Raw genomic sequence first — 112,114 nt, forward strand, 5'->3', positions numbered from 1 at the left:
TTGCGTTTCATCCTGCCGGCCGGGCAGGGGCGGCCGGCGGCGTTCGAGTGTCGATCGGTCATGGCCCCACGATGTCGCACCGGGCGGCGCCGGGTCGGCAGTGTGAACCCACCGGCCGGACGGGGGGTAAACCCTACCCCCGCGAGGTACCGGAGTCATATCCCGGGACTATGTCGTGCGGCGCGGGGTTCCCTTCGCCGGCATCGTCGAGCGCCACCTTCGCCTGGGCCTACGACGAACACGACGCCAAGCCCTACCGCTGGACCTACGACGGCAGCCCACTCAAAGCCGCTTGAACCCCCGAAGGATCAACGCGGCGCTGCACTAGTCGTAGAAGAATTGGCGGAGGTCCTCGACCGAGCCGGGGCCGGTGACGAAGCCCTCGAACCGGACGACCGCGCCGGGCGGCGGTGGGCCGTCGGCGGAGGGCCGCCGCAGCCAGAGCTCGCCCTGCTCGCCTACCGCGTAGACGGCGGAGAGCAGTTCGGCCATGCCCGCCGGGCGGGGCGGGGTGGCGCCGACGACGGGTACGAGCTCCCAGCCGCCGGCCCGGGCGGCGAGGCGGAGCACGCCCGCCCAGGTGGCGAGGCGGCAGAGCCGGGCGCTCAGGGAGAGTTCAGTGCCCGGGTCCGGGTATCCGAATCCGATGGTGGCGGCGGCGATGTCGTCCATCACCTGGCGCTCAAGAGGGGTGCGGGTCCAACGACCCTCCTGGGCGTCCTCGATGGCGGCGTGCCACCACTCCCAGGCGTCGTGCAGGCGGGTCGCGTACTCGTCGTCCATGCGGCCAGGCTAGTGGGCGCGGGGGTTGAGGCGGGTGGCGAGCCAGGGGGAGTTACGGCCGGCGGCCTCGCGGTAGGCGATGCGCTGGACGGCGAAGAGCAGGCGGTAGAGGTTGAGGGCGGTGTCGGAGTCGTCGGCGGCGAAGCCCAGGCGGAAGACGAACGATTCGAGGTCGGGCCAGTCGAAGTCGTCGGGGACGGGCGGGGTGACGGTGGTGGCAGCGAGCGTGTTGAAGGCGGCAGCGACGGCGTAGTGCGTCGCGGCGAGGGCGTTGGCGACGGCCGGGTCGGGGTCGGACATGTCAGGTCTCCTCTTCGTCGGGCTTTGCAACATTGAGCGCGGTGATGACGCCCAGAGCGACGGTGCTGATCGCGAGGGCGAGGAGGATGAGGAAGGCGACGGCGATCAGGAACCGCACTGGCGCTCGCGGTCCACGTCGAGGAGGAGGGTGAGGAGGTTGAGGAGGGTCGAGGCCGGGGCCGTGTTGAAGCGGACCAGGACGCGGCCGTCGAGGGTCTTGTCCGTGGTGGCGGACGGAAAGATCAGGCCGAACTTGCGGCCGCGCTCGTGGAGTTCGGCGAGGAGCGTGCGGATGTGCTCGTCGGTGTAGGCCCGGATCCGGGGGTCGGTGGGCTTCATCGGCTGGCGCGTCATGCGGTGACCTCCAGTTCGAACCAGACGACCTTGCCCTGCTTACGCAGGTGGGCGCCGAAACGGTGGGTGAGGAACTGGACGAGGTGGAGGCCCCGGCCGGAGAGGGCGAGCGGGTCCGAGGGGACGCGGGGCTCGGGAAGGAGCGGGCTGTCGTCACTCACCGAGACGCGGAGGAGCTGCGGGGAGAGGACGAGGGTGACGAGTGGCGACGAACTCCCAGCATGCTTCCAGGCATTGACGAAAAGTTCGTGGAGGGCGAGCTCGGCGTCGGCGATGAGGGCGGGCGGCCACCCGGCGGTGGCGAGGAGGTCGCAGAGCTCGGTACGAGCGGTGGACCAGTCGGGAGGGTTGCAGGCACACATGAGAGACCCCAGGGAGAGAGGAGGGGAATCGACAAAGATGACGCTTCACCGTGTGATCGGTGCAACACTGACGGTAGGGGACGCGATGCCATCTCTGCAATCGAACAGGCAACGATGCATACGCTCGACGGTGGCGAGCCGCTCACCCCATGCGAAACACTGCACCGACGAGGAGGGACCGCCAGTGGCATACAAGGGGCCGATCAGCCAGCGGCAACGACGTTTCGGCGAGGAGTTGCAACGCCTGCGCACGGCAGCGGGGTTGTCCGCACCGGAAGCCGGCGCGCTTGTGGGCATGAAGGGTCCGGCGGTGAGCCACACCGAGGCCGGTCGGATCACTCTCAACTCCGAGCGCCTTGAGATCTGGCTCGACGCCTACGGCTGCACGGACCTGGTCTTCCGCGCAAAGCTCGCCGAGATGGGGCGGAGCAACGGGAAGGGCTGGTGGACCGATCTCGCGGACCGAGTTCCGACCCTGCTACTTGATCTCGCGGAGGCCGATCACAGCGCGGCCACGATGGACAACTTCGAGACGTTCTACGTCCCTGGCCTTCTCCAGGTACCCGCCTACATCGAGGCGATCTACGAAGATGCCAGCCAGTACCGCAAGTTGGATGTCGAAGCCGAGATCGAGTTCCGGAAGCAACGGCAGCGCATTCTCACAGACTTGCCACGCCGCGAGTTCCGATTCGTCATCCATGAGACAGCGTTGCGAATGCGATTCCCCGGCGATGCAGTCATGAGGGAGCAACTCGTGCATCTGCTGGAAATCTCTGAGCTGCCGAACGTCAGCATTCAGGTGCTGCCGTTCACCGCTGCGAAGAAGCCGCCTTCCACCGGCCAGTTCGTGGTATTCGACCCTGGAGCTCCGGAACTGTCCACCGTCGTCGTGGATCACCCAAGCCACACCGAGTATCTTGGCGACCAGCATTCGATCGAGACCTACCGAAGGACCTTCAACCAGCTGAGCGAGCTGGCCTTGCCGCCTGTCGACCAGTCCTTGACGACGCTTTCCTCGCGCGACTCGTGGGGACTCATTCGACATCTTCTCTACTTGTTGCAAGCTTGAAAGGCGCCCGATGTCCGAACTCCGTTGGCAGAAGTCATCGTTCAGTGGATCGAACGAGGGCGGCAACTGCGTTGAACTCGCAGCCGGAGCTGAGGACATCCGCCACCTTCGCGAGTCCGACGACCCCTCCGTCATCGTCACCACATCAACCGCCAAGCTCCGCGCCTTCATACTCGGCGCCAAGGCCGGCGAGTTCGACCACCTCAGCTGACCCCCCGCCCCCACCCCCCGCCCGAATCGTTGGAGGCCAACGATTCGGGCAGAACCGAATCGTTGACAGGTTGCCGCCAAAACGGTTTGACTCAAGGGCCCGATCACACGCCTTCCAGGGGGACCCCACCATGCGCACCATGCTGATCGCCACCGCCACCGGCCTGGCCGTTGCCGCCGCCGTCCTGTTCGCCACCACGTCCAGCGACGCCACCCCGGCGCCCGCCCCCGCTCCGCACTCCCAGCTCGCCGGGGGCGCCGGCGGCAACTGCTGCTGACGCACCGTCGGACCGCTGCCGGCCCCACCGCCCGCTCGCCGCACCGGCGAGCGGGCGGTGGTCGTTCTCAGGGGCCTCCCCCATGCCCCTCCGCCCACCTCTCAACGGGACGTTAATCGTTTGTCTACCGCCTCCGGCCATTCTCATCTCCACAAGACGCCCGACGATCTCGGGCGCTGATGCACGAGAGAGGTAACACGGGGACATGAAGGCGAAGAAGACGATGCGGCACATGGCCATGACGGCGGTGGCGGGCGTCCTGGCGCTGGCCGGGACGATGGCGACGGCGGGGACCGCGCAGGCGGACATCACCCCGCCCCAGGACGCTCCGCGGGTGGACGTGAACGCCCCCATGACGCTCCTCCCGGGCCAGTACATCGACACCGGCTCCACCCGGCTGATCCTCCAGGACGACGGCAACCTCGTCACCTACAAGACCTACAACGGCCAGTACACGCCGGTGTGGTCCGCGCCGGGCAGCTGGGGCTGCGGCGCCAAGGCGATCCTGCAGCCCGACGGCAACTTCGTCGTCTACGGCAGCGACAGCCGCGTCTGCTGGACCAGCAACACCATGCAGCCCAACAACATGGTCACCCTGGAGATCTGGGGCTACGGCGGACTCAAGCTCTACTTCGGGTCCCCGGCGCGCAGCCTGTCCTGGGCGGTCATCGCCAGCACCGACCCGTACTAGACCGCCCCGCCGCCCGGCCCTCACCCCCGTTCGGTGAACCACCTGACCAGGTCCGCCACCGACCACCAGGGCCGGGCCGCGAGCCGCGTCGCCGCCGTCCGCAGCAGGACGGGCAGGTGGCCGCAGATCTCGGCCAGCTCGGCGACCGCGGCCGGCTCCCGGCCGATCCGCTCCACGCCCACGATCCGCGCCAGCAGCTCGTGGGCGTCGTGCGGTTCCAGCGCCCCGACCGTCAGCCGGACCGCGTCGCCGGGCAGGGCCCCCGGCTCCGCCCCCGTCACCACCGCCGCGCACCCGCTGGTCGCGGGCAGCAGCGGCGCGGGGTCGGGCACCCCGTCGAGCACCACCAGGACGCGCCGTCCTTCCAGTGCCGCGCGGTAGCGCTCGACCAGCTCCCCGACCGGGGCGCAGCCGGCGGGCCGCTCCCCCAGGGCTCGCAGGAAGGCCGCCAGGACCATGCCCGGCTCTCCTCCGCTCGTGTACAACTGCCCGTCCGGGAAGGCGTCCTGGGTGGCGTGGGCGACGTGCACCGCCAGTGCCGACTTACCGCTGCCGGCCGGACCGGACAGCCCGACCACCGGCGATCCGCCGTCCGCCCGCAGGGCCTGCTCCGCCTGCCGGGCCAGGCCGGCCCGCCCGACCAGGTCGGGGATGTCGGACGGGAGCTGGCTCGGCCGGGGCAGCCGCCTCAGCGACACCGGGGCCTCCCCGCGCCGGATCCGGTCTGCCAACTCCACGACGGCTGCGGCCGGTTCCAGTCCCAGTTCGCGGTCCAGCCGCTCCCGCAGCGCCTCGTACGCTGCCAGCGCCTCCGCCCGGCGGCCGCAGCGGTGCAGCGCCAGCAGGTGCAGCCGGTGCACCTCCTCGTCCTGTGGGTGCCCGGCCGCCAGCGCGGCCAGCGGCTCCACCGTGTCGGCGTGCCGACCGAGGGCCACGTCCAGGTCCAGCAGCGCCTTGACCGCCGCGAAGCGCCCGGCCGCCAGCCGCTCCCGCGACCGCTCGGCGAACGCCCCCGGTACGCCGTCCAGCGCCCGGTCGCCCGCCCAGGCGTCGAGCGCCCGCCCCAGCAACTCCCGCGCCCGCGAGGGCTCCTGGTGACGCAGCGCGACGGCCTCCGCCACCGCGGTCTCGTAGCGGAAGAGGTCCACCGCCTCCCGCGGCACCGCCAGCCGGTAGCCGCCCGCCGCCGCCACCAGCAGCTCGGACGCGCCGAGCGCCCGCCGCAGCCGGTGCACATGGGTGCCGATCTGCCCGACCGGATCCTTCGGCCAGCGGGTGTCGTCCTCGCCCCACAGACCCTCGACCAGCCGGTCCGTGGGCACCAACTGTCCCGGGGCGAGCAGCAACGCGGCCAGCACGGCCCGCTGCTGCGGACGGCCGAGCTCGATCTCACGGCCGTCGCATCTGGCGCTCAGCGGCCCCAGCACGCGGAATTCGAGCCGCACAGCCACCTCTCGAAGCTCGGAATCCGTGCACAATCTGTAACAGAGCATAGGCCGCCGGGGTATGGGGGCGCCGCTGTCCGGACGGAAGTGGCGGGATACCGGTGCAGGACGACTTTCGGGGACGGGACATGGGTGACATGGGGGGAGCCGGGCTGCGGTTCGGACTGCTGGGCCCGCTGCGGGCCTGGTACGGGGAGCAGGAGCTGGAGTTGGGCCGGCCGCAGCAGCGGGCCGTGCTGGCCGTGCTGCTGGACGCCGCCGGGCGGGCGGTGGCGGTGCCGGTGCTGGTCGAGGGGGTGTGGGGCGGGGCCGCGCCGGCCGATCCGCGCAAGGCCGTCCAACTGGCCGTCTCCCGGCTGCGCACCGCGTTCCGGCCCTACGCCGGGGACGCCCCGGAGCGGATGCCCCTGGCCCGTGTCGGCGACGGCTACGCGCTGCGGGTACCCGCGGCCGAGGTCGACGCCGTCGCCTGGCAGGCCCTGCTGGCCGAGGCCGAGGAACTGCGCCGGGCCGACGCGCCGCCCCGGCAGGTCCGGGAGGTGCTGCGCGGCGCCCAGCGGCTCTGGGCCGGCGAACCCCTCGCCGGGCTCCCCGGACCGCACGCCGAAGCCGTCCGCGCCCGACTCACCGAACAGCGGATATCGGCCAAGGAGACCCAGCTCGAACTGGACGCCGAACTCGGCGACCGCACCGACCTGACCGCGGAGGCCGCCGCCCTCGCCCTGGAGCACCCCGGCCGGCCCCGGCTCACCGTCGTCCTGATGCACGCCCTCTACCAGGCCGGCCGCAAGGCCGAGGCACTCGCCGTCTACGAGGACGCCCGCCCCACCCTGCCCGCCGACGACCGCGGACCGGCCCGGCTCCAGCTGCGCATCCTGCGCGAGGACGCCACCCTGCTACCGCCCAGGGCCGAGCCCGAACCCTCCGCCGACACCTGGCAGGCCCCCGACCAACTGCCCAGCGGCCTAGCCGACTTCACCGGCCGCGCCGAGGAACTCGGCACCCTCACGGACCAGCTCGCCGGGGCCGGCGGGCGGGCCGTGGTGGTCTCCGCCCTGGACGGCATGGGCGGCGTCGGCAAGACCACCCTCGCCGTGCACCTCGCCCGGCAGGTCCGCGACCGCTTCCCCGACGGTCAGCTCTTCGCCGACCTGCGCGGCGCCGACCGCACCCCACCCGACCCGGGCGCCGTCCTGGTCGGCTTCCTGCGCGCCCTCGGCATCGCCCCCGCGGAGATCCCGCCGGACACCGGCGAGCGCAGCGCCCTCTACCGCTCGGCCCTCGCCGGACGGCGCGTCCTCGTCGTGCTCGACAACGCCGCCACCCCCGAGCACGTCGAACCGCTGCTGCCCGGCGCCGCCGGCTGCGCCGTCCTGGTCACCAGTCGGCTGCGGCTGACCGGCCTCGCCGGAGCCCACCACCTGCGCCTGGACACCCTGCCGCCCACCGAGGCCCTCGAACTGCTCACCCGGATCGTCGGCGCCGACCGGGTCACCGCCGAACCGGAAGCCGCCGACGAGGTCGTCCGGGCCTGCGGGCTGCTGCCACTGGCCGTCCGGATCGCCGCCTCCCGGCTCGCCGCCGACCCCGCGCTCACCCTCGCCGCCCTCGCCGAAGGGCTGCGTCGGGAACACCGGCTGGCCGAACTCAGCGACGGCGAACGGACCGTGGAGGCCACCTTCGCCCTCTCCTACCACCGCCTCGACCCGGAGCTCGCCCGCGCCTTCCGCCTGCTCTCCCTGCTCGAAGCCCCCGACCTCCCACTGTCCTGCGCCGCCGCCCTGCTCGGCCGCACCGAGGACGAGGCCGACCAGCTCCTGGAAACCCTCGTCGACCTCAACCTGCTGCACTCCCCCCGCTTCGGCCGCTACGGCTTCCACGACCTCGTCCGCGACTACGCCCGCGGCCGGCTCGCCGCCGAGGAGCCCCCCGCCGAACACACCGCCGCCGCCGACCGCCTCACCGACTTCTGCCTCGCCACCGCCCGCAACGCCGACCGGGCCGCCCGCAAGGCGGACCCGGCCGAACTCAGCCTGCTCGACGCGCCCGTGGCTGCCACCGGCCGCCCGATCACCGACGGCGCCGAAGCGGTGCGCTGGATGCGCGACCAGGCCGAGGTGCACGCCGCCGCCATCGTGCTCAACTGCGCCGACCCGGCGCTGCCGCTCGACCGAGCCGCCGAACTCGCCGACCGGATGGGCGCCGTGCTCGCCGAACGCACCCAGACCGGCGTCATCGTCGACCTCGCCGGGCGGCTCGCCCAGGAGGCCGAGGCCCGCGACGAACGCGGCCCGCTCGCCCTCGCCCGCTACCTGCGCGGCACCATGCTCTGGCACATCAACCGCTACACCGAGTCCGAGGAGGAGATCCGCCGGGCCGTCGGCCTGTGTACCGACCAGCGCACCGAACGGGTACTCGCCAAGGCTCTGATCAACCTCGGCGGCAACGCCCGGATCAACGGCCGCTACGCCGAGGCCGCCGAACACGCGGGCCGCGCGGCCGAACTCTTCCACCGCCTCGGCGCCCGGCGCGCCGAGGGCAGCGCGCTCGGCGAGTTCGCGTTCAGCGCCGCCCACACCGGACGGCTCGCCGAGGCCCGGGACGCCGCCGAGCGCAGCGCCCGCCTGATGACCGACTCCGGACCGGTCTCCGCCGCGATCGGCCGCTACTACCTCGCCCGGGTCCTACGGCTGTGCGGCGACCCGGAAACCGCCCTCACCCACGCGCTCGGTGCCCGGGACGAGTTCGCCGCCCTCCAGGTCACCGTGTTCGAGGCCGCCGCCGGGGACCTCGCCGCCCGCATCCACGCCGAAGCCGGACGCTGGCTGCTCGCCTCCGACCTCGCCGAGGCCGTCCTGCCGCAGGCCCGCCGCACCAGCGCCGCCCTGGAGGCCGCCCTGCTGCGCACCCTCGGCACCGCGCTCACCGGCCTCGGTCGCCCGAGCCAGGCCCGGGCCCTCCTGGCAGAGGCGCTGGAGGGGTACCGGCGACTCGGGCTCGGCGAGGACGCGACGCAGGTCGAAGGGCTACTGGCGGGTCTCAACTGATCGTCGGCCACCCGCGTTGACCGGCCGTCTACCGTGCTCCGGCACCCTAGTTCCTTGTCCGGCCCCGGACCGCGGCTCCCGCGGTCCGGGGCGACACCACAGACGAGAGGCACGACACATGCCCACGCTCGTGCGGAACGGCCGGGTGCTGACGCTCGGCGCGGCGTTCGAGGCTGCGGAAGGCGGGGCGCCCACCGGCGTCGACGTCCGCACCGAGATGACGACCTCCCTCAACTTCCGGCGCGTCCACGCCGGCGCCCGACTCCTGTGCCTGGACGACCGGTTGAACGCCGCAGCCCAGCGCCACGCCGACGACCTGGCCGCGCACGGCATCGTCCAGCACGACGGCACCGACGGCAGCACGCCGTGGCGCCGGGTCCGGGCCGCCGGCTTCGCCTTCCGCTTCGCCGCCGAGATCGTCGCCCCGGCCGACAGCGTGCCGCAGGCCGTGCAGCTGTGGATGAACAGCCCCCAGCACCGCGACACTTTGCTCGACCCGCGCCTCAACCACCTCGGCGTCGGCCACGCACCCGGCCGGTCCGGCACCCGGGGCCGCTACGTCCTGACCCTCGCCCAGGTCTGACGCCACGACGGGCGCCGCACCACCACCGGGCCGGGCCCGCGCGTCGGAGCCGACGCGCGGGCCCGGCCTGTTCGTCCCCACCTACAGCGAGCCGGCGCTCAAGGCCGTTCAGAGGAAGCGCGCCCCCGGCCCCGGCGCCCGGTAGATCTCGTTCGACGGCAGGCGGGTGTGCCCGGCCGCGCACTCCAGGACGAGGGTGACCGGCTCGTCGCAGCGGTGCTCCTCGTCCGGGCCGCCGTGCCGGACCACGACCGGCGGCCCGGCCTCGTCCGCGAGGTAGGTGTCGCCCCACTCCAGCAGGGCCATCAGGGTCGGCCGAAGGGCCAACCCCTGCTCGGTGAGGCGGTACTCGTAGCGCTGGCGGTCGCCGGGCTCCTGGTACGGGACGCGGTGCATGACGCCGGTCGCGACCAGGCTGTCGAGCCGGGTGGACAGCAGGTTGCTGGCGATCCCCAGCCGCGCCCGGAACTCGCCGAAGCGGGTGGCGCCGTCGACGGCCTCGCGGACGATCAGCAGCGACCAGCGCTCGCCGACCACCGACAGGGCGCGCGCCATCGAACAGTTCGACGGGTCGATCCTCCGGTTTCCCTGCTCTGCCATGGCTCCGATGATACCGACACCTGGGTTGACAATCTCAATCCAGCAGCGGCAGGCTCACTCCCGACCTGAGTTGAGAAAGTAAATCCAGTCAGGAGAACCGATCGTGCCCATGCTCGACGTGTACATCCCCGACGGCGCGCTCCAGCCCGACGCCGAGGCGGAACTGCTCGACCGGATCACCGGGATCCTGATCCGCCACGAGGGCTTCGACCCCACCGACCCGGCCGTCCGCTCCGTGTCCTGGGTGTTCCTGCACCGGCCCGCCGCCGTCTACGTCGGCGGCAGGCCCGCCGACGCGCCGCGCTACCGGGTCGTCCCGTCCGTCCCCGAGGGCCAGTTCGCCGAGAAGGTCCGGGCCGCCGTCGTCGCCGACGTCACCGAGGCGATCCTGGACGCCGAGGGCGGCACCTGGCCGCGCGACCCCGGCCGGGTGTGGGTGTTCCCCACCGAGATCCCCGAGGGCCACTGGGGCAGCTTCGGGAAGATCAGGCCGCTCGCGGCGATCCTCGCCCGGATCACCGGGGACGACCCCGACCGGGCCCGCGCGCTCGCGACGCAGCGCATCGCCGCCAGCCGGGCCGAGCGCGCGGCCCTGCCGTAACCGGCCGACGGGGGTGCCGAGCCGTTCGAGAACGACTGATCACGACTCGGCATCCCTTGTCACGGACCCGCGCAGGACTCGTCACGACGACGTCAAGACGCCACTAAACACATCGCACCCCGCTTCCGCACTGCGCTATGAACGTCCATCAGGAGGACCGCTGCCGCAGTGGTCCGCAAAGACGGGGGACGTCACATGAAGACCATCCGCAGCAAGCACCGCACCCTGGCCCTGGTCGGCCTGGCCGCGGCCGGCGCGCTCACCCTGACCGCCTGCAACGACGACGCCTCGTCGTCCGACACCGCGACCACCCCGCCCGCCACCCAGGCGCCCGCCACGCCGTCGGCCGCGCCCACCACCCCGGCGCCCTCCATCTCGGCGGCGGCGCCGACCGGCGCCCCGACCGCCGCGGCGCCCGGCACAGCGGCGGCGCCGGCCCCGGCCGGTGCGACCGCGGCGCCCGGGACCACGGTGAAGATCGGCGACGCCGCCACCATCCCGTTCAGCTCGGGCAGCACCAAGGGCACCGTCTCGCTCGCGGTCACCTCGATCGACAAGGGCGACCCGGCTGACCTCACCCCGCTCAAGCTGGGTGACAAGGCCGCGGGCATGGTGCCGTACTACGTCCGCTTCAAGGTCACCAACGTCGGCAGCACCGATCTGTCCTTCTCCAGCCTGACCCAGATGAAGGGCACGCTCCCGGACGGCTCGGAGGCCGCCGAGGTGATGCTGATCGGCACCTTCGACAAGTGCCCGCACCCGTCGTTCCCGAAGGGCTTCACCAACGGCCAGTCCATCACCTCCTGCGTGCTGGCACTGGCGCCGCAGGCGACCAAGGTGGCCGGCGCCGAGTACTGGGGTGAGCCGTACACCCTGGGCAAGGGCGTCAACTGGAAGTGACCCACCCGAAGTGATCCACCGGTGATCCGTGCGGGTCGGGGGCGGCGCCCCCGACCCGCACGCGGCTACGCGCCGTAGATCTTCAGGAAGGCGTCCACGCCCACGCCCGCGATCCGCCCGACCTCCTCCTCGGCCACCGGCAGGGCGCCCCAGAAGGAGCGCTCCGCCACACCGTGGAAGGTCAGCAGCGTGAACTGCTCGGCGGCCAGCTCCGGTTCGCCGAGCGCCAGCAGCCCGCGCCCGGCGAGCGCCGCGAAGCGCTCCGCCAGGTCCCGCTGGGAGGCCACCGGGCCGGCCTCCAGCCAGGCCTCCAGGACGTCCGCCGGGATGTTGGCGACCTCGGCGCGGATCGCCCGGCCGAGCGCCCCGTACTCCCCCGCGGAGAGGACGGCGAGCGCCCGCTCGACCGCGAAGTCGGCCAGGTCCTGGCGCAGGTCCACCACCCGGTCCAGGTGCTTCGTCATCAACTCCCGGATCTTCTCGGTGAGTTCCGCCGAATTCTGCAGCGCCACCGACAGGAAGAGGGTCTCCTTGTCGGCGAAGTGGTTGTAGACCGTGCGCTTGGACACCCCGGCCTCGGCCGCGATCGCGTCCATGCTGGCCCGGACGTACCCTTCGCGCCCGAACACCGTCGTCGCAGCCCGGGTGATCGCCTTCCGCTTCTCCGGCCGTCCCGCTCCGCCCGTGGTCGCCACGACCCGCTCCTTCTCCGCCGGCGCACCCGCCGACCGCCTCGAAAACTGCTCGGTGTAGTGTACGCAGGCCCGTTCACAAGCGGACTTGCCACCGAACAGGCGTGCTCTATGCTGCGTACGATCTCTACACCTCTGTAGAGCAAATCCGAAAACGGGCCTGCCCCCGGGCAACAGCGGGAAACCGAGAACGGGAACCGGCCGGCCGAACACCAGCGTCCCGTACAGGCAGCGCCGCAACCGCTCTCCCACAGCAACCCGGCGCGAGCGCCGACCGTGGCGCGCCAATCGCGGGAACACCGGGGGTGAGTACGTGGCGGGGCAGCGAGGTCGGTCGTCCGACCAGGGTTCACGGCGGCGGACGGCCGGCAGACCCACCGGCCCCCAGCGGCCCTTCTCCGGCGGACCGGCCCTGCCCGCGGTGGCGGCCGTCGCACTGCCCCTGGTGGGTGCGGTGATCGACGAGCTCTCCGGTCCCGGCATGGGCGCCGCCTTCGACGTGTGCGCGGTGCTCGGCATGGGCCTGGCGGCCGCGCTCAGCACCCGCAGGGGCTGGTGGTGGGTGGTCGCGGCCTCTCCGCTGGTCGTGCTGGGTGTCACGGCCGTGGTCGAGTTCGCAGCCGACAGCGAGAAGTACCAGGGCAGCAAGCTGGCCACCGGCTCTGCGAAGTGGGTGGTGAACGGCTTCCCGGTGATGGCGCAGGCCGTCGCTGCGGCCCTGTTGGTGATCGTGGTCCGGGTGGTCCAGGACCGGAGGAGGCAGCATGCCTGAGAAGCCCGAGCAGCAGGGCGGCGGCCGGGCCGCCGCCCGCAAGGCCGCCGAGCCCGCCGCCCGCCGGAACTCCCCGGCGCTGATCGCGGCCCGGGTGGTGGCCTCCACGGTCGGCTTCGCGGTGTTCGCCGCGAGCGGGGTGGTCTGGTACGAGTACACCTCCCTCACCGCCGGGATGACCACGTCCAACGCGATCGCGGAGACCAAGAAGGACGCGCCCAAGCACCTGGACAACTCGGTCAACCTGCTGCTGATCGGCCTGGACAGCCGCAAGAACATGGACGGCTCGGACCTGCCGCCGGAGTTCGTCCAGGACGAACTGCACGCAGGCCACAGCTCCGACATCGGCGGCTACAACACCAACTCGCTGATCCTGCTGCACATACCGGCCAACGGCGGCAAGGTGCAGGCGATCTCCATCCCCCGCGACGACTACGTCATGACCTTCAACGGGGACAACTCCCAGCAGGGCATGCACAAGATCAAGGAGGCCTACGGGATCGCCAAGGAGAAGTTCGACGGCAGCCCGAAGGCCAAGGGCCTCAAGGGCGCGGACCTGGAGAAGGCCGGCCGCGACGCCGGGCGGGCCGCCACCATCCGCACCGTCCAGACCTTCGTGAACCAGCCGGTCGACCACGTGGCCGAGGTCAACCTGATGGGCTTCTACGACATCGCCAAGGCCGTCGAGCCGATCCAGGTCTGCCTGACCCACGACACCAAGGACCCGGCCATCGAGGGCCAGGGCTCCGGCGCCGACTTCAAGAAGGGCATCAACACCCTCAACGCCTCCCAGGCGCTCGCCTTCGTCCGCCAGCGCCACAACCTGGACGACGGCAAGGGCAACAGCGGCGACTTCGCCCGCACCCACCGCCAGCAGGCCTTCATCTCCTCCGTCGTGCACAAGCTCAAGCAGGACGGCATCATCAGCGACCTCGGCAAGCTCAAGGACCTGTTCGGCGTCGTCCAGAAGGACCTGGTCATCGACAACGAGTGGAACGTCCTCGACTTCGCCCAGCAGGCCCCCGCCCTGACCGGCGGCAACGTCGAGTTCAACACCCTCACCTTCGACGGCTTCGGCACCCGCAACGGCCAGGACGTGAACCTGGTCACCCCATCCAAGATCCAAAAGGTGGTCAAGCAGGTGTTCGGCTACGCCGACGCCGCCGCGCCCGCCGCCCCGGCCGACGGCGCCACCGACGCCCCCGCGCCCTCCTCCGCCCCCGCCCAGCCCTCGCCGACCCCGACGGCCACCAAGCCCGCCTCCCCGGCCACCGTGGACGTGTTCAACGCCTCCTCAGCCGCCGGGGTCTCCTCCACCGCCGAGGCCAAGGCCCTGGTCGGGATGGGATTCAAGGAGGGCAAGGCCGGCCCCGCCGTCTCCAAGCCGAAGAACACCATGGTCACCTACGGCAAGGGCGCCAAGGACGCCGCCGACCAGATCGCCGCCCGCTACGGCGTCACCGCCACCGAGTCCGCGTCCGTCTCCGCCGACCACGTCACGGTCACCCTGGGCACCTCCTTCACCGGCGTCGCGGCCGACAAGCCCGCCGCCCCCACGGCCCCCGCCACCGGCGACCCGGCCGCCAACCTGCCCATGCAGGGCCCCGGCGTCGACGCCGAGTCCGACGGCGGCATCCCCTGCGTCTTCTGACGCCTTCCGTCATGCAGCCGGTGCCCCGCCGTCCAGACGGGGCACCGGCTCAGGACCACTCGAAGTACAGCGCCGGCCGCACCGGCCGCGGGCTGCCCGGCGCGAACAGGAACACCAGGTTCACGGTGGGCCCGGACGGCTCCTCCAGCCGCGGGCCGCGGATGCTCAGCCCGAACCCGTTGATCGCCTTCCCGGCCGCCAGCCCCGCCCGCACCTCGCGGTACCAGGCCTCCAGCGGCTCCACCGGCAGCTCCCAGTACGCGGCCAGCTCGCCCGACAGCCGGTAGGCGTCGTCCACCGTGGCGGCCGGGAAGGTCGCGCTGACCAGGTCGAGCGTCTCCCCCTCGGCGGTGGCGAGCAGCTCGACCCGCCCGGTGAACCAGCGCCCGCCCGGCAGCGCGATGGTCGCGGCCACCGCGGGGATGCGCCAGCGGCGCCGGACGGCCCCGGGCCAGCCGACGTCGCCGCGGCGGTGGCCGGTGCGGAGGTTCCAGGTGACGGCCTCCGGGTGGACGGATTGCTCGTGGGACACAGGGGCTCCGGGTCAGGGGGCGGTCGGGGTGGCGGACTGGGTGGCCTGGTCCCGGAGGGTGAGTTCCAGGTTCTTGCCCCAGGCGAACTGGATATTGATGGTCACCGGCTGGCCGTTGTTGGTGGTCTCGTACCTGAGGCTGACACCGACGAGCGGACCCTCCGGAGTCAACAGCGGGAAGTCGGTTCCACCCTCCTCGCTGCCGAGACGCGCCCGGTCGCCGTTCGCCAGGTCCTCGAGGACGCGCCGGTGAAAGTCCTGGAGACCGTCGGGCTTCAGGTGGAACTGTCGGGCGAGTTCCAAAGCCTTCTTGTACGCCTCTTCGAGCGGCATCTCGGGGTACCAGCCCACGAGTTCGTCGACGTTCTCGGTGTCATCGAGGGTGGTCGCCACGATGAGAAACATCTTGTCCGCGTGGAAGCGCTGGCCACCCGGCAGATCGATGTCCACCGGACCTAGGTCGTTGAAGTCATGGCCGCTGTGCGGATTCAACTTGACGCCGAGATCAGTTGCCCGGTGTGAGTTCCGCAGATCCCAGTGGATGGGATGCGACTTCCCGCCCACCAGGGAACATCCGGCGACCAGCAGACCCGCGCAGAGCAGAGCCACCGTCCTCCGCGATCGCCACGCCGCTGTCACGGCAGGATCTCGTACTGATCGGCCCGGTCGAGCAGTGGAGTGTCGATGAGCGTCTTCGCCTCCACCGGATTCTTCAGGAGCTGCTGGTACTTGGGCAGCATGTCCTTGCGGATCCAGTCCATCCGGTCGTCCGTGTCGGTCACGTAGCGATCGTCCCACCAGGTCGACCATTCACCTCCGTAGTAGTCGCTGAAGGACTTGCTGCCCGGAATCGGCGACTTGGTCATGGCCGACAGCGTTTCGGCGAACGCCTCCCCGACCGGGCCGTGGTGGTTGGCCACGTCCTTGTACGAGCCGGGCAGCACCACGGTCTGCTCGCGTTCCAGCAGCGCGGCGTTCCCCGCCGCCACCCGCTTGGGGTCGCCGGAGTCGATGTCCCGCCAGGCGTCGACCAGTCCCTTCGGGTACTTGGTCGCGTCCTGCTGCTGCAACGCCTCGATGCCGGCCATGCCGTACTGCTGGTACGCGGCGTGCATGGAGCCGACGTCGTCGAAGATGTCCTTCTGCATGTGCAGGAACTTGTTCTCGAACCACTGCACCTCGTCGGTGCTCATGGTGGACAGCAGCCCCACCCCGGGGACGGGGGTGATCAGCCCGCCGACGTTCGCGCCCTTGATGAACTCGTCGAGGTCGTGGATCCCCCCGTACACCGGGGCTCCGGCCAGTTTGGCCATGCCGGCCCACTGGAAGTCCGGGTTCTCGTCCCACAGCTTCTGGTACCAGGCGTAGACCTTCTGCACGGTCTCGTCGTTGAAGTCCAGGCCCTTGTCCGGGTTCCACTTGGACGGGTCGATCCCGGCCTTCCGCATGGCGAGTTGCTTGTAGTAATCCTCCAGCGTAGGCACCCCGGGCAGCCCCTGGACCTTCCACGGCGCCGCGTCCAGGAAGAGGTTCCGCCGATCCTGCGGCAGACCGTTCCACCAGGCGGCCCGGGCGGCCGGGTCGGTGGGGACGGCGTCCCCCTCGACGGTTCCGGCGAGCCGGGTGGCCTCGCCGAGGTCCTTGGCGGCGACCTGGACCGCGCCCGCCAGGCCGGTGCGCCCGCTGCCGTCGAGGAGCTTGGACTCCCCCGCCAGCTTGCCCAGTTCGGCCGCGCACTTGGTGTCCGCCTGGGTGGCGGCCTGGACGGCGGCGGCGATGTCGGCGGTGAGGGTCGCGGCGTAGGCGACCTCGGCCCGGTAGGAGTCGGCGGCCTCCTGGCGGAGCGCCGCGTTCTTGGGCAGCTGGTCGACCGGCGTCGGCGTCGCCGTGACGGTGCCGTTCGCGTCGACCGAGAGGCCGCGCTTGCTCGCCTCCGTCAGCGCCCACTGCAGTTCCTGCTGGGCGGCGGTCACCGCCTGGACGAAGCCGTCCAACACCTGCTGGACCGCCTGGAGTTCCAGCGCGGCCACCTGTAGCTGCAACTCCTGCTGGCCGAAGGAGTGCCGGGCGCCGGTCGCGGCGGGGCCGGTCCAGGTCCCGAGCGGCTTGAGCACCGACTCCTCGATGTGCTGGCGTGCTTGGTCGAACGCCTTGGCGACGGCCTGCCAGTCCTTGCCGGCCTCCGTCACCGACTCCGGTTTCACGTCACGCAGGCGCGCGAAGTCCACCACGGGAGCCCCCCTCTTCCCCTGTCGTCCTATTCGAGGGCCTTGGCAGTCCCGTGCTCGGTCTTGCCGTAGTTGTCGGCAGCCGTACGGAGCGCCTCCTCGTCCGTGCCCAGCGCGGTACGGATCTTCTCCACGCCCTGGGTCCACGCGGTCACCACGGCGGCCAGCTGCCCGGACACCTGCCAGCCCTCCAGGGCCGTCTCGGCGCTCCCCGAGGCGGTGCTCGCGGTCTGGACCGGCTTGGCCAGCCCCGCGGTGATGGACGAAGCGTTGGCCGCCGAGGACCTCAACTGCTCCGGTGAGACCTCGAATCCGGCGTCCGACATCGGATCGACCCCCCATGCTCGATGCGATCGTCCAACCCTAGCGGCGGCGTGCGGTTCGCCGCCGGACTTTCTCGAACATGGGCGCGAACGGAGTGGATCCCCCTGGCGAGATTCTCCGTACTATGTATAGTGTACTGCGTACGGGATAATTGAGCGCACGGACGAGAGGGCTCCGCCCATGCAGATCACCAGCACCGTCGTCACCCTGACCGTCGAGGACGTCACCACCTCAGCCGCCTTCCTCCAGCGGCACTTCGGCTACACCGAGCAGATGTCCGCCGACGGCTTCGTCTCGCTGGTCCACCCGGGCGGCGGGGTCGGTGTCGTCTACCTGCGGCGCGGCCTGGAGGTCCTGCCCGAGGACCAGCGGCACCGGACGGCGGACGGGGTGATCCTGGCGTTCACCGTCGAGGACATCGCCGCGGAGGAGGAGCGGCTGCGCGGCGAGGGGGTCACGATCACCCTGCCGCTGCGCGAGGAGCCGTGGGGCGAGAAGCTGTTCCAGGTCGCCGACCCGAACGGGGTCGTGGTCGAGCTGGTCGAGTGGGCCGAGCAGTAGCCGCAACCGGGCCAGGCGGCAGCCCGAACGAGTTGGCGCCCCCGTCCGGTGGACGGGGGCGCCAACTCGCGAGCGGGGACGGTCAGTCCACCATCCAGGTGTCGTTGCCCGCCAGCAGGGTCGCCAGGTCGCCGGGCCCCCGGTGGGCCGCGGCGGTGGCCAGCTGGCTCTCCATCAGCTCGTCGTAGACCGGCCGCGCGACGCTCCGCAGCACGCCGATCGGCGTGTGGTGCAGGGTGTCCGCGTCGGCGATGCGGGAGAGCGCGAAGGCGGTGGCGGGGCTCGCCGCGTGGGCGTCGTGGACCAGCACCCGCTCCTCGTTGTCCGCCGTGACCGGGGCGGTGAACAGCTCGCCGTCCGGCCCCCGGAAGACGCCGTTGGCCGCCTCGGCGCCGAAGCGGATCGGCCGGCCGTGCTCCAGCCGGATCAGCGCCTCGTCGCGCGTGCCGGGCTCCTTCAGCACCTCGAAGGCGCCGTCGTTGAAGATGTTGCAGTTCTGGTAGATCTCCACCAGCGCCGTGCCCTCGTGCTCGGCCGCCGCCCGCAGCACCGACTGCAGGTGCTGGCGGTCCGAGTCGATGGTGCGCGCCACGAAGGAGGCCTCCGCGCCGATCGCCAGCGACAGCGGGTTGAACGGCGCGTCCAGCGAGCCCATCGGGGTGGACTTGGTGATCTTGCCGAGTTCACTGGTCGGCGAGTACTGGCCCTTGGTGAGGCCGTAGATACGGTTGTTGAACAGCAGGATCTTCAGATTGACGTTCCGCCGCAGGGCGTGGATCAGGTGGTTGCCGCCGATCGACAGCGCGTCGCCGTCACCGGTCACCACCCAGACGCTCAGGTCCCGCCGGGAGGAGGCCAGCCCGGTCGCGATCGCCGGCGCCCGGCCGTGGATCGAGTGCACCCCGTAGGTGTTCATGTAGTACGGGAAGCGCGAGGAACAGCCGATGCCGGAGACGAACACGGTGTTCTCGCGCTTGATGCCGAGCTCCGGCATGAAGCCCTGCACCGCTGCCAGGATCGCGTAGTCCCCGCAGCCGGGGCACCAGCGCACCTCCTGGTCGGTCTTGAAGTCCCGGGCGCTCTGCGGCCCTTCGGCCTTGGGCACCAGTCGCAGCGACGGGAAGCCACGCTTCTCGGAGTCAACGTCGCTCATCGGTGGTCCTCCTCGTCCAGGGTGCCGATCGCCGCCCACAGCACGTCCGCCAACTGCGCCGCCTTGAACGGCAGTCCGCGCACCTGGTTGTAGGACTCGGCGTCCACCAGGTACTTCCCCCGCAGCAGCAGCGCGAGCTGCCCGAGGTTCATCTCGGGCACGATGACCTTCTCGTAACTGCGCAGCACCGAGCCCAGGTTGGCCGGGAATGGGTTGAGGTTGCGCAGGTGCGCCTGGGCGATCTCGCCGCCGTCCGCGCGCACCCGACGCACCGCCGCGGTGATCGGGCCGTACGTCGAGCCCCAGCCGATGACCAGCACCCGGGCGTCACCGGTCGGGTCGTCGACCTCCACCGGCTTGACGGTGATGCCGTCGACCTTGGCCTGCCGGGTGCGGACCATGAAGTCGTGGTTGGCCGGGTCGTAGGAGATGTTGCCGGTGCCGTCCTGCTTCTCGATGCCGCCGATCCGGTGCTCCAGACCGGCCGTGCCGGGCACCGCCCACGGCCGGGCGAGGGTGTGCGGGTCGCGCAGGTAGGGCCAGAAGGCGCCGTCCTCGCGGTTCGGGCCGGTCGCGAACTGCGGGTCGATCTCCGGCAGTTCGTCGACGGCCGGGATCCGCCAGGGCTCGGAGCCGTTGGCCAGGTAGCCGTCCGAGAGCAGGAACACCGGGGTGCGGTAGGTCACCGCGATCCGGGCCGCCTCCAGTGCGGCGTCGAAGCACTCGGCGGGCGTGGCCGGGGCGACGATCGGCACCGGGGCCTCGCCGTTGCGGCCGAACATGGCCTGCAGCAGGTCGGCCTGCTCGGTCTTGGTCGGCAGGCCGGTGGACGGGCCGCCGCGCTGGATGTCCACGATCAGCAGCGGCAGTTCGAGCGAGACGGCCAGGCCGATGGTCTCGGACTTCAGCGCGACACCGGGCCCGGAGGTGGTGGTCACGCCGAGCGCCCCGCCGAAGGCCGCGCCGAGCGCCGCGCCGATGCCGGCGATCTCGTCCTCGGCCTGGAAGGTGCGCACCCCGAAGTTCTTGTGCTTGGACAGCTCGTGCAGGATGTCCGAGGCCGGGGTGATCGGGTACGAGCCCAGGTAGAGCGGCAGGCCGGCACGCTGCGAGGCGGCCACCAGCCCGTACGACAGGGCGAGGTTGCCGGAGATGTTGCGGTAGCGCCCGGCGGGGAGCTTGGCCGGCGACACCTCGTAGGAGACCGCGAAGGACTCGGTGGTCTCGCCGAAGTTCCAGCCCGCCCGGAAGGCGCTGATGTTGGCCTCGGCGATCTCCGGCTTCTTGGCGAACTTGCTGCGCAGGAAGGTCTCGGTGCCGTGGGTGGGCCGGTGGTACATCCAGGACAGCAAGCCCAGGGCGAACATGTTCTTCGCCCGTTCGGCGTCCTTGCGGGCCAGCCCGCTGTCCTTGAGCGCCTCCAGGGTCAGCGTGGTGAGCGGCACCTTGTGCAGGTGGAAGCCGTCCAGCGAGCCGTCGCCCAGCGGGTCGGCCGCGTAGCCGACCTTGGACAGCGCGCGCTTGGTGAACTCGTCGGTGTTGACGATGATCTCCGCGCCGCGCGGCAGGTCCGGCACGTTCGCCTTCAGGGCCGCCGGGTTCATCGCCACCAGTACGTTCGGGGCGTCGCCCGGGGTGAGGATGTCGTGGTCGGCGAAGTGCAGTTGGAAGGACGAGACGCCCGGCAGGGTGCCGGCGGGGGCCCGGATCTCGGCCGGGAAGTTCGGCAGCGTGGAGAGGTCGTTGCCGAAGGTGGCCGTCTCCGAGGTGAACCGGTCACCGGTGAGCTGCATGCCGTCACCGGAGTCACCGGCGAAGCGGATGATCACCCGGTCGAGTCTGCGGATGGGCTTGGCGCGCTTCGCCGGCGGGCCACCCGGGCCGTGCGGACCGGCGGGCCCGTTCGCGCCGGGGTGTCCGTCACCGTCGCCGGTACGACCCTCGCCGCCGCCCGATCCGTCCACTGCCTCTGACTGATCGACCTGACTGGTCACTGCCGCGGACCTCCTCGTGGGCACACCACCGCGGGCGCGGCCCCGTGCCCCGTCCGCTTGGTGCACCGCTCGCATCCTATGCGTGCGACCTTGAGCCCGGCCGGAACTCTGACAGGAAGTTGCACCCGCCCGCGTCCGTGCTTCACATAGCGACAACGCGCGGCCGCCGGAGATCATTCCGCGCTCCGACGGCCGGTGCCGCGAGGCCCCCTCGGGCCGCGGGTCAGGAGTTCAGGTAGGTGAGCACCGCGAGCACCCGACGGTGGTCCTCCGGGCTCTGGGCCAGGCCCAGCTTGAGGAAGATGTTGCTGACGTGCTTCTCCACCGCGCCGTCGGAGACCACCAGCTGCTTGGCCACCGCCGCGTTGGTGCGGCCCTCCGCCATCAGCCCGAGCACCTCGCGCTCGCGCGGGGTGAGATTGGCCAGAACGTCACCCTTGCGGCTGCGGCTGAGCAGCTGCTGCACCACCTCCGGGTCCAGCGCGGTGCCGCCCTCGGCGACCCGGACCACCGCGTCGGCGAACTCGCGCACCTCGGCGACCCGGTCCTTCAGCAGGTAGCCGACGCCCCGGGTGGAGCCGGCCAGCAGCTCGGAGGCGTAACGCTCCTCCACGAACTGCGACAGCACCAGTACGTTCAGCTGCGGATAGCGGCCGCGCAGCTCCACACAGGCGCGCAGGCCCTCGTCGGTGTGGGTCGGGGGCATCCGCACGTCGGAGACCACCACGTCCGGCAGGGCGTCGGCCGCCGCCAGGTCGTGGATGGTCTTCACCAGGGCGTCGCCGTCCCCGACGCCCGCCACGACCTCCAGGCCCCGGTCGGTGAGCAGCCGGGTCAGACCCTCCCGCAGCAGTACGGAGTCCTCGGCGATGACGACGCGACGCATGGTGACCTTCCGGGCAGGCGTGAGCTGACGGGAGTCAGTCTCCCCCATCCGCGCACGCCGCCGGAGGCCGAGGACCGGATCGGCCCGGTCACATGGTGCGGATCGCCACCGCGTCGCAGAGCCCCTCCAGGGCCGCCTTCGCCGCGCAGTCCGGCAGCGGGGCGAGCAGCGCCCGGGCCTCCTCGGCGTGCCGCAGGGTCTCCCGGCGGGCGCGCTCCAGCGCGGGGTGGCGGCGCAGCAGGCGCAGTGCCTCGGCGTGCAGCCCGTCGTCGGCGAGGTCCTGGGTGAGCAGCTCGCGCAGCCGCGCGTCGTCCGGGTCGGCCGGGTCGGCCGGCATCTGCTGCAGCAGCAGGGTCGGCAGGGTGGGCACGCCCTCGCGCAGGTCCGTGCCGGGGGTCTTGCCGGACTCGTGGCCGTCGCTGGCGATGTCCAGCACGTCGTCGGCCAGCTGGAACGCGATGCCGATCCGCTCGCCGAACTCGCCCAGGGTGTCCACCTGCCAGGGCTCGGCGCCGGCCATCTGTGCTCCTATCCGGCAGGAGACGGCGATCAGCGATCCGGTCTTGCCCTCCAGCACGTCCAGGTAGTGCTGCAGCGGGTCGCCCTCCGGGCCGGGGCCGCGGGTCTCCATGATCTGGCCGGTGACCAGCCGCTCGAACGCCTCGGCCTGCATCCGCACCGCCTCCGGGCCGAGGTCGGCCAGGACCTGGGAGGCGCGGGAGAAGAGGAAGTCGCCGGTGAGGATGGCGACCGAGTTGTCCCAGCGGGAGTTGGCGCTCTCGGCGCCGCGGCGCACCGGGGCCTCGTCCATGACGTCGTCGTGGTACAGCGTGGCGAGGTGGGTCAGCTCGACCACCACCGCGGCGGGCACCACGCCGGGCGCGCCCGAGTCACCGAACTGGGCGGCCAGCAGCAGGAGCAACGGACGGAAGCGCTTGCCACCGGCCTGCAGGAGGTGACTGGCGGTGACGGTGATGAAGGGGACGTCGCTCTTGACGGCGGCGGTGAGCGCCGCCTCCACCGCGTCCAGTCCGGCCTGGACGTCCCGGGTCAGGTCGCGGTCCTGCACGCTGAGCCCGAAGGGTTCCACGACGGTCACGAAGACCACTCCTCTGTCCCTGGTCGATCTAGCGGCCTGGTCCCTGAGTGCCGCCGCTGGCCATACAGGCAGGGTATCCGGTCGTGAGTGGATCACTGCACGGGCGTGCGGATCCTGTCATGATCGGGCCGGAAGGCCTGGTCAGAACGGCTCTCCGGGCATTGCGGCGGTGGGGGCGAATTCGTTTGGAAATAAAGGCTGGAGATCGGCCCGCACTTCCGGACCGATCTCCAGCAAACCGACCGGTGACGGTCAGTACGCGAACAGCGAGGCCTTGGACGCGAGGTCAAGGAAGTACTGGGGCAGCAGGCCGAGAACCAGCGTCACCAGTACGCCCAGCCCGATCGCGGTCGCGGTGAAGGCGCTCGGGATCGCCACCGTCGGGCCGCCCGGCTTCGGGTCGGAGAAGAACATCAGCACGATCACCCGGATGTAGAAGAACGCGGCCACCGCCGAGCTCAGCACACCGACCACCACCAGCGGCGTCGCCCCACCGGCCGCCGCCGCCTGGAACACCGCGAACTTCCCGGTGAAACCGGAGGTCAGCGGAATCCCGGCGAAGGCCAGCAGGAACAGCGCGAACACCGCCGCCACCAGCGGCGAGCGCCGCCCCAGCCCCGCCCAGCTGGACAGGTGGGTCGCCTCGCCCTTGGAGTCGCGCACCAGGGTGACCACGGCGAAGGCGCCGAGCGTCACGAAGGAGTACGCCAACAGGTAGAACAGCACCGAGGACAGTCCCTGCTTGTTGACGGCGATCACGCCGGTCAGGATGAACCCGGCGTGCGCGACGGAGGAGTACGCCAACAGCCGCTTGACGTCCTGCTGAGTCACCGCCAGCACCGCGCCCACCACCATGGTGAGGATCGCCACGCCCCACAGCACCGGGCGCCAGTCCAGCCGCAGGCCCGGGAAGGCCACGTAGAACAGCCGCAGGAACGCCCCGAAGGCCGCGACCTTGGTGGCCGCCGCCATGAAGCCGGTCACCGGGGTCGGCGCGCCCTGGTAGACGTCCGGGATCCAGGCGTGGAACGGCACCGCGCCGACCTTGAACAGCAGACCGACCGCCAGCATCGCCAGGCCCGTCAGCAGCAGCGCGTCGCTCTGGGTGGTGCTCAGCTGCGCCGGGGTGGTCATCGCCTTGCCGGAGATGACGTCCGCGATGTCGCCGAGCCTCACGCTGCCGGCGTAGCCGTACAGCAGCGCGGTGCCGAACAGGAAGAAGGCCGAGGCGAAGGCGCCGAGCAGGAAGTACTTGACCGCCGCCTCCTGGGAGAGCAGCCGGCGGCGGCGGGCCAGCGCGCACAGCAGGTAGAGCGGGAGGGAGAAGACCTCCAGCGCCACGAACATCGTCAGCAGGTCGTTGGCGGCGGGGAAGAGCAGCATGCCGCCGACCGCGAACATGGTCAGCGGGAAGACCTCGCTGGTGGTGAAGCCGGCCCGGATCGCGGCCCGCTCCTGCTCGCCGCCGGGGGTGGCGGCGGCCTGGGCGGCGAAGGCGTCGGCGGGCAGGCCGCCGGCCTTGGGCTCCAGCCTGCGCTCGGCGTAGGTGAGCACCGCGACCACGGCGACCAACAGGATCACGCCCTGCAGGAACAGCGCCGGGCCGTCCAGGGCGACCGACTCCATGGCCAGCAGGTCGATCCGCGGTGAGCCGTGGCCCTGCGCGGCCAGCACCACCACGGCGACGAACGCGCCGGTCAGGGCGACCAGGGCGAGCGAGACCTGGGTCCAGCGCCGCAGCCGCCGGGGCACGAAGGCCTCGACCAGGATGCCGGCCACGGCGGCGCCGAACACCACCAGCATCGGGGAGAGTTGGCCGTACTCGATGTGCGGCGCCGGGATGCTGGGGGTGCTGCCGCCGGCGGCGGCGAGCACTGCGGTGACGCTCACTTCTGCTCACCTCCTGAGGTGGTGGCGACCGGGTGGGCCGGCGCCGGGTCGGTCTGGTGGACCTGCGAGAGCGTCGCGTTCACCGAGGGATTGACCAGGTCGGTGAGCGGCTTGGGGTAGACGCCCAGCAGGATCGTCAGCGCCACCAGCGGCGCCACCACGGCGAGTTCGCGGGCCTTGAGGTCGGGCATCGTGCGCACCCCGTCCTTCACCGGGCCGGTCATGGTGCGCTGGTACAGCAGCAGGGCGTACAGCGCGGCCAGCACGATGCCGAAGGTGGCGACGATCCCGATGGCCGGGTAGCGGGTGAAGGTGCCCACCAGCACCAGGAACTCACTGACGAACGGGGCCAGCCCCGGCAGCGACAGGGTGGCCAGACCGCCGATCAGGAAGGTCCCGGCGAGCACCGGGGCGACCTTCTGCACGCCGCCGTAGTCGGCGATCAGCCGCGAGCCGCGGCGGGAGATCAGGAAGCCGGCCACCAGCATCCACGCGGCGGTGGAGATGCCGTGGTTGACCATGTAGAGGGTCGCGCCGCTCTGGCCCTGGCTGGTCAGGGCGAAGATGCCCATGATGATGAAGCCGAAGTGCGAGATCGAGGCGTAGGCGACCAGCCGCTTGATGTCCTTCTGGCCGACCGCCAGCAGCGCGCCGTAGACGATCCCGATCAGCGAGAGGACCAGGATCGCCGGGGCGAAGGTCTTCGAGGCGTGCGGGAACAGCCCGAGGCAGAACCGCAGCATCGCGAAGGTGCCGACCTTGTCCACCACCGCGGTGATCAGCACGGCGGTGCCGGCGGTGGCCTCGCCCATCGCGTTCGGCAGCCAGGTGTGCAGCGGCCACAGCGGGGCCTTCACCGCGAAGGCGAAGAAGAAGCCGAGGAACAGCGCCTTCTCGGCGGTGCCGGTCAGCTGCAGCTTGCCGTCGGCGATCGCGCCGGTGAGGGTCGGCAGGTCGAAGGTGCCCAGGCCCTGGCCCTGCGCGATCACGTACAGCCCGATCACGGCGGCCAGCATCACCAGGCCGCCGAGCAGGTTGTACAGCAGGAACTTGACGGCCGCGTAGGAGCGCTGGCGCGCCGACTCGGGGCCGCCGGCCCGGTCGCCGAAACCGCCGATCAGGAAGTACATCGGGATCAGCATGGCTTCGAAGAACACGTAGAACAGGAAGAGGTCGGTGGCGTAGAAGGAGACGATCACCATCGCCTCCACCGCCAGGATCAGGGCGAAGAATCCCTGGGTCCGGCGGCGCCGCTCGAAGGTGCCGGGGTCGACGGTGCCGTCGGGGCCGGTCGGAGCCGGATCGGCGTCGTGCCAGGAGGCCAGCATGATGATCGACACCAGGACGGCCGTCAGCAGGGCCAGTACCGCGCCGATGCCGTCCACGCCGAGCGAGAAGGTGATGCCGAAGGAGCGGATCCAGCTGTACGACTCGGTCAGCTGGTAGCGGGCGCCGTGCGGGTCGAACCGGGCCGCCACCACGGCGGCCAGCGCCAGGGTGGCGGCGGAGAAGACCAGGGAGACGGCCTTGGCGTTGGTGCGCCGGGCCTCGCTCGTCCCGGCCGGCAGGGCGGCGGTCACCACCGCACCGACTGCGGGGACGACGCACGTGGCGGTCAGCAGAGCACTCACGGCCTGACCTCCCGATGTTTTTCAGGACGAGTCATTACACGGACCTCATCAGGAGAGTCGAGGCGACCAGCACCAGCGTGCCGCCGAACATGGAGAGCGCGTACGAGCGGACGAAGCCGTTCTGGACCCGCCGCATCCGACTGGACAGGCCCCCGATGACGGCGGCCAGGCCGTTGACGAAGCCGTCCAGGCCGCGGCTGTCGAAGTAGACCAGCGTCGCGGTCAGCGCCGAGCCCGGCCGCACCAGCACGGCGTGGTTGAAGTCGTCCTGCAGCAGGTCGCGGCGGGCGGCCCGGGTGAGCGGGGAGCCGACCGGCGGGACCACCGGGACGGGCGAGCGCCCGTACATCAGGTACGACAGGCCGACGCCGGCCAGCATGCAGGCCGTGGTCAGCCCGGTGACGGTCAGGGAGCTGAGCGGCGAGTTGCCCTCGCTGTGTCCGGTGACCGGCTCCAGCCACTTCAGGAAGGAGTTGTTGAAGGCGAACAGCCCGCCCGCGAACACCGAGCCGACGGCCAGCAGGATCATCGGGACGGTCATGGTCCTCGGCGACTCGTGCGGGTGCGGGAGGTTTCCCTTCTCGTCCGGCTGCCAGCGCTTCTCACCGAAGAAGGTCAGCAGCATCACCCGGGTCATGTAGAACGCGGTGACGGCCGCGCCGACCAGCGCGCACAGGCCGAGGATCCAGCCCTCGGTGCCACCCTTGGCGAAGGCGGCCTCGATGATCTTGTCCTTGGAGAAGAAGCCGGACAGGCCCGGGAAGCCGATGATCGCCAGGTAGCCGAGGCCGAAGGTGACGAAGGTGACCTTCATGTGCCTCCACAGGCCGCCGTAGTGACGCATGTCCACCTCGTCGTTCATGCCGTGCATGACCGACCCGGCGCCGAGGAACAGCCCGGCCTTGAAGAAGCCGTGGGTCACCAGGTGCATGATCGCGAAGGCGTAGCCGATCGGGCCCAGCCCGGCCGCCAGCACCATGTAGCCGATCTGCGACATGGTCGAGCCGGCCAGCGCCTTCTTGATGTCGTCCTTGGCGCAACCGACGATCGCACCGAACAGCAGCGTGACCGCGCCGACCACCACCACGGCGGTCTGGGCGTCCGGCGCCAGGTCGAAGATCACCGAGGAACGGGTGATCAGGTAGACGCCCGCGGTCACCATGGTGGCCGCGTGGATCAGGGCCGAGACCGGGGTCGGACCCTCCATCGCGTCCCCGAGCCAGGACTGCAGCGGCACCTGGGCCGACTTGCCGCAGGCCGCCAGCAGCAGCATCAGGCCGATCGCGGTCAGCTTGCCCTCGCTCGCCCGGGACGCCCCGCCGAAGACCGGGTCGAAGGCGAAGGAGCCGAACTCGGCGAACATCAGCATGATCGCGATCGACAGGCCCATGTCGCCGACCCGGTTGACGATGAAGGCCTTCTTCGCCGCCGTCGCCGCGCTCGGCTTGTGCTGCCAGAAGCCGATCAGCAGGTACGAGGCCAGGCCCACGCCCTCCCAACCGAAGTACAGCAGCAGGTAGTTGTCGGCCACCACCAGCAGCAGCATGGCCGCCAGGAACAGGTTCAGGTACGCGAAGAAGCGGCGCCGGCGCTCGTCGTGCGCCATGTAGCCCACCGAGTACAGGTGGATCAGGGTGCCGACACCGGTGATCAGCAGGACGAAGGTCATCGACAGCTGGTCGAGCCGGAACGAGATGTCGGCCTGGAAGCCGTTCACCGGGATCCAGCTGAACAGGTGCCTGGTCACCGCCCGGTGCTCGGCGTCGCGGCCGAGCATGTCCGAGAACAGCGCCAGGCCGAAGCCGAACGAGAGCGCGGCGAGCGCGGTGGCCAGCCAGTGGCCGAACCGGTCGAGCGCCCGGCCGCCGAGCAGCAGCAGGGCGGAGCCGGCCAGCGGAGCCGCCACCAGCAGCGGAATGAGAGAGTTCACCGAAGGTCCTCCGCCTACAGCTTCATCAGGTTGCTGTCGTCGACCGAAGCGGAGTGCCTGGTCCGGAAGATGGAGACGATGATGGCGAGGCCGACCACGACCTCGGCCGCCGCGACCACCATCGTGAAGAACGCGATGACCTGGCCGTCCAGGGTCCCGTGCAGCCGGGAGAAGGTCACCAGCGCGAGGTTCGAGGCGTTCAGCATCAGCTCGACGCACATGAACAGCACGATCGCGTTGCGCCGGATCAGCACCCCGGAGGCGCCGATGGTGAACAACAGGGCCGACAGGTACAGGTAGTTGACCGGGTTCACTGCTCGCCCTCCTCGTCCGCCCCGTTCGCGTTGTTGGCACCCGCCGGCTCCAGCGACTTGCGCGGCGGGGCCACCGCCGGCCGCTCCGAGGAGGGCCGGCCCAGCCAGTCCGCCGTGGTGTTCTCCAGCTCCGCCATCCGCTGCAGCATCGCCTGGCTGACGTCCCGGATCTGGCCGCGCTCGCGCAGCGTCGCCATCACCGAGTCCTCGGCGACGGTGCCGTCCGGCAGCAGCGCCGGGACGTCCACCGCGTTGTGCCGGGCGTACACGCCCGGGGCCGGCATCGGCGGCACCTGGATGTTGTCCCTGACCCGCTGCTCCGCCAGCTCGCGCTGGGTCTTCGGGGCCTTCACGTGCTCCCGGTGGGTCAGCACCATCGCGCCGACCGCCGCGGTGATCAGCAGCGCGCCGGTGACCTCGAAGGCCCAGACGTAGCGGGTGAAGATCAGCCGGGCCAGGCCCGGCACGTTGCCCTCGGCGTTCGCCTCGGCCAGCCCGGTGAAGTGGTTCAGCTTCGCGTTGGCGATCCCGGCGATCAGCAGCACGCCGAAGCCCAGCCCGCACAGCACCGCGGCGAACCGCTGGCCCTTCAGCTGCTCCTTCAGAGAGTCCTCGCTGGTGACGCCGACCAGCATCACCACGAACAGGAACAGCATCATGATCGCGCCGGTGTAGACCACGATCTGCACCACGCCCAGGAACACCGCGCCCTGGGCCATGTAACAGAGCGCCAGCGCCATCATGGTGGCCGCCAGGCAGAGCGCGCTGTGCACGGCCTTGCGCATCAGCAGCATGCCGAGCGCGCCGCCGACCGCGATCACCGCGAGCACCCAGAACTGGACGGCCTCACCCGTGGAGGTCGTCCCGGTCGCGGCCGCGAGATGTGCGATCACTGCTGCACCTCCTTGTCCCGGTCGGTGCGCTCCTGCTGGACCGTCCCGGGCGCCGCCGCGGTGATCTCGCCCCGGTAGTACGCGCCCTCGTCGGCGCCCGGGAAGATCGCGTGCGGGGTGTCGACCATGCCCTCGGACAGGCCGACCAGCAGCTGCTCCTTGGTGAAGATCAGGTCCCGGCGGGAGGAGTCGGCGAGCTCGTACTCGTTGGTCATGGTCAGCGCCCGGGTCGGGCAGGCCTCGATGCACAGCCCGCACAGGATGCAGCGGGCGTAGTTGATCTGGTACACCGCGCCGTAGCGCTCACCGGGCGAGTAGCGCTCCTCGTCCCGGTTGTCCGCGCCCTCCACGTAGATCGCGTCGGCCGGGCAGGCCCACGCGCACAGCTCGCAGCCGACGCACTTCTCCAGGCCGTCCGGGTGCCGGTTCAGCTGGTGGCGACCGTGGAAACGCGGAGCGGTGGGCTTCTTCTGCTCCGGGTACTGCTCGGTGAGCCGCTTCTTGAACATGGCCTTGAAGGTCACGCCGAAGCCTGCGGCCGGGCCGAGGATCGACGGCCGGTCGGCCCGCTCGTCCCTGCCCGTCTGGTCGGACGACATCTCGGATCAGCTCCCTTCGGAATGGTCGGCCCCGTTGAGGGCGTCCTGCAGTTGCTTCGGGGCTCGGCTGCGCCGACGCGGCACCGGCGGGAGCTCCTGGCCGGGCAGCGGCGGCACCGGGTACCCGCCCGCCATCGGGTCGAACTCGCCCTTGGGGTACGGCCCGTCCTCAGCCGTCGCGGCTTCCTCGGGCTGCTTCTTCAGGTAGTCCCGCAGCAGCGCCAGCAGCAGGATCACGCCGACCGGCGCGCCCACGTAGAGCAGCACCTCGGCGAAGCCGTAGCCCTCGTTGCGCAGCGCCCGCACGCTCGCGATCAGCACCAGCCACACCAGCGAGACCGGGATCAGCACCTTCCAGCCCAGCTTCATGAACTGGTCGTAGCGGAACCGGGGCAGCGTGCCGCGCAGCCAGATGAAGAAGAACAGCAGCAGCTGGATCTTCAGCGTGATCCACAGCATCGGCCACCAGCCGTGGTTGGCGCCCTCCCAGAAGGTCGACACCGGCCAGGGGGCCCGCCAGCCGCCCAGGAACAGGGTCGAGGCCACCGCCGAGACGGTCACCATGTTGACGTACTCGGCCAGCATGAACATCGCGAACTTCAGCGAGGAGTACTCGGTGTTGAAGCCGCCGACCAGCTCGCCCTCGGCCTCCGGGAGGTCGAACGGCGCCCGGTTGGTCTCACCGACCATCGAGATGATGTAGACGATGAACGACACCGGCAGCAGCGCCGCGAACCAGGTCGGCTGCTGGTGCGCCACGATCTCCGAGGTCGACATCGAGCCCGAGTAGATGAACACCGCCGCGAAGGACAGGCCCATCGCGATCTCGTAGCTGATCATCTGCGCGGAGGAGCGCAGCCCGCCCAGCAGCGGGTAGGTCGAGCCGGAGGACCAACCGGCCAGCACGATCCCGTAGATGCCCACCGAGGCCGTCGCCAGGATGTACAGCAGCGCCACCGGGAGGTCGGTCAGCTGCAGCGGCGTCCGGGTGCCGAAGATCGACACCTCGTTGCCGGCCGGACCGAACGGGATCACCGCGAAGGCCATGAAGGCGGGGATGGCGCAGACGATCGGGGCCAGGATGTAGACCACCTTGTCCGAGCCCTTGACCACCAGGTCTTCCTTCAGCGCCAGCTTCACACCGTCCGCCAGCGACTGCAGCATGCCCCACGGGCCGTGCCGGTTCGGCCCGATGCGCAGCTGCATCCAGGCCACCACCTTGCGCTCCCAGACGATCGCGATCAGCACCGTCAGGACCAGGAACGCGAAGCAGAACACCGCCTTCAGCAGCACCAGCCACCACGGGTCCTGCCCGAAGAAGTGGAGCGTCTCGTACGGCTGCGGAGTCATCGGCCATCCCCTTCGCGGCCGGCCCCGGCCTCGTCCTCGACGGCGACCGGCTCCAGCGTGGCCGCGGCGATCGTGACCAGGTGGCCGACGGTGGTGCCGAGCGTGCGGTGGGCGCCGCCCGGCGTGGAGTTGAGCGGGATCCAGACCGTGCGGTCCGGGATCGAGTCGGTGACCTCCAGCGGCAGGATCAGCGAGCCGGCCGGGCCGGTCAGCCGCAGCGCGGCCGCCGCCTCGGCGTCGATCTCCTTCGCGGTGGCGGCCGAGATCCGGGCCACCGCCCGGTGCCGGGTGCCCGCCAGGTGCGGATCGCCCTGCTGCAGCACGCCGTTGTCCAGCAACTGGCGCCAACCCGCCAGCACCGCCTGGCCGGTGGCCGGGCGGGGCAGCACGCCCGGGTGCGCCGCCGGGTCGGCCGCGCGGTCACCCTGCCAGGGCTCGAAGCGGTCCAGCTCCAGCCGGGCCGCCCGGACGTCCGCCAGGCCCAGCCGGTGGCCCAGCGCGTCGGCCAGCATCGTCAGCACCCGCAGGTCGGGCTGGAGGTGACGACCCATCTGCTGGTCCGGCTTGAGCGCGGCCTCGAACATCCGCACCCGGCCCTCCCAGTCCAGGAAGGTGCCCGCCTTCTCGGCCACCGCCGCCACCGGCAGCACCACGTCCGCCCGGGCCGTCACCGCGGAGGGCCGCAGCTCCAGCGACACCACGAACGGCACCGCGGCCAGGGCCTCGTCGGCCAGCGCCGGGTCCGGCAGGTCGTCCGGGTCGACCCCGCCGACCAGCAGCGCGTCCAGGTCGCCCTGGGCGGCCGCGGTCAGGATCCGGTCGGTGTCCCGGCCCGGCCGCGAGGGCAGCTCGGTCACCCCCCACACCTCGGCCGCCTCCGCCCGGGCCGCCGGATCGGCCACCGGGCGGCCGCCGGGCAGCAGGCCCGGCAGCGCACCGGCCTCCACCGCACCGCGCTCCCCCGCCCGGCGCGGCACCCAGGCCAGCTCGGCGCCGGTGGCGTGCGCCAGCCGCAGCAGCGCCGTCAGCGCGCCCGGGGCCGCGGCCAGCCGCTCGCCCGCCAGGATCACCGCGCCCGGCCGGCGCAGCAGTTCGGCCGCCTGCCCGGCCTCGTCGTTCAGCGGCTCGTCCGCCGCCAGCGCCGCGAACCACTCCGACTCGGTGCCGGGGGCGGCCGGCAGCAGCGCGCCGCGCAGCTTGGTCAGGCCCCGGGAGGCGAAGGCCGCCACCGAGTACACCTTCAGCCCGTGGCCGCGGGTGGCCTTGCGCAGCCGCAGGAAGACGATCGGCGACTCCTCCTCCGGTTCGAGACCGGCCAGCAGCACCGCCGGGGCCTGTTCCAGCCGCTCGTACGTCACCCCGCCGCCGGCCACGTCCACCCCGCGCCCGGCGACCGCCGCGGCCAGGAAGTCCGCCTCCTCACCGGTGTGCGGACGGGCCCGGAAGTCCACGTCGTTGGTGCCGAGCACCACCCGGGCGAACTTGGCGTAGGCGTACGCGTCCTCGACCGTGACCCGGCCGCCGGCCAGCACTCCGGTACGGGCCCCGCGCAGCCCCTCGGCCGCCCGGGCCAGCGCCTCCGGCCAGGAGACGGGGACCAGTTCGCCGCCCTGCCGCAGCAGCGGGGTGGTCAGCCGGTCCCGCAGTTGGGCGTAGCGGAAGGCGAACCGGCCCTTGTCGCAGTTCCACTCCTCGTTCACCGCCGGGTCCTCGCCCGCCAGCCGGCGCAGCACCTTGCCGCGCCGGTGGTCGGTGCGTTGGGCGCAGCCCGCCGAGCAGTGCTCGCACACGCTCGGCGAGGAGACCAGGTCGAAGGGGCGCGAGCGGAACCGGTAGGCCGCCGAGGTCAGCGCGCCCACCGGGCAGATCTGGATGGTGTTCCCGGAGAAGTACGACTCGAAGTCGTCCCCCTCGCCGGTGCCGACCTGCTGCAGCGCGCCGCGCTCGACCAGGTCGATGAACGGGTCGCCGGCGATCTGCTGGGAGAAGCGGGTGCAGCGCGCGCACAGCACGCAGCGCTCCCGGTCCAGCAGCACCTGGCTGCTGATCGGCACCGGCTTCTCGTAGGTGCGCTTCATGCCCTCGAAGCGGGAGTCCGCGCCGCCGGCGGACATCGCCTGGTTCTGCAGCGGGCACTCGCCGCCCTTGTCGCAGATCGGGCAGTCCAGCGGGTGGTTGATCAGCAGCAGCTCCATCACGCCGCGCTGGGCCTTCTCGGCCACCGGCGAGCTGAGCTGGGTGCGCACCACCATGCCCTCGGCGACCGGGATGGTGCAGGAGGCGACCGGCTTGCGCTGGCCCTCGATCTCGACGATGCACTGCCGGCAGGCACCGGCCGGGTCGAGCAGCGGGTGGTCGCAGAAGCGCGGGATCTGGGTGCCGATGGTCTCGGCGGCCCGGATCACCAGGGTGCCCTTGGGGACCTGCACTTCGACGCCGTCGATGGTGAGCGTGACCAGTTCGACCGCCGTGTCGGAGGCGGTTGGCTCTGTGATCGTCACGCGTGCACCTCCCTTTCGGTGGCGGACTGGTGGCCGGGGCGGGGGCCGTCGGCCCAGACGGTGGAGGCGGCCGGGTCGAACGGGCAGCGGCGCTCGGCGAGGTGCTGCTCGTACTCGGCCCGGAAGTGCTGGAGCGAGGAGACGATCGGGCTGGCCGCGCCGTCGCCCAGCGCGCAGAAGGACTTGCCGTTGATGTTGTCGGCGATGTCGAGGAGCTTCTCCAGGTCCCCCTCGACGCCCTCGCCCGCCTCGATCCGGTCGAGCAGCTGGACCAGCCAGTAGGTGCCCTCGCGGCAGGGGGTGCACTTGCCGCAGGACTCATGGGCGTAGAACTCGGTCCAGCGGGTGACCGCCCGCACCACGCAGGTGGTCTCGTCGAAGACCTGCAGCGCCTTGGTGCCGAGCATCGAGCCGGCCGCGCCGACGCCCTCGTAGTCCAGCGGGACGTCGAGGTGCTCGTCGGTGAACATCGGGGTGGAGGAGCCGCCCGGGGTCCAGAACTTCAGCCGGTGCCCGGGGCGGATGCCGCCGCTGAGGTCCAGCAGCTGGCGCAGGGTGACGCCGAGCGGGGCCTCGTACTGGCCGGGGTTGGTGACGTGGCCGGAGAGCGAGTAGAGCGTGAAGCCGGGGGACTTCTCGGTGCCCAGGCCCTTGAACCACTCCTTGCCCCGGGCCAGGATCGGCGGCACCGAGGCGATCGACTCGACGTTGTTGACCACCGTCGGGCAGGCGTACAGGCCGGCGATCGCCGGGAACGGCGGCCGCAGCCTCGGCTGGCCGCGCCGGCCCTCCAGCGAGTCCAGCAGCGCCGTCTCCTCGCCGCAGATGTACGCGCCGGCGCCGGCGTGCACGGTGATGTCGAGGTCCACGCCGGAGCCGAGGATGTTCCGGCCCAGCAGCCCGGCCTGGTACGCCTCGGCGACGGCCGCGTGCAGCCGGCGCAGCACCGGGACGACCTCGCCGCGCAGGTAGATGAACGCGTGGTCGCAGCGGATCGCGTAGGAGGCGATGACCATGCCCTCGATCAGCGCGTGCGGGTTGGCGAACATCAGCGGGATGTCCTTGCAGGTGCCCGGTTCGGACTCGTCCGCGTTGACCACCAGGTAGTGCGGCTTGCCGTCGTTCTGCGGGATGAACTGCCACTTCATCCCGGTGGGGAAGCCTGCGCCGCCGCGGCCGCGCAGGCCGGCGTCCTTGACCAGCGCGATCACGTCGTCCGGGGGCATCGCCAGGGCCGCCTTGAGGCCCTCGTAGCCCTGGTGGCGGCGGTAGGTGGCGAGCGTCCAGGGGCGGCTGTCGTCCCAGGAGTCGGAGAGGACGGGGGTGAGCAGTTTCTCGGCCGGCTCGGCGGAGGTCATCACGCTTCGGTCCCTTCCTGGCCGGGCTCCTCGTGGCGCGGAGAGACCACCTTGGTGCCGCCGGTTCCGGGCAGGGCCTCGCCCCTGGACAGGCGCAGCCCGGCCAGTGAGGGGGCACCGCCGGCGCCGGACTCGTCGTTGGCGCCGGGGCGCTCGTCGGGGAAGCCGGCCAGGATCCGGGCGGTCTCCTTGAAACCGCACAGCCGGGCGCCGCGGGTGGGCCGCACTTCCCGGCCGGCCCGCAGGTCGTCGACCAGCTGCTTGGCGCTCTCCGGGGTCTGGTTGTCGAAGAACTCCCAGTTGACCATCACCACGGGGGCGTAGTCGCAGGCCGCGTTGCACTCGATGTGCTCGATCGAGACCTCGCCGTCCTCGGTGGTCTCGTTGTTGCGGATGCCCAGGTGCTGCTGGAGCTCGGCGAAGATCTGGTCGCCGCCGAGCACCGCGCACAGGGTGTTGGTGCAGACCCCGACGTGGTACGTCCCGGCGGGGCGCCGCCGGTACATGGTGTAGAAGGTGGCGACGGCGGTGACCTCGGCGGTGGTGAGGTCCAGCTGCTCGGCGCAGAAGCGGATCCCGGTCGGGCTGACGAAGCCCTCCTCGGCCTGGACCAGGTGCAGCAGCGGCAGCAGCGCCGAGCGGGCCTGCGGGTAGCGGCCGATCAGCTCGGCGGCGTCGGCGGCCAGTCGGGTGCGCACCTCCTCGGGGTACGGCGGGGCCGGCAGCGCCGGCAGTCCGAGTTCGACGTTGGTCACCGGTCCACGCCTCCCATCACCGGGTCGATCCCGGCCACCGCGACGATCACGTCGGCCACCTGGCCGCCCTCGCACATCGCCGCCATCGTCTGCAGATTGGTGAACGACGGATCCCGGAAGTGGACCCGGTACGGGCGCGTCCCGCCGTCGCTGACCACGTGCACGCCCAGCTCGCCCTTGGGCGACTCGACCGCCGCGTACGCCTGGCCGACCGGGACCCGGAAGCCCTCGGTGACCAGCTTGAAGTGGTGGATCAGGGCCTCCATCGAGGTGCCCATGATCTTGCGGATGTGGTCGAGCGAGTTGCCCATCCCGTCGGGGCCGAGGGCGAGTTGGGCGGGCCAGGCGATCTTCTTGTCGGCCACCATGACCGGGCCCGGGCGCAGCCGGTCCAGGCACTGCTCGACGATCCGCAGGGACTGCTTCATCTCCTCCAGGCGGATCAGGAAGCGGCCGTAGGAGTCGGCGCTGTCCGCCGTGGCGACCTCGAACTCGTAGTTCTCGTAGCCGCAGTAGGGGTCGGTCTTGCGCAGGTCGTGCGGCAGGCCGGTGGCGCGCAGGATCGGGCCGGTGGCGCCGAGGGCCAGGCAGCCGGGCAGGTCCAGGAAGCCGACGTCGACCAGGCGGGCCTTGAACACCGGGTTGCCGGTGGCGAGTTTGTCGTACTCGTGCATCCGGGAGCGGAAGACCTTGACCGCCTCGCGGATCTGGTCGACGGCGCCGGGCGGCAGGTCCTGGGCGAGGCCGCCGGGGCGCACGTACGCGTGGTTCATGCGCAGGCCGGTGACCAGCTCGAAGACGTCCAGGATCAGTTCGCGGTCCCGGAAGCCGTAGATCATCAGGGTGGTGGAGCCGATCTCCATGCCGCCGGTGGCCAGGCAGACCAGGTGCGAGGCGATCCGGTTGAGCTCCATCATCATCACCCGGATGACGTCGGCCCGCTCCGGGATGTCGTCGGTGATGCCGAGCAGTTTCTCGACCGCCAGGCAGTAGGCGGTCTCGTTGAACAGCGGGGTCAGGTAGTCCATGCGGGTCACGAAGGTGGTGCCCTGGACCCAGCTGCGGAACTCCATGTTCTTCTCGATGCCGGTGTGGAGGTAGCCGATGCCGCAGCGGGCCTCCTTCACCGTCTCGCCGTCGATCTCCAGGATCAGCCGCAGCACGCCGTGGGTGGACGGGTGCTGGGGGCCCATGTTGACGATGATGCGTTCGTCGTCGGCCCGGCCGACCGCCTCGACCACCTCGCCCCAGTCGCCGCCGGTGACGGTGAAGACCCGGCCTTCGGTGGTCTCGCGGGCCTGCGCTTCCTCGGTCCCGCCGAGGGTCTCTTCGTGGGCCTCTTCGTAGTGCTGGGCGTTCATCAGCTGTACGACCTCCGCTGGTCGGGTGCCGGGATCTGGGCGCCCTTGTACTCGACGGGGATGCCGCCGAGCGGGTAGTCCTTGCGCTGCGGGTGGCCCAGCCAGTCGTCCGGCATCATGATCCGGGTGAGCGCCGGGTGGCCGTCGAAGACCAGGCCGAAGAAGTCGTAGGCCTCGCGCTCGTGCCAGTCGTTGGTCGGGTAGACGCTCACCACGGAGGGGATCCGGGGGTCGGCGTCCGGCGCGGTGACCTCCAGCCGGATCAGCCGGCCGTGGGTGATCGAGCGCAGGTGGTAGACCGCGTGCAGCTCGCGGCCCTTGTCGCCGGGATAGTGCACGCCGCTGACACCCAGGCACAGTTCGAAGCGCAGCGCCGGGTCGTCGCGCAGGATGCGGACGGTCCTCAGCAGGTGGTCGCGCTCGATGTGGAAGGTGAGTTCGCCGCGGTCGACCACGGTCTTCCCGATCACCTCGGCCGGGTCGAGGTCCTGTTCCTCCAGGGCGCCCTCCAGCTCGTCGGCGACCTCGTCGAACCAGCCGCCGTACGGGCGTTCGCTCGGGCCGGGCAGCGCGACGGGGGCGGACAGGCCGCCGAAGCCGGATGTGTCGCCGCTGCCCTGGGCGCCGAACATGCCCTGGCGGCGGCCGACCACCTCGACCGGGAGTTCGCGGACCGGCTGCTCGCGGCGGGTCTCGGGTACCTGCTCGTTCATGCGCCCGCCTCGCTGCGCTCGGCGGGGGCATTCACCCACGCGCGCCTCTTGATGATTCGCTCTCCCCCAGCCTTCGGCCGGGGGTACCCCCATCGCTCGCTCATTGCAGCTGCCCCCGCATCTCGCTGATCGGGGTGGCCTTGAGGGCGAGGGCCTCGCCGAGTTCCTCGGCGCGGCGCCGGTTCACGCCCAGCGGCTCGTGCTGGATCTTGTCGTGCAGCTTCAGGATGGCGTCCATCAGCATCTCCGGGCGGGGCGGGCAGCCGGGCAGGTAGATGTCCACCGGGACGATGTGGTCGACGCCCTGGACGATCGCGTAGTTGTTGAACATCCCGCCGGAGGAGGCGCAGACGCCCATCGAGATGACCCACTTGGGGTTGGCCATCTGGTCGTACACCTGGCGCAGCACCGGGGCCATCTTCTGGCTCACCCGGCCTGCGACGATCATCAGATCGGCCTGCCGGGGGGAGCCCCGGAAGACCTCCATGCCGAACCGGGCCAGGTCGTAGCGGCCGGCGCCGGTGGTCATCATCTCGATCGCGCAGCAGGCCAGACCGAAGGTGGCCGGGAAGAGTGACGCCTTGCGCACCCAGCCGGCGGCCGTCTCCACGGTCGTGAGCAGAAAGCCGCTCGGCAGCTTCTCCTCGATTCCCATCAGATCCCTCTCAATGCCCTCAAGTCGTCTGGAAGGTCGGCCGGTTCCGGCTTGTCCGCTCGTTCACAAGCGGTCGCGCGCCGGTCGACGGGTGGGGCGACCACTCCGCGCTCAGTCCCACTCCAGGCCGCCGCGGCGCCACACGTAGGCGTACGCGACGAAGACGGTGGCGATGAACAGGAGCATCTCGACCAGCCCGAAGATCCCCAGAGCGTCGAAGGTGACCGCCCAGGGGTAGAGGAAGACGATCTCGATGTCGAAGACGATGAAGAGCATCGCCGTCAGGTAGTACTTGATCGGGAACCGACCGCCGCCCACGGGCTGCGGGGTCGGCTCGATGCCGCACTCGTACGCCTCCAACTTGGCCCGGTTGTAGCGCTTGGGGCCGGTGAGTGAGGCCATCACGACGGAGCCGACCGCGAACGCCGCCGCGATGGCACCGAGTACGAGGATCGGCGCGTAGGCATTCATAGCCCCCGCTCCCTCCGTCCAGTCGTCCTTGACTGCAGATCGGAACCGGCAGGTCACGCTGAGGTGAACCCGCGCTCCAGTTCCCGAGATCCACCTCATGTGAGGCAGTTCACAAAGCCTTGGAGTGAGCGCATCCTATGCCCGTCGGCTTGTGATCTGCGACACGCAGTTCGTCGCCATCTTTGTGATCTACGACACCATGTGAATGGTGGCGATTGTGAACATGCCCAGAGTTGTCGACACAAAGGAGTCAAACGATCACAAGCAGTCGCATTCACCTTTGAAGTGGCTGGTCAGCGGCAAGTTCCTATATCAACTATGCGTCTCGTAAGGCAAATTTCTGGGCGCCATGTTGACGTGTTATGGCGGCTCACTCGCAGGGGTGGCGGACGCTTGAACGTCCGCTTGACCCTTCGTTCACAAGCGCGCGAGGTCGGCGCCGGGCGGGGCTCCCCGTCGGCCGCGACGACGGATCGCGCCGGGGCCCCGGCTCCCGCTTCCGCTCCCCCCGGGCTCCGCTCGTAATGCGACTTGAGTCGCATTACGATGGGCACGGCAGACCGCCATCCCGCAGCAAGCCTTGACGCGACCGGAGTCGACTTTGACCGGAGCCACCCACCCCGCGCCGGAGCCCCACACCCCCACCCCGCGCCCGGGCGGCCGCAGCGCCCGGGTCCGGGCGGAGGTGGTCGCCGCCACCCTCGCCGAGGTCACCGAGAAGGGGTACGACAACCTCACCGTCGAGGCGGTCGCCACCCGCTCCGGCGTCCACAAGGCCACCCTCTACCGGCGCTGGGGCGGGGTGGACGGCCTGGTCGCCGACGCCCTGACGGCCTCCGCCGACCGGCCCTGGCCCCTGCCCGACACCGGAGACCTCCGAGAGGACCTCCGCCGGATCACCCGGGAGGTGTTCAGCGTCTTCACCAACCCGGAGCTCGGCCCCACACCCACCGCGCTGATCTCCGCCGCCCAACGCTCCGACACCGGCGCGGCCGCCCTGCGCGCCTTCTTCGCGGCCCGCCATCGCCAGGCGTCCGAAGTCGCCGAACGGGCCACCGCCCGGGGCGAGTTGCCCGCCGGAACGGACGGCGCCGAGGTGGTCCGGGCCGCCACTGCACCGCTCTACTACCGGCTGTTCGTCTCCGGCGAGCCGCTGGACGCCGGCACCGCCGAGCGGGCCGCCGACGCCGCCGCCCTGGCCGCCCGCGCCGGACTGTTCACATCCAACCCGGCGCCCCCGGACCAGAACTGACAAACCATCACAACGCCGCAGCCCCCAGGACCCACGGCCGTCCCACCCCCTACCGCATCCCCACCCGGCCGTGGATGATTCCTCCATGACAATCCAGCCGTCCACCACCCCCCGGAAGGCCCGTCACGTGAAGCGCAAGCACTGGGCGCTGGTCGCCGCCGCGACCGTCCTCCCGCTCGTGGCGAGCACCGGCACCGCCATCGCGGACGCCCCGGCGACCGGCGCCGCCCCCGCCGCCGGCTGCACCTACACACCGGCCGTCCCGGCCGACAACTTCAAGGGCATCCCGGTGTTCGACGCCGAGAAGGCCGCGAAGCCCTACCGCGCGACCCTGCGGACCAACCAGGGCCCGATCACCTTCGAGGCACTGACCGACAAGGCACCCTGCACCACCTTCTCGTTCCGCTTCCTCGCCGAGCACGACTACTTCGACCGCACCCACTGCCACCGGCTCACCACCCAGCGGATCTACGTCCTGCAGTGCGGCGACCCGACCGGCACGGGCAGCGGCGGTCCGGGCTACTCGTTCCCGGACGAGAACCTGACCGGCGCCACCTACCCGGCCGGCACCGTGGCCATGGCCAACGCCGGTCCGAACACCAACGGCAGCCAGTTCTTCTTCGTCTGGAAGGACACCAAGCTCTCCCCCGCCTACACCCCCTTCGGCCGGATCACCTCGGGCCTGGACGTCCTGCAGAAGATCGCCGCCGCCGGCGAGGACGACCAGAACAGCCCGGGCGACGGCTTCCCGAACGCCCCGGTGAACATCCGCCACGTGAAGATCAGCAAGCGCTGACAACGGCACCGCGCGGCTCCCGTACGGTTGCGGTACCGACCGCACCGCAGGGGACCAAGGGGAGCAGCACCGCATGGACAGCCGGATCTGGGAGAGCGTCGACCACCTGGTCGCGTGGCTGGACGAGCAGAGCACCCAGTCGCCGCAGGAGGAACGCCTGCTGCGACTGCTCAAGCTCTCCGAGGAGGTCGGCGAGGTCGGCGCGGCGGTGATCGGCGCCACCGGCCAGAACCCGCGCAAGGGCGTCACCCACAGCTGGGAGGACGTCCAGCACGAGCTCTGCGACGTCGTCTTCAGCGCCCTGGTCGCCCTGCGGACGCTCACCCCCGACGCGGCCCGGGTGTTCGCCGAGCGCCTCGCCTACGTCGAACAGCGTTCCGCCGCCTCCCGCTCCGTCCCGGAGGCGGCGGAACGGGCGGCGGCCAAGGCGGCGAAGGCGGCCGGGACCGCCGCGCCGGACGCGCGTTAGGCGTTGGGCGCGACCCGGGTCAGGCCGTTGATCACGCGGTCCATCGCGTCGCCGCCCTGCGGGTCGGTGAGGTTGGCGAGCAGCTTGAGGGTGAAGCGCATCAGCAGCGGCCGGGGCAGGCCGTGCTGGGCGGCCAGCTGCATCACCTTGGGGTTGCCGATGAGCTTCACAAAGGCGCGGCCCAGCGTGTAGTAGCCGCCGTACACGTCCTTGAGGATGCGCGGGTAGGCCTGCAGGGCGCGCTCGCGGCCGCCGACGGTGACCCGGGCCAGGGCCTGGGTGATGACCCCGGCAGCGATCTGGCCGGATTCCATCGCGTAGGCGATGCCCTCGCCGTTGAACGGGTTGACCATGCCGCCCGCGTCGCCGACCAGCAGCAGGCCGCGGGTGTAGTGCGGCTGCCGGTTGAAGGCCATCGGCAGGGCGGCGCCGCGGATCGGGTCGGTCATGTTCTCGGGGGTGTAGCCCCACTCCTCCGGCATGCTCGCGCACCAGGCCTTGAGCACCTCGCGCCAGTCCAGCTCGCCGAACGCCGAGGAGGAGTTGAGGATGCCGAGGCCGACGTTGGAGGTGCCGTCGCCCATGCCGAACACCCAGCCGTAGCCGGGCAGCAGCTTGCGCTGTCCGTCGCGGGTGTCCCACAGCTCCAGCCAGGACTCCAGGTAGTCGTCGTCGTGGCGGGGCGAGTTGAAGTAGGTGCGGTAGGCGACGCCCATCGGGCGGTCCTCACGCCGGTGCAGGCCCATGGCCAGCGAGAGCCGGGTGGAGTTGCCGTCGGCGGCGACCACCAGCGGGGCGCGGAAGGTGACCGGCCGCTTCTCCTCGCCGAGCTTGGCGGTGACGCCGACGATCCGGCCGGTGCGGTCGTCCAGGACCGGCCCGCTGACGTTGCAGCGCTCGTAGAGCCGGGCGCCGGCCTTCTCGGCCTGACGGGCCAGCAGCTCGTCGAAGTCGGCGCGCTTGCGGACCAGGCCGTAGTCCGGGAACGAGGACAGCTCGGGCCAGTCCAGCTCCAGCCGGACGCCGCCGCCGATGATGCGCAGGCCCTTGTTGTGCAGCCAGCCGTTCTCGGTGGAGACGTCGATGCCCATGTCCACCAGCTGCTTGGTGGCGCGCGGGGTCAGGCCGTCGCCGCAGACCTTCTCGCGCGGGAAGGCGGTCTTCTCCAGCAGCAGCACGTCCAGCCCGGCCTGGGCCAGGTAGTACGCGGTGGTGGAGCCGGCCGGGCCCGCGCCGACCACGATGACGTCGGCGGTGCTCTCGACCGTGCTGTCCGGCTTCGTCAGATCGGCTGCGGTCTCGGACACGTGGACACACTCCTGGTGCTGCGGCGGGGGGACGGCGGCTTTTGTCTCCGGCAGTCTAGTTCCGCTCACACCACCGGAGACCCCCGCGCCCTGCCGCACCCGCCGGCGCCCTGCCGCGTCCGTCCCGCGCCCTGTCGTACCCGCTAGACGAGCTTGTAGCCCCGGTGCAGCGCCACGATCCCGCCGGTGAGGTTGCGCCAGGCGACCTTCGACCAGCCGCTCTGCTGCAGCTTGGCGGCCAGCGCGGGCTGGTCCGGCCAGACCCGGATGGACTCGGCGAGGTAGACGTACGCGTCCGGGTTGCTGCTGACGGCGGTCGCGACCGGCGGCAGCGCGCGCATCAGGTACTCGGTGTAGACGGTGCGGAACGGCGTCCAGGTCGGCGTGGAGAACTCACAGATCACCACCTTGCCGCCGGGCTTGGTGACCCGGTGCATCTCGCGCAGCGCCGCCTCGGTGTCGTGGACGTTGCGCAGCGCGAAGGAGATCGTCACCGCGTCGAAGGTGTCGTCCGCGAACGGCAGCCGGGTGGCGTCGCCGGCGGTGAGCGCCAGCTCGGGGTGGCGGCGCTTGCCCTCGACGAGCATGCCGACCGAGAAGTCGCACGGGACGACCTTGGCCCCGGCCTCGACGAAGGGCAGCGAGGAGGTGCCGGTGCCGGCCCCGAGGTCGAGCACGAGGTCCCCCGGTCCGGCGGCCACCGCCTCGGCCACCGCCCGGCGCCAGGCGCGGGCCTGGCCGAGGGAGAGCACGTCGTTGGTGAGGTCGTACTTGGCCGCGACGTCGTCGAACATGGCGGCGACTTCGTGCGGCTGCTTGTCCAGAGAGGCTCGGGTCACGAACCCCATTGTTCACCCTGGAACGGACAGGCCGGTCAACGGGGCACGCCGGGCGCCGTCCAGCGGCGTCAGTGCGACCCGCGCCGCCCGCCCGCGCGCCGTCGGCGGCGGGAGCGCTTGCCGTGGGTGATCGCGGGCATCCCGTCGGCCAGCGCCTCGGTGGCCAGCGCGAGGTTGGCGGCGAGCCGCCCCTGCCCGGCGCGGACCGCGACGGCCCGCCGGTGCCGCCGGATGCGCAGCACGCAGATCATGAAGAGCACCACGGCCACCGGCACGCTGAACCGGGCCAGCCCCACGCCGACCGGCTGCGGGTAGGTGTCGCCGCAGATCCGCACCGCGCCCGGGTCGTCGGCCGCGTGCTCCAGGCAGACCGCGTCGCCGAGCCTGGTGCCGTCGGCCAGCGGCAGCGCGGCCGCGGTGTGCGGCTGGCCGCTCACCTTGTAGCTGACGGCGCTGTACGTGCCGCCGCCGGTCGGCAGCTGGGTGACGACGCCCTCGACTCTCACCGGGTGGGCCCCGATCCGGTCGGCCTGTTCGGCCTGGCGCCAACCGAGCAGGCACATGCCGACGGCCAGCACTGCGCTGAGCACGGCGGCGAGGTACCAACCACGGCCCAACCGCGGGGTGCGCGGCGGGGGGACGGTCGCGGTTCGCATGGTTCCTGTCCTGGCTTGCCTCCGGGGCCTGGGACACGGCCCCGCCGCCCGCGGGCACGGGTGGTGGTGTGGTGAGGGTACGGAGTGAGCTGTCCGGGATCGTATCCGCTGGCGGGCCCTCAGGTCACGGCGAAGGGGGAATCACCCCCCGGGGTGGGCACCGGAGTTCGGCTGCACACGAAGGAAGTCCCGTACACGGCAAGGAAATCCACCCAGTGACGAGTACGTCACACCGACCCGCGGCCTCAGCGCCGCCGGTACACCAACCGCCCGCCCAGCACGGTCGCCAGGACGCCACCCGGCAGCGGCCCGGACTCCCCCTCGTCGCCGACCGCGAACACCGCGAAGTCGGCCCGGCCACCGGCCGCCAGCCGCCCGTGCACGGCCCGCGCCAACGGCAGCACCGCCAGCGGGTCCAGTAGCCCCGCCCCGGGCTCCGCCGGCCCCGGCAGCACCACCAGCCCCGAACGCGCCACCGCCGTCCGCACCGAGGCCCGCTCGAATGGCCCGGCCACCGCCGTCACCCCGAAGCCGAGCATCCGCTGCAGCCCGCGCCGGGCACTCGCCCCGAACCGGGTCTCGTCGGCGCAGCCCACCAGTTCGTCCGTGAGCGGCTCGGAGCCGATCCCCTCCCGCGGATCCGGGTGGTAGTCCCGCTCCAGCGCCCGCTGCCCGTACGGGTTGCGCAGCCCGGGCGTGAGCACCGCCGGGCCCCAGTCCCGCACCCGCGCCGCCGGGTGTGCCGCCGCCAGCTCCGGGTACGGCCCGACGGCCTCGACCCGCTCGTCGCGCACCAGCACCGCCCCGTCGGCGAAGGACGGGGCGGTGGGATCGGCCGGGTCGGGCAGCACGAGGGCCGCCCGGTGGAGGGTCAGCACCGGTGCGGGCTCAGTTGTCCAGGATCTTCAGCTCGGGGTGCGCGGTGCCGCCCTCGATCGCCGTGGAGGCGATGTGCGAGGCGACCCGCGGGTCGACCGGGTCGTTCGCCGGGTCGTCCAGCACCCGCAGGTGCTCGTACGTGGTCGAGCGCTGCGCCGGGACGCGGTCGGCGGCCCGGATCAGGTGGATCAGCTCGGTGAGGTTGGAGCGGTGCTTGGCACCCGCCGCCGAGACGACGTTCTCCTCCAGCATGACCGAGCCGAGGTCGTCCGCGCCGTAGTGCAGCGACAGCTGGCCCGCCTCCTTGCCGGTGGTGAGCCAGGAGCCCTGGATGTGGGCGACGTTGTCGAGGAACAGGCGGGCGATCGCGATCATCCGCAGGTACTCGAAGACGGTGGCCTGGGTCGAGCCCTTCAGGTGGTTGTTCTGCGGCTGGTAGGTGTACGGGATGAACGCCCGGAACCCGCCGGTGCGGTCCTGCACCTCACGGATCATCCGCAGGTGCTCGATCCGCTCGGCGTTGGTCTCGCCGGTGCCCATCAGCATGGTGGAGGTGGACTCCACGCCGAGGCCGTGGGCGATCTCCATGATCTCCAGCCAGCGCTCGCCCGACTCCTTCAGCGGGGCGATCGCCTTGCGCGGCCGCTCCGGCAGCAGCTCGGCGCCGGCGCCCGCGAAGGAGTCCAGGCCGGCCTTGTGGATCCGGGTGATCGCCTCCTCGACGGAGACGCCCGAGATCCGGGACATGTGCTCGACCTCGGAGGCGCCCAGCGAGTGGATCACCAGCTGCGGGAACTCCGCCTTGATCGCCGCGAACGCGCGCTCGTAGTACTCCACGCCGTAGTCCGGGTGGTGACCGCCCTGGAACATGATCTGGGTACCGCCCAGCTCGACCGTCTCGGCGCAGCGGCGCAGGATCTCGTCGAGCTCGCGGGACCAGCCCTTGTCGCTCTTCGGCGGCACGTAGAAGGCGCAGAACTTGCACGCCGTCACGCAGACGTTGGTGTAGTTGATGTTGCGCTCGATGATGTACGTCGCGATGTGCTCGGTACCGGCGTAGCGGCGGCGGCGCACCGCGTCGGCGGCGGAGCCGAGCGCGTGCAGCGGCGCCGAGCGGTACAGCTCCAGCGCCTCCTCCGGAGTGATCCGGCCGCCGGCGGCGGCCCGGTCGAGCACGGCCTGCAGGTCGGTGCTGGACGCATCGAGGGTGGTCGCTGCGAGCTCGGTCACCTGGCGGCCTTCTCTCTCTCAAGTGCTACTCGGGTACGGCCGAACCAGCCTACGCCAGGCGTTTCGGGCACCCTCAGCCTGCCGCCCCGTTCACCCTGCGCATCGTCCCGACCGGGTTGCCGGCCGCCGGGTCGGCGGAGCTGAACCTGATCGTCCCGTCGGACTGAAGGGTGAGCGTCTCCGCGTCGGCGCCGCCGGTGCAGGCGCCGGGAATCGAGGAGTGCACCAGCCGGGACTGGAACACCAGCTTGGTGGCGGAGACCGACCTGAGCGTCCAGGCGCCCTCGCAGCTGATCGAGATCAGCCCGGAGAGGGCGTTGCGGCTGCTGGTGCTCTCCTGGCCGATCGCGGCCGGGCGGACGGTGAGCGTGGTGGTGCCGCCGGGCAGGCCCTTGTCGGTGACCATGTCCCCGCTCCAGGTGCCCAGGAAGGCGGCCGGCACCGCGTTCGGCCCGCCCGTCGCGGGCGCCGGGGACGACGCGGAGGCGGACGGCGCCGTCGACGGGGACGCCGACGGGGTGTCCGTCCCGCCCGGCACGAAGACCCCCGACGAGGCGATCGCGTCGCTCGGATCGACGGACGGAACCGGCAGCGGCCCCACGGCCGGCACCGCCGGGTCGTCGCGGTGCAGCCCCTCGTACAGCCCGTACCCCACGCCCCCGAGCGCCGCGGCCGTCAGCACCGCCACCGTCGCGAGCCCGGCCCGCCGCCGCCACCACGGCCTGGCGGGCGCCATGGCCGGCCCGAATCCCCCTGGCGGGTAAACGCACGGGGGGAGGGTCGGAGTCGGCACCACCTCGGCCCGGTCCTCGTCCCCGGCCGCCTCCGATGCGGCCGCGGCCGCTTCCGTCGGCTCCTCCGGCTCGTCCTCCAGGTCCAGCAGCTGCACCGCGCTGCGCCCCACCCCCGCCGCCAGCGCCGGCGGCAGGAAGCCCCAGAGCCGGGCGGTGCCCACGCCGTCCGGGTCCAGCCGGGCGGCCAGCTGCTGCGGGGTGGGCCGGGCGGCCGGGTCCTTGGCCAGGCAGTCGAGCACGATCGCCCGCAGCGGCTCGGCCAGCCCGGCGACGTCCGGTTCCTCGTGCAGCACCCGGTAGAGCAGGACGGCCGCGCTGACCCCCTCGCCGAAGGGGTGCACGCCGGTGGCGGCGAAGGCCAGGACGGCGCCCAGCGAGAAGACGTCCCCGGCCGGTCCGACCGGCCGTCCGTTCGCCTGTTCCGGCGCCATGAAGCCCGGCGAGCCGACCACATAACCCGATCGGGTGAACCCGCTGGTCGCGTCCAGCGCCCGGGCGATCCCGAAGTCGATCAGCCGCGGCCCGTCCAGGGTCAGCAGTACGTTGGACGGTTTGACGTCGCGGTGCACCAGGGCGAGCCCGTGCACGTGGACGAGCGCCTCGGCGAGCCCGACCCCGAGCGCGCGGACGGCCGGCTCGGGCAGCGGCCCGTACTCCTGGACGGCGACGGTGAGCGCGGGGCCCGCCACGTAGCCGGTGGCGACCCAGGGCTGCTCGCCCTCGGTGTCGGCGTCCAGCACGGGCGCCGTCCAGCTGCCGCCGACCCGCCGGGCAGCGGCCACCTCCTGCCGGAACCGGGCGCGGAACTCGGCGTCGTCCGCCAGCTCCGAGCGCACCACCTTGACGGCCACGGTCCGCCCGCCGGCCGTCCGGCCGAGGTAGACCCGGCCCATCCCGCCCGAACCGAGCCTCCGCAGCAGCCGGTAGGCGCCCACCTGGCGCGGGTCGTCCGACCCCAGTGCCCGCATGCCCCGCACGCTCCCCTCGCACTCGCACGCACGGCCCCGGGCGGGTGCCCGGCCGCGTACGCCGCTTCCGGGGCGCCTCCCGCGGGGCCACCCGCCGGACGCGCCTCGGGAGCAGACCGTACCGGGCCGGGCCGACCCCCGGGGGGTGCGGCCCGTCTCCGGGGCTCCTCTCCAGGGGCCCGCCTCCGGGGCCCGTCTCCGGGGGCCCGGGGAGCTACTGCCCGACCGGCAGCGCCACCGGCTCCAGCAGCTCCACCGCCACGTCCGGCGTGAAGCCGCTGTCGTGCGCGACCCGCCGGGCGAACTCGGCGACCCCGGCCAACTGCCGCTCGCCGAGCGAGAAGTCCAGCGCCTCGCTGAAGTACCGCTCCAGCACGTCCGGCCCGAAGGCCTCCCAGCGGGCGGCCTGCTCGGCGACCTTGGCGGCCTCCACCAGCGACAGGTCGCGGGACTCCAGGAAGGCCCGGTGGACGGCCGCGGTCAGCTCGGGGCAGCGCTCGGCGAACTCCCGGCGCACCGCCCAGACCGCGAAGACGAACGGCAGGCCGGTCCACTCCTTCCACATCGCGCCCAGGTCGTGGACGGTCAGCCCGAGGTCGGCGGCCTGCCCGAGGTAGGCGCGCAGCGCCGGGTCGCCGATCAGGACGGCGGCGTCGGCCTCGGCCAGCATCGCGCTGAGGTCGGGCGGGCAGCTGAAGTAGTCCGGGCGGACGCCCTCGCGCTCCTCCAGGAGCAGCCGGGCCAGCCGGACGGAGGTGCGGCTGGTGGAGCCGAGGGCGACCCGGCGGCCGTCGAGGTCGGCGAGCGGCACCTTGCTCACGATCAGGCAGGACATCACCGGGCCGTCGCTGCCGACCGCGATGTCGGGCAGGACCAGCAGGTCGGCGGCGTTGCGCAGGTACTCCACGCAGGTGATCGGCCCGATGTCCAGGGAACCCCCGACGAGCTGGTCGCTCAGCTTCTCCGGGGTGTCCTTGGTGAGGTCGAGATCGAGCAGATTGCCGGTCCTGGCGAGACCCCAGTAGAGGGGAACGCAGTTCAGGAACTGAATATGGCCGACCCGCGGCCTGACCGGCGTGTTCTCCTGGTGCTCCCGCGTTTGCGCGTCCGCTGCCACTGCGCCGCTCCCTTGCTGTTCGTGCGCTTCCCCGCAGCGTATGCCCGCTGTTCAGGACGGCTCGCACCGGCCACCCGACACGCGCACGCGCGCCCTCAACAGGCCTTCGCGCGCCCGCTCGCAGCCCTCACGACACGCCCCGTCCGCACCGCAAGCGACCCCTGGTCGTCACAGCGACCGCATGCTAGCGTTGCCCTCAGTTGCAGTTTGATTCCCCTTGCAGTACTTGAAGCCTGCGGAGCATGTAACCGCAGGCTTTTTGTAGTTTTTCAGCAATATCGAAAAATTTCGGACTCGTCCGGAGGCAGGGCGATCAGCGCAGCGGACCGGGTGTCACACGGTGTGGCCCCCGACACGCATCGCAAGGAGAACGGCATGGCTCAGGGAACCGTCAAGTGGTTCAACGCTGAGAAGGGCTTCGGTTTCATCGCCCAGGATGGCGGCGGCCCCGACGTCTTCGTCCACTACTCCGCCATCAACGCGAACGGCTTCCGTTCGCTGGAGGAGAACCAGGCGGTCACCTTCGACGTCACCCAGGGCCCGAAGGGCCCGCAGGCGGAGAACGTCAGCGCTGTCTGACCATCCTCTGATGTTCTGATCGCTCGGGACCCGTGCGGGTCCGCCGGCGGCTCCCGACAGCCGTCACCATGAGCACAAGAGCAACACCCAAGGGGGCCTGCCCATCGCGGCGGGCCCCCTGCCTCTTCCCCGCGCCCTCCCCGCCGGGAGAGCACGGCGAAGGGCCTGCCCCCACACCTTCCGGTGCGGGGGCAGGCCCTTTTCGTACGACTGCGGTCAGGCCGCGACCGGAGCCTTCGCGCCGGCCTGCGCCGGGGCGACGGCCGACGGCGCGTCCTCCCCGTACAGGTCACCGGAGGGGTTGTTGTACGCGTCGGTGTCCAGGATCTTCTCCCGCGCCGCGACCAGCACCGGCACCAGCGCCTGACCGGCGACGTTCGTCGCGGTCCGCATCATGTCCAGGATCGGGTCGATGGCGAGCAGCAGGCCGACGCCCTCCAGCGGCAGGCCCAGGGTGGACAGGGTCAGCGTCAGCATGACGATCGCACCGGTGAGGCCCGCGGTCGCGGCCGAGCCGACCACCGAGACGAAGGCGATCAGGACGTAGTCCTTGATGCCGAGCTCGATGTTGTAGACCTGGGCGACGAAGATCGCGGCGACCGCCGGGTAGATCGCGGCGCAGCCGTCCATCTTGGTGGTGGCGCCGAACGGGACGGCGAAGGAGGCGTACTCGCTGGGGACGCCGAGGCGCTCGGTGACGCGGCGGGTGACCGGCAGGGTGCCGACCGAGGAGCGCGAGACGAAGGCCAGCTGGATCGCGGGCCAGGCGCCCTTGTAGAAGTGCAGTGGGTTGAGGCCCGCGGCGAAGCGCAGCAGCAGCGAGTAGACGACGAACAGCACCAGCGCGCAGCCGACGTAGATGTCCAGGGTCAGCGTGGCGAAGGGCTTGAGCAGGTCCCAGCCGTACTTGGCGACGGACTTGCCGATCAGGCCGAGGGTGCCGAGCGGCGAGAGCCGGATGACCCACCACAGGGCGGTCTGGGTCAGCTCCAGCACGGACTCGCTGAGCTTGAGGACCGGCTCCGCCTTGGCGCCGAGCTTGATGATCGCGGCGCCGACCACGACCGCCATGAAGACGATCTGCAGCACGTTCACCTTGGCGAAGGCGTCGACGATGTTGGTCGGGAAGATCCCGGTCAGGAAGTCGATCCAGGTGCCCTTGGAGTCGAGCGCCTTGAGGCCCTCGGTCTTCAGGTTGGTGCCCTGGCCGGGGTTGGTCAGCAGGCCGAGGCCCAGGCCGATGGCGACCGCGATCAGCGAGGTGATCATGAACCAGAGCAGCGTGCGGGTGGCCAGCCGGGCCGCGTTGGTGACGCCCCGCAGGTTGGCGACGCTCACCACGATCGCGGTGAACACCAGCGGCGGGACGGCCAGCTTGAGCAGCTGGACGAAGATCTTGCCGATCGTCTCCAGGGTGGTGGCCAGCCAGGAGATGTCGGCGGCACGGGCCAGGTAGCCGAGGCCGACGCCGAGCACGAGGCCGGCGACGATCTGCACCCAGAACGGTGTCTTGCGGATACGGGCGAGCACGGACGGCGACGAGGTCGCCTCGGGCGCTGTGGACATGGGGGTGCGACTCCGGGGGAGGGCGTTGCTGACGGTGGGGTGTGGGGCGGAGGGGGCGGCACGACACGGGGCCGGACGTGAGGAGGTCACGGACCCCGTTCAGGGGCGTGCCGCCGGAATACAGCTCATGGCGCGACAACGGCGCGGGCTGTCCACAGCACCGGTCAGAGCGCACGGGCGGGCGGCGCCGGGCAGCGGGCCCGGGCCGTGCATCCGCAGTGCGTCTGAGGTGGTCACGGCCGACACGTTAGCAGTAAAGATTTGAGATGTTCAAAGTAGTTGTTTGAGTTCAGGCCACACCTCGGCACGCCGCGAGGACGAGATCCGGACACGAACGAAGCTGACGCCCCATCAGGCACACCCTCCGGTCGGATTGACCGCACAGCAGTTATACGTATAACTTTGACAGCGTCCCCGCCCTCCCCTGCCCTGACCGGAGAAGAGCACCGATGGGCTACCTCGCCCTGCTTCGAGCCCCGCACGTCACCCGACTCCTGCTCGGCACCCTGCTCGGCCGCATGCCCGCCGGAATGACCGCCCTGGTGATCGCCCTCGCCCTGCGCGAGGCCGGAGTCCCGTACAGCCGGATCGGACTGGCCACCGCCGCCTACGCGATCTCCGCCGCCGTCGGCGGACCGGTGCTCGGGCGGATCGTGGACCGCACCGGACAGCCCCGCGTCCTGCTCGCCTCCGCCGTGGTGGCCGGCGGCGGGTACGCGCTGCTCGCCCTCGCCCCCGGCTCCCCGGTCGCCGCGCCCCTCGGCGCCGCCATAGCCGGCCTCGCCATGCCCCCGCTGGAGCCCTGCCTGCGCTCGCTCTGGCCGGACGTGGTCGAGGAGGAACAGCTCGACACCGCGTACGCCTTCGACTCCGCCTCCCAGCAGATCCTCTACGTGGCCGGACCGCTGGCCGTCGCCGGCATCGCCGGCCTGTTCAGCCCGGTCGCCGCACTCTGGGTCGCCGCCGGACTCGGACTGGCCGGCGCACTGATCGTCGCCACCGCCGCACCGGCCCGCACCTGGCGCGCCCCCGCCCGCGAACAGTCCGCCGGACTGCTCGGACCGCTCCGCTCCCCCGGCCTGGTCCTGCTGCTGATCGGCCTGGCCGGCGCCGGCTGGGCGGTCGGCGCGCAGAACGTGCTCTTCATCGCCTACGCCGAACAGCACACCGGCGAACTGCCGGGCGGCGGCGGCACCCTGCTGGCACTGGCGGCCCTCGGCGGCCTGCTCGGCGCGCTCGCCTACGGCGTGATCGACTGGCGCCGGACCACCGCGACCCGCACCTGGATGATGGCCCTCGCGATGGCCGCCTCCTACCTCCCGCTGGTGACACTGCCCGGCCCGTACCCGATGGCCGCCCTGGCCTTCCTCTCCGGGATCGTGCTCGCCCCGCTGCTCGCGGCCGCCTTCGTCCTGGTCGCCGAACTGGCACCGACCGGCACCGTGACCGAGGCCTTCGCCTGGCTGGTGACCCTCTTCGCCACCGGCAACTCACTCGGCTACGCCGTCTCCGGCCACCTCGCCGAAGACTCCCTCCGCTCCGTGGCCCTCTGCGCGGCCGGCGGCATCGCCCTCGGCGGCCTGCTGCTCTTCGGCGCCCGAGGCTGGTTCCGCGCCACCCCGGTCGCCGCACCCCCGCAGCCCGTCCCGGTGGGCTGACCCACCCCACAGACGACTGCGCCCGCCGGGGTCTGGCCGGCGGGCGCAGTCCTTTCGCCGTAGGCGCACCCGATCGAACCGGTACGGCCGGGACCCCGACCTCGCGTCAGGACGCGGCGGGCTCGGGGGCGGTCGAGGAACGCAGCACCAGCGAGGTGGCCAGCGGCGCGACCGGCTCCACCCGCTCCCCGCGCAGCAGTCCGGCCAGCGCGGCCGCGCCCACCCGGCCCAGCTCCTCGCCGGGCAGGTCGACGGTGGTCAGCGGCGGAGCGAGCAGTCCGGAGACCGCGACGTTGTCCATGCCGACCACGGACAGGTCGTCCGGCACCCGCAACCCCCGCTCGGCGGCGGCCTGGTAGACCCCGGAGGCGACCACGTCGTCGTCGCAGATCACCGCGCGCGGACGGTCCGCCCGCTCCAGCAGCTCACCGGCCACGCTCCGCGCGGCGGCGTACCCCTCGTTCAGGCTCACGCCCAACTCCACGACGTCCAGCCCCAGTTCGCGCACCGCCTGCTCGAAGGCGGCCTGCCGGACCCGGAAGGTGTACGCGGCATGGGTGGAGCGCAGGTGGCCGATCCGGCGGTGGCCGAGGGCGGCCAGGTGCTCCACGGCCGCGCGCATCCCGCCGGCCACGTCGAGCTCGACGGTCGGGCGCGCCCGGTCGGTGCCGGGGTCGGCGTCCAGGAAGACGGCGGGGGTGTCGGCGGGCAGCTCGCCGAGCTGGCTGTCGTCCGGGGAGCAGATCAGCAGGCCGTCGAAGCGGCCGGCGGTGGCGGCCTCGGCGAGGGTGGCGCTGCCCCAGCCGGAGCTGACCACGACCGCCAGGCCGTGCCGGCCGGCCTCGTGGTGGACACCCTCCAGCACCCGGCCGAAGAACGGCCCCTGCAGATTGGGCACGGCCAGCATGATCATCCCGCTGCGGCCCAGCCGCAGCTGGCGGCCGGCCGCCTGCGGGCGGTAGCCGAGGCTGCGGGCGGCCTCCCGGACCCGCTCCCGGGTGGCCTCGGAGACCCGGCGGCCGGCCTCCGCGCCGGAGAAGACCAGTGAGACGGTGGCTTGCGAGACCCCGGCGAGCCGGGCCACGTCCCGCCCGGTGGGCCGGCGCACGGGGGCCGGCCAGGTCCCGCCCCCACTCCCGGCGGGTCGATCGGCGTCAGCGGGCCGATCCACTTCAACGGGCCGGTCCACTTCAACGGGCCGATCGGCGTCGGCGGGCCGGTCGGCGGCGGCGCGGGGATCGGCGGGCACGGCGGACGGCGCTCTCAGGGCCGGGGTCAGTTCTTGCCGGCGGCGGCCGCGCGGGCGGCCTCGTCCGCGGCGTCCTCCTCGGCGTTCTGCACGGCGATCCGCTCGGCGGTCCGGCTGCGCATCCCGGCGACCTTGGTGGTGATCTGAGTGGACATCTCGTCCCGCTGCTTGCTCAGCAGCACGTAGCTCAGCGGCGCGGAGACCACCGCGGCCAGCAGGAACAGGAAGACCGTCCCGGCCTGCCCGCTGACCGGGATGATCTGGAAGTGCCCGAGCAGCAGGGACACCAGCAGGCAGCCCAGGAAGATGCTGACCCGCATGGAGGTGTAGCGGAGCGTGGCGTGCGACTTCTGCGGGCCGTTGCTGCTCACTGGGACACATCCTTCTGGGTCGGGCCGGGGCGGGTCTTCCAGTCAAGCATGCCTGACGGCCGGCGCGGGCTGGGCCCCTCCTGCCCGAAGGCGGGCAGGAGGGCGGGTCCGCCGTCCCCGGCCGTCGCGCCCCGCCCGGGGCCGGGTCAGCGCAGGTCGAGCCACATGGTGATGTCGTCACGGTCGTCGCCGGGGGCGACCCGGATCGCGGCCGGCACCCGGCCGACCTCGCGGTAGCCGCTGCGGCCGTAGAAACCCTCCAGCCCCTGGCCGCCGCGCGCGGTCAGCCGCAGCGACTGCAGGCCCCACTCCCGGGCGACCCGCTCGGCCTCGGCGAGCAGCCGGGCACCGTGGCCGAGGCCCTGGAAGTCGGGGTGCACCATGACCCGCTTGAGCATCCGCCAGTGCTCCATCAGCTCGAAGCGCATCGACTCGAAGAACAGCACCCCGACCAGCCGCCCGGTCGCGCTCTCGTGCGCGACCAGCAGCCGGTCGGGGCCCTCCGGGGCGACCCCGGCGAACTGGCGTTCGGCGGTGTCCCAGACCTCGTCCTCGGCGACCGGCGCCACGAAGCCGACCGCGCCGCCGGCGTTGGTCACGTCCGTCCACAGCCGCACCACGGCGGTGCGCAGGTCGGGGTCGAGCTTGGGGTCCAGGGTGAAGGTGAGCGCCATGATGCGGAGCCTAGACCTCCACTCGAACACACCAGCGAACCGACCCTTACAGCAGGGCCGGCACCGCCTGCTCCGTCGGCCGCCCGGTGCGCAGCGCCAGGCAGAGCCCGACCGCGATCGCGCACAGCGCGCCGGCGCCGTACCAGGTGAGGTCGTAGTTCCCGAGCGCGTCGCGGGCCAGGCCGGCCAGCCCGGCGACGACGGCCGCGCCGATCTGGTGGGCGGCGAGCACCCAGCCGAAGACGATCGGGGCGTCCTCGCCGAAGTGCCGGCGGCACAGCGCGACGGTCGGCGGCACGGTGGCCACCCAGTCCAGGCCGTAGAAGACCACGAAGGCGAGGATCGGCGGCTGGAGCGAGCCGGCGAGCAGCTGCGGCAGCAGGAGCAGGGACAGGCCGCGCAGCCCGTAGTAGACGGTGAGCAGCAGCCGGGAGTCGACCCGGTCGGTGAGCCAGCCGCTGAACACGGTGCCGGCCACGTCGAACAGGCCGATCAGGGCGAGCAGGCTCGCGGCGGTGGTGACCGGCATGCCGTGGTCGTGCGCGGCCGGGATGAAGTGGGTGCCGACCAGTCCTGCGGTGGTGGCGCCGCAGATCGCGAAGGAGCCGGCCAGCAGCCAGAACGGCCGGGTCCGGGCGGCGTCGCGCAGCACCCGCAGCGAACGGGCCAGCGCGCGGCCGTCGTTGACGGGGGCGGGCGGGGCCTCGGTCGCGCCGTACGGGAGCAGGCCGATGTCGGCGGGCCGCTCGCGCATCAGCAGCAGGACGGGCACGGCGACGGCGCAGGCGGCGAGCGAGACCACGACCACGGCCGCGCGCCAGCCGTGCCGCTCGACCAGCCAGGCGCCGACCGGCAGGAAGACCAGGTTGCCCGCGGCGCCGGCGGCGGTGAGCACCCCGGTGACCAGGCCCTGGCGGGCCTGGAACCAGCGGCCGGTGACGGTGGTGGCGAAGGCTCCGGCCATCGAGCCGCTGCCGAGGCCGACCAGCACGCCCCAGCAGAGCACCAGTTGCCAGGGCTGGCGCATCAGCATGGTGAGTCCGGCGCCGACCGAGATGGTCAGCAGGGCGCAGACCACCACCAGGCGCACGCCGAAACGGTCCATCAGGGCGGCGGCGAAGGGGGCGGTGAGGCCGTACAGGGTGAGGTTGACGGAGGTGGCGCTGGAGATCGTCCCGAGCGACCACCCGAACTCGTTGTGCAGGGCGTCCATCATCAGGCTGGGCGTGGAGCGGAAGCCCGCCGAGCCGAGCAGGACGAGCAGGGCGACGCCGGCCACCACCCAGGCGTAGTGCACCCGGGGGCGCTGGGCGGGGGTGGGCCGGTCGGGATCGGATGCGGCGGCGGGAGTGGGGGCGGGGGCGCTGCGTTCGGTCACGCGGAAGAGTCTCCCGAGCCTCCGGTTCCCGGACGAGTGGCCTGAATGACAGCTTTCGCAAGAATCGGGCCACCGGTCCGGCGTACCCTGGCCCGGACCCATCGACCGGCGGAAGGGAACGGCATGGCGCACCTGGTCGCGGTACTGGCGCTGGAGGGCGTGATCGCCTTCGAACTCGGCATCCCCGCCCGGATCTTCGGCATCGCCAGGGACGGCGAGGGGCGGCCGTGCTACCAGGTGGCCACCTGCACGGTGGACGGCGGGCCGGTCGGCACCAGCACCGACTTCCGGATCGCGGTCGACCACGGCCCCGAACTGCTGGAGCGGGCCGACACGGTGGTGATCCCGGCCTCCCACGACGCCGGCCCGGACGGCGTCGACGCCGCCCTCACCCCCGAACTGGCCGCCGCGCTGCGCCGGATCCGGCCCGGCACCCGGCTGATGTCGATCTGCACCGGCTCGTTCCTGCTGGCCGCCGCCGGCCTGCTGGACGGCCGTCCGGCGACCACCCACTGGAGCTACACCGACCGCTTCGCCCGGATGTACCCGCAGGTGAGGCTCGACCCGGACGTGCTCTACACCGACGACGGCGACATCCTCACCTCCGGCGGGGTGGCCGCCGGGGTGGACCTGTGCCTGCACGTGGTGCGCCGTGACCACGGCAGCGCGGTGGCCAACGCGGTGGCCCGGGCCTGCCTGGTGCCGCCGTGGCGCGACGGCGGCCAGAAGCAGTACGTGGAGGCCCCGAGCCCGGTGGAGACCGGCGGCTTCAGCACCACCGCCGTCCGCGCCTGGGCGCTGGAGCACCTGGACGAGCCGCTGCCACTGCGCCAACTCGCCGACCGGGCGGGCATGAGCGTACGGACCTTCACCCGGCGCTTCCGCGAGGAGACCGGCGCCAGCCCGGGCCAGTGGATCACCACCCAGCGCACCGAGCGGGCCCGTCAGCTGCTGGAGCGCACCGACCTGACGATCGACCAGGTCGCCCGGGAGTCCGGATTCGGCACCGCCGCCTCGCTGCGACTGCAACTGCGCGGTCGCCTGGACGTGGCCCCGAGCGCCTACCGGCGCACCTTCCGGACCACCCCGGCCGAGGCCGGACCGGAGGTGCGGCGCGCATCCTGAGTGAAGCCTGGGAGAAGACTGGCGGTTGGCCTGAATTCGCCGCTCCCGCAGGGCGCCACGGACGGCGGCCGACCGCGCGCACCCCGAGCGCAGCGTGGCAGGCCGCCATCCGATCGCGACGCGCGGGCCCTGAACCCGCGCCGCGGCCTCCGCACTCGCCGAGGAAAGGCCTGCGACCGGCGGTCCACGGTCCCCCCTGCTGGCGCGATCCCCCTGGACAGCAGCACCGTGGCGGCGGACGGACATCCCCTCGGCGTCCCCTCGCAACGGAGAGCCGCACCCAAGCGTGATCATTCGGATACGTCACGTCAATGGGTAGTCCGAAATTCGGAATGGTTGCGTCACCTTTCGGCCGGTGATCGGCACCGACCGGGGACCGCACCGAAAGCCGCTATTGCGCCAAAGCCGCCCAGTCCGCACCCTCCAGCGGATCGGCCGGGCGGGCCTCCGCGCCGATCTCGCACCAGACCCGCTTGCCCGAGCCGTCCGGGTACCAGCCCCAGCGCTCGCAGAGCAGCTCGACCAGTTCCAGGCCCCGCCCGTTGGTGGCGTCCTCGTCAGCCCCGGCGTGCCGCGGGGCCGGGGCGGCCTGACTCGCGTCGGCCACCTCCACCCGCAGCGGGCCGACCGGACCGTCCTGCGCCGCGCCGCCGGCCAGCGGCAGACAGAGTCTCAGCACGGCCGGACAGCCGGTGTGCACCACGGCGTTGGTCACCAGTTCCGAGACCACCAGCACCACCGTCTCGGCGATCGGCTCGTCCGGGTCCACGCCGTGGTTCAGCAGCCGCGAGCGCACCCACCGACGGGCCCGGCCGACCTCGGCGGGGTCCGCCTGCACCGCAAGCTGTACCTGAAGAACCTGCACCGCTCCACCACCCGCACTCGCAGTTCGGCCATCGTCCCGATCGGGCCGGATCGGCCGGCGGCCCTCGCACATCGCCCGGTGCCACCCGAGGCTCACCCGGGCGCTCGCCGACCCGTCCGCCCGGCACCGACTCGTCCGCGCCAACTCGTCGGTCGCGCACCGGCCGCGACACGAATACGCCTCAGGATGGGTGGGCGGGCGGACCACAGCAAGCGCTTCGGGCATATTCCGGCGATCGGGGGACAGGGCAGTGCATACTGTCCCGTTCACTCTCGCGAGCCTCGCACCGGCACTCGTCCGACCCGGGCCGACCTGCCGGTCCTACAGGCGGGAACCTACCGCCGGACACCCCCCGCACCCCGCCCGCCACTCGCGAACCACCCGTGCGACATATGTCCAGCCGACCTCGAACGGCGCCGTCGGCGGACCGTCCCACGAGCGGACCGTCCAACCATGTGACGATCCACCGGACGTTGCCGGATTCCCTCCCACCGCGAACCGGCCACGGGATACCGTTGGGTAACGCCAGCGAACCGGGCAGGAGGGTGGTTCCCGATGGCCACCCCTGACCGCACTCCGCGCTGGGACGAGCAGTTGCAGCGGCGCCTCGCCCGCGGCGAGGAGACCGCGCTCGGCGAACTCTACGACCAGCTCTCGCCGATGGTGCACGGCCTGGCCGGGCGGGTGCTCGCCGACCAGGCGGCCGCCGCCCAGCTCACCCGGGAGATATTCGCCCACGTCTGGGAACACCCCGAGGACTTCGACCCCGCCCAGGGCTCGCTGCGCTCCTGGCTCGGCGCGCTCACCCACCGCCGCGCGGTCGAGCGGCTGCGGGCGCGGCGCGCCGCCGAGTGGACCCGGGGCGGCGGCTCCGGCGCGGCCGAGGAGGAGATCCGCACCGTGGCCACCGCCGCGCACGTGCAGTACGTGGTCGACTCCCTGCCGCAACCCCTGCGTGAGACCATCGCGGTGACGTACTACGACGGCCGCACCTACCAGGAGACGGCCCGGATGCTCGGCATCAGCGAACAGGCCGCCAAGCAGCGGATGCGGCTCGGCCTGGAACTGCTGGCCACCGAACTGGCCGACGAGCGCGCCCGCCAGGACGAGGACGGGAACAGGTGAACAACTCCGAGGAGCAGCACGACGCCCAGCGCTCGCTGCTCGGCGCCTGGGCCCTCGGCGCCTGCCCGCCGCGCGAGGCCGCCGAGTTGGAGCAGCACCTGCGCGACTGCCCGGAGTGCGCCCGGGAGGCGGCCCGGCTGCGCGACGCGGCCGGCTGGCTCTCCCTGGACGAGCCGCTGGACCAGCCAGGCTCACTGCGCCAGCAGGTGCTGGACTGGTGCCTGGCCCGCCGCCCGGCCGAACTGCCCGTCCCCGCCTGGGGGATGCCGTACACCGCGGAGACCGCCAAGCTCGACGCGCTGCTGCGCGACCTCGGTCCGGAGGAGTGGCAGGAGGTGGCCGAACTGCCGTGGCACGGCGGCACCGAGCGGCTGCGCCCGGCCGAGGTGCTGGGCCGGCTGACCGCCGTGGACGGCGTGCTGGCGCTCGCGCTCGGCCTGCCCGACCCGGTGCCGGCCACCGCGGCTGCGCCCGCGCCCGTCCCGCCCGCCGAGCGGCGGGTGCCGCCGCAGGAGACGGCCGTCCCGGCGCCGCGGGTCCCGCCCCAGGGCGGCCCGTACGCCGCGCTCACCGCGCGCGCCGCGCGGCTGCTCGCCGACCAGTCCAACCTGCCGCCGCAGTCGGTGCGCTCCAGGTGGCGGCGGCAGACCCACGACCTGGTGCGCGGTGCCGCGCTCGCCCCGCAGGGCAGCGCCCCGGTCGACCTCGGCTTCGTGGTGCTGCCGCTGCGCGACGCCTTCGTGGACCGCGCCCTGGAGTGCTACGTGCGCGGCGAGGACGTGGCCCGCGCGGTCGCCTACCCGTACGACCCGCCGGCCCCGCAGCACCTGCGGCAGATGGTGGAGCTGGTGGTCCGGCTGCTCCCCCAGGCACTGGCCGGGCTGCGCGCGGCGCGCCCCGCGCACGCCGGGGCGCCGGGTGCGTCGGCCGGGAGCCCGACGGCCGACGGCGCCGTGGGCGGCCGGCGGCTGCGGCTGGTGGTGGACGGTCCGGCGGCCGGCGAGTGGCTGGTGCCGCTGGACGGTCCGGAGGCCGGGCCGCCCGGCGGGGAGCCGGTGGCCTCGATGGTGCTGGACGGCCTGGAGCTGTGCCAGTTGGCCGCCGCGCACCGCGATCCGGACCGGCTGCCGGTGGGCGAGCACGGCGACCGGGCCGCGGTGCGCGAGGTACTGCACGCGCTGCCGCTGCTCTCGCGACCGTAGCCGGGATTACGCGAAGACGACCGTACGGGCGCCGTCCAGCAGCACGCGGTGCTCGCTGTGCCACTTGACCGCGCGGGCCAGCGCCTGGCACTCGACGTCCCGGCCGAGCGCGACCAGCTGGTCCGGGCTGACGTCGTGGGTGACCCGGGCCACCTCCTGCTCGATGATCGGGCCCTCGTCGAGGTCGGCGGTGACGTAGTGCGCGGTGGCGCCGATCAGCTTCACGCCGCGGGCGTGCGCCTGGTGGTACGGCTTGGCGCCCTTGAAGCTCGGCAGGAAGGAGTGGTGGATGTTGATCACCCGGCCGGACAGCTCGGTGCACAGCTGGTCGGAGAGCACCTGCATGTAGCGGGCCAGCACGACCAGTTCGACGTCCTCCTTGGCGACCAGGTCCAGCAGCTGCCGCTCGGCCTCGGCCTTGGTGTCCCTGGTGACCGGGATGTGGTGGAACGGGATGCCGTAGCCCTCGGTCAGGTCCCGCAGGTCGGTGTGGTTGGAGACCACCGCGGCGATCTCCACCGGCAGCGCGCCGATCCGGGTGCGGTAGAGCAGGTCGTTCAGGCAGTGCCCGAACTTGCTGACCATCAGGATGATCCGCATCCGCTGCTCGGTCGGGTGGATCTGCCAGTCCATCCCGAAGGAGGCGCCGATCGCGGCGAAGCTGGCCCGCAGTTCGTCGGCGGTGACTGGCTCGGGGGCGGAGAAGTGCACCCGCATGAAGAACAGGCCGCTGTCCCCGTTCCCGAACTGCTGGCTGTCGATGATGTTGCAGCCGGTCATGAAGAGGTAGCTGGAGACAGCGTGGACGATGCCCTGCTTGTCGGGACAGGACAGCGTGAGGACGTACTGGGCGCTGACCGGCTGCTGTTCCACTGGGGGTATCCCGTCCTGATGTCGTACGTGGGTGGATGGTCCAGCGTGTCACATCCTGGACAGTCGCCGCCCCGCTGCCCGAACTGCGGGACGGCGCTGCCCGACGGACGGCCTCAGACCTGGGTGAGGATGCGCAGCACGTCCAGCGACTTGGGCGCCGCGTCCGGGTCGTCCCCGTCACCGACGGCCAGCGCGACGTGCGCCTCCCGGGCGGCCCGGACGGTCTCCGGCCAGCCGGGGTGGCCGAGGTAGGCGGAGGCCGGGGCGTCCGCGCCGACCTCGTGCAGCATCTGCACCGCGCGCAGCACCGCGACGTCGACCAGGGCGGCCTCGGCGGAGTCGCGGAACATCGTGCCCACGTACTTCTCGGCCGACCAGCGGTCCAGCCAGGTGTCCTCGACCAGCCGGTAGACGGCGTCGGTCACGTCCCCGTACCCCTCGCGGCCGGCCAGCCAGGCCTCCTGCTGGAAGCCGGGGTCGGACAGCATGTGCAGCGCCGAGCGCAGTCGCGCTCGCCAGCGCCACCAGGGCAGGTCGTTGAGGGGCATGCCGCCCATCGTGCTGGAGCGGTGGCCCGGACGAGAAGGGTTTCGGGCAGACCTGTGCGAAGAATCTGTGCTGGCGGACATGGTGAACGATCGTACGTTCCCCCTCTGTTCGTGCTCCACTCGCGATCTACACGCGTACCTCTTCGGATTTCAGCTCCCGTTTGCCGAACGTTCGCATTTCGGCCCTCTCGGCTTGCGGCTCCGGGGCTTGGCTGGTTCCGGTGCGCCGGATGGCGCCCAGAGAGGGAAGACCGATGACCAGCCGAAGGGACTCGTTCCGGGCCCGCCCCCCGATCGCCCGACGCCGCCGCCGGCGCCCGATCGCCGCCGCGGTGACCGCCGCGGTGCTGCTCCCCGCCCTCTTCTCGGCCTCCGCGTGCGGCGGATCGGCCGACGCCTCCAGCAGTGCCGACGAGCTGACGGTGATGACCTGGGCCCCGTCCGACACCGGCTCTGCGGACCGCCCCGGCATGACCGCGCTCGCCGAGGCGATCGGCCAGGACGTCAACATCAAGGGCGGGTTAAACGGCCACCGGCTGCACGTGATCACGTGCAACGAGCACAACCGGGCGGACGGCGCCAAGGCCTGCGCCCAGCAGGCGGTGGACGCCAAGGCGGTCGCCGTGATCGGCTCCTACAGCCAGTGGGGCGACGCCTTCATGCCGCTGCTGGAGCGCGCCGGCATCCCGCTGATCGGCGGGTACGGCCTCTCCCAGCCCGAGTTCTCCAGCCCACTGTCCTACCCGGTGGACGGCGGGATGCCCGCGCTGATCGCCGGCAGCGGCCGCCAGCTGGTCGACGCCGGCTGCAAGGCCGTCTCGTTGGTCCGCCCGGACACCCCGGCCGGTGACAACCTGCTCGGCTACCTGGGCAACGCACTCAAGCCGGCCGGGATCAAGCTGCTGGACGTCAAGACGCCGGAGCAGTCCTCGGACTACACCCAGTGGGTCCGCAAGGCGATCGGCCGGGACGACCCGGGCAACTGCATCACCAGCGCCCTGGCCGCCGAGCCGACCGGCAACCTGCTGGACTCCTACCGGCGGCAGAACCCGAAGAACACCCGGATCGCCTCGGTGATCGGCAGTGTCCAGCAGTCGGTGGTCGACTCCACCGGCGGCGACTCCGGCCCGCTGTCCGGCGCGTTCGTCGCCAGCTGGTACCCGCCGGAGTCGGCCAAGGTCTGGGACGGGCTGCGCGCGGTGGTGCGCTCCGACACCACCGGCGGGCGGCCCATCGACGTCTCCGACCCCGGCGTGCAGACCACCTGGGTCGCCTACGAGGTGTTCCGGTCGGTGTCCGAGAAGCTGTCGGCGGCCGGCAAGCCGGTCACCGCGAAGTCGATCACCGCGCTGCTGGACAGCGGCGAGGGCATCGACGTGGGCCTCACCCCGCCGCTGAACTGGGGCACCACCAACATGCTGCCCAGCACCGAGTCACCGCGGCTGGTGAACACCTGGGTCACCTACCAGGTGGTCAAGAACGGCCGGATGACCCTGCAGCAGCCGGGCTTCGTCGACGTCCGCTGGGCGCTCACCGGGGGCCGTCCCCCGGCCTGACCGGCGAACCCGTCGAACGGGCGGGCCCGGCCGGGGCCGCCCGTTCGCCTTTGGGCGCTCGGGGCGGGGCGCCGCTACAGGTCGCCGTCGCCCCGGCTGGGCAGCCCGGTCTGGGTGGCGATCGCGTTCCACAGGGTCGAGGCCTGCTTCTTCGCGGTGGTCGCCGTGCCGCTGGCCTGGACGGCGTTCTTGTAGTGCTGGTTGCCGGTGTCCGGCTTCTTCGGGTCGCAGGAGGCCTGGGCGTCCGTCGCCCAGGCCGCGTACTCGTCGTCGGCCTGGGCCGAGGCCGTCCAGGCGGCGTTGAGCTGGTCGATCAGCTGCTGGCCGCCGGGCAGCTTGTCGGTCTTCAGCTGGCCGAGCTTGGTCTGCAGCTCGCGCCGCTTGCCGGCCGCGGCGGCCAGGGCCTGCTGCGAGTCCGGGAGCTTGTCGCACTTCTGCACCGAGGCGACCGCGGAGACCACCGAGCTGCGGCTGTCGCTCGCCGTGCCCAGCAGGTCCGACAGCGGCTGCGCCTGGGCCTTGACCTCCGGGTCGACCGCCGCGCCGGAGCCGCTCGCGCTCGCCGTGCCGGGCGCGGTGCTGTTGCCGGTGGCGGCGACCGGGGTGGTCTTCTGGGCGCCCTTGGTGTCGTTCCCGCCGCCGCTCATCAGCACGGCGACCAGCACGCCGGCCGCCGCGCAGCCCGCCACCACACCGCCGATGATCAGCTTGCCGGACGGGCGGCCGCCGCGGGCGGAGCCGCCGACCTGGGTGGCGTCCGGGTCCGGCCCGTAGTTGTTCTGGCCGTAGGCCTCCTGGCCGTAGCCCTGCGCGGGATACACCGGCTGCTGCGGCTGCGGCGCGTAGCCCTGGTAACCGGGCCCGGCCTGCGGCGGGATGCCGTAACCGGGCTGCTGCACCGGGTAGCCGCCCTGCGGGTCGCCCGCCGGGTACGGCGGCAGGTGCTGGGTCTCCGGGGCATCGGGATGCGGAACGCCGTAACCCGGCTGCGGCGCGGCGCCCCACGGGGGCTGCTGGCCCGGCATGGCCTGGGTCGGCATCGCGTGCGCGCCCTCGCCGAGGTACTCCGGCTGCCCGGACGGCTGCCCGACCGGCGGCACGGCCGTGGGGCCCTGCGGATGGCCCGGCTGGCCCTGGGGCTGGCCGGGCTCCGGACGGAACAGATCGTCCAGGTTGAAGTCACCCGAGTTGGGGTACGACCGGCGCTGGCTCAACGCGATTCCTCACCTGGGCCGGACCGCGGGCTGACGGCGGACCACATCTCGTCGGTTCTTGGGAGCATCACAGTTCCTTGGACGTCGCGCCCACGCTACCGGTTCGCCTCACCGGGTGACCACGTGGGCGGGACAATCCCACACGCTCCCTGCACAGACGATCCCAGGACCCGTCCCGCCGTCCGACGGGCCCCAGGACAGGCCCTAGGCCGCCTCCGCGTCCGCCCGGGCGTGGAACTCGCGCACCACCCGCTGCTCCCGGTAGGGCTCCAGCCGGCGCCGGAACTCGTCCAGGTACTCCACGCCCCGGTTGGAGCGCAGCCCGCTGAGCAGCCGCACCGCCTGGGTGCCCGTCTCGCAGGCGCGCTCCAGGTCGCGCTGCTGGAGCTGGGCGGTGGCGAGGAGCACCAGGTCCACCGCCCGGCGGCGGACCCGGGTCGGCGGGTGCAGGTCGAGCGCCCGGCGGGCGTAGTGCTCGGCCTGGCCGGCCTGTTCCAGGTCCCGGTGGCAGTGGGCGAGTTCGTCGGCGAGGTAGGCGTCGTCGAAGTGGGCGATCCAGTCCGGGTCGTCCTCCGCGCGGCGCTTCTCCATCATCTCCAGCGCCTTGGCCGACACCGCCTCGCAGGAACGGGCGTCGCCGAGCAGGGCGTGGCCGCGGGCCTCGGCGGCGTAGAACATCGCCATCGCCGTCGGAGTGGCGACCGTCCGGGCGCCCTCCTGGGCCGCGCGGGCCAGCTGGGCGATCTCCCGCGGGTTGCCGAGGGTGGCCGCCAGGTGGCTCATCGAGGCGGCCAGCACGTAGCCGCCGTAGCCCCGGTCGTCGGCGGCCTGGGCCAGCCGCAGGGCCTGGATGTAGTAGCGCTGGGCCAGCCCGGGCTGCCCGGTGTCCACGGCCATGTAGCCGGCCAGCTCGGTCAGCCGGGCCACCGCGGCGAAGAGCTGGCGACCGGTCTCCTCCCGGTAGGCGCCGCCGAGCAGGCCGGAGACCACCGAGTTGAGGTAGTGCACGACCACCGGGCGGACGTGCCCGCTGCCGAAGCGGTGGTCCAGGTCGACCAGCATCGCGGTGGTGGCCTTGATCGCGGCCACGTCGGTCGGGCCGACCCGGGGTCCGCCGCTGCGCGCCACCACCGGGTCGGGCGGGGTGATCAGCCAGTCCCGGCTGGGCTCCACCAGGGCCGAGGCGGCGACCGTCGCCCCGGTCAGGAAGTCCCGCCGGCCGACGTCACTGCGCCACAGCTCGCACACCTGCTCCAGGGCCGCGTTCAGGGTCGGCGCGAACTGCAGCCCGATGCCGGAGCTGAGGTTCTTGCCGTCGGCCATGCCGATCTCCTCGACCGACACGCTGCGGCCGAGCTTGCGGCCCAGGGCCTCGGCGATCACGGCCGGCGCCTGCCCGCGCGGCTGCTGCCCGCGCAGCCAGCGGGCCACGGAGGTCTTGTCGTAACGCAGGTCCAGTCCGTGCTCCGCGCCGCACAGGTTGACCCTGCGCGCCAGGCCGGCGTTGGAGCAGCTGGCCTCCTGGATCAGTTGCTGCAGACGCTCGTTGGGCTGTCGTGCGACGAGTGGTCTCGCGGCCATTGGGCTTCGCCTCCCCACACCCTCCGGTCCCGGCCGGCGGGCGACGATTCTGCTGATCTGTTGCCGACTGTCCGACCGTCCAAGGAATCTGACACAAGGTTAGCGATCAGCAACGCCAGCGGGATACCCACGGTGACGAACCGCACCCCCCGCGCGCCCTGGGAAATGCTTCCGTGCGCCCCCGCTGCGCCTGCCTCCGCCCGCCCCAACTCGCTTGAGTCACCGGTTCGGGTGACATTGCCGGGATGCGCCCGACCGGGCCACGCCGGGCCGTAACCAGCCTCACACACGGTAGTTGAGCAGCGCGTGGAAGACATCCCCGACGCCCCCGGCCAGGACAAGAACGCCGGCCTGCCCCCGATGCTGATCGAAGCCGTCGGCTACGCCGAGAACCGCCACTGGGAGGTGGCCCCGGGCGCCTGGCTGATCGACGGCGACGGACCCGCCCACTGCTCCTGCGGCGACCCCCGCTGCGCGCTGCCGGGTGCCCACCCGCTGGACGCGGACTGGGCCCGCAAGGCGAGCGCCGGGCCGGGCGCGGTGCGCCGCTGGTGGACCGAACGGCCCAAGGCCTCGATCCTGCTGCCCACCGGCCGGTCCTTCGACGTCCTGGACGTCCCGGAGACCGCCGGGTGCCTGGCGCTGGCCCGGATGGAGCGGATGGACCTCCAGCTCGGCCCGGTCGTGGTGCTGCCCGCCGCGCCCGACCGGGTGGGGCGGCGACTGCACTTCCTGGTGCTGCCCGGGGTCGCGGCCAAGCTGCCGGAGATGCTTCGCAAGCTGGGCTGGCCGCCCGGACGGCTGGACCTGGTCGCCCGCGGCGAGGGGGACTGGACGGTCGCCCCGCCGTCCCGGATCGGCTCCACCGGCTACGCCCAGTGGGCCCGCTCCCCCTCCGCGCTCAACCGCTGGCTGCCGGACGCCGCCGAGCTGATCAGCCCGCTCGCCTACGCGTGCGGCCGCGAGGCGCCCGCGCAGCACGCCCAGGCCGCCCAGCCGGCCGGCGTCTGACCCCCGGATCCTGCCGCCCCGCGCCCGATCGGGTGAGGGCGTGCACCGCGCGACACCACGCGCACGAGTGACGGGCCTTGTCTCCCACCGGAGGCGGGGCCCGTCACACGCATGCGCGGATAAGACCCGGATCTACCCGCTGATCAAGCGAAGAAGCCCCTCGTACGAGTGACAGCGCTCAAGGATTGCCATGATCGGCCGAGGGGAGGAATTGCGGTGTGAGGGGACGCCGGAAGGGTCGCTCGGACGGGGAAGCCGGGCGAGGCGGTGGAGGGGAACCGGGAGGGACGGGAGGGAACGGAGGGGACCGGGAGGGAGCCGGGGAGGACGGGAAGGGCCCGCTGCACGGGGAGCAGCGGGCCCTGATCGTTCGTACCGGCCGTTGTCGTTTCCTGTCGGCCGCTGCCGTCCGTGCCGGTCGTTCCGGCCGGACGGACGGGTCAGGCCGGCCGGGTCAGGCCTGGGCGACGAACACGTGCTGGGCGATGTCCTTGCCCAGCTCCGCCGCGGTGTCCCCGGTGCCGACCAGTACACCGGCCGCACCGGTGCTCACCTTCACCGTGGAGCCCGGCCGAACGCCGGCCCGGCGCAGGGTGCTCATCAGCTCGCTGTCGGTCTGGATCGGCTCGCCGATCCGGCGGACCACCACGCTGGCCCCCGCGGCACCCGGCTTGACGGTGTCCAGCGGGACGAGCGCGGCGTCGAAGCCCTCGCCCTCGGCCTTGGCGTCGCCCAGCTCGTCCAGGCCCGGGATCGGGTTGCCGTACGGGGACTGGGTCGGGTGGCCGAGCATGGCGAGCACCTTGCGCTCGACCGTCTCGCTCATCACGTGCTCCCAGCGGCAGGCCTCTTCGTGCACCTGCTCCCACTCCAGGCCGATCACGTCGACCAGCAGGCACTCGGCGATGCGGTGCTTGCGCATGACGCGCACCGCGAGTCGGCGGCCCTCCTCGGTGAGTTCGAGGTGGCGGTCCCCCGCGACCTGGAGCAGGCCGTCGCGCTCCATCCGGCCGACCGTCTGGCTGACCGTGGGGCCGCTCTGCTCCAGGCGCTCGGCGATCCGGGCGCGCATCGGGACGATGCCCTCTTCCTCCAGTTCCAGGATGGTGCGAAGGTACATCTCAGTGGTGTCGATCAGCCCAGACATCGCCGCTGGCTCCGTTCTTCGGTGTCCTCACCGCCAATTCTGACGTACCGCACCGACAAGCGGGCCCGCCCAGGGGCTTCCGGTACCGGTTTTCGTTCCTGTTGACAGCTGTGCTGCCGGGGCGCGACCGTGCTCGCCGTAGCTTTCTCCACTGGCGGTCTGGACCACCCCGGCCGCCCCACCGGCCGGCGCCCCCACCGGCAGAGAGCGGAGGCAACCGATGAACGACCTGGTCGGCAGGTACTTCGACGCCGCGATCGATCACCTGCGGCGGGTCCGCGAGGAGGAGGCCGACGCCATCGAGGCGGCCGCCGCCCTGCTGGCGGAGGCGATCTCCGCGGGCCGCCGGGTGTTCACCTTCGGCGCCGGGCACTCCTCGCTGCCGGCCCAGGACGTGGTCTACCGGGCCGGCGGGCTGGTCCCGATGAACCTGCTGAACGTGCCCGGGATGGCCGGGGTGACGACGATGCCCGCGCCGCTGGCCTCCGCCCTGGAACGGGTCCCCGGGCTGGCCACCGCCACCCTGGACCTCACCCCGGCGACCGCCGGGGACCTGCTGTTCCTGATCTCGCTGTCCGGCCGTCAGGTGATGCCGGTCGAGCTGGCCCGCCACGCCCGGGACCGCGGACTGAAGGTGATCGGGCTGACCTCGCTGGCCTACCCGGGCAAGGTGCCCTCCGCGCACCCCTCCGGCAGCTACCTGAAGGACCATTGCGACGTGGTGCTGGACAGCAAGGTGGCGGTCGGCGACGGCGAGCTGACCCACCCGGGCGCCGAGACCTCCTTCGGCCCGGTCTCCACCATCGTGACCAGCGCGCTGATGCAGGCCGTGGTCGCCTCCGCGGTCGGCCGGCTGGCCGACCGGGCCGCCGCCGGGGACGCCCCCGCCCCGCCGCTGTTCCGCTCCGGCAACGTCCCGGGCGGCACCGAGTGGAACGCCGAGCAGATGGCCGAGAACGCCGAGCGCATCCTCTACACCTACTGACGCACGCCGGGGGCCGATCCCGGCCCACGCTGGGTGCCGGGCCGAACACGGGGCGTATCGGACAAACCACCGGGGCTTCCCGGCCAATGCGGGCGGCCCCGCGGCCCGTGAGGCGTACCGGGAAGCCGCCCGGGGCAGGAGAGGCGGTGCGACCGGAGCGACGGGTGGGGGCCGAACATGGCGTCTGGTGCGGGACGGACCGGGTGGGTGCGCGAGCGCGAGCTGCTGCCCGAGTTCTTCTGGGCCGCCGACACGGCCTCCCTGCGGGGCCAGCGCCGCGCGGTGCTGCTCTCCGCCTGGGAGCTGCTCCTGCTGCTGGTCGCCGCGGCGACCGGCTCGGCCGACGGCGAGCCCTGGGCCTGGCCGGCGGCCGCGGCCTACCTGGGCGCGATGGCACTGGCCGTGGTGATCAGCCGGCAGAACCCGCAGGGCCTCTGGTACGAGGGCCGGGCCGCCGCCGAGTCGGTGAAGACGCTGGCCTGGAAGTTCGCCGTCCGGGCCGACGCCTACCAGCCGCCGCCGCGCAGCCTGCCGGACGCCGAGGGCCTGTACCGCTTCCAGCTCGACCGGGTGCTCGGCGCCTTCCGGGACAGCCCGGTCGCCGTGCCGGGTCCGGGGGCGGAGCACGCCGGGATCACCGAGGCCATGCGCGACCTGCGCGACCAGCCGCTGGCGGTGCGCCGCGAGGTGTACCTGAACGAGCGAATCCAGGTGCAGCAGGACTGGTACCGCACCAAGGCCCGCTACTGCGCCCGGGCCGGGCACTGGGCGGGCGTGCTGGGCGTACTGCTGCCGGCGCTGGGCCTGGTGCTGGCGGTGCTGCGGGCGCTCGGCGCTTACACCTACGACGCGCTGGGCACGGTCTCCGCGGTGGCCGCCTCGGTCACCGCCTGGGCGCAGCTGCGCCAGTACCGCCCCCTGGCCGCCGCGTACGGGCTGGCGGCCGACGAGCTGGAGCTGATCCGCTTCCAACTCGCCCAACTGGACCTTGAGTCGGTGGACGCCGAGGAGATCTGGGCCCGGCTGGCCCGGGACGCCGAGGACGCGGTGTCCCGCGAGCACACCACCTGGCAGGCCCGCCGGGAGGTGCGCACCACCACCGACCGGGAGCACTGAGGAGGAACGCGTGGCGTTACGGATGGTCAAAACGGCGGACGGTCGCGCCCTTGCCGTCGAGTCCCTCGGCGACCCGCGCGGCCGTCCGGTGTTCCTGCTCCACGGCATGCCCGGCAGCCGGGTCGGCCCGCACCCGCGCAGCACCGTGCTGTACCGGCTGGGGGTGCGGCTGATCTCCTACGACCGGCCCGGCTACGGCGACTCCACCCGGCTGTTCAACCGCCGGGTGGCCCACGCGGCGGCCGATGTCCGCACCATCGCCGACGAGTTGGGGCTGGGCGGCTTCGCGGTGCTCGGCCGCTCCGGCGGCGGCCCGCACGCCCTGGCCTGCGCGGCCCTGCTGCCGGAGCGGGTGAGCCGGGTCGCGGTCCTGGTGGGCCTCGCGCCACGCGACGCGACCGGCCTGGACTGGTACGCCGGGATGACCCCGTCCAACATCCGCGCCTACCGGGAGGCGGAGCGCGGGCACAGCCGGATCGCGGACTCGATGGAGTTCCGCTCGCGGCAGATCAAGGACGACCCGGTCCGGCTGCTGAAGGGGCTGCGCACCGAACTCTCCCCCGCCGACCGGGAGGTGGTGGCGGACAGCGGGCTGCGGCAGATGCTGCAGAGCAACTACCGGGAGGCGTTCCGGCACGGCGCGGACGGCTGGATCGACGACGTGCTGGCCTTCACCGCCGACTGGGGGTTCGAGGTCGGGTCGATCCGGGTGCCGACCTGGCTGTGGCACGGCGCGGACGACCAGTTCTCGCCGGTCGACCACTCCCGCTGGCTGGGCGACCACATCCCGGGCTCCGAACTGTTCCTGGAGCCCGGGGCCGCGCACTTCGGGGCGTTCCGGGTGATGACCACCGCCCTGGCGTGGGCGGCCGGCTAGGACCAGGGCTTGGCTAGACCTTCACCGGGGTCAAGGGTTCGCCCCCGCCCAGTACGGCCACGATGTTGTCCACCGCGAGGCCGCCCATCGCCTGCCGGGTGCGGACGGTGGCGCTGCCCAGGTGCGGGGCCAGCACCGCGCGCTCCTGCGCGAGCAGGGCGGCCGGGACGTCCGGCTCGTGCTCGAAGTTGTCGACGGCGGCGGCGAACAGCGCCCCGGACTCCAGCGCGGCGGCGAGGGCCTCCTCGTCCACCACGCCGGCGGTCATGCTGACCACCACCGCGCCACGCGGCAGCATCGCCAGCCGGCGGGCGTCCAGCAGGTGCCGGGTCTCCTCGGTGCACGGGCAGGTGACGACCAGCACGGTGGAGGTGGCGAGCAACTCCTCCAGCGGCTTCCACTCGGCGCCCTCGGCCTGCTCCGGCGGCAGTTCGCGGCGGTTGTGGTAGCTCACCGGCATGTCGAAGGCACGGGCCCGGCGGGCCACCGCCTGCCCGATCCGGCCCATGCCGAGCACGCCCAGCGGGGTGCCGGCCAGCTCCAGGCCGAGCAGGAAGTTCGGCCCCCAGGTCCAGGGGGTGCCCGAGCGCAGCAGGCGCTCGCCCTCGCCGAGCCGGCGGGTGGCGGCCAGCAGCAGCGCCCAGGTCGTCTCGGCGGTGGCGGTGGTGAGCACCCCGGGGGTGTTGGTGACGTGCACGCCGCGCTCGGCGCAGGCGGCCAGGTCGATGTTGTGGAAGCCCACCGCGTGATTGGCGACGATCTCCAGCTGAGGGCCCGCCGCCTCCAGGAACTCCGCGTCCACCCGGTCGTTCAGGGTGGTGAGCACGGCCCGGCGGCCGCGGACGGCGTCGAGCAGCTCGGCCCGGTCCATCTGCACGTCGGTGTCGCGGAAGGTGACGGCGTACCGGGCAGTGAGCCGTTCGATGACGCCGGGCGCGAGGCGCCGGGTGACCAGAACCGGGGGCGGGGTGTCACTCATGGTTCGGCAGCGTACCCCGCCCCCTCGTGGTCACACCGGCTGCGGCTCCAGGTCGCGGTTGATCCGCTTCCAGCCGCGCGCCGACACCGTGTTGGGGTGCTCCTCGCCGAGCTGCCGGATCAGCTCGGCGATCGCCCGTGCGCGCCGCTCGGCGGCCTCGGTGTGCCGGCCGGCCGCCCGCAGGGTGATCGCCAGGTTGGCCTCGCAGGCCACCGCGTCCGGGTGCTGCGGCGAGTAGCGCTCGCACAGGCCCCGGTAGGCGGCCCGGCCGAGCTCCTCGGCGAGCTCTATCCGCCCGTCGTCGCCGTAGGCGTTGGCCAGGTTGATCACCGCGTTGAGGGTGTACGGGTGCTCCGCCCCGACCGAGCGGGTCAGCCCCTCGACGGTGAGCCGGCCGCGCTCGATGGCGCCGAGGACGTCGCCGCTGCCGCGCAGGTAGATGCCCAGGTTGTTGGCGCAGGCCAGGGTGAATGGGTGCTCGTCGCCGAACAGCCGCCGGTGGCCCTCGAACACGGTGGAGCAGAGGTCCCGGGCGGCCTCCTTGTCGCCGGAGGCGCTGTGGTCGGCGGCCAGGTTGAGCGCGCAGGCCAGCGCGTCGGGGGCGTCGGCGCCGTAGCGCTCCAGGTAGCGCTCGTAGGTCTCCTTGGTGATCCGGCGAGCCTCGGCGAGCTGGCCGATCCGGCGCAGCGAGACCGCCAGCGACTTGGCGTTGCGCAGGTTCTCGGGCAGGTCCGGGTCGAGCACGTCGCCGAGGTCGGAGGTGACCTCCTGGAGCAGGTCCACCGAGCCACGGTAGTCGCCGAGTTCGCGCAGGTCGCGGGCCAGGTTGGACTTGGTGGACAGGGTGTAGGGGTGCTTGGGGCCGAGCACGGCGGTGCGCCGGTCCAGGGTCTCCTGGTCGAGTTCGCGGGCGGCCTCGCTGTTGCCGACCAGCCGGTAGTCGATCGCCAGGTTGTTCGCCATGGAGAGCGTGCGCGGGTTGTCGTCGCCGAACAACTCCCGGAACTGCTCCAGGATCTCCTGGTCCAGGTCCAGTGCGGCCTGGAACCGGCCGAGCGCCCGGCGGTCGGCGCCGAGCGAGCCGGCCGTCATCAGGGTGTACGGGTGGTGCTCGCCGAGCAGCGCCCGCTGGCGCTCCAGGGTGGCTTCGTCCAGGGCCAGCGCCTCGGCGTAATTGCCTTGGGAGCGCAGCACGTTGGCGAGCTGGAAGCGCAGCAACAGGGTCTGCCGGTCGTCCTCGCCGAGCTTGCTGGTCCACTCCGCGTCCAGCGCGTGGCCCAGGTCGCGGGCACGGTCCAGCTCCCCGCGCTTCCACAGGTAGCGGACCCGGTCGATGAGCAGCTGGCGGGTGTCCGCCTCGTCGCAGTTGTGCGCCTTGGACGGCGACAGGTGCGGCCAGATCTCGTCGAAGGCGGGCCAGTTGGCCGGGTCGTCGGTGTCGCCGAGGACGGGCCGGGCGCCGGTGAGGATGCGGTGCACCTCGTGGACGGCGATCTCCTGCTCGTCGTCGCTCATCCCGGCCCGGATCACCGCCTGGACGAGTCGGTGCACCTGGAAGCTGTTGCTGCCGGCGTCGACCTTGGCCAGCGCGTACCGGCCGATCGCCTGGATCACCTTGCCCAGCATGAACTTGTCGCTGAGGTCGGCGTCGAACTTCACCAGCGCCCGGATCATCTGGTCGCTGTAGAAGAGGTTCATCGAGATCGGCTCGGGTGCGAAGAAGGCGCACAGCTGCAGCAGCCGCACCGCCGCCGGGGACTGCTGGCGCAGCCGCCCGATCGAGACGTTCCAGGTCGCGGCGACCGGGGTCGGGTAGTCGGTGGGGTGGTCGACGGCGAGGGCGCGGGCGGCCTCGGCGTGCAGCTGGGCGACGTAGGTCTCCACCGGGGTGCCGGTGGTGTCCAGCCAGGCGGCGGCCACCTCGACGGCCAGCGGCAGGTCGCCGACGGCCTCGGCGACCCGGTCGGCGTCCGCCCGGGAGAGGCTGCGGGCGCGCCGGCACAGGTGCTCGACGCTCTCGCCGCGGGTGAAGACGTCGACCTCCAGCGCCTCGGCGTGCCCGGTCCAGGCCTGGTTGCGGGAGGTGACCAGGATGTGGCCGGAGCCGCCGGGGAAGAACCGGCGGATCTCGGCGGGCTCGTCGGCGTTGTCGAAGATCAGCAGCCAGCGCGAGGTGGGCACGCCGCGACGCAGCGCCTCCCGCGCGGCCTCGGCGGCCTCGGTGACCGAGTCGCCGACCCGCAGGCCCAGCCGACGGGCGAGTTCGGCCAGCGCCGGGGCGACCAGCTCGGTCTGCTCGGCGTCGATCCACCACACCAGGTCGTAGTCGGACATGAAGCGGTGGGCGTACTCCAGCGCCACCTGGGTCTTGCCGACGCCGCCGAGCCCGTACAGGGTCTGCGGGGTGGGCAGTACGGCAGCCATGCCGCCGCGCAGCTGGTTGCGCAGCTGCTCCAGGACGGCGGCGCGGCCGGTGAAGGAGGGGTTGCGCGGCGGGACGTCCCACACCGAGGGCTTGCTGCCGGGGAAGCGCGGCCCGCCGCTGGGGGCGTCGTCGAGCGCGACGTCGCCGCGGCCGAGCGCCCGCAGCAGGCTCTGGATCGACTGTGTCTCGTCGCGGCCGACCAGGTCCACCGGGTTGCGGTTGCTGAACGGCGCGGTGAGCCGGACGTCGCCGACCCGGACGGGCAGCAGCTGGCGCCGGGTGCCGGAGGGGTCGGAGCTGACCACCGACTCCCACAGCGCCCGCGCCTGCGGGGAGCGCTGGTAGGCGGGCGAGAGCACGGCGACCGTGCGGTAGGCGGAGTCGATGCCGCGCTCGGTCTCCTCGCGCGGGTCGGTGCCGGCGCTGAGGTCGCGCGGCAGCACCCGGAAGCCGGCCCTGGTCAGGATCGACTCGATCCAGTCCGCCCACATCCGGTCCTCGGGCACGTAGGACAGGTAGAGGTCGGCGGGGACGGACGGGCGGCGGCGGGTGAAGGCGTCCACGTAGCGCAGCCGCACCTCCTCGTCCATCGACGGCAGGCCGGTGACCCGCCCCTCGGTGATCATGGAGGTGAGCCGCTCGCAGGCGGCCAGCATCGAGGTGGGGGTGCCGGTCTGGTCGCCGAAGGTGGCGAGGATCTCCTCGTAGGCGTAGAACGGCCGGTACGGGATCTCCACCGAGCCCCAGTACTGGGCGAGTTCGTCGCCGCCCAGGCCGGACGGCAGGCCGTCGAAGCGGACCCGGGCGAGGGCGCGGCCGGCGTCCGCCTTCTCCTTCTCGCCCTCGTCGATGCGCATCGGGACGGGCAGGATGCGGATGCCGCGCTCGCGGTAGCGGTCGTGGATGTGCTGGGCGATCCGGGAGGCGCCGTCGATGGACTGGTCGCTGAGGGTGAAGCAGACCACCAGGTCGTCGGGCATCTGCACGGTGCAGATCTCGGCGATGTCGGACAGGCCGGTGCGGGAGTCGATCAGCACGTAGTCGTAGCGCTTGGCCATGTCGGCCTTGAGGGCGTCGAAGAACTGCCCGCCGTCGAAGCGGTCGTAGAAGATGTCCCAGTCGAGGTGGGTGACGGCCTCGGAGTAGTCCCGGTTGAACTGGCCGGCGGAGAGGAAGTCCAGGCTGCCACCGGAGGGGAAGTGCGGCCAGGAGAGCGAGAGCGCGTGCGGGTGCACCCGCGCGAAGTCCAGGTGCCAGCCCTCGGCGTGCTCGACCGGGCGCAGCGCCTCCTCGCGGTACTCGGCGATCAGGTCCATCATCCCGGTGGTGCCGGCCAGGGAGGCCGGGTCGAGGAAGGGGTGGAAGAACTTGGCCAGGCCGGGCGCTTCCAGGTCCCAGTCCACGGTGAGCACGCGGAATCCGTTGGCCGCCAGGATCCAGGCGGTGTTGGCGAGGGCCATGGTGCGGCCGGTGCCGCCCTTGTACGAGTAGAAGGTGATGATCCGGCCGTTGCGGTCCTGCCCGGCCGCCTCGCGCTGGGCGGCGAGTTCGGCGGCGGTGAGGCCGCCGAGGCGGAGGTTCCTGGTGCGGTTCTCGCTCATCGTGGTCCTCCCAAGGGCGCCATCCCGTCATCGGGGTCATCGCCGTTGTCACGGTCGGTGCGGTCGTTGCGGTCGTCGCGGTCGGGGTCGTGCGGGTCCGGGCCGAAGGAGTCGACCCGGTGACCGCCTTCTTCGAAGCCGTTCGGGCCGTTCGGGCCGTTCGGGCCGTTCGATCCGTGCGGACTCGGCCCGCGCCGGAAGGCCTCCCGCAGACTCGGCCGGGGCGCCGGGGGCTCCTCCGGCTCGGCTCTGGTGCGGCCCTCGAAGGCGTACTTGGCCTTCATCGCCGCCCGGGGCAGCGCGTCGTCGAAGTCCTCCAGGGTGTTCAGCCCGGTCGGGCCGGTCACCCCGAGGAAGCTGGGGCGGCCGGCGCGTCGGGTCTTGCGCAGGGTCTGGTCGGACAACCCGCTGAACTCGCCGTCCCGTTCGAGACACTCCCGGTCGTCGGTGTTCCACGGCTCCAGCACGCTCACCCAGGTGGCGTCGGAGCGGTCGAAACGGCGGACCAGTTCGCGCCGGCGCGGGTCGCGCAGCGCCCACCGGTCCAGCAGCAGTAGTCCGGGGGCCTCGGCGTTGCCCTCGATGATGGACTCGACCTCGTCGTCGAACTCGTGCACGGTCGGCTGGAACCCCAACTGCCGGGCCAGGCGCACGGCGTGCTGCGCGATGGGTGATCCGGCCGGGCGGTAGGGGTGCCAGTCGGTGCGCCGGGCGCCGTAGAAGTCGGGGTTGCGGTCCTGCGGCAACTCGCCCTGGTGATAGGTGAGTACGGAGATCCGCAGCTGCTTGGTCGGGGCGGACACGTCGAAAGCGCTGGGCAGCCCGTTGAATTCCAGCCGCCGCCCGACCGGGATCACCGTCTCCTCCGCCACCTGCACGATCCGCGCCGCCAGTCGGTGCACGGCCAGCTCGTAGGCGGCGCGGAAGTAGCTGAGCTTCATCAGCGCGTACAGGCCCTCGGTGGCGTAGTCGGGCCCGAAACTCGCGTGGTTGAACTGCAGTTCACTGGCCACCCCAGGCAGCCGGTAGCGGCTCATCGGCGCCCACAGCACCGGGACGATGCCGCTGGTGCGCTCCGCGTCGATGGTCGCCGGATAGACCGGACGACGGGTGAAGGCGTGCCACTCCTGGCCACACGGCACGCTGCTGAAGTACCGGGGCGAGTACAGCGGTACGAACACCCGGCAGGTCGCCAACTCCTCCGACAGCCGGTCGGCCCACAACTCGCCCTGGTGCATGGACTCGTCCATGAACCCGACCGGCACCCCGGCCGGGACGGTGGTGAGTTGCAGCACCGCCTCGCACAGGTCCCGGTACAGCTGCCTGACCCAGTGGTTCGGGTCACCGGCTCCGCGCGCACCGGACTTGGGGGTGTGCGCGTAGGAGAGGAAGAAGTACGGCCGGGCGTCGTCCTCGTCCCAGCCACGGTCAGTCACACGTGCCTCCCCCGGGCCCGTCGGCAACCTGGTTCCCGCAGCCCCCGTGCGGCGGGGTCTCAGTGTAGGAACGACTGACACCCCAATGGAATAGCACAACGACCCGCACGAATTGACATGACCGAAACGATGCCGCTGCGCCGCTCCCTGAGCAGTACCCTCGTTTCGGCCATCGCGAAACGATCAGGGGAGGCACCCGTGGACCAGCTCAACTGGCAGAGGTCGAGCTTCAGCGGCGAACAGACCAACTGCCTCGAAATCGCCTCCGAGGGCGAGTTCGTCTACATCCGCGAGTCCGACAACCCCACCCACATCGTCACCACCACCCGCACCAAGCTCAACGCCTGGATCCTGGGCGCCAAGGACGGCGAGTTCGACCACTTCGTCGGCCTGTGACCCCTCACCGCCGGTACCGGGCGGCCAGCGTCCGGACCGTCTCGGCGATGCGGTCGCGGAGTTCGGCCGGTTCGAGGACCTCGACGTCGGCGCCGAGGCGCAGGAACTCCCCGTGGGCGTGGTCGATGGATTCGATGGGCACCCGGGCCTCCGTCCAGCCGCCGCTCGCGGGTGCCACCCCGAGTCGGCGCGCGCCCTCCGGGGTGAGGCGCACCAGCGCCTCCCCGGTGTGCAGCCGGGCGCGGAAGCCGTCCAGGTAGGCCTGCCAGTAGGCGGCCAGCCCGAAACCGTCCGGAACGGCGAATTCCTCGGCCAGTTCCCGCAGTTCGATCACCTGGTCGACCCGGTAGGTGCGTATCCCGGACGGCCCGCCGGCGACCAGGTACCAGCGGCCCGCCTTGAGCACCAGCCCGTACGGCTCCACCCGCCGCTCGATCTCCTCCGGCGCCCGCCACCGCCGGTACCGCAGCACCACCGCCCGCCGAACCCACACCGCCGAGGCGACCGCGGCCAGGTGCGGGGTCTCGTCCGCCTCTCCGTACCAGCCGGGGGCGTCGAGCAGGAAGCGCTCCTGGATCCGCCCGGCGTGCTCGCGCAGCTCGGCCGGGAGAGCGGCCCGCAGCTTGAGCTGGGCGGTGGCGAGCGCCTCGCCCAGGCCGAGTTCGGCGGCCGTGCCCGGGAGCGCGGCGAGGAAGGCGGCCTGCGCCTCGTCGGCCGTCAGCCCGGTGAGGCGGGTCCGGTAGCCGTCGACCAGCCGGTAGCCGCCCGCGTGCCCGGCCTCGCCGTACAGCGGGATCCCGGCGCCTGCGAGCGCCTCGACGTCCCGGTAGACCGTACGGGCCGAGACCTCCAGCTCCTCGGCCAGCTGATGGGCGGTCATCCGGCCCCGGTTCTGGAGCAGCAGGAGCAGGTTGACCAGTCGGCTCGCGCGCATGCCGCCCAGTATCCCGATATCCACTGACAGTGGATGTCAGTGGAGCGTCCCTAGCCTCCACCCCATGAACGACTTCGACTTCCTGCACGGCTCCTGGGACGTGGCCAACCGCCGCCTCACCGCACCGCTCACCGGCGGCGGCACCTGGGAGGAGTTCCCCGGCCACTCGGTCATCCGGCCCCTGTTCGGGGGTGCGGGCAACATCGACGAGATCGTCTTCCCCACCCTCGACCGCCGGGGCGTGACCCTGCGACTGTTCGACCGCGCTACGGAGCAGTGGTCGATCCACTGGTCCGACAGCCGGACGGGACAGCTCGACCCCCCGGTGACCGGCGGATTCACCGGCGACCGCGGTGACTTCTACGGCGATGACACCCTCGACGGCCGCCCGATCCGGGTGCACTTCACCTGGTACCAGCTCGGCCCGGACACGGCCCGCTGGGAGCAGGAGTTCTCGGCCGACGAGGGCCGGACCTGGGAACACAACTGGACCATGGACTTCACCCGCACCGGTCCGGCCTTCAGCGGGCTGGGCGGCGCATGAGCCTCGTCGTCGAACTGCGCCAGTACACCCTGCACCAAGGCGCCCGGGAGACCCTGATCGAGCTCTTCGAGCGCGAGTTCGTGACCGGCCAGCAGGCGGTGGGCATCACCGTCGGCGGCCGGTTCCGCGACCTCGACCACCCGGACCGCTTCGTCTGGCTGCGTGCCTTCCCCTCGATGCCCGAGCGCCGCCGCGCACTGGAGGCGTTCTACGGCGGCCCGGTCTGGCGGGCGCACCGCGACGCGGCCAACGCCACCATGGTCGACAGCGACGACGTCCTGCTGCTGCGCGGCCCCGGCTTCGCGCTTCCTTTGGGCGGTCGCGAGGTGCTCGCAACCATCTGCCACCCCGACGCAGCCACCTTCGCCGCCTACGCCGCCCGGCATCTGGGCCCGGAGCACGCGCTGCACCGCACCGAGCACGCCGAGAACGACTTCCCCCAACTCCCCGTCCGCACCGGCGAGGACGTCCGCGTCTGGTTCGGCCCCACCGAGCCACCGCCCTGGCCCTACCAACGGCTCCGGTTGGAGCCCGTGACGCCGTAACCACCGCGCTTCCACGGACGTCAGGGGCCGACGAGCTCCGCGAGCTCGTCGGCCGACTCGGGGGTCAGCCGGTAGAACCCCTGGAGGCTGACGAAGCGTTCGAGGCGGCCGTCCACCACGTACTTCAGCCCGCGGGTCTGGTTCCGGCGGTTGCGCCAGGTGAGCCGCCCGAGGAGCTCGCCCGGTATCGGGCGGTCGAGACGCACGGGCGTCGCGTCCACGTGGACGACATCGGCGCCGCAGCCGCCCGCGCCGAGCATCCGCCAGTCGTCGTGTCCGGGGTACGAGGGGTCCTGCCACGTGGAGCTCACGCGCGCCTGGACACCGTTCTATTGGAACAGCCGCACAGCTCGTACTTCTTGGGAGACCCTGAGGACGTGGCAGCATTCCGACGGAAGTTCGAGCGGATCAGAGGACTGGCACTTCCTCCCCTGCATGCCGCCACGCGCTCTCCGTCAGCAACCCAGCGCGACTCGCTGGGCTTGATCCAGCACGTTCGTTACAAGCTCCAGGGAAGATAGCCATGAGCCAACTCAACTGGCAGAAATCGAGCTTCAGCGGCGACAAGGCCGACTGTCCGACGACCCCACTCACATAGTCACCACTACCCGCGCCAAGCTCAACGCCTGGATCAACGGCGCCAAGGCCGGCGAGTTCGACCACTTCGTCGCCTGACCTCCTCCCGTGCCCCGGCCCGCCGCCGGGGCACGGGGATATCCGGTGGCATGCCCGACTTCAGGCGGCGAAGATCGCGAGATGCCTGTCTTCCTTGAGACCGAGCGGCTCGTGCTGCGCCCGTTCACCGACGCCGACGCCGACCACCTCTTCGCCCTGGACAACGATCCCGAGGTGATGCGGTTCATCAACGGCGGTGAGCCGACCAGCCGGGAGACGGTCGAGACGAGGATCCTGCCGCGCCTCCTCCACGACTACCCCTGCTTCGGCACCCGTGGCTTCTGGGCCGCCGAGGAGAAGGCCACCGGCGTCTTCCTCGGCTGGTTCGAGTTCCGCCCCCTCGACGAGCACAGCCCCGCCGTCGTGGAGCTCGGGTACCGCCTGAACCAGGCGTCCTGGGGCAAGGGCTACGCCACCGAGGGGTCGCGGGAGCTGATCGACAAGGGCTTCACCGACCTCGGGGTGGAGCGGGTCACCGCGAACACCATGGCCGTCAACACCCGGTCCCGGCGCGTGATGGAGAAGTCCGGGCTGTCGTTCCTCCGGAACTTCACCGGCGACTGGCCGGACGCGATCCCCGGCTCCGAGCACGGCGAGGTCGAGTACGCGCTCACCCGGTCCGACTGGCAGCGGCGCCGGTAGCCGTCACCCGCCGGACGGCCTTCGCCCGTGCGACCGGACCGGTGCATCCCCTGGCCGGATCGGCCGTCGGGCGGGCCGCTCTCGTCCCGGGTTGGTCCGACTGGTCGGATCTGCCGGTGGGTCGCGTCGGGACGTTCCGGGCGGCGGCAGAGGCGAGGTTATGAATGCCATCGGATGACAGTCCGCCATCCGATCATCCGTGAACATCAGCCTCAGGAGCCACGATGCGCCCCATCAGAGCAGCCTGTCTCGGCACGGCCACTGCCCTGGCCACTCTTCTCGCCTGCGCCCCCGTCGCGGCCGCCGCCGGGGTGGACACCGATTCCGCCCCCGCCAAGGGCAAAGACCGGACCTTCACACTCATCGGCCACCTCGCCGAGGAGACCTACTTCCCCGTCAACCCCGGGGGCGCCCCCGCCCAGGGCGATCGGGCCGTCTTCCGCTCGATCCTCTTCGACCAGGACGGCAAGCAGATCGGTGAAACCGGCGGCACCTGCGTCACCACCCGGGTCGACAACGGCGGCGCGGAGGAGTGCACCGTGACCTACAACCTCCCGGGCGGCCAGCTCTCCTCGCAGGGGTTCGTCTTCGGGTTCCTCAACCCGGGCCCTCCCCCGTCGTTCGACAACGGGATCACCGGAGGCACCGGGGAGTTCGACCGGGCTCGTGGCCAGATCCACGCCGACACGATCGCTCCGGGCACGAGGCGCTTCACGGTCGACCTCGACCACTGACTGCCCCTGGCTCCGCCCCCGCCCGGTGAAGGCCGGCGGGGGCGGGGCGAGGAAACGGCGGGATCAGCTGGCGGCGGGGGTGGTGCGGAGGAACCGGTCGGCGAGGTCGACGGCCTCCCGGACCGGCACGAGGCGGCAGTCGGCGGCGCCGATACGGGCGGTGGTGACGCCGGCGGCGGCGGCGAGGACGCGGGCGCCGAGGTCGGCGAAGTGCAGATCGTCCAGGTCGGGGGCCTGGAAGGTGGTCCAGCCGTCGGGGGCGACGCAGCGGTACTCACGGACCTGCACACCTGGCTGGCGCAGGTCGGCGAGGTGGAAGGCGGTGAAGCGGGCCATCCCGACGCCGAGTTGCAGCACCCGGGCGTCGAGGTCGTAGAGGCGACCCAAAGGGGAATCCGGGCCAAGGTGGGACGTCAGAGGATGGTGGGCGGTGATCTCCGCGGCCAACGGGCCGACCGCCGCCCAGGAGGTCTGCGGGTGACCGCTGCGCAGGGCGCCGGGCCGGGTGCGGATCTCCTCGGACAGCGCGCCCACGGTCGGGGAGGCCGGGGTGGTGGCCGGGTCGAAGCGCGGCATCCGCTCCCGATAGGCCTCGGCCTCGGCCGGGGACAGCCCGGCGACGGCGGCCCGGTAGATCCGCGAGGTCGAGGAGTTCTCGGGCGTGGCGGTGAAGGCCACCAACGTGCCGTCAGGGCCGAGGGCTTCGGACAGGGCGTCGACCACACCGCCCGCCCCGCCCTCGATCGGCCCGAGCGCCCGTAGCGAGGCCTGGACGTGCAGCACCGTTCCGGGGCGGACCCCCATTGCGGTGAACGCGGCGGTGAGAGCGGCTACAGATATCACGACGGCTCCTTCGAATCAGGCCTCGGCGAGGCGGAGTTGCCCACGTTCCCGGCGCGCCCGCTCGGCGTCCCGCTCCGCCTCCGCCGGCAGCGGCACCGCGAGCCACGGGGAGGCGCTTTCCCGCATCCCGTCCGCGAAACGCCGACCGAGCGCGGTCAGCGTCCCCGACTCGGCCAAGCGCTCGACCGCCTCCGCCGTGTACCGCCGCCAGAGCGCGAACTGCGCCCGCGCCCGGTCGGCGGCCTCGCCCGGCAGCCCGTCGTACGCGGCCGTCCGGGTGCCCCAGTACTCGGTCACCGCCAGGTGCGCGTACGTCCCCTGGAGCAGCCCCTCCAGGGGGCGCGGATCGGGCCGCCAGGGGGCGAAGTACAGCCGGTCGTCGGCCCGGTCGTACAGGTCGAACAGGTCCAGCACCGCGCCCAGCTTCACGTGCTGGAACTCGTGCGCGAGCAGCAGCGCCAGCGTCGGCGCCGTCGCGGGCCGGGCGATGCCCACCGCGCCGTACGCCTGCCGGGCCGCCGAGCTGACGTCCCGCCCCTGCGGCCCGGGCCGCAGCGGCGTCACCGTCGCCAGCCCCGCCCGGATGCCCTCCGCGTACCCGGGCAGGTCCCTCCCGAGCAGCTCCCAGGCCTCCCGCAACGCACCCGTCCAGCCCAGCAGTTCGCCGTCCGACAGTCGCTCGGCGCAGGCGTGGTCGTGGCTGTCCCGCAGCGGGTCGACGTCCTCCAGTGCGACCGTCCAGCCGCCCGCCAGGCGGACCCGCCGCAGCGGCTGGTCCAGCTCCGTGAACACCGACCCGTCCGAGGCCCGCACCTCGAACCCGTCCGCCAGCCCGGTGACCACCGCTTCCCCGTCCGGCACGGCGACCCGCCCCAAGGTCGGCAGGTGCAGCCACCCGCCCCGCACCGGCACCGCGACCGCGTCCCCCCGCCCGGCCCGCACCGCCGCCGCGGCGGCCAGCGCCGCCAACTCCCCGAGCCCGACCGAAAGATCCCCACCCAGCCGCCGCGCCGCCCACGCCCGCGCGTACGGATGCGCCAGCACCGCGTCCACGGCCGCGGGCTCCGCGCCGTCCAGCTCCGACAGCAAGCCCCATGCCTCGGCCCGTCCCTGCCCGGAGGCGTCCCAGGCGGCGGCCAGCATCGCGCGGGTCAGCGAGAGTTGGGAGCGCCCGAGGGCGGCAACCGTATCGGCTCCCCCGTACCCCCGTGCCAGTTCGTCGAGTTGAGCCGGAGTGAGCGCGGCGGGCAGCAGCGGCTCGCCGCCCTGTGCGGACACCGAGGTCGAACCACCGTTTTCCGCAATGCCGTTGATGAGCGTCATGAGGTCACCGCAGTAGACAGAGGGATTGTCGAAACCAGTGTCCGCCCGGTAGCGGTGGGCGTACAGCCCGCCCCCGCACGAGCGGACCACGGGGCAGGCACGGCAGTCGGCGCTCAGTCCGGCCAGGCCGGACTGGCGGGCGGCGATGCCGGGGTGGCGGGCGAGGTCGTCGAGGCTGTGCTCGAAGACGTTCATCCCGGTGGCGGGCGCGCCGTCGTACGCGGTCTTCAGGCTGTCGGCCTGCTCGAAGGTCCCGTCCGTCTCCAGCACCGCCAGGTCCGAGGGCTCCAGGCCGAGCGACTCGGTGAGGCTGGAGAGCCCGCGCCGGGTCCGGTAAACGGACTCGAAGGTGCGCACGGCGAACGGCCGCCGGTCCGCTTCCCACAGCCTGTGGACAGTGAGCAGCCAGTCGGCGTACGGGGTGTCGCCGCCGCCCGGGACCCGCTTCGGCAGCTCCTCCCACGTGGCGTGCGGCAGCAGGAAGTCGACGGCCGGGGGCCGGAGTTCGGCCAGCGCCCGGTACACGGCGGCCGGGTCGTTCTCGATGTCGATGGTGCACAGCAGCCCGGCGAAGAGGTGCCGGTGGTCCGGCTCGTTCAGCAGTGCGACCGCCCGCAGGACCTGGGGGTGGCTGCTGCGGCCGTCGGCGAAGCGTCGGTGGCGGTCGTTGGCGGCCTTGTCGCCGTCCAGCGAGATGCCGACCTTGACGTCCAGCTCCGCGAACAGCGAGAGGAAGGCGCGGCTCAGCAGCACACCGTTGGTGTGGATGCGCAGGTCGAGGGCGCAGCCGGGCGGAAGTGCCGCCCGGAGCGCTTCGGCGGCGCGGCGCAACCGGTCCGGGCCGGCGAGCAGGGGTTCTCCCCCGTGCAGGACGACCCGGACGGCGGACAGCCGATGGGCGGCCGCGTGCTCGCCGATCCGTTCGGCGGCCTTGGCCAGGATCTCGCCCCCGATGACCTTGGGGCGGGAGCGCCAGCTGCTGTCGGCGTGCTCGTAGACGTAGCAGTGGTCGCAGGCGAGATCGCACCGGCTGTGCATCTTGACCACGAATTGCGTCAGTGGCACCGGAATTCGCGTCGTCATAGGTGTGGCAGGTTCAGCTCGGCCAGAGGTCCGTTCGGTGTTCCGGGGCCGGGTCAGATCGATGAGTTGAAGGCTGCGACCGGCACGAGGCCGGATTCCGCGCCGGGGAGGGCACGCTGCAGTCGGGCGGCCAGTTCCTCGGCGCCCAGTGCGGCGAGTTCGGCGAGGGACGGGCGTTCCGGCGTCTCCTGAGTGTCAGCGAGGTTGCCGGCTGGCCTGGTGCTGGTTACCGGAGTCATATTCGTTTCCTTAGACGCGATTAGGACCTGCCGAGTGCGGGTAGGTCACCCGGTTGCGACCAATGTAGTGCCCGCGCGGGCTCCGCGCGGCACCTTGCCTCCCCAAGTTGGTCTGCCCAGCCAGTCAACGCCATACCACGGCGCCCGGAACCCCAAGAATTCACCCGTTCAGCGGTCGCACACTTCGCCTTCGCGCGCGCCGAAGCGCGTTTACTGGAGCAGGTGTTCGAGCCCGCCGACCCGCCTTCGCACAGACGCGCGCCGGCACGCGGCAGCGACCTGGGGACACCGGGTCGGCGACCGGATGGCGGAATGCGTACGGGCGCCCGGATCCGGGCCGCCCGGTTCGCGGACGGAACGAACCACCTCCTCGGTGAACTCCGTTCTCTGCGATGTGAGTTGTAGAGGTGGCGCGGGCCGAGGACGGCCCGGAACTGCGCGAGGGTCCACCCGGACAGCTCCCGGGCCTCGGCCGGGCGGCCGGCCAGCCGCAGGTAGACCGAGAGGTTGTTGGCGCCGGCCAGCGTCACCGGGTGGTTCTCGCCCAGGTAGTCGCGGTAGCGGGCGAGGGCCCGTTCGGCGAGCGGGATGGCCCGGTCGGTGTCGCCGAGCGCGTTGTAGTCGCTGGCCAGGTTGGTGGCGGCGGCCAGGGTGTCCGGGTGCTCGGGGCCGTTGATGTCCAGGCAGCGCCGGTAGATGTCCTCGTCGATCTCCAAGGCCTCGATGTACCGCCCGGCCCGGCGCAGCGCCACGGCCAGGTTCTTGCGGGCGCGCAGGGTGTCGGTGTGGTTGTCGCCGATGGTCTGCCGGTACGTCCGGACGGTCTCCTCCAGCAGGTCCAGGGCCTCTCGCAGCCGCCCGGTCTCACGCAGGTCGCGGGCGTAGTTGGAGGCGGAGGACAGCGCGTACAGGCTGTGCGCGCCGAGGGCGTCGCGCTGCTGGAGGTAGTTGCTGCGGTGCCGTTCCAGGGCGGTGCGGGTGGCCGCGGCGCAGCGCGTCGAGCACGGCGGCGGCGGTGTGCGCGACGTCGTCGCTGGTGGGCACGCCGAGCCGGGGGGCGAGTTCGGCGAGCTTCTGCGGGATGTTGGCGGGCTCCTCGGCGGGCACCCACCAGATGACGTCGTAGGCGGACTTGAAGCGGTGCGCGTACTCGGCGGCGATCTGGGACTTGCCTGCGCCGCCCAAGCCGTGGAGGACCTGGCCGAGGACGGCGGCGGGGCCGCCGGTGAAACGGTTGCGGAGCAGTTCGAGCAGCTTGCCGCGGCCGACGAAGGCGGCGTTGCGCGAGGGCGCGTCCTGGATCTGCGGGGCGGTGCCGGGGAAGCGCGCCGGGGCGGCGAACTCTCCGCTGTCGGTGTCGAGTTGCCGGTTGCCGCCGGGCGGCGGGCCGAATTCGGCGTAGAGCTGGAACTCGGCCGCGGTTGCGGAATCCCGGACGAGGTCGGGCACTGCCTGGCCGGTGAACGGGCGGGGCACCGGCTCATCCGGGTCCTGCAGCCGCAGGGCGACCAACGCCGCTGCGCCGGAGGAGAGTTCGCGGCCCTGCAGGAGCTGCCAGACCTCGGCGGCGCGGGGCAGCGCGGTGTACTCGGGCGAGAGCAGCGCGAGCAGCCGGCCCTGCCCGTCGAGCGGTCCGGCGACCTCCGGGGGCCGCTGGCCGGTGTACGGCTCGGAGGCGTTGTGCAGGGAGGTCTCGTACCCGAAGCGGGTGAGGGTGCCGGCCGCTCACTCGGCCCACATCCGGTCCTCGGGCGCGTAGCTGACGAAGACCTGGCGGGGGACCGCGCCGACGGGGCGCAGGTAGGCGCCGTACAGCCGGCGGCGGGTCTCGGAGCTGAGCGGGCGCAGGGACCGGACCCGGCCGTCGGTGACCCAGTAGGCCAGCCGCTCGAAGGCGTTGAGCAGGCTGCGCGCCTCCTGCGGCCGGTCGGCGACGGTGGCCGGCACCTCCTCGTAGGCGTAGAACGGCTTGTACGGCACCTCGACGTCGGCCCAGTAGGCCGCCCGGCGGTCCCCGGGCAGCCAGCGCCCGAGGTAGGGGGCGAAGGCCTCGCGGGCGAAGTCCCGGCCCGCCTCCAGGCGCTCCTGCTCGGCGTCCTCCACCCGCATCGGCACCGGCAGGACGCGGATGGCCCGCTCCTCGGCCTCGGCGATGGCCCGGGCGGCGTCGACCCCGCCGCGGATGTTCTGGGCGCTGAAGGTGAAGCAGTCGATCACGGTGTCGGGCATCAGGACGGTGCAGATGCCGCAGGTGTCGCTGACGCCGGTACGGCTGTCGATCAGCACGTAGTCGTAGCTGCGGGCCCAGCGTTCGCGCAGCTCGCGCAGGAACTCGCCGCCGCGGATGTCCCGGCCGTGGTAGAAGCTGCGCCAGTTGAAGCTGGTGACGGCGGCCGCGTAGGCGGCGTTCTGGCGGCCGGCGGGCAGGAAGTCGAGCCGGCCGCCGGGCGGCAGGTCGAGGGCGAGGCCGCAGATGTAGCCGTCCAGCCGGCCGGGTTCGTCCAGCCAGGCGGCCGGGGACTGGCCGGTCGGCCCGGAGGCGGAGGGCAGCGCCTGCCTGGCGTAGGCGCGCAGCAGGTCGATCAGGCCGTCGGTGGAGTGGAGTTCAGGGTCGACCAGGAGCGGGTGGTAGTAGCGGTGGAGGCCGGGCGCCTCCAGGTCCCAGTCGACCACCAGGACGCGCAGGCCCCGGCTGGCGAGGATCCAGCCGACGTTGGCGAGTGCCATGGTCCGGCCGGTGCCGCCCTTGAACGAGTAGAACGTGACGACCGAACCCGGTCCGCCGCGCTCCGGCTCTGCGCCGGGCTCAAAGGTCATCGTCCTCAGTCTCCCCTCAGCGGGACGGAGCCGTCGTGGCCGCCCCGGCGCCGGCCCGGATGATCACACCGGTGGCGCCTCCACGAAGATGTCTGCCCGACCGGCAACGCCGGACACACCGGCTTCACGGACCGCCCGGCTCAGCGCCAGGTTGCCGAGCGCCAAGCGGGTGTCGGGGTGGTCCGACCCCAGCGAGTCCGTCAGCACCGCCGCGGCCCGCTCGTCCAGTTCCCGCGCGCCGTCCGCATCACCCGCGGCCAGCAGCGAGTTGGCGTGGTTCAGCAGCGCCGCCCCGACGTACCGGTGCCGCTCCCCCAGCCGCTCCCGCAGCCCCTCCAGCACCCGCCCGGACAGCGCCGCGGCCTCCTCGGTACGGCCGTCCCGCCGCAGCAGCACCGCGAGGTTCCCAGCGGCGAGCAGGGTGGTCGGGTACTCCTCGCCGAGGTGGTCCCGGTGGTATTCGAACACGACCCGGGCCAGCTCGACCGCCCGCCCGGTGTCGCCCAGCGCCGCGAGGTCGGCGGCGAGGTTGCCGGCGGCGGCCGCGGTCGCCGGGTAGTCCGCGCCGTGCCGGGCCAGCAGTCGGCGGTACGCCTCCTCGTCGGCGGCCCGCGCCTCCTCGTACCGGCCGAGCCGCAGCAGGGCGCCGCCGAGGTGGCGCAGGGCCCTGAGGGTGCCGTCGTGGTCCTCGCCGTAGCGCGCTCGAAAGCGCTCGACGACGTCCGAGAGCGCTGCCCGCGCCTCCTCGTACCGACCGGCCTCGCGCAGGACGCGGGCCCGGTTGACCCCGGAATGGAGGGGGTACAGGCCGTCCTCGCCGAAAACCGCCCGTTGCCGGGCCAGGGCGGTCGAGTGGCCTTCGAGGGCGCGGTCGAGGTCGCCGGCCACGAAGTCGGCGACGGCCAGGTTGTTGAGACTCATCATGGTGCGCGGATGGTTCGGCCCGAGGGCCCGCTCGGCGGCCTCCAGCGTCTGCCGGTCGAGCGCCTGCGCCTCGGTGTAGCGGCCGAGTTGGCGCAGGTCGGCGCCGAGGCCGCCGGCCGCGGCGAGGGTGTGTACGTCGTCGGGCCCGAGCAGTTCGGTGAGCCGCTCCCACGCTTCCCGGTCGATCCGGTACGCCTCCTGGGCCGCACCTTGGAGCCGCAGCACGTTGCCGAGCTCGACCCGCAGCAGCAGCGCCGTCAGCTCTTCCCCGCCCCACTCGGCCAGCGCCCGCCCGGCGAGCTCGCGGGCCTCCTCCAGCAGCCCCCGGTGACGCAGGTAGCGCACCGACGCGGTGATCCACCGCCGCACCTCCGGGTCCGTGCTCTCCACCGCCCCGGACGGCTCCAGGTGCGGCAGCAGCGCCGCGAACCCGGGCCAGTCCTCCGCCCGGTCCGGGTTTCCGGAGCCAACCAGCGCAAGGGCTCCGTGCACGGCGGCCCGGACCGCGGGCCGATCCGCCTCGGCCACCTGGTCTCGCAGCAGTGCCTGGACGATCCGGTGCACCGCGAGCGTCCGGTCGCCCTCGGCGTCGTAGCGGACCAGGCCGTACTGGTTGACGGTGCGCAGGATCTCCACGATCGCCATCTCGTCCACGCCCTGCGGCGGCCGGATCGCCCGAATGGCGGGTTCGCTGTAGAACAGCTCGACGGGGATGGCGTCCGGCCCCAGGAAGCCGCACAGTTCGAGCAGTCGCATCGCCGGGGCGTTCATCCGGCGCAGGTCGGCGCCCGCGATCCGGGCGGTGGCGGCGATGGCGGCCGGGCCGTCGCCCGGGACGGGTCGGTCGAGCACCTCGGTGAGCGCCCCGTCCAGCAGTTGCAGGTAGGTGGCGGCCGGGATCGGGGTCTCCTGGAGCCAGCGCGCGGCCTGGTCGACGGCGAGCGGCAGGTCGCCCAGCCGGTCGGCGATCAGCTCCGCCTCCTCCGGCCGGATCGCGGGGTTGAACCGCCGCAGCAGCCGCACGCTCTCCACCCGGTCGAACACGTCGACCTCGGTGCGGCCGGGGTGCTGGGCCCAGCGCCGGTTGCGCGAGGTCACCAGCACGTGCCCGTCCACGGTCCCCGCGGGCAGCCACGGCGCGAGCCGATCCGGGTCCTCGGCGTTGTCGAAGACCAGCAACCAGCGTCCGTACGGCCGCCCCTGGTCCAGGTGGACCAGCAGCTCGCGGGCGGCCCGCTGGACGTTCTCGCCGGCGGGCAGCCCGAGGGTGGCGGCGAGCTCGGCGAGCTGCCGCGGGACGTCGGTGGGCTCCTCGGCCCGGATCCACCAGGCGACGTCGTACCCGGCCGCGAAGCGGTGCGCGTACTCGGCGGCGGTCTGCGACTTGCCGACCCCGCCCATGCCGTACAGCACCTGAGCCGGTACGGCGGCGGGCCGCCCGGTGAAGCGGTCGCGCAGCCGTTCGAGCAGGCCGCTGCGGCCGGTGAACGCGGGGTCGCGCGGCGGCAGCGAGTGCACCGCCGGACGGCCGCCGGGGAAGCGGGCGGGCGGTGCGGGCTCCTCCTCGGACTCGACCCAGCGGCCGACGCCGGGCGGCGGTCCGAGCAGCTCGAACAGCCGGGACTCCGCCGATTCGGCCACGCAGTCGGCCAGTTCGACCACCGCCCGCCCGTCGAAGGGTTCCGGCAGCGGTCCGGCGGCCACCGACACCGCCGCCAGCGCGCCCTCCTCGCCGTCGCCGAACCGGCGCCACAGCTCGCCCGCCCGCGGCAGGGCCAGGTACTCGGGCGACAGCAGGGCCAGCATCCGCCCGTCCCCGTCCAGCGGCCCGTCGGCCTCCGGCAGCGCGCCGGAGGCGTCCGGCGGGACGGCGGCGCTGTGGAGCGTGGCCAGGTAGCCGAACCCGGTCAGCACCGCGGCGGCCCACTCCGCCCACATCCGGTCCCCGGGGGCGTAACTCAGGTACACCCGGCGGGACCTGGACCGCCCGGGCCTCAGGTAGGCCGCGTAGAGCCGGCGGCGGACCCGGTCCGGGACGGGCCGCAGCTCACGCACCCGGCCGTCGGTGAGCCAGTCCGCCAGCCGCTCGTACGAGCCGAGCAGGCTGCGGTGCTGCCGGGGCCGGTCGGCGACGGTGGCGGGCACCTCCTCGTAGGCGTAGAAGGGCTTGTACGGCACCTCGACGTCCCGCCAGTAGGCGTCCGTGCGCTCGGTGCCGAGCCAGCGGTCCAGGTAGGGCGCGAAGGCCTCCCGGACGAAGTCGCGTCCGGCCGCGAGCCCGGCCCGCTCGGTCTCCTCCACCCGCATCGGCACCGGGAGCACCCGGATGTCGCGGATGTCCGCCTCGGCGATGGCGTGCGCCGCGTCGACGCCGCCGCGGATGCTCTGGGCACTGAGGGTGAAGCAGTCGACCACGGTGTCGGGCAGCACCACGGTGCAGATGCCCGAGGTGTCACTGACCCCGGTCCTGCTGTCGATCAGCACGTAGTCGTACGAACTGGTCCACTGTTCGCGCAGGGCCGCCAGGAACTCGGACCCGCGGATGTCCCTGCGGGTGTAGAAGCTGCGCCAGTTGAAGCTGGTGACGGCCGCCGAGTAGGTGCCGTCCTGCCGCCCGGCCGGCATCAGGTCGAGGCGGCCGCCGGCCGGCAGGTCGAGGGCGAGGCCGCACAGGTGCTCGTCGAGCCGGCCGGGTGCGCCGAGCCACTCGCGCGGTCCGAGGGCCGGCGCGTCGGCGGGGCGCGGCAGAGCCTGGTCGACGTAGCCGCGCAGCAGGTCGATCAGGCCGGGGGTCCCGCGCAGTTCGGGGTCGATCAGCAGCGGGTGGTAGTAGCGGTGCAGGCCGGGGGCTTCGAGGTCCCAGTCCACCACCAGGACGCGCAGGCCCTGGCTGGCCAGGATCCAGCCGAGGTTGGCCAGCGCCATGGTCCGGCCGGTGCCGCCCTTGAAGGAGTAGAAGGTCACGATCGAACCGGTCGCGGGCGGGGCGGCGGCGGCCTCCACGGCCGTTGGCAGGGCCTGGTCGGCGGTCATGACTGCGGCTCTCCTCGGCTCGGCGGGTCGGTGGCTGGCAGCGGTTCGACGGCGGACCTCGGCGGGTTGACGACGGGTCTCGGTGGAGCGCTCGGCCGGGGCGGCAGTGGTCGCGGCTCCGGTCGCCCGGCCGGGATGGTCAGCCCGGGCATCGTCGGCGCCCCCGGTTCGAGTCCGAACGAGGCCCGGACGGCGTACGGGTCGCCGCCCTCGCCCTCGTCCGCCTCGTCCAGCAGCCGGTTCTGGGCGACCGTCACGGCTCGCAGGAGCTCGCTCTCGAAGCGTTCCCGGGACACCTTCACCCGGAAGAGCGGTTCCGGCCCGGAACGGTGCAACCAGTTGCGCGGGAACACCGCGCGCACCCCGCCCCACAACTGCGCGCGGGCCGGCCCCTCGGGCGGGTCGTCGGTGCCGGTGGGCACCAGGACGCCGGTGACCGGGTGGTTCTGGTCGTCGTACTCGCGCAGCGCCTGCCGGTACGGCTCCCGACCGGCCGACCACGGGTCCACCAACAGCACGCTGACCTGGTTGTTCTCCCGGGCCCGGTCGAGGTCCCCGGCGAGTCCGGGGCCGACCTCGTCCAGGGTGGTGATGTGCCCGGCCCGGGTGATCACCTGCTGGGCCTGGACCGCCAGCGAGGGCATGGTCGGCGGGTGGTAGGGCGCCCAGTCCCAGGGCTGCGGCCCGTACCAGCCGCCCCCTCCGGCCGCCCTTGAGGACCCGTCACCACGCCCGGCCCGCCCGGCCGCCACGAACAACCGGACCAGGCCCGGCCGGGTCGGCGGCAGCTCCGTGGCGGGCACCGGGAAGAAGCCCTCCACCGCGCCCAGGTCCAGGGACGGCAGCTCGCCGAGGTACTGCCCCGCCGCCTCCCGCACCCGCTCCGCGATCACCTTGACCACCCGCAGGTAGTCCGGCCCGTACGGATCCGCTCGCAGCAGGGCCCGCAGCCCACCGGCGGCATAGGCCTCGCCCAGGTCGTGCTGGACGTACTGGATCCGCAGCACCTCGGCCGGCAGCACCTCGGGCAACGGCTCCCAGAGCACCGGGATCAGGGCGGGGACCGTACGTCCGGTCAACTCCCGGTGCCGTAACACCCGCTCGTGGAAGGCGGTCCACTCCTTGCCGCAGTACGGGCTGGCGAAGTACGCCGGGGAGTACAGCGCGACCATGGCGCGGCAGCCGGCCACCGTCCCGGAGAGCTGCTGCTCCCAGTCGTCGCCGAGGCGCAGCCGCTCGGTGTCCCGGTAGCCGAGGCCGTCGGGGCCTGCGGCCGGTTCCAGTCGGGCCAGTTCGTCCTTCAGATCGCTGAAGAACTGATCCACGAAGGAGCCACCGGCCAGGTGGTCCCGATGCGCGTAGCTGAAGAAGAAGAACGGTTCCACCGCACCCCCGGCCACAACACCCCCTGGTCCGCCGACTGGCCTACCGTACCGGGGAGTTGGCCGGAATCGGAGTAAGGCACCGAAGCGGGTGACGAAGCCGCCCCGCCCTCACGGGCAGAGGCGCTCCACCCGCCACCCCGTCGGGCGGGAGGGGTCGGCGGTGTAGCGGAGGCGGTCGTGCAGGCGGTTCTCGCGCCCCTGCCAGAACTCGACGCTCTCCGGGACCACCCGGTAGCCGCCCCAGAACGGCGGGACGGGGACGCCCTCGCCCTCGGGGTAGCGGCGCTCCAGTTCGGCGTAGCGCTGTTCGAGGACGTCCCGGCCGCTGACCGGGCTGGACTGCTCGCTGGCCCAGGCGCCGAGTTGGGAGCCGTGCGGGCGGGTGCGGAAGTAGGCGGCGGTCTCGTCCCGGCCGACCTTCTCGACCCGGCCCTGGACGATCACCTGGCGGGCCAGCGCGATCCACGGGAAGAGCAGCGCGGCGTGCGGGTTCGCGGCGAGCTCGGAGCCCTTGCGGGAGCCGTAGTTGGTGTAGAAGACGAAGCCGCGCGCGTCGTAGCCCTTGAGCAGGACGGTGCGCGAGCTGGGCCGCCCCTCGGCGTCGGCGGTGGAGAGCACCATGGCGTTGGGCTCCACCACCCCGGCGTCGTCCGCGTCGAGGAACCAGCGGGTGAACTGGCCGATCGGCTCGGGCGCGAGCCGCTCCTCGACCAGGCCCTCGTGGGTGTAGTGCTTGCGCATCACGGTGAGGTCCGGACCGGGGCGGGGCTCGTCGGCCAGGGTCCGGCTGGCGGGGCTCAGGGGCGTCGACTGGGCGCGTTCCGGGGTCTGCACGCCAACATCATCCCGTACGACAAGCAACCGGCACCGCTACCTCAGGACAAACCGCGGCCGGAGATATGGTGACTCGCCACCGCTTGGCCGCCCGCCGTACGGGGAATTGTCCGGAACCGGGTGTTTGGCTCCGGGTCTCTCCCGGGCACGACCGACCCTCGGCGGAAAAGTCAATCGGGCCCACGGGCAACATCACCATGGTGGTGTATGGCGTAATGCACCCCGTGCCTGTCACTCTGGCACCGAGTGCCAACCACGATTCGGTCACTGGCGCGCCGCCCCACCACGGCGGAGCACCGATCGCAGAACTGAAGGAGCCGTCGTATGTCCGACTTCGTACCCGGGCTTGAGGGAGTCGTCGCGTTCGAGAGCGAGATCGCCGAACCCGACCGTGAAGGCGGCGCGCTGCGGTACCGCGGTGTCGACATCGACGACCTGGTCGGCCACGTCTCCTTCGGCCACGTGTGGGGCCTGCTGGTGGACGGCAAGTTCAACCCCGGCCTGCCGGCCGCCGAGCCCTTCCCGATCCCCGTGCACTCGGGCGACATCCGGGTCGACGTCCAGTCCGCGCTCGCCATGCTCGCCCCGGTCTGGGGCCTCAAGCCGCTGCTCGACATCTCCGCCGAGCAGGCCCGTGACGACCTCGCCCGCGCCGCCGTGATGGCGCTGTCCTACGTCGCCCAGTCCGCCCGCGGCCAGGGCCTGCCGATGGTCCCGCAGAGCGAGATCGACAAGGCCGAGACGGTCGTCGAGCGGTTCATGATCCGCTGGCGCGGCGAGCCGGACCCGAAGCACGTCAAGGCCGTCGACGCCTACTGGACCTCGGCCGCCGAGCACGGCATGAACGCCTCCACCTTCACCGCCCGGGTCATCGCCTCCACCGGCGCCGACGTCGCGGCCGCGCTCTCCGGTGCGGTCGGCGCGATGTCCGGCCCGCTGCACGGCGGCGCGCCGTCCCGCGTGCTGGGCATGATCGAGGAGATCGAGCGCACCGGCGACGCCACCAAGTGGGTCAAGGACGCGCTGGACAAGGGCGAGCGGCTGATGGGCTTCGGCCACCGCGTCTACCGCGCCGAGGACCCGCGCGCCCGCGTGCTGCGCCGCACCGCCAAGGAGCTCGGCGCGCCGCGCTTCGAGGTCGCCGAGGCGCTGGAGAAGGCCGCGCTGGAGGAGCTGCACAACCGCCGCCCGGACCGCGTGCTGGCCACCAACGTCGAGTTCTGGGCCGCCATCATGCTGGACTTCGCCGAGGTCCCGGCACACATGTTCACCTCGATGTTCACCTGCGCGCGTACGGCGGGCTGGTCGGCGCACATCCTGGAGCAGAAGCGCACCGGTCGCCTCGTGCGCCCCTCCGCGCGCTACGTGGGCCCCGGCCCGCGCCGCCCCGAGGAGATCGAGGGCTGGGACGCCATCGCCCGCTGAGCGCACTGAGCGCTTCCCCGTGCGCCACCTCTGACCAGCGGGTCCGGCCTCGGCCGGGCCCGCTGTCGGCGTCCGATGGGCAGCGAAGATCACAGTCTCAGCGGGCGGACGACCGCACCCCGGGCGAGCCCCCGGCCGGTAGGCTGCGCGCGTGGCTCAGATCCAGATCCCCGCTGACATCAAGCCCGCAGACGGCCGTTTCGGCTGCGGACCGTCCAAGGTGCGCCCCGAGGCACTGAGTGCCCTCGCCGCCACCCAGACCTCCCTGCTCGGCACCTCGCACCGCCAGGCCCCGGTCAAGAACCTGGTCAAGCGCGTGCGCGAGGGCGTGAGCAGCCTCTTCTCGCTGCCGGAGGACTACCAGGTCGTCCTCGGCAACGGCGGCTCCACGGCCTTCTGGGACATCGCCGCCTTCGGTCTGGTGCGGGAGAAGTCCCAGCACCTGGACTTCGGCGAGTTCTCCTCGAAGTTCGCCTCCTCGGTCAAGGCCGCGCCGTGGCTGGCCGAGCCGACCGTGATCAAGACCGCCCCGGGCACCCACCCGCTGCCGGTCGCCGAGGCGGGCGTGGACGTCTACGGCCTCACCCACAACGAGACCTCGACCGGCGTCGCGATGCCGATCAAGCGCCCGGTGGGCGCGGACGAGGGTTCGCTGGTCCTGGTGGACGCCACCTCGGGCGCCGGCGGCCTGCCGGTGGACATCACCGAGACCGACGTCTACTACTTCGCCCCGCAGAAGTCCTTCGCCTCCGAGGGCGGCCTGTGGCTGGCCACCTTCTCCCCGGCCGCCCTGGAGCGCGCCGCCGAGATCGCCGGCTCCGGCCGCTACATCCCGCCGTTCTTCTCGCTGCCGACGGCCATCGACAACTCGTCGAAGGACCAGACGTACAACACCCCGTCGATCGCCACCCTGTTCCTGCTGGCCGACCAGCTGGAGTGGCTGAACGGCAACGGCGGGCTGGACTGGGCCGTCGCCCGTACGGCTGACTCCTCGTCCCGGCTGTACGCCTGGGCCGAGAAGTCCTCCTTCGCCAACCCGTTCGTGGCGAACCCGGCCGAGCGCTCCCAGGTGGTCGGCACCATCGACTTCGACGAGTCGGTGGACGCCGCCGCGGTCGCCAAGGCACTGCGTGCCAACGGCATCGTGGACACCGAGCCGTACCGCAAGCTGGGCCGCAACCAGCTGCGCATCGCGATGTTCCCGGCGATCGACCCGGCGGACGTCGAGGCGCTCACCCAGTGCATCGACTACGTGGTCGAGCAGCTCTGACCGCCTCCCGAGCACGACGCGCCACCTGAGCGCGACTGAGGGCCACCGCCTGCGGGCGGTGGCCCTCACGCCGTTCCGGGCCTACTTGCCGGCCAGCGAGCTGATCAGCACGATGACCAGCAGGAGCAGCAGGGTGCCGGTCACGATACGCATGCGAGTCTTTGGGTCCACGGTCAACGAGCGTACCTCCGGCTCACCGGCGAGCCGACCCTAGCCCTCAGCTCCAGTCGGCCAGCGCCCAGGAGCGCAGCGACGCGTAGTGGGTGGCGCCCCCGTCCTGGCGGCTCTCCATCAGGTGCAGCTCGGCGGCCTCCCACTCCGGCCCCCGGTACTCCGCCAGCGCCGCCGCCAGGGCGTCCAGCTCGGCCGCGGCGACCCGCTGGACGGCCCGCCGCTGGCCGCGGTGGGAACCGGCCCGGGCCAGCGTGAGGTGCGGGTGGAAGGCGAAGGCGTCGGTGTCCCCGGTCGCCTCGTCGGTGGCCTCGGCGACCGCCTCCGCGAGCCGGCGCAGCGCCCAGGTCTGGCCCTCCACCCCGACCCAGAGCACCCGGTCGCCGAACCGGCCGGCGCCCGCGATCCGCAGCCGGTGCACCGGGTGCACCTCGGCGACGGCGGCCAGGCCGGTCTCCAGCTCGGGCAGCCGCTCGGCCGGCACCTGGCCGAGGAAGGCCAGGGTGAGGTGCCAGCCCTCGGCGGTGGTCCAGCGCAGCCGGTCCGCCCCGGGCAGCCCGCGCACCGGGGCGACGGCGTCGGCGAGCCCCTGCAGAGCCGTGACCGGTGGGAGGACCGCCACGAACAACCTCATGGGCCAATCTTCCCTCGATCGGCCGTTTGGAGTAGAACGGTTCTTCATGAAGATCCGCAACGGGGGCCTCGCGGACATCCCCGACATCCTGTCCCTGCTCGACGGCGCCGTGTCCTGGCTGGCCGGCCAGGGCCGCACCGGCCAGTGGGGCGACCAACCGTTCAGCACCAACCAGGCCCGGGTCGACCAGGTCTCCTCGTACGCCGCCGAGCCCTTCCTGATCCGCCTCGCCGTGGACGACGACGGCCGCACGGTCGGCTGCTGCGTGCTCTCCGAGGACCGCGGCCGGTGGATCCCCGCCGTGGACGAGCGCGAGCTGTACGTCCGCAACCTGGTCACCGACCGCGACCGCAAGGGCTCCGGCATCGGCGCCGCGCTGATCGCCGACGCGATCGAGGAGACCCGCCGGCGCGGCATCGGCCTGCTGCGGGTGGACTGCTACGGCGGCGCGGACCGCAGGCTGGTCGCCCAGTACCGGGCGCTCGGCTTCACCGAGACCGAGACCTTCGAGGTCGAGCAGCCGACCGGCATCTGGCCGGGCCAGGTGCTGGCCATCCGCCTCTGACGCACGGCAGGACCCCCGGGAGGGCAACCCCCAGGGGTCCTGGCGATCCGACTTTCCTGACGATCCGTCAGCAGGCCGGAGCCAGCTGCGCCTTGCTCGCCGTGCGGACCCGCGGCACGACGGCCACCACCCGGCCGCCACGGCCCGGGTGCAGGTCGAAGCGCACCCGCAGGTCCGCGCTGCGGGCCAGCACCACGCCGACCGCGGCGGCCGCCAGCGCGGACACCACGCCGCAGGCCAGCAGGCCGAGCCGGGGCCCGTACGAGGCGGTGACCCAGCCGACGATCGGGGCGCCGATCGGCGTGCCGCCGGTGAAGACCAGCACCAGCAGGCCCATCACCCGACCGCGCATCTCGGGGTCGGTGGCCAGCTGCAGCATGGAGTTGACCGAGGTGTTGAAGCTCAGCCCGAACACCCCGATCAGCATCAGCAGCAGCGCGAAGGTCCAGTAGTCGGGCGCGAAAGCCGCGACCACCTCCAGCGCGCCGAAGGCCAGCGCCGCGCCGACCAGTCGGCGCAGCCGCGGCGCGCCCCGACGGGCGGCGAGCAGCGCACCGGCCAGCGAGCCGACCGCCATCGCGGTGTTCAGCAGGCCGTACTGCCCGGCGCCCACCTTGAAGGTGTCGTACGCGAAACCGGACAGCAGCGTCGGGAAGTTGAAGCCGAAGGTGCCGATGAACCCGGCCAGCACCATCGGCCAGAGCAGCTCGGGCCGCTCCTTCACGTAGCGCAGGCCCTCGCGCAGCTGGCCCTTCTCGCGGGCGATCGGCTCGGTCGGGCGCAGCTCGCTCTCCCGCATCGCGAGCAGCCCGCCGATCACGGCGGCGAAGGACAGCGCGTTGACGGCGAACGCCCAGCCGCTGCCGACCGCGGCGATCAGCAGACCCGCGACGGCCGGGCCGACCAGGCGGGCGGTCTGGAAGTTCGCGGCGTTCAGGCTGACGGCGTTGGCGAGGTCCTTGGGCCCGACCATCTCGGAGACGAAGGCCTGCCGGGTCGGGTTGTCCACCACGGTGACCAGGCCGAGCAGCAGCGCGAAGCCGTACACGTAGTACGGCGTCACGATGCCGCCGACGGTCAGCACGGCCAGGCCCGCGGCGAGCAGGCCCATCACGCCCTGGGTGTAGATCAGCAGCCGGCGCTTGGGCATCCGGTCGGCGAGCACGCCTCCGAACAGACCGAGCAGCAGCATCGGCAGGAACTGCATGGCGGTGGTGATGCCGACCGCGAGCGGGCTGCCGGTGAGGCTCAGCACCAGCCAGTCCTGGGCGATCCGCTGCATCCAGGTGCCGGTGTTGGACACCACCTGGCCGGCGAAGTAGTAGCGGTAGTTGCGAACGCGCAGGGAGGAGAACATCCCCCCGGGCCTCGTGAAGCGGGCTCCGGTCGGAGATGCGGCCGATTGGGTTCGGCTCTGAGCGGCGGGGTCCGCCGCGGTGCGTTCGTCGGGGTCGTCGTCGCCGCTGCCGGGCAGTCCGCTGGGGGCGGGGGCCTGGGCGTCGGCGGCCGCGGCACTGTCCGCGGCGGGGTCGGCGGTCGGGTCGTCGGTACGGATGGCGGCGGCGCTGACTGCGGCCGGCGGTGTCACTGTGGTCTCCCCTCGCGGCGCGACGGCCCTGGCGGTGGCCGTCGCGCTCCTGGTGTCGGTGGTCGGTCCTGCGGTGATGCGGACTCCTTCTTCTCCCGGCTTGGCCGGCTGGGTTCGGTGTGCCTAGAGGTGTGCGAGCTTGTAGAGCACGGGCGCGGCCTCCCGGAGGACGGCCCACTCCTCGTCGTCGAGCCCTTGGGCGAGCTCGGCGAGCCAGACGTTTCGGCGCCGACGGCTCTCCGCGAGGATCGCCTCGGCCTGCTCGGTGCTACTGACGACCACCTGGCGGCGGTCCTCGGGGTGCGGCTCGCGCCGCACCAGCCCCTTCTCCTCCAGCATCGCGACGATCCTGGTCATCGAAGGAGGCTGTACGTGCTCCTTCCGGGCGAGCTCACCCGGTGTCGCCTTCCCGCACCGGGCGAGGGTGCCCAGCACCCCTATCTCGGTGGGACTCAGCGACTCCTCCACCCGCTGGTGTTTGAGTCGTCGGGAGAGGCGCATCGTGGACGACCGCAGCTGTGAGATCGCTGCGAGGTCCTGCTCGGACATCTCGGGCATCTCCTTAGCTTACGTCATTACTCTCGCTAAGGAAAAACGGGTTCCCACCGCGCCGGAAGATCGACCCGGTGCCATATTGGTCATGGGTCACCACTCCCGACTCCAGGAAGGCCCGACCAGCCATGTCCGATCTCGCCGCCGAGCAAACCGGGCCGTACGTGCCGTACGCGCCGCCCGCGCCGTACGAGCAGTCCGCCACGTCCGGGCAGTCCGGGCGGTCCGGGCCGCAGGGGCAGGACGACACCGGCTTCGCCCGGCTCGCCATGGTCACCATCGACTGCGCCGACCCGGTCGCGCTGGCCTCCTTCTACGGCGAGCTCCTGGGCTGGGAGACCCGGCACGTGGAGGAGCACTTCGCGATCCTGGACAACCCGGAGGGCGGCAGCCCGCTGGGCTTCGGACGGGTGGCGGGCTACCGGCCCGAGCCGTGGACCGAGCCGGACGGCAGCAAGCACTTCCACCTCGACTTCTACGTCGACGACTTGGACGAGGCGACCGCCAAGGCCCTCGCGCTGGGCGCGACCGAGCCCAGCTACCAGCACGGCCGCACGCTCAAGGTGCTGATCGACCCGGCCGGCCACCCGTTCGGGCTAGCCCCGCTGGAGTAACCGACAAACGGGCCTGGGGGTCGTGCGCAGGCGGTGTCAGGGCTTGGTGCCAAGATCTTGCAGGACACGTAAAGGTCCACGCTGACCTGGGACTTCACGAAAAACACGAACCTTGTGCGACCACCGGGCAGTGGATACTGTCCCCGTTGTCAGGGGCACCACACGCCAGGTCTCCCCTTGGCGGAGCCCCCTCCGCGCCCGTCTCCGCGCGTTCCACCGTTCCCCCGCCCCCGGTCCCCCGTCTCCGCCCGAGCCCTGGCGCCCGCATCCCCGCATCCCCGCATCCGTCCAGGGAGCTCTCTTGGGTGAGATCCATCATGCCGACCACGGCTGGGTGACACCGGCGGTCTCGTACTTCGTCGCCTGCCTCGGCGCCTTCGTCGCCCTGCGCAGCGCCCGCTGGGCGCTCATCTCGACGGGCCGCAGCCGGGTCGTCTGGCTGCTGTTCGCCTCGACCTCGCTCGGTGCCGGCATCTGGTCCATGCACTTCATCGCCATGCTCGGCTTCTCGGTCAGCGGCGTCGACATCACCTATCAGCCCGGGCTGACCGTGCTCAGCCTGCTGGTCGCCGTCGCCGTCGTCGGCATCGGGCTGTTCACCGTCGGGTACTGGCGCAGCCGTCCCGTCCTGTCCCTGCTGATCGGCGGGCTGACCACCGGACTCGGGGTCGCCGCGATGCACTACCTCGGCATGGCCGCGATGGTGCTGCCCGGCCACCTCGGCTACGACCACCTCACAGTGGCCGGCTCGATCGCCATCGCGGTGGTCGCGGCGACGGCCGCGCTCTGGGCCGCGCTGAACATCCGCGGCACCCTCGCCGTCCTGGCGGCGGCGCCGGTGATGGGCGTGGCGGTGTGCGCCATGCACTACACCGGCATGGCGGCGCTGTCGGTCCAGCTGGACCACTCGCACTCCACCGCGGACGGTGTGATGGCGCTGGAGTTCATCTTCCCGCTCGGGGTCGGACTGGGCTGCTACGTGTTCTTCGGCGCGCTGGCCTTCGCGGTCTCGCCGAGCAAGACCTCCGCGCAGCCGCTGCTGGTCGGCCCGGCCGCCCCGCTGCCGCCGCGTGCCTCCTTCACCCCGAAGGCCGGGCAGCCCGGCCGGGTGCCGCCGCAGCAGCAGCGGCGGCCGGTGGGCGAGGCGGGCGCCCGGCGCTGAACCGGGGCAGCCAGGAACGAAACGACGTCCGGCCGGGTCCCCCACCCCGGCCGGACGTCGTTTCGTTCGTCGCCGCGTCGCCGCGTCACCGCTACGCCTCCGGCTGACTGCTCCGGCTACTGCGGCACTCCGACTACTCCGGCTGCCCGAGCAGCCCGGTCAGGTGCTCCGGCGTGGCCACCGGGCAGACCTTGCGCACGAAGTCCCGCCGCAGCCCGTGGTACGGCTCGCCCGCCCGGTAGAAGTTGGCGTGCATCCGGCGCAGTTCCTCCGCCCGGTACTCGGCCAGCGGCTTGGCCTCCTCGTCCTCGGCGCGGCGGCGCTTCTTGTCCACCAGCCGCCCGGTGAGCTCCGGCGAGTCGGCCAGCCGGACGGCCTCCCGGGCCACCCAGCGGCGGAACTCGGCGGCGTCCCCGCCGGTCGTACGGTCCACCAGGCCGATCCGGCGGGCGTGTTCGGCCCCGACCGGCAGCGCCTCGGTGGTGAGCCGCTCGGCCTGCTCCGCACCGACCCGGGCGGGCAGGGTGTACGTCCAGTACTCGGAGCCGTACAGGCCCATCAGCCGGTAGTGCGGGTTGAGCACCGCCGACTCCCGGCACCACACCTCGTCGGCGGCGAGTGCCAGCATCAGGCCGCCGGCCGCCGCGTTCCCGGCCAGCGCGGCGACGGTCAGCTTGTCACCGGTGGTCAGGATCGCCTCGACCAGGTCGTCCATCGCGTTGATGTTCTCCCAGGACTCCAGCGCCGGGAAGGCCGCGCCCTCGATGACGTTGAGGTGGATCCCGTTGGAGTAGAAGTCCCGGGGCGCGCCGAGCACCAGCACCGAGGTGGGCCGGCCGGCGGCCATCCGGTAGGCGGCGAGCAGCCGACGGCACTGCTCGGTGCTCATCGCCCCACCCGCGTGGGCGAATTCGAGGTAGCCGACGTCGCCGTCCTCGCGGTAGCGCAGCTCCGACCAGGTGTCCCGGCGGGCGGCCTCGGCCGGGGTCACCGGCACCTCGCGGACCCGGTGCAGCTCGTCGGCGAGCACCGTCGCGGCCGGCAGCTTGAAGGTGACCGGCCCGCCGGGGGTGCGGCGCGGGCGCAGCTGCGGGATCCAGACCGCGCCGTCCACGGTGGCCCGGCAGATCGCGCCGTCCCGGGTGGCGATGACGGCGCCGGGCCGCGGGCCGCGCAGCTCGTCCTCGGGGTGGCCGCCGTGCAGGAAGAACTCCCGCCCGTACAGCTCGTCCAGGACGCCGGGCTGGGAGTCCGCGGCGCGCAGCTTGCGCAGCACGGTGGCGGTGTCGTCCTGCTCCCAGTCGATCCGGCGGGCCTCCTGGCGCAGGAAGGGCCGCAGCTCGCCGCGCACGTCCGGGCGGGTGTAGTCCAGCGGCTCGGGGGTGAACAGCCCGCCCTCGTAGCGCTGGACGGCCAGCAGGACGGCCTCGACGGCGGCGTCGGCGACCTCGCCCCGGTACAGCTCGCTCTTGCCGCAGTCGGGGACGGGGAAGTCGACGGACGCCCAGATGTCGCCCGCGTCCATGTCCTCGACGGCCTGCAGCACGGTGACGCCCCAGCGCGGCGCGCCCTCGGTGATCGCCCAGTCGAGCGAGGAGGGGCCGCGGTCGCCCTTCGGGCCCGGGTGCACGATCAGGACCGTCCGGGTGGACCAGATGTCCGCCGGGACGGCCTTGGTGAGCATCGGGCAGAGGATCAGCTCCGGGTCGACCCGGGCCACCGCGGCCCGCATCTGGTCGTCGCCGAGCGCGAGTTGGACGGCCACCTGGTGGCCGCGCTCGCGCAGCTCGGTGTGGACGCGCTGGGTCAGGCTGTTGAACGCGGTCGCGATCAGGAGAATGCGCAAGGGGGGCCTCCGGGCAGGTGCTTCGGGTGCGCGCGGAGGCGATGAAACCAGGGCATGGACACGTAATGGTCACGGTCCGGCCCTTGCCGCCCTACCCTCACGCACCCCGCACACCTGTGGCCCCGGCGTGGCCCGTGCTTCGCCGGATCTCCCCAGCCTCTTCCCGGAGTTGGACTGGCGGACCCGGCCGGGAGGACCCCACCGGCCCGGCCGGAAGGCGCCGGGCGGAAGGCGCCCGGCCGGAAGGCGCCGGGCGGAAGGCGCCCGGCCGGAAGGCGCCCGGCCGGAAGGCGCCGGGCGCCCCTAGCGCGGGAACGCCCGGCGGGCCCGCCAGGTGGTGTGCTCGCGGGAGACCGCGTCCTCCGCCTCGGCGGCCAGCCGCGCCCAGCGCTCCTCGGCGTCCGGCGTCTTGAGGTCGAGGTCGGAGAGCTGGTTGCCGACGTTCTCCAGCTCGCGCGCGGCCAGCTGGTAGGCGGCGGCCAGCGGGCGCAGCTGCTTGAGCTGCGTCCAGGCGATGATCGCGGCGGCCGCGGCCGAGCTGGCGCCGAAGATGTGCACTTCGAGGGCGCCGGTGGCCTGGGCGATCGCCGCCGCCGCGCCGATGATGATCAGCGCCGCGATGCCGAGCCCCCAGGAGACCGCCTGGGACTCGCAGGACTCGGCCCGCGAGCGGTACCAGGTGCGCTGGCTCTCCACCCGGGTGCGCAGGTAGAGGGTGCGCCGGGCGGTCAGGCTGTCGGCCCGGGCGCGCCGCATCTCCTCGGTGATCTCCGGGACGGCGCCGGGCGGCACTATCTCCGGGTCCTCGAAGGCCCGCAGCACGTCCTCGACCTGGAGCAGGTAGCCGCGGTCGGCGTCCGCCGACTCGGCCTCGCCGCCGAACGGCCGGGCCCGGACGCTGTACTTCCAGGCCAGCGTCTTGACCGACTCGGCCGCCGCCCGCGCCTCGTACCAGCGGCCCTGTGGGTTGCCGCGGCGCAGCCGGGACCAGAAGTAGCCGGCGATCAGGAAGGCGGCCACCGAGAACAGTGGCTTGATATCGCTGTCGCCCTTGTGGTCCGGGCCCGGGAGCGACCCGATCAGCGCGGCGATCACCAGCATCGCGATCAGTCCGCGGTGCCAGCGCAGCGTCTCGCGCTGGCCGTCCAGCGAAGCCTTGTCCGCCCGCCAGAACAACTCCGGCAGCAGCCGTGCCTCAACGCCCCCCGGCGGATCCTGTTGCACCATCGGTCGAGTCCCCTCCCCGTCTCCGTCCAGCCAGTATGCCCACTGCCAATTGCCCTACACGGTCGCCTTTTTGACAGCTTCGGCGCGATCCTCCGACCGTCGGTGGTTGCCCGCGCCGTCTCGTAACCGATATAAACGGTTACATGCCGCTGCACTGGAAGCTCGTCGTCGACTGCACCGACCCGCACCGCCAGGCCGCCTTCTGGGGCGCCGCCCTCGACTACACCGTCGAGGACCACAGCACCCTGATCACCCGCCTGCTCGGCGCCGGCGCGATCACCCCGGAGGACCTCACCGAGCTGGACGGCCGCCCCGCCTGGCGCACCCTCGCCGCCGTCCGCCACCCCGAGGACCCGTACGACCCCGCCTCGGACACCGGCCTCGGGCGCCGCGTCCTCTTCCAGGCCGTCCCGGAGACCGGGCGCGGCAAGAACCGCCTCCACCTGGACGTCCACCCCGGCCCGGGCGAGCGCGCGGCCACCGTCACCCGGCTCGAAGCCCTCGGCGCCACCGCGCTCCGGGACGTCAAGGAACCCGGCGGCGAATGGACCGTCATGCGGGACCCGGAGGGCAACGAGTTCTGCGTCCACTGACCCGGTGCGGGCACGACGCGGCCCCGCCCTCCAGAACCGGAGAGCGGGGCCGCGGAGCGGGCCGTACGGCCGTCAGAGCAGGCCGAAGGCCGGCATCAGGTAGTAGAAGGCGAACACCGCCGCCACCGCGTACAGCGGGGCCGGCACGCTGCGGCCGCGGCCGGCGGCCACGCGCAGGATGCAGAAGGCGATGAAGCCGAAGCCGATGCCGTTGGTGATCGAGTAGGTGAACGGCATCATCACGATGGTCAGGAAGGCCGGGATCGCGATGGAGTAGTCGGCCCAGTCGATCTCCTTGACGGAGTTCGCCAGGATCAGGAAGCCGACCGTGACCAGCGCCGGGGTGGCGGCCTGGGCCGGGACCATGGTGGCCAGCGGGGTGAGGAAGAGCGCCACCATGAAGAGCAGGCCGGTGACGATCGAGGCGAAGCCGGTCCGGGCACCCTCGCCGACGCCGGCGGTGGACTCGACGAAGCAGGTGTTGGCGGAGGCGGAGGTGGCGCCGCCGGCCGCGGTGGCGATGCCGTCGACCATCAGGACCTTGTTGATGCCCGGCAGGTCGCCGTTCCGGTCCAGCAGGTGGGCCTCGTCGGCGACGCCGAGGATGGTGCCCATCGCGTCGAAGAAGCAGGACATCAGCACGGTGAAGACGAACAGCAGGCCGGTGAGCACGCCGACCTTCTCGAAGCCGCCGAACAGGCTGACCTTGCCGACCAGGCCGAAGTCCGGGGCGGCCACCGGGTTGCCGGGCCAGGTCGGGACGGTGAGGCCCCACTTGAGCGCCGGGATGTCGACCACCTTGTCGATCACCACGGCGAGCACGGTGGAGCTCGCGATGCTGATCAGGATCGCGCCGGGCACCTTGCGGATCACCAGGATCAGGGTGAGCACCAGGCCGAAGACGAAGACCAGCACCGGCCAGCCGAGCAGGTGGCCGTTGCCGCCGAGCTGCAGCGGAACGGTGGTGTGGGCGACGTCCGGGATGCGGGTGACGAAGCCGGAGTCGACCAGGCCGACCAGGCTGATGAACAGGCCGATACCGATCGCGATGGCCTTGCGCAGGCCGAGCGGGACGGCGTTCATGACCCGCTCGCGCAGGCCGGTGGCGACCAGCAGCATGATCGCGAAGCCGGCCAGCACCACCATGCCCATGGCGTCCGGCCAGGTCATCCTGGGCGCGAGCTGCAGCGCCACGATGGTGTTGACGCCGAGGCCGGCCGCCAGGCCGATCGGCACGTTGCCGACCACGCCCATCAGCAGGGTGGTGAGACCCCCGGTGAGCGCGGTGGAGGTGACCAGCTGGGCGCTGTTCAGGTGGGCCCCGGTCATGTCCGTGGCGCTGGCCAGGATGATCGGGTTCAGCACCAGGATGTACGCCATGGTGAAGAAGGTGGCGACACCGCCGCGGATCTCGCGCGGCAGGGTGGAACCGCGCTCGCTGATCCGGAAGTAGCGGTCCAGTGCACCCGTGGGGGGCTGGGGCGCGGCGTCGGCGGGTTCGGGCGACTCGGTGGTCGGCTGGACCACTGGCATGGCTGGGCGTCCTCTGTGGGGTGCTGAGGAGAGGGGGGACCGCCCGTGGCGACGGTGGCCGGGCGTGGACCTTTAAGTATGGTTTCCGGATCGCACACGCGCTATCTTCGCGCGTAGAGCCCGCAGGGAGTTCCGGAGCGCCCCCAGGGGCCCCGCCGCGCCCCCGCCGCACCGTACGCTAGGCCCCATGCCCAAGACGCCGCTGCACCCCTCGCCCCCTCCGCTGGAGGCCAACGACGTCGCCATCGTCGGCGGCGGCACGGTGCTGTGGTTCGTCGCCTTCCTCGCCCTGCTCCCCTTCCAGGGCACCCTCTCCGACCACAAGCACGGCAGCTGGCCCTGGATCTGTCTCTCCGGCGGCCTGCTCGGCCTGATCGGCCTCTGGTACTGCCGCGCCCGCCGGGACGCGATCGCCCGCAGCCGCGCCGCCGAGGCCGCCCTGCGCGAGGCCGACGGCGACGGCACGGGCGGCGGCACGGGCGGAGGAACCGGCGACGGCACGGGCCCGGCCGCCCAGTCGGACTAATAGTCCTTTAGTAACACGCATCGGATATAAGGCACCCGTAGAGTCGGTGCCATGACGGAGCCTGCCCAACCCCCGGAAGAGCAGCCGCCCGACGGAAACCACCCCGACGGCGCGCACCCCCTCGGGCTGCTGCCCGGGCGGCGCGGCGGACTGACCACCGCCGAGGTGGCCGAACGCGTCGCGAACGGCCAGGTCAACGACGTCCCGGTGCGGTCCAGCCGGTCCGCCAAGGAGATCGTCCAGGCCAACGTCTTCACCCGGTTCAACGCGATCATCGGCGTCATGTTCGGGATCATCCTGATCGTCGGCCCCATCCAGGACGGCCTGTTCGGCCTGGTCATCGTGGCCAACACGGCGATCGGCATCTTCCAGGAACTGCGCGCCAAGAAGACCCTGGACAGCCTGGCGCTGATCGGCGAGGCCCGCCCCCAGGTCCGCCGGGACGGCGCCGTCCAGCAGGTCGCCGTCTCCGGGATCGTCCTCGACGACACCGTGCTGCTCGGCATCGGCGACAAGGTGATCGTGGACGGCGACGTCACCGAGGCGGACGGCCTGGAGATCGACGAGTCGCTGCTCACCGGCGAACCCGACCCGGTCCTCAAGCAGCCCGGCGACCAGGTGATGTCCGGCAGCTTCGTGGTGGCCGGCGCGGGCGCCTTCACCGCCACCAAGGTCGGCCGCGAGGCCTACGCGGCCCAGCTGGCCGAGGAGGCCAGCAAGTTCACCCTGGTGAAGTCGGAGCTGCGCAGCGGCATCAACAGCATCCTGCGGTTCATCACCTACCTGCTGATCCCCACCGCGCTCGGCCTGATCATCAGCCAGCTGGCCGTCGAGGGCCGGGACTGGCGCGAGGCCGTCCGCCGGATGGTGGCCGGCATCGTGCCGATGGTCCCCGAGGGCCTGGTGCTGCTGACCTCGGTGGCCTTCGCGATCGGCGTGATCCGGCTCGGCCGCAAGCAGTGCCTGGTCCAGGAGCTCCCGGCGATCGAGGGCCTGGCCCGGGTGGACACCGTCTGCCTGGACAAGACCGGCACCCTCACCGAGGGCGGCATGGACGTGATCGACCTGCGGGTCATCTCCAACGGCGAGCCCGCCCCGGTCGAGCCGGACGCCATCAAGCACGCGCTCGCCGTGATGGCCGGCGCCGACGCCCGCCCCAACCCCTCCATGCAGGCCGTGATCGACGCGTACGGGCGGGGCGACGGCGGGGGCCCGGGCGGCAACGGCTGGCGGGTGATCGAGGCGATGCCGTTCTCCTCCGCCCGCAAGTGGAGCGGCGTCCAGCTGCTGGAGCCGCAGGGCGGCGAGGCCAGCTGGCTGCTCGGCGCCCCCGACGTGCTGCTGCCCGCCGGGCACCCGGCGCTCGCCGAGGTGGACGAGCTGGGCGCCCAGGGCCTGCGGGTGCTGCTGCTCGGCCGTACGCCCGTCCCGCTGGACTCCCCCGACCCGGCGGCCGACCTCACCCCGCTCGCCCTGGTGGTGCTCCAGCAGCGGCTGCGCGCGGACGCCGCCGACACCCTGCGCTACTTCGAGAGCCAGAACGTCCGGGCCAAGGTGATCTCCGGGGACGCGGCGGTCTCGGTCGGCGCGGTGGCCGGCCATCTCGGCCTGCCCGGCGCGGACCGCCCGCTGGACGCCCGCACCCTGCCGGAGGACCCCGAGCAGCTCGCCGAGACGGCCGACCGGACCAGCGTCTTCGGCCGGGTCAGCCCGCAGCAGAAGCGCCAGCTGGTCGGGGCGCTGCAGTCCCGCGGTCACACCGTGGCGATGACCGGCGACGGCGTCAACGACGTGCTCGCGCTCAAGGACGCCGACATCGGCGTGGCGATGGGCACCGGCTCGGACGCCACCAAGGCGGTCGCCCAGATCGTGCTGCTCAACGACTCCTTCGCGACCATGCCCTCGGTGGTCGCCGAGGGCCGCCGGGTGATCGGCAACATCGAGCGGGTCGCCGGGCTGTTCCTGGTGAAGACTGTCTACTCGGTGCTGCTGGCGCTGCTGGTGATCTTCACCCACTCGCCGTACCCGTTCCTGCCCCGGCACTCCACCGTGCTGTCCACCCTCACCATCGGCGTGCCGGCCTTCTTCCTGGCCCTGGCCCCCAACAACGAGCGGGCCCGCACCGGCTTCGTGAAGCGCGTCCTGCGGCTGGCGATCCCCGGCGGCGTCATCGCCGGCACCGGCACCTTCGTCGCCTACGCGCTGGCCCGCTCCGACCACGCGACCGACCTCAAGGGCGACACCAGCGTGGCCACCCTGACGCTCTTCCTGATCGCCATCTGGGTGCTCGCCATCGTCGCCCGCCCGTACAACTGGTGGCGGCTGCTGCTGATCGCCACCATGGGCGGCGCGTTCGCCCTGGTCCTGCTGGTCCCGGCGCTGTCCGACTTCTTCGAGCTCTCCCTGGTCAACGGGCGCGACCCGTGGACGGGCGTCGGCATCGCGCTGATCTGCGGCATGGTGCTGGAGTCCG

At 72.4% G+C, this 112,114-nt stretch carries 104 protein-coding genes (1 of these 104 cut by a window edge); 37 read left to right on the forward strand and 67 right to left on the reverse strand.

The annotated features are described in order from the left end of the window. Positions 1 to 324 precede the first annotated feature (324 nt). From ACIRYZ_RS15735 to ACIRYZ_RS15750, 4 genes are all read right to left on the reverse strand, one after another. Positions 325 to 783, reverse strand: coding sequence for a hypothetical protein (locus tag ACIRYZ_RS15735; protein ID WP_402944155.1), 459 nt, complete (start codon positions 781 to 783; stop codon positions 325 to 327). Positions 784 to 792: 9 nt separating this feature from the next. After that, positions 793 to 1,083 carry a hypothetical protein gene (locus ACIRYZ_RS15740; protein WP_402944158.1) on the reverse strand — a complete coding sequence of 97 codons (291 nt, stop codon included), beginning with the start codon at positions 1,081 to 1,083 and terminating at the stop codon, positions 793 to 795. Positions 1,084 to 1,188: 105 nt separating this feature from the next. Continuing rightward, entirely contained in the window at positions 1,189 to 1,437 is a 249-nt protein-coding gene (locus tag ACIRYZ_RS15745; RefSeq protein ID WP_402944160.1) for a hypothetical protein, read from the reverse strand. Then, positions 1,434 to 1,799, reverse strand: a complete 366-nt coding sequence (locus tag ACIRYZ_RS15750; protein WP_402944163.1) for an ATP-binding protein — start codon at positions 1,797 to 1,799, stop codon at positions 1,434 to 1,436. The genes ACIRYZ_RS15745 and ACIRYZ_RS15750 overlap by 4 nt, the downstream gene beginning before the upstream one ends. A gap of 184 nt (positions 1,800 to 1,983) precedes the next feature. Here ACIRYZ_RS15750 and ACIRYZ_RS15755 point away from each other — a divergent pair, with 184 nt between their 5' ends. From ACIRYZ_RS15755 to ACIRYZ_RS15770, 4 genes are all read left to right on the forward strand, one after another. Continuing rightward, positions 1,984 to 2,868 (forward strand): helix-turn-helix domain-containing protein, encoded by an 885-nt coding sequence (locus ACIRYZ_RS15755; protein ID WP_402944166.1) that lies wholly within the window; start codon positions 1,984 to 1,986, stop codon positions 2,866 to 2,868. Between the two features lie 10 nt (positions 2,869 to 2,878). After that, entirely contained in the window at positions 2,879 to 3,079 is a 201-nt protein-coding gene (locus ACIRYZ_RS15760) for a DUF397 domain-containing protein (protein WP_402944168.1), read from the forward strand. A 130-nt stretch (positions 3,080 to 3,209) separates the two neighbouring features. Then, a complete protein-coding gene (locus tag ACIRYZ_RS15765) occupies positions 3,210 to 3,356 on the forward strand; it encodes a hypothetical protein (protein WP_402944171.1) in 147 nt (48 codons plus the stop codon). 205 nt (positions 3,357 to 3,561) lie between these two features. Beyond that, positions 3,562 to 4,047, forward strand: a complete 486-nt coding sequence (locus ACIRYZ_RS15770) for a hypothetical protein (protein ID WP_402944174.1) — start codon at positions 3,562 to 3,564, stop codon at positions 4,045 to 4,047. Between the two features lie 20 nt (positions 4,048 to 4,067). On the opposite strand, the gene ACIRYZ_RS15775 is transcribed toward ACIRYZ_RS15770, so the two are convergent. Then, positions 4,068 to 5,498 carry a BTAD domain-containing putative transcriptional regulator gene (locus ACIRYZ_RS15775; RefSeq protein ID WP_402944176.1) on the reverse strand — a complete coding sequence of 477 codons (1,431 nt, stop codon included), beginning with the start codon at positions 5,496 to 5,498 and terminating at the stop codon, positions 4,068 to 4,070. A 122-nt stretch (positions 5,499 to 5,620) separates the two neighbouring features. Between ACIRYZ_RS15775 and ACIRYZ_RS15780 the strand changes: the two genes are divergently transcribed. Both ACIRYZ_RS15780 and ACIRYZ_RS15785 read left to right on the forward strand, forming a co-directional pair. Next, a complete protein-coding gene (locus ACIRYZ_RS15780) occupies positions 5,621 to 8,539 on the forward strand; it encodes a BTAD domain-containing putative transcriptional regulator (protein WP_402944179.1) in 2,919 nt (972 codons plus the stop codon). Positions 8,540 to 8,657: 118 nt separating this feature from the next. Continuing rightward, positions 8,658 to 9,122 (forward strand): CAP domain-containing protein, encoded by a 465-nt coding sequence (locus ACIRYZ_RS15785; RefSeq protein ID WP_402944181.1) that lies wholly within the window; start codon positions 8,658 to 8,660, stop codon positions 9,120 to 9,122. Between the two features lie 108 nt (positions 9,123 to 9,230). Here ACIRYZ_RS15785 and ACIRYZ_RS15790 read toward each other — a convergent pair whose 3' ends face one another. Further along, positions 9,231 to 9,722, reverse strand: a complete 492-nt coding sequence (locus ACIRYZ_RS15790; protein WP_402944184.1) for a winged helix-turn-helix transcriptional regulator — start codon at positions 9,720 to 9,722, stop codon at positions 9,231 to 9,233. A 103-nt stretch (positions 9,723 to 9,825) separates the two neighbouring features. On the opposite strand from ACIRYZ_RS15790, the gene ACIRYZ_RS15795 reads away from it, so the two are divergent. Together ACIRYZ_RS15795 and ACIRYZ_RS15800 are read left to right on the forward strand one after the other, a co-directional pair. Then, positions 9,826 to 10,323, forward strand: coding sequence for a hypothetical protein (locus ACIRYZ_RS15795; RefSeq protein WP_402944186.1), 498 nt, complete (start codon positions 9,826 to 9,828; stop codon positions 10,321 to 10,323). 195 nt (positions 10,324 to 10,518) lie between these two features. Then, a complete protein-coding gene (locus ACIRYZ_RS15800) occupies positions 10,519 to 11,223 on the forward strand; it encodes a hypothetical protein (RefSeq protein ID WP_402944189.1) in 705 nt (234 codons plus the stop codon). Between the two features lie 65 nt (positions 11,224 to 11,288). On the opposite strand, the gene ACIRYZ_RS15805 is transcribed toward ACIRYZ_RS15800, so the two are convergent. Beyond that, on the reverse strand, positions 11,289 to 11,918 hold the full coding sequence (locus tag ACIRYZ_RS15805) for a TetR/AcrR family transcriptional regulator (protein WP_402944192.1): 630 nt from the start codon (positions 11,916 to 11,918) through the stop codon (positions 11,289 to 11,291). A 418-nt stretch (positions 11,919 to 12,336) separates the two neighbouring features. On the opposite strand from ACIRYZ_RS15805, the gene ACIRYZ_RS15810 reads away from it, so the two are divergent. Both ACIRYZ_RS15810 and ACIRYZ_RS15815 read left to right on the forward strand, forming a co-directional pair. After that, positions 12,337 to 12,687, forward strand: a complete 351-nt coding sequence (locus ACIRYZ_RS15810; protein WP_402944195.1) for a DUF6542 domain-containing protein — start codon at positions 12,337 to 12,339, stop codon at positions 12,685 to 12,687. After that, positions 12,680 to 14,338, forward strand: a complete 1,659-nt coding sequence (locus ACIRYZ_RS15815; protein WP_402944198.1) for an LCP family protein — start codon at positions 12,680 to 12,682, stop codon at positions 14,336 to 14,338. Before ACIRYZ_RS15810 ends, ACIRYZ_RS15815 begins: the two co-directional genes overlap by 8 nt. Positions 14,339 to 14,387: 49 nt before the next feature. On the opposite strand, the gene ACIRYZ_RS15820 is transcribed toward ACIRYZ_RS15815, so the two are convergent. From ACIRYZ_RS15820 to ACIRYZ_RS15835, 4 genes are read right to left on the reverse strand one after another with little or no spacing between them, the layout of a single operon-like run. Then, positions 14,388 to 14,870: a hypothetical protein gene (locus ACIRYZ_RS15820; protein WP_402944200.1), complete on the reverse strand. Its 483-nt coding sequence runs from the start codon at positions 14,868 to 14,870 to the stop codon at positions 14,388 to 14,390. A 12-nt stretch (positions 14,871 to 14,882) separates the two neighbouring features. Beyond that, positions 14,883 to 15,479 (reverse strand): hypothetical protein, encoded by a 597-nt coding sequence (locus ACIRYZ_RS15825; protein WP_402944202.1) that lies wholly within the window; start codon positions 15,477 to 15,479, stop codon positions 14,883 to 14,885. 26 nt (positions 15,480 to 15,505) lie between these two features. Further along, the gene (locus tag ACIRYZ_RS15830) at positions 15,506 to 17,101 is read right to left on the reverse strand and encodes a WXG100 family type VII secretion target (protein ID WP_402944205.1); all 1,596 of its coding nucleotides are present in this window, start codon (positions 17,099 to 17,101) and stop codon (positions 15,506 to 15,508) included. Positions 17,102 to 17,127: 26 nt separating this feature from the next. Further along, the gene (locus ACIRYZ_RS15835; RefSeq protein WP_402944207.1) at positions 17,128 to 17,424 is read right to left on the reverse strand and encodes a type VII secretion target; all 297 of its coding nucleotides are present in this window, start codon (positions 17,422 to 17,424) and stop codon (positions 17,128 to 17,130) included. 178 nt (positions 17,425 to 17,602) lie between these two features. On the opposite strand from ACIRYZ_RS15835, the gene ACIRYZ_RS15840 reads away from it, so the two are divergent. After that, positions 17,603 to 17,983, forward strand: coding sequence for a VOC family protein (locus tag ACIRYZ_RS15840; RefSeq protein ID WP_402944209.1), 381 nt, complete (start codon positions 17,603 to 17,605; stop codon positions 17,981 to 17,983). Between the two features lie 82 nt (positions 17,984 to 18,065). On the opposite strand, the gene ACIRYZ_RS15845 is transcribed toward ACIRYZ_RS15840, so the two are convergent. The 18 genes from ACIRYZ_RS15845 to ACIRYZ_RS15930 all read right to left on the reverse strand — a co-directional run bounded on the left by ACIRYZ_RS15845 (position 18,066) and on the right by ACIRYZ_RS15930 (position 39,536). Next, entirely contained in the window at positions 18,066 to 19,136 is a 1,071-nt protein-coding gene (locus ACIRYZ_RS15845; RefSeq protein WP_402944212.1) for a 2-oxoacid:ferredoxin oxidoreductase subunit beta, read from the reverse strand. Then, positions 19,133 to 21,130 (reverse strand): 2-oxoacid:acceptor oxidoreductase subunit alpha, encoded by a 1,998-nt coding sequence (locus ACIRYZ_RS15850; protein ID WP_402944215.1) that lies wholly within the window; start codon positions 21,128 to 21,130, stop codon positions 19,133 to 19,135. The genes ACIRYZ_RS15845 and ACIRYZ_RS15850 overlap by 4 nt, the downstream gene beginning before the upstream one ends. Before the next feature lie 223 nt (positions 21,131 to 21,353). Further along, positions 21,354 to 22,016 (reverse strand): response regulator, encoded by a 663-nt coding sequence (locus ACIRYZ_RS15855; protein WP_380611261.1) that lies wholly within the window; start codon positions 22,014 to 22,016, stop codon positions 21,354 to 21,356. A gap of 88 nt (positions 22,017 to 22,104) precedes the next feature. Continuing rightward, entirely contained in the window at positions 22,105 to 23,115 is a 1,011-nt protein-coding gene (locus ACIRYZ_RS15860) for a polyprenyl synthetase family protein (RefSeq protein ID WP_402944218.1), read from the reverse strand. 252 nt (positions 23,116 to 23,367) lie between these two features. After that, positions 23,368 to 25,005: an NADH-quinone oxidoreductase subunit NuoN gene (gene nuoN, locus ACIRYZ_RS15865; protein ID WP_402944221.1), complete on the reverse strand. Its 1,638-nt coding sequence runs from the start codon at positions 25,003 to 25,005 to the stop codon at positions 23,368 to 23,370. Next, complete coding sequence (locus ACIRYZ_RS15870) at positions 25,002 to 26,636, reverse strand: NADH-quinone oxidoreductase subunit M (RefSeq protein ID WP_402944223.1); 1,635 nt, start codon at positions 26,634 to 26,636, stop codon at positions 25,002 to 25,004. The genes nuoN and ACIRYZ_RS15870 overlap by 4 nt, the downstream gene beginning before the upstream one ends. Before the next feature lie 34 nt (positions 26,637 to 26,670). Further along, positions 26,671 to 28,566 carry an NADH-quinone oxidoreductase subunit L gene (nuoL, locus tag ACIRYZ_RS15875; protein WP_402944226.1) on the reverse strand — a complete coding sequence of 632 codons (1,896 nt, stop codon included), beginning with the start codon at positions 28,564 to 28,566 and terminating at the stop codon, positions 26,671 to 26,673. A 14-nt stretch (positions 28,567 to 28,580) separates the two neighbouring features. After that, positions 28,581 to 28,880: an NADH-quinone oxidoreductase subunit NuoK gene (gene nuoK / locus ACIRYZ_RS15880; RefSeq protein WP_350516917.1), complete on the reverse strand. Its 300-nt coding sequence runs from the start codon at positions 28,878 to 28,880 to the stop codon at positions 28,581 to 28,583. Further along, positions 28,877 to 29,770, reverse strand: a complete 894-nt coding sequence (locus tag ACIRYZ_RS15885; protein WP_402944623.1) for an NADH-quinone oxidoreductase subunit J — start codon at positions 29,768 to 29,770, stop codon at positions 28,877 to 28,879. Before ACIRYZ_RS15885 ends, nuoK begins: the two co-directional genes overlap by 4 nt. Continuing rightward, the gene (gene nuoI, locus ACIRYZ_RS15890; RefSeq protein WP_393033809.1) at positions 29,770 to 30,372 is read right to left on the reverse strand and encodes an NADH-quinone oxidoreductase subunit NuoI; all 603 of its coding nucleotides are present in this window, start codon (positions 30,370 to 30,372) and stop codon (positions 29,770 to 29,772) included. The genes ACIRYZ_RS15885 and nuoI overlap by 1 nt, the downstream gene beginning before the upstream one ends. Positions 30,373 to 30,378: 6 nt before the next feature. Further along, positions 30,379 to 31,722 carry an NADH-quinone oxidoreductase subunit NuoH gene (gene nuoH / locus ACIRYZ_RS15895; protein WP_393033806.1) on the reverse strand — a complete coding sequence of 448 codons (1,344 nt, stop codon included), beginning with the start codon at positions 31,720 to 31,722 and terminating at the stop codon, positions 30,379 to 30,381. Continuing rightward, positions 31,719 to 34,223 (reverse strand): NADH-quinone oxidoreductase subunit G, encoded by a 2,505-nt coding sequence (locus tag ACIRYZ_RS15900; protein WP_402944230.1) that lies wholly within the window; start codon positions 34,221 to 34,223, stop codon positions 31,719 to 31,721. The genes nuoH and ACIRYZ_RS15900 overlap by 4 nt, the downstream gene beginning before the upstream one ends. Beyond that, positions 34,220 to 35,581, reverse strand: coding sequence for an NADH-quinone oxidoreductase subunit NuoF (gene nuoF, locus ACIRYZ_RS15905; protein ID WP_402944233.1), 1,362 nt, complete (start codon positions 35,579 to 35,581; stop codon positions 34,220 to 34,222). Before nuoF ends, ACIRYZ_RS15900 begins: the two co-directional genes overlap by 4 nt. Continuing rightward, entirely contained in the window at positions 35,581 to 36,336 is a 756-nt protein-coding gene (gene nuoE / locus ACIRYZ_RS15910) for an NADH-quinone oxidoreductase subunit NuoE (RefSeq protein ID WP_387614909.1), read from the reverse strand. Before nuoE ends, nuoF begins: the two co-directional genes overlap by 1 nt. Further along, positions 36,333 to 37,697: an NADH-quinone oxidoreductase subunit D gene (locus ACIRYZ_RS15915; protein WP_402944236.1), complete on the reverse strand. Its 1,365-nt coding sequence runs from the start codon at positions 37,695 to 37,697 to the stop codon at positions 36,333 to 36,335. Before ACIRYZ_RS15915 ends, nuoE begins: the two co-directional genes overlap by 4 nt. Next, entirely contained in the window at positions 37,697 to 38,410 is a 714-nt protein-coding gene (locus tag ACIRYZ_RS15920; RefSeq protein WP_402944239.1) for an NADH-quinone oxidoreductase subunit C, read from the reverse strand. Before ACIRYZ_RS15920 ends, ACIRYZ_RS15915 begins: the two co-directional genes overlap by 1 nt. 100 nt (positions 38,411 to 38,510) lie before the next feature. Next, on the reverse strand, positions 38,511 to 39,065 hold the full coding sequence (locus ACIRYZ_RS15925) for a NuoB/complex I 20 kDa subunit family protein (RefSeq protein ID WP_402944242.1): 555 nt from the start codon (positions 39,063 to 39,065) through the stop codon (positions 38,511 to 38,513). Positions 39,066 to 39,176: 111 nt separating this feature from the next. Continuing rightward, positions 39,177 to 39,536: an NADH-quinone oxidoreductase subunit A gene (locus ACIRYZ_RS15930; protein WP_030060100.1), complete on the reverse strand. Its 360-nt coding sequence runs from the start codon at positions 39,534 to 39,536 to the stop codon at positions 39,177 to 39,179. Between the two features lie 601 nt (positions 39,537 to 40,137). Here ACIRYZ_RS15930 and ACIRYZ_RS15935 point away from each other — a divergent pair. The 3 genes from ACIRYZ_RS15935 (at position 40,138) to ACIRYZ_RS15945 (ending at position 42,053) form a co-directional block, all read left to right on the forward strand. Beyond that, complete coding sequence (locus ACIRYZ_RS15935) at positions 40,138 to 40,788, forward strand: TetR/AcrR family transcriptional regulator (protein WP_402944245.1); 651 nt, start codon at positions 40,138 to 40,140, stop codon at positions 40,786 to 40,788. An 85-nt stretch (positions 40,789 to 40,873) separates the two neighbouring features. Beyond that, the gene (locus ACIRYZ_RS15940) at positions 40,874 to 41,584 is read left to right on the forward strand and encodes a peptidylprolyl isomerase (protein ID WP_402944248.1); all 711 of its coding nucleotides are present in this window, start codon (positions 40,874 to 40,876) and stop codon (positions 41,582 to 41,584) included. A gap of 73 nt (positions 41,585 to 41,657) precedes the next feature. Continuing rightward, positions 41,658 to 42,053: a MazG-like family protein gene (locus ACIRYZ_RS15945; RefSeq protein ID WP_402944249.1), complete on the forward strand. Its 396-nt coding sequence runs from the start codon at positions 41,658 to 41,660 to the stop codon at positions 42,051 to 42,053. Here the strand turns inward: ACIRYZ_RS15945 and ACIRYZ_RS15950 are convergent. From ACIRYZ_RS15950 to ACIRYZ_RS15980, 7 genes are all read right to left on the reverse strand, one after another. Continuing rightward, complete coding sequence (locus tag ACIRYZ_RS15950) at positions 42,050 to 43,339, reverse strand: geranylgeranyl reductase family protein (RefSeq protein ID WP_402944626.1); 1,290 nt, start codon at positions 43,337 to 43,339, stop codon at positions 42,050 to 42,052. The genes ACIRYZ_RS15945 and ACIRYZ_RS15950 overlap by 4 nt on opposite strands. A 164-nt stretch (positions 43,340 to 43,503) precedes the next feature. Beyond that, complete coding sequence (locus tag ACIRYZ_RS15955) at positions 43,504 to 44,199, reverse strand: demethylmenaquinone methyltransferase (RefSeq protein WP_393033784.1); 696 nt, start codon at positions 44,197 to 44,199, stop codon at positions 43,504 to 43,506. Between the two features lie 68 nt (positions 44,200 to 44,267). Then, on the reverse strand, positions 44,268 to 44,855 hold the full coding sequence (locus ACIRYZ_RS15960) for a hypothetical protein (protein WP_387614889.1): 588 nt from the start codon (positions 44,853 to 44,855) through the stop codon (positions 44,268 to 44,270). Between the two features lie 245 nt (positions 44,856 to 45,100). Beyond that, a complete protein-coding gene (locus tag ACIRYZ_RS15965) occupies positions 45,101 to 45,733 on the reverse strand; it encodes an imidazolonepropionase-like domain-containing protein (protein ID WP_402944253.1) in 633 nt (210 codons plus the stop codon). A gap of 10 nt (positions 45,734 to 45,743) precedes the next feature. Beyond that, positions 45,744 to 46,964 (reverse strand): cyclic dehypoxanthinyl futalosine synthase, encoded by a 1,221-nt coding sequence (gene mqnC / locus ACIRYZ_RS15970; protein ID WP_402944256.1) that lies wholly within the window; start codon positions 46,962 to 46,964, stop codon positions 45,744 to 45,746. A 73-nt stretch (positions 46,965 to 47,037) separates the two neighbouring features. Beyond that, positions 47,038 to 48,726, reverse strand: a complete 1,689-nt coding sequence (locus ACIRYZ_RS15975; protein ID WP_402944259.1) for a serine/threonine-protein kinase — start codon at positions 48,724 to 48,726, stop codon at positions 47,038 to 47,040. A gap of 214 nt (positions 48,727 to 48,940) precedes the next feature. Continuing rightward, complete coding sequence (locus tag ACIRYZ_RS15980) at positions 48,941 to 49,843, reverse strand: menaquinone biosynthetic enzyme MqnA/MqnD family protein (protein ID WP_402944262.1); 903 nt, start codon at positions 49,841 to 49,843, stop codon at positions 48,941 to 48,943. Positions 49,844 to 50,218: 375 nt separating this feature from the next. Here ACIRYZ_RS15980 and ACIRYZ_RS15985 point away from each other — a divergent pair, with 375 nt between their 5' ends. Beyond that, the gene (locus tag ACIRYZ_RS15985) at positions 50,219 to 50,422 is read left to right on the forward strand and encodes a cold-shock protein (RefSeq protein ID WP_355670162.1); all 204 of its coding nucleotides are present in this window, start codon (positions 50,219 to 50,221) and stop codon (positions 50,420 to 50,422) included. A 216-nt stretch (positions 50,423 to 50,638) separates the two neighbouring features. On the opposite strand, the gene ACIRYZ_RS15990 is transcribed toward ACIRYZ_RS15985, so the two are convergent. Further along, complete coding sequence (locus tag ACIRYZ_RS15990) at positions 50,639 to 51,988, reverse strand: dicarboxylate/amino acid:cation symporter (RefSeq protein WP_393033768.1); 1,350 nt, start codon at positions 51,986 to 51,988, stop codon at positions 50,639 to 50,641. A 449-nt stretch (positions 51,989 to 52,437) separates the two neighbouring features. On the opposite strand from ACIRYZ_RS15990, the gene ACIRYZ_RS15995 reads away from it, so the two are divergent. Next, positions 52,438 to 53,646 carry an MFS transporter gene (locus ACIRYZ_RS15995; RefSeq protein WP_402944266.1) on the forward strand — a complete coding sequence of 403 codons (1,209 nt, stop codon included), beginning with the start codon at positions 52,438 to 52,440 and terminating at the stop codon, positions 53,644 to 53,646. A gap of 106 nt (positions 53,647 to 53,752) precedes the next feature. On the opposite strand, the gene ACIRYZ_RS16000 is transcribed toward ACIRYZ_RS15995, so the two are convergent. The 4 genes from ACIRYZ_RS16000 to ACIRYZ_RS16015 all read right to left on the reverse strand — a co-directional run bounded on the left by ACIRYZ_RS16000 (position 53,753) and on the right by ACIRYZ_RS16015 (position 57,318). Further along, the gene (locus ACIRYZ_RS16000) at positions 53,753 to 54,754 is read right to left on the reverse strand and encodes a LacI family DNA-binding transcriptional regulator (protein WP_402944268.1); all 1,002 of its coding nucleotides are present in this window, start codon (positions 54,752 to 54,754) and stop codon (positions 53,753 to 53,755) included. 167 nt (positions 54,755 to 54,921) lie between these two features. Next, positions 54,922 to 55,266: a DUF4229 domain-containing protein gene (locus tag ACIRYZ_RS16005; protein ID WP_393033759.1), complete on the reverse strand. Its 345-nt coding sequence runs from the start codon at positions 55,264 to 55,266 to the stop codon at positions 54,922 to 54,924. Between the two features lie 146 nt (positions 55,267 to 55,412). Continuing rightward, positions 55,413 to 55,940: a GNAT family N-acetyltransferase gene (locus ACIRYZ_RS16010; RefSeq protein WP_402944271.1), complete on the reverse strand. Its 528-nt coding sequence runs from the start codon at positions 55,938 to 55,940 to the stop codon at positions 55,413 to 55,415. 46 nt (positions 55,941 to 55,986) lie between these two features. Further along, positions 55,987 to 57,318: an MFS transporter gene (locus ACIRYZ_RS16015; protein WP_402944274.1), complete on the reverse strand. Its 1,332-nt coding sequence runs from the start codon at positions 57,316 to 57,318 to the stop codon at positions 55,987 to 55,989. A 123-nt stretch (positions 57,319 to 57,441) separates the two neighbouring features. On the opposite strand from ACIRYZ_RS16015, the gene ACIRYZ_RS16020 reads away from it, so the two are divergent. Beyond that, positions 57,442 to 58,443: a GlxA family transcriptional regulator gene (locus ACIRYZ_RS16020; RefSeq protein ID WP_402944276.1), complete on the forward strand. Its 1,002-nt coding sequence runs from the start codon at positions 57,442 to 57,444 to the stop codon at positions 58,441 to 58,443. Between the two features lie 391 nt (positions 58,444 to 58,834). Here ACIRYZ_RS16020 and ACIRYZ_RS16025 read toward each other — a convergent pair whose 3' ends face one another. Further along, complete coding sequence (locus ACIRYZ_RS16025) at positions 58,835 to 59,308, reverse strand: ATP-binding protein (RefSeq protein ID WP_402944279.1); 474 nt, start codon at positions 59,306 to 59,308, stop codon at positions 58,835 to 58,837. A gap of 555 nt (positions 59,309 to 59,863) precedes the next feature. On the opposite strand from ACIRYZ_RS16025, the gene ACIRYZ_RS16030 reads away from it, so the two are divergent. Beyond that, a complete protein-coding gene (locus tag ACIRYZ_RS16030; protein WP_402944282.1) occupies positions 59,864 to 60,433 on the forward strand; it encodes a sigma-70 family RNA polymerase sigma factor in 570 nt (189 codons plus the stop codon). Next, positions 60,430 to 61,635 carry a zf-HC2 domain-containing protein gene (locus ACIRYZ_RS16035; protein ID WP_402944284.1) on the forward strand — a complete coding sequence of 402 codons (1,206 nt, stop codon included), beginning with the start codon at positions 60,430 to 60,432 and terminating at the stop codon, positions 61,633 to 61,635. The genes ACIRYZ_RS16030 and ACIRYZ_RS16035 overlap by 4 nt, the downstream gene beginning before the upstream one ends. 6 nt (positions 61,636 to 61,641) lie before the next feature. Here ACIRYZ_RS16035 and purU read toward each other — a convergent pair whose 3' ends face one another. After that, the gene (purU, locus tag ACIRYZ_RS16040) at positions 61,642 to 62,508 is read right to left on the reverse strand and encodes a formyltetrahydrofolate deformylase (protein ID WP_402944287.1); all 867 of its coding nucleotides are present in this window, start codon (positions 62,506 to 62,508) and stop codon (positions 61,642 to 61,644) included. Between the two features lie 113 nt (positions 62,509 to 62,621). Then, entirely contained in the window at positions 62,622 to 63,137 is a 516-nt protein-coding gene (locus ACIRYZ_RS16045; protein WP_402944290.1) for a hypothetical protein, read from the reverse strand. 173 nt (positions 63,138 to 63,310) lie between these two features. Between ACIRYZ_RS16045 and ACIRYZ_RS16050 the strand changes: the two genes are divergently transcribed. After that, positions 63,311 to 64,612, forward strand: coding sequence for an ABC transporter substrate-binding protein (locus ACIRYZ_RS16050; protein WP_402944293.1), 1,302 nt, complete (start codon positions 63,311 to 63,313; stop codon positions 64,610 to 64,612). Between the two features lie 74 nt (positions 64,613 to 64,686). Here ACIRYZ_RS16050 and ACIRYZ_RS16055 read toward each other — a convergent pair whose 3' ends face one another. Together ACIRYZ_RS16055 and ACIRYZ_RS16060 are read right to left on the reverse strand one after the other, a co-directional pair. Then, positions 64,687 to 65,826: a hypothetical protein gene (locus tag ACIRYZ_RS16055; RefSeq protein WP_402944295.1), complete on the reverse strand. Its 1,140-nt coding sequence runs from the start codon at positions 65,824 to 65,826 to the stop codon at positions 64,687 to 64,689. 204 nt (positions 65,827 to 66,030) lie between these two features. Beyond that, positions 66,031 to 67,407, reverse strand: a complete 1,377-nt coding sequence (locus ACIRYZ_RS16060; RefSeq protein ID WP_380611218.1) for a transcriptional regulator — start codon at positions 67,405 to 67,407, stop codon at positions 66,031 to 66,033. A gap of 360 nt (positions 67,408 to 67,767) precedes the next feature. Between ACIRYZ_RS16060 and ACIRYZ_RS16065 the strand changes: the two genes are divergently transcribed. Continuing rightward, positions 67,768 to 68,418, forward strand: coding sequence for a bifunctional DNA primase/polymerase (locus ACIRYZ_RS16065; protein ID WP_402944628.1), 651 nt, complete (start codon positions 67,768 to 67,770; stop codon positions 68,416 to 68,418). A gap of 454 nt (positions 68,419 to 68,872) precedes the next feature. On the opposite strand, the gene ACIRYZ_RS16070 is transcribed toward ACIRYZ_RS16065, so the two are convergent. Continuing rightward, a complete protein-coding gene (locus ACIRYZ_RS16070; protein WP_402944298.1) occupies positions 68,873 to 69,565 on the reverse strand; it encodes a metal-dependent transcriptional regulator in 693 nt (230 codons plus the stop codon). A gap of 220 nt (positions 69,566 to 69,785) precedes the next feature. On the opposite strand from ACIRYZ_RS16070, the gene ACIRYZ_RS16075 reads away from it, so the two are divergent. The 3 genes from ACIRYZ_RS16075 to ACIRYZ_RS16085 all read left to right on the forward strand — a co-directional run bounded on the left by ACIRYZ_RS16075 (position 69,786) and on the right by ACIRYZ_RS16085 (position 72,543). Continuing rightward, complete coding sequence (locus ACIRYZ_RS16075; RefSeq protein ID WP_402944301.1) at positions 69,786 to 70,550, forward strand: sugar isomerase domain-containing protein; 765 nt, start codon at positions 69,786 to 69,788, stop codon at positions 70,548 to 70,550. A gap of 207 nt (positions 70,551 to 70,757) precedes the next feature. Continuing rightward, positions 70,758 to 71,666 carry a DUF4231 domain-containing protein gene (locus ACIRYZ_RS16080; protein ID WP_402944304.1) on the forward strand — a complete coding sequence of 303 codons (909 nt, stop codon included), beginning with the start codon at positions 70,758 to 70,760 and terminating at the stop codon, positions 71,664 to 71,666. 22 nt (positions 71,667 to 71,688) lie between these two features. Further along, a complete protein-coding gene (locus tag ACIRYZ_RS16085) occupies positions 71,689 to 72,543 on the forward strand; it encodes an alpha/beta fold hydrolase (RefSeq protein WP_393033860.1) in 855 nt (284 codons plus the stop codon). 13 nt (positions 72,544 to 72,556) lie between these two features. On the opposite strand, the gene ACIRYZ_RS16090 is transcribed toward ACIRYZ_RS16085, so the two are convergent. Genes ACIRYZ_RS16090 through ACIRYZ_RS16100 form a run of 3 tightly spaced genes read right to left on the reverse strand, consistent with a single transcriptional unit; the run spans position 72,557 to position 78,984 of the window. Beyond that, a complete protein-coding gene (locus tag ACIRYZ_RS16090; RefSeq protein ID WP_402944306.1) occupies positions 72,557 to 73,522 on the reverse strand; it encodes a 2-hydroxyacid dehydrogenase in 966 nt (321 codons plus the stop codon). Between the two features lie 30 nt (positions 73,523 to 73,552). Beyond that, on the reverse strand, positions 73,553 to 77,548 hold the full coding sequence (fxsT, locus tag ACIRYZ_RS16095; protein WP_402944309.1) for an FxSxx-COOH system tetratricopeptide repeat protein: 3,996 nt from the start codon (positions 77,546 to 77,548) through the stop codon (positions 73,553 to 73,555). Continuing rightward, a complete protein-coding gene (locus ACIRYZ_RS16100) occupies positions 77,545 to 78,984 on the reverse strand; it encodes a TIR-like protein FxsC (RefSeq protein WP_402944312.1) in 1,440 nt (479 codons plus the stop codon). Before ACIRYZ_RS16100 ends, fxsT (ACIRYZ_RS16095) begins: the two co-directional genes overlap by 4 nt. 198 nt (positions 78,985 to 79,182) lie before the next feature. Between ACIRYZ_RS16100 and ACIRYZ_RS16105 the strand changes: the two genes are divergently transcribed. After that, a complete protein-coding gene (locus ACIRYZ_RS16105; RefSeq protein WP_402944314.1) occupies positions 79,183 to 79,380 on the forward strand; it encodes a DUF397 domain-containing protein in 198 nt (65 codons plus the stop codon). 4 nt (positions 79,381 to 79,384) lie between these two features. Here the strand turns inward: ACIRYZ_RS16105 and ACIRYZ_RS16110 are convergent, their stop codons facing one another. Further along, on the reverse strand, positions 79,385 to 80,314 hold the full coding sequence (locus tag ACIRYZ_RS16110; protein WP_402944315.1) for a helix-turn-helix transcriptional regulator: 930 nt from the start codon (positions 80,312 to 80,314) through the stop codon (positions 79,385 to 79,387). Positions 80,315 to 80,378: 64 nt separating this feature from the next. Between ACIRYZ_RS16110 and ACIRYZ_RS16115 the strand changes: the two genes are divergently transcribed. Then, the gene (locus tag ACIRYZ_RS16115) at positions 80,379 to 80,858 is read left to right on the forward strand and encodes a hypothetical protein (RefSeq protein WP_402944318.1); all 480 of its coding nucleotides are present in this window, start codon (positions 80,379 to 80,381) and stop codon (positions 80,856 to 80,858) included. Then, positions 80,855 to 81,403: an NIPSNAP family protein gene (locus ACIRYZ_RS16120; protein WP_402944321.1), complete on the forward strand. Its 549-nt coding sequence runs from the start codon at positions 80,855 to 80,857 to the stop codon at positions 81,401 to 81,403. The genes ACIRYZ_RS16115 and ACIRYZ_RS16120 overlap by 4 nt, the downstream gene beginning before the upstream one ends. A gap of 20 nt (positions 81,404 to 81,423) precedes the next feature. On the opposite strand, the gene ACIRYZ_RS16125 is transcribed toward ACIRYZ_RS16120, so the two are convergent. Next, positions 81,424 to 81,714, reverse strand: a complete 291-nt coding sequence (locus ACIRYZ_RS16125) for a hypothetical protein (RefSeq protein WP_402944324.1) — start codon at positions 81,712 to 81,714, stop codon at positions 81,424 to 81,426. A gap of 445 nt (positions 81,715 to 82,159) precedes the next feature. Here ACIRYZ_RS16125 and ACIRYZ_RS16130 point away from each other — a divergent pair, with 445 nt between their 5' ends. After that, positions 82,160 to 82,720 (forward strand): GNAT family N-acetyltransferase, encoded by a 561-nt coding sequence (locus ACIRYZ_RS16130; protein WP_402944327.1) that lies wholly within the window; start codon positions 82,160 to 82,162, stop codon positions 82,718 to 82,720. A 224-nt stretch (positions 82,721 to 82,944) separates the two neighbouring features. Continuing rightward, positions 82,945 to 83,454 (forward strand): hypothetical protein, encoded by a 510-nt coding sequence (locus ACIRYZ_RS16135; protein WP_402944330.1) that lies wholly within the window; start codon positions 82,945 to 82,947, stop codon positions 83,452 to 83,454. 63 nt (positions 83,455 to 83,517) lie between these two features. Here the strand turns inward: ACIRYZ_RS16135 and ACIRYZ_RS16140 are convergent, their stop codons facing one another. From ACIRYZ_RS16140 to pdxH, 9 genes are all read right to left on the reverse strand, one after another. Next, the gene (locus ACIRYZ_RS16140; protein ID WP_402944332.1) at positions 83,518 to 84,297 is read right to left on the reverse strand and encodes an aminoglycoside N(3)-acetyltransferase; all 780 of its coding nucleotides are present in this window, start codon (positions 84,295 to 84,297) and stop codon (positions 83,518 to 83,520) included. Positions 84,298 to 84,312: 15 nt separating this feature from the next. Continuing rightward, positions 84,313 to 86,703 carry an FxsB family cyclophane-forming radical SAM/SPASM peptide maturase gene (locus tag ACIRYZ_RS16145; protein WP_402944335.1) on the reverse strand — a complete coding sequence of 797 codons (2,391 nt, stop codon included), beginning with the start codon at positions 86,701 to 86,703 and terminating at the stop codon, positions 84,313 to 84,315. A 53-nt stretch (positions 86,704 to 86,756) separates the two neighbouring features. Continuing rightward, a complete protein-coding gene (locus tag ACIRYZ_RS16150; protein ID WP_402944337.1) occupies positions 86,757 to 86,942 on the reverse strand; it encodes a hypothetical protein in 186 nt (61 codons plus the stop codon). A 20-nt stretch (positions 86,943 to 86,962) separates the two neighbouring features. Beyond that, positions 86,963 to 87,910 (reverse strand): tetratricopeptide repeat protein, encoded by a 948-nt coding sequence (locus tag ACIRYZ_RS16155; protein ID WP_402944630.1) that lies wholly within the window; start codon positions 87,908 to 87,910, stop codon positions 86,963 to 86,965. Next, entirely contained in the window at positions 87,807 to 88,418 is a 612-nt protein-coding gene (locus ACIRYZ_RS16160; RefSeq protein WP_402944652.1) for a hypothetical protein, read from the reverse strand. Before ACIRYZ_RS16160 ends, ACIRYZ_RS16155 begins: the two co-directional genes overlap by 104 nt. 249 nt (positions 88,419 to 88,667) lie before the next feature. Then, complete coding sequence (locus ACIRYZ_RS16165; RefSeq protein ID WP_402944340.1) at positions 88,668 to 89,759, reverse strand: KGGVGR-motif variant AAA ATPase; 1,092 nt, start codon at positions 89,757 to 89,759, stop codon at positions 88,668 to 88,670. 63 nt (positions 89,760 to 89,822) lie between these two features. Then, positions 89,823 to 93,716 carry an FxSxx-COOH system tetratricopeptide repeat protein gene (fxsT, locus tag ACIRYZ_RS16170; RefSeq protein WP_402944342.1) on the reverse strand — a complete coding sequence of 1,298 codons (3,894 nt, stop codon included), beginning with the start codon at positions 93,714 to 93,716 and terminating at the stop codon, positions 89,823 to 89,825. Next, positions 93,713 to 95,101 (reverse strand): TIR-like protein FxsC, encoded by a 1,389-nt coding sequence (locus ACIRYZ_RS16175; protein WP_402944345.1) that lies wholly within the window; start codon positions 95,099 to 95,101, stop codon positions 93,713 to 93,715. Before ACIRYZ_RS16175 ends, fxsT (ACIRYZ_RS16170) begins: the two co-directional genes overlap by 4 nt. Before the next feature lie 108 nt (positions 95,102 to 95,209). Then, positions 95,210 to 95,842, reverse strand: coding sequence for a pyridoxamine 5'-phosphate oxidase (gene pdxH, locus ACIRYZ_RS16180; protein ID WP_393033563.1), 633 nt, complete (start codon positions 95,840 to 95,842; stop codon positions 95,210 to 95,212). A gap of 417 nt (positions 95,843 to 96,259) precedes the next feature. On the opposite strand from pdxH, the gene ACIRYZ_RS16185 reads away from it, so the two are divergent. Together ACIRYZ_RS16185 and serC are read left to right on the forward strand one after the other, a co-directional pair. Continuing rightward, positions 96,260 to 97,360: a citrate synthase 2 gene (locus ACIRYZ_RS16185; protein WP_387617805.1), complete on the forward strand. Its 1,101-nt coding sequence runs from the start codon at positions 96,260 to 96,262 to the stop codon at positions 97,358 to 97,360. Between the two features lie 151 nt (positions 97,361 to 97,511). Then, the gene (serC, locus tag ACIRYZ_RS16190) at positions 97,512 to 98,630 is read left to right on the forward strand and encodes a phosphoserine transaminase (RefSeq protein ID WP_402944348.1); all 1,119 of its coding nucleotides are present in this window, start codon (positions 97,512 to 97,514) and stop codon (positions 98,628 to 98,630) included. A gap of 217 nt (positions 98,631 to 98,847) precedes the next feature. Here the strand turns inward: serC and thpR are convergent, their stop codons facing one another. Continuing rightward, the gene (thpR, locus tag ACIRYZ_RS16195) at positions 98,848 to 99,435 is read right to left on the reverse strand and encodes an RNA 2',3'-cyclic phosphodiesterase (RefSeq protein ID WP_402944351.1); all 588 of its coding nucleotides are present in this window, start codon (positions 99,433 to 99,435) and stop codon (positions 98,848 to 98,850) included. A gap of 46 nt (positions 99,436 to 99,481) precedes the next feature. Between thpR and ACIRYZ_RS16200 the strand changes: the two genes are divergently transcribed. Beyond that, entirely contained in the window at positions 99,482 to 100,000 is a 519-nt protein-coding gene (locus ACIRYZ_RS16200; protein ID WP_402944352.1) for a GNAT family N-acetyltransferase, read from the forward strand. 67 nt (positions 100,001 to 100,067) lie between these two features. Here the strand turns inward: ACIRYZ_RS16200 and ACIRYZ_RS16205 are convergent, their stop codons facing one another. Together ACIRYZ_RS16205 and ACIRYZ_RS16210 are read right to left on the reverse strand one after the other, a co-directional pair. Continuing rightward, the gene (locus tag ACIRYZ_RS16205) at positions 100,068 to 101,357 is read right to left on the reverse strand and encodes an MFS transporter (protein WP_402944633.1); all 1,290 of its coding nucleotides are present in this window, start codon (positions 101,355 to 101,357) and stop codon (positions 100,068 to 100,070) included. Between the two features lie 354 nt (positions 101,358 to 101,711). Beyond that, positions 101,712 to 102,146, reverse strand: coding sequence for a MarR family winged helix-turn-helix transcriptional regulator (locus ACIRYZ_RS16210; protein ID WP_387617793.1), 435 nt, complete (start codon positions 102,144 to 102,146; stop codon positions 101,712 to 101,714). Positions 102,147 to 102,268: 122 nt separating this feature from the next. Here ACIRYZ_RS16210 and ACIRYZ_RS16215 point away from each other — a divergent pair, with 122 nt between their 5' ends. Beyond that, on the forward strand, positions 102,269 to 102,754 hold the full coding sequence (locus ACIRYZ_RS16215) for a VOC family protein (RefSeq protein ID WP_402944355.1): 486 nt from the start codon (positions 102,269 to 102,271) through the stop codon (positions 102,752 to 102,754). Positions 102,755 to 103,055: 301 nt separating this feature from the next. Further along, entirely contained in the window at positions 103,056 to 103,916 is an 861-nt protein-coding gene (locus ACIRYZ_RS16220) for an MHYT domain-containing protein (RefSeq protein ID WP_402944357.1), read from the forward strand. 133 nt (positions 103,917 to 104,049) lie between these two features. Here the strand turns inward: ACIRYZ_RS16220 and ACIRYZ_RS16225 are convergent, their stop codons facing one another. Next, on the reverse strand, positions 104,050 to 105,762 hold the full coding sequence (locus ACIRYZ_RS16225; protein WP_402944360.1) for a hydrogenase maturation protein: 1,713 nt from the start codon (positions 105,760 to 105,762) through the stop codon (positions 104,050 to 104,052). A 303-nt stretch (positions 105,763 to 106,065) separates the two neighbouring features. Next, positions 106,066 to 106,989, reverse strand: a complete 924-nt coding sequence (locus ACIRYZ_RS16230; RefSeq protein ID WP_402944363.1) for a DUF4231 domain-containing protein — start codon at positions 106,987 to 106,989, stop codon at positions 106,066 to 106,068. A gap of 143 nt (positions 106,990 to 107,132) precedes the next feature. Here ACIRYZ_RS16230 and ACIRYZ_RS16235 point away from each other — a divergent pair, with 143 nt between their 5' ends. Then, positions 107,133 to 107,582 (forward strand): VOC family protein, encoded by a 450-nt coding sequence (locus tag ACIRYZ_RS16235; RefSeq protein WP_402944365.1) that lies wholly within the window; start codon positions 107,133 to 107,135, stop codon positions 107,580 to 107,582. Positions 107,583 to 107,654: 72 nt separating this feature from the next. Here ACIRYZ_RS16235 and ACIRYZ_RS16240 read toward each other — a convergent pair whose 3' ends face one another. After that, positions 107,655 to 109,115, reverse strand: coding sequence for an NCS2 family permease (locus ACIRYZ_RS16240; protein WP_402944368.1), 1,461 nt, complete (start codon positions 109,113 to 109,115; stop codon positions 107,655 to 107,657). A gap of 187 nt (positions 109,116 to 109,302) precedes the next feature. Between ACIRYZ_RS16240 and ACIRYZ_RS16245 the strand changes: the two genes are divergently transcribed. Beyond that, positions 109,303 to 109,641, forward strand: coding sequence for a DUF2530 domain-containing protein (locus ACIRYZ_RS16245; protein ID WP_402944370.1), 339 nt, complete (start codon positions 109,303 to 109,305; stop codon positions 109,639 to 109,641). Between the two features lie 51 nt (positions 109,642 to 109,692). Further along, on the forward strand, positions 109,693 to 112,114 hold the 5' portion of the coding sequence (locus ACIRYZ_RS16250) for an HAD-IC family P-type ATPase (protein WP_402944372.1). It continues 35 nt past the right edge of the window; 2,422 of the gene's 2,457 nt are visible here — the first part of the coding sequence; its start codon is at positions 109,693 to 109,695; its stop codon lies off the right edge, out of view.

Source organism: Kitasatospora sp. NPDC101155, assembly GCF_044768305.1.
GTDB lineage: Bacteria > Actinomycetota > Actinomycetes > Streptomycetales > Streptomycetaceae > Kitasatospora.

What these genes read in the sequence shown, in the direction of transcription:
- ACIRYZ_RS15975 (WP_402944259.1), bottom strand. Translation starts at nt 48,726, where the DNA reads ATGCGGGCACTGGGGTCGGACGACCCGCGCCAGGTGGGCGCCTACCGG.
- ACIRYZ_RS16135 (WP_402944330.1), top strand. Translation starts at nt 82,945, where the DNA reads ATGCGCCCCATCAGAGCAGCCTGTCTCGGCACGGCCACTGCCCTGGCC.
- ACIRYZ_RS16230 (WP_402944363.1), bottom strand. Translation starts at nt 106,989, where the DNA reads ATGGTGCAACAGGATCCGCCGGGGGGCGTTGAGGCACGGCTGCTGCCG.
- ACIRYZ_RS16185 (WP_387617805.1), top strand. Translation starts at nt 96,260, where the DNA reads ATGTCCGACTTCGTACCCGGGCTTGAGGGAGTCGTCGCGTTCGAGAGC.
- ACIRYZ_RS16210 (WP_387617793.1), bottom strand. Translation starts at nt 102,146, where the DNA reads ATGCCCGAGATGTCCGAGCAGGACCTCGCAGCGATCTCACAGCTGCGG.
- ACIRYZ_RS16165 (WP_402944340.1), bottom strand. Translation starts at nt 89,759, where the DNA reads ATGACCTTTGAGCCCGGCGCAGAGCCGGAGCGCGGCGGACCGGGTTCG.
- ACIRYZ_RS15940 (WP_402944248.1), top strand. Translation starts at nt 40,874, where the DNA reads ATGACAATCCAGCCGTCCACCACCCCCCGGAAGGCCCGTCACGTGAAG.
- nuoH (WP_393033806.1), bottom strand. Translation starts at nt 31,722, where the DNA reads ATGACTCCGCAGCCGTACGAGACGCTCCACTTCTTCGGGCAGGACCCG.
- ACIRYZ_RS15920 (WP_402944239.1), bottom strand. Translation starts at nt 38,410, where the DNA reads ATGAACGAGCAGGTACCCGAGACCCGCCGCGAGCAGCCGGTCCGCGAA.
- nuoI (WP_393033809.1), bottom strand. Translation starts at nt 30,372, where the DNA reads ATGTCGTCCGACCAGACGGGCAGGGACGAGCGGGCCGACCGGCCGTCG.
- ACIRYZ_RS15945 (WP_402944249.1), top strand. Translation starts at nt 41,658, where the DNA reads ATGGACAGCCGGATCTGGGAGAGCGTCGACCACCTGGTCGCGTGGCTG.
- ACIRYZ_RS15760 (WP_402944168.1), top strand. Translation starts at nt 2,879, where the DNA reads ATGTCCGAACTCCGTTGGCAGAAGTCATCGTTCAGTGGATCGAACGAG.
- ACIRYZ_RS16120 (WP_402944321.1), top strand. Translation starts at nt 80,855, where the DNA reads ATGAGCCTCGTCGTCGAACTGCGCCAGTACACCCTGCACCAAGGCGCC.
- ACIRYZ_RS16085 (WP_393033860.1), top strand. Translation starts at nt 71,689, where the DNA reads ATGGTCAAAACGGCGGACGGTCGCGCCCTTGCCGTCGAGTCCCTCGGC.
- pdxH (WP_393033563.1), bottom strand. Translation starts at nt 95,842, where the DNA reads ATGCGCAAGCACTACACCCACGAGGGCCTGGTCGAGGAGCGGCTCGCG.
- ACIRYZ_RS15930 (WP_030060100.1), bottom strand. Translation starts at nt 39,536, where the DNA reads ATGAATGCCTACGCGCCGATCCTCGTACTCGGTGCCATCGCGGCGGCG.
- ACIRYZ_RS16200 (WP_402944352.1), top strand. Translation starts at nt 99,482, where the DNA reads ATGAAGATCCGCAACGGGGGCCTCGCGGACATCCCCGACATCCTGTCC.
- ACIRYZ_RS16010 (WP_402944271.1), bottom strand. Translation starts at nt 55,940, where the DNA reads ATGGCGCTCACCTTCACCCTGGACCCCAAGCTCGACCCCGACCTGCGC.
- ACIRYZ_RS15750 (WP_402944163.1), bottom strand. Translation starts at nt 1,799, where the DNA reads ATGTGTGCCTGCAACCCTCCCGACTGGTCCACCGCTCGTACCGAGCTC.
- ACIRYZ_RS15780 (WP_402944179.1), top strand. Translation starts at nt 5,621, where the DNA reads ATGGGTGACATGGGGGGAGCCGGGCTGCGGTTCGGACTGCTGGGCCCG.
- ACIRYZ_RS16045 (WP_402944290.1), bottom strand. Translation starts at nt 63,137, where the DNA reads ATGTCCGCCAGCACAGATTCTTCGCACAGGTCTGCCCGAAACCCTTCT.
- ACIRYZ_RS16205 (WP_402944633.1), bottom strand. Translation starts at nt 101,357, where the DNA reads ATGTTCTCCTCCCTGCGCGTTCGCAACTACCGCTACTACTTCGCCGGC.
- ACIRYZ_RS16070 (WP_402944298.1), bottom strand. Translation starts at nt 69,565, where the DNA reads ATGTCTGGGCTGATCGACACCACTGAGATGTACCTTCGCACCATCCTG.
- ACIRYZ_RS15815 (WP_402944198.1), top strand. Translation starts at nt 12,680, where the DNA reads ATGCCTGAGAAGCCCGAGCAGCAGGGCGGCGGCCGGGCCGCCGCCCGC.
- ACIRYZ_RS16150 (WP_402944337.1), bottom strand. Translation starts at nt 86,942, where the DNA reads ATGACTCCGGTAACCAGCACCAGGCCAGCCGGCAACCTCGCTGACACT.
- ACIRYZ_RS15960 (WP_387614889.1), bottom strand. Translation starts at nt 44,855, where the DNA reads ATGCGAACCGCGACCGTCCCCCCGCCGCGCACCCCGCGGTTGGGCCGT.
- fxsT (WP_402944342.1), bottom strand. Translation starts at nt 93,716, where the DNA reads ATGACCGCCGACCAGGCCCTGCCAACGGCCGTGGAGGCCGCCGCCGCC.
- ACIRYZ_RS15840 (WP_402944209.1), top strand. Translation starts at nt 17,603, where the DNA reads ATGCAGATCACCAGCACCGTCGTCACCCTGACCGTCGAGGACGTCACC.
- ACIRYZ_RS16110 (WP_402944315.1), bottom strand. Translation starts at nt 80,314, where the DNA reads ATGCGCGCGAGCCGACTGGTCAACCTGCTCCTGCTGCTCCAGAACCGG.
- ACIRYZ_RS15985 (WP_355670162.1), top strand. Translation starts at nt 50,219, where the DNA reads ATGGCTCAGGGAACCGTCAAGTGGTTCAACGCTGAGAAGGGCTTCGGT.
- ACIRYZ_RS15735 (WP_402944155.1), bottom strand. Translation starts at nt 783, where the DNA reads ATGGACGACGAGTACGCGACCCGCCTGCACGACGCCTGGGAGTGGTGG.
- fxsT (WP_402944309.1), bottom strand. Translation starts at nt 77,548, where the DNA reads ATGAGCGAGAACCGCACCAGGAACCTCCGCCTCGGCGGCCTCACCGCC.
- ACIRYZ_RS16145 (WP_402944335.1), bottom strand. Translation starts at nt 86,703, where the DNA reads ATGACGACGCGAATTCCGGTGCCACTGACGCAATTCGTGGTCAAGATG.
- thpR (WP_402944351.1), bottom strand. Translation starts at nt 99,435, where the DNA reads ATGAGGTTGTTCGTGGCGGTCCTCCCACCGGTCACGGCTCTGCAGGGG.
- ACIRYZ_RS15770 (WP_402944174.1), top strand. Translation starts at nt 3,562, where the DNA reads ATGAAGGCGAAGAAGACGATGCGGCACATGGCCATGACGGCGGTGGCG.
- nuoF (WP_402944233.1), bottom strand. Translation starts at nt 35,581, where the DNA reads ATGACCTCCGCCGAGCCGGCCGAGAAACTGCTCACCCCCGTCCTCTCC.
- ACIRYZ_RS15855 (WP_380611261.1), bottom strand. Translation starts at nt 22,016, where the DNA reads ATGCGTCGCGTCGTCATCGCCGAGGACTCCGTACTGCTGCGGGAGGGT.
- ACIRYZ_RS15745 (WP_402944160.1), bottom strand. Translation starts at nt 1,437, where the DNA reads ATGACGCGCCAGCCGATGAAGCCCACCGACCCCCGGATCCGGGCCTAC.
- ACIRYZ_RS15790 (WP_402944184.1), bottom strand. Translation starts at nt 9,722, where the DNA reads ATGGCAGAGCAGGGAAACCGGAGGATCGACCCGTCGAACTGTTCGATG.
- ACIRYZ_RS15995 (WP_402944266.1), top strand. Translation starts at nt 52,438, where the DNA reads ATGGGCTACCTCGCCCTGCTTCGAGCCCCGCACGTCACCCGACTCCTG.
- ACIRYZ_RS15915 (WP_402944236.1), bottom strand. Translation starts at nt 37,697, where the DNA reads ATGAACGCCCAGCACTACGAAGAGGCCCACGAAGAGACCCTCGGCGGG.
- ACIRYZ_RS16115 (WP_402944318.1), top strand. Translation starts at nt 80,379, where the DNA reads ATGAACGACTTCGACTTCCTGCACGGCTCCTGGGACGTGGCCAACCGC.
- ACIRYZ_RS15785 (WP_402944181.1), top strand. Translation starts at nt 8,658, where the DNA reads ATGCCCACGCTCGTGCGGAACGGCCGGGTGCTGACGCTCGGCGCGGCG.
- ACIRYZ_RS15835 (WP_402944207.1), bottom strand. Translation starts at nt 17,424, where the DNA reads ATGTCGGACGCCGGATTCGAGGTCTCACCGGAGCAGTTGAGGTCCTCG.
- ACIRYZ_RS16235 (WP_402944365.1), top strand. Translation starts at nt 107,133, where the DNA reads ATGCCGCTGCACTGGAAGCTCGTCGTCGACTGCACCGACCCGCACCGC.
- ACIRYZ_RS16065 (WP_402944628.1), top strand. Translation starts at nt 67,768, where the DNA reads ATGCTGATCGAAGCCGTCGGCTACGCCGAGAACCGCCACTGGGAGGTG.
- ACIRYZ_RS15990 (WP_393033768.1), bottom strand. Translation starts at nt 51,988, where the DNA reads ATGTCCACAGCGCCCGAGGCGACCTCGTCGCCGTCCGTGCTCGCCCGT.
- ACIRYZ_RS16020 (WP_402944276.1), top strand. Translation starts at nt 57,442, where the DNA reads ATGGCGCACCTGGTCGCGGTACTGGCGCTGGAGGGCGTGATCGCCTTC.
- ACIRYZ_RS15925 (WP_402944242.1), bottom strand. Translation starts at nt 39,065, where the DNA reads ATGGGAATCGAGGAGAAGCTGCCGAGCGGCTTTCTGCTCACGACCGTG.
- ACIRYZ_RS16090 (WP_402944306.1), bottom strand. Translation starts at nt 73,522, where the DNA reads ATGAGTGACACCCCGCCCCCGGTTCTGGTCACCCGGCGCCTCGCGCCC.
- ACIRYZ_RS16240 (WP_402944368.1), bottom strand. Translation starts at nt 109,115, where the DNA reads ATGCCAGTGGTCCAGCCGACCACCGAGTCGCCCGAACCCGCCGACGCC.
- ACIRYZ_RS16130 (WP_402944327.1), top strand. Translation starts at nt 82,160, where the DNA reads ATGCCTGTCTTCCTTGAGACCGAGCGGCTCGTGCTGCGCCCGTTCACC.
- ACIRYZ_RS15800 (WP_402944189.1), top strand. Translation starts at nt 10,519, where the DNA reads ATGAAGACCATCCGCAGCAAGCACCGCACCCTGGCCCTGGTCGGCCTG.
- ACIRYZ_RS16075 (WP_402944301.1), top strand. Translation starts at nt 69,786, where the DNA reads ATGAACGACCTGGTCGGCAGGTACTTCGACGCCGCGATCGATCACCTG.
- ACIRYZ_RS16215 (WP_402944355.1), top strand. Translation starts at nt 102,269, where the DNA reads ATGTCCGATCTCGCCGCCGAGCAAACCGGGCCGTACGTGCCGTACGCG.
- ACIRYZ_RS15740 (WP_402944158.1), bottom strand. Translation starts at nt 1,083, where the DNA reads ATGTCCGACCCCGACCCGGCCGTCGCCAACGCCCTCGCCGCGACGCAC.
- ACIRYZ_RS16245 (WP_402944370.1), top strand. Translation starts at nt 109,303, where the DNA reads ATGCCCAAGACGCCGCTGCACCCCTCGCCCCCTCCGCTGGAGGCCAAC.
- ACIRYZ_RS16050 (WP_402944293.1), top strand. Translation starts at nt 63,311, where the DNA reads ATGACCAGCCGAAGGGACTCGTTCCGGGCCCGCCCCCCGATCGCCCGA.
- ACIRYZ_RS15845 (WP_402944212.1), bottom strand. Translation starts at nt 19,136, where the DNA reads ATGAGCGACGTTGACTCCGAGAAGCGTGGCTTCCCGTCGCTGCGACTG.
- ACIRYZ_RS15765 (WP_402944171.1), top strand. Translation starts at nt 3,210, where the DNA reads ATGCGCACCATGCTGATCGCCACCGCCACCGGCCTGGCCGTTGCCGCC.
- ACIRYZ_RS16030 (WP_402944282.1), top strand. Translation starts at nt 59,864, where the DNA reads ATGGCCACCCCTGACCGCACTCCGCGCTGGGACGAGCAGTTGCAGCGG.
- ACIRYZ_RS16060 (WP_380611218.1), bottom strand. Translation starts at nt 67,407, where the DNA reads ATGGCCGCGAGACCACTCGTCGCACGACAGCCCAACGAGCGTCTGCAG.